The following is a 97,911-nucleotide window of genomic DNA, read 5'->3' as shown; positions in this document are numbered from 1 at the left end:
TGTTTCTCGTGTTTTCTTGGCCGGATTAATAATATAACATGTTCTAATACTAATTACAACCCATATTATAAATTAATTTTATTCACTACATTGGGTTGATCTACTCTCCTATTATAAATGCACTCCAGCAGTTGTTAAGCCAACGGAATCTACAGAACCGCTCTTTGAGTTTTATGGGACAGCCTCTATTGGTTGTCATCCTAACGCCTAAGCTCTAATGAACAGTTTGTTTCGTAGTGCCGAGAAAACTTCTCCTCATTAATGTCATTACTTATAAAGCTAGCTTCGTCTATTTACTGCTGCTTTCATTACAGTAATAGGATATTGTTCAGTGATCTTTCCGATATTCGTAAAGCCTCGTTTAGAGTCATTTTTGCGTATTAATGTATTTCATATATGCGCATATCTTAATTTCAACAGAAATCCCTCTTTCCTTTATGTATATACATGTTAGGCACAATTCACTTCTTAAAATGAAGGGGTCTTATTCTTTGGGGCATTTAATTTCCACAATCTTTAATGAAATTCCCCTTATGAATTTGCGCATTTTTTAATAATGAACACAATAATGAAAGAAATGAGGGAAATTCTGAAAACCTTGGTACTAAAGCATCATTTTCATTCAAAAACTAACATTAGTCTAACCCTATTACGATATATCACATGGATACAAAGCACCATACGTAGAGCGAACACGCATCCAGATGGTCACAATTAGAAAAAGGAGTGAACTATGTTGTTAAATAAGATAAGGTGGAGTACTCTTCCCTTCTTTGCTAAAAATCTCGTTATTTCATTCGGCAGCATTATGTTGATTGGGGTTATTCTGATTACTGCGGGATATCAACTGCAAAAGAATATTTTGAGTCAACAACTGTACGAGCAGGCTGAAGTTACAACACAGAAATGGTTTGAAGATCTGGATACAGACAAAGTACTTGAAGCAGTACAAGAGAAAAGTTATTCTGGACCTGTTCAGAAAGAATTAAGAGATTACCTGGATTCCATCCACGAGCTATATCCTAATATTGCACAAGCCTATATCTTCGGCACTGAACTGAAGGAAGGAAATCAAACGTCCATCATTGCGATTCCTACTAATTTGTTGGGGCCTTTTGAAGAAAGCAATATGGCAGCAGGTTCAATGTATCCATTACCACAGAAAAACGTTATAGCTCTTGAAGGTATGAAAAACGACGAGGAACCTGCATTAAGCAGCTTTTATACGGACGAATACGGTACTTGGACTACGATTATGTACCCTATTAAAAATGCCGAAGGAAAAATGTACGCCGCACTTTACTTCGACGTTGATGCAAACGCAGTTCCAAAAGGACTTCATAAGCTGATTACATACAGTAGTATTTTCCTTATCGGTTTCCTGATCCTGTTTATGGTACTGCAGTACATCCTATTGAAGAAAACACTTAAGCCAATCCGGGACCTTATGAAGGGGATTGAGACTGCAAGCGCAGGCAATCTGGATGTAACCATTCAAACCGGACGGGATGATCTGGGCATTATCAATGAAAAATTCAATACGATGATTCAGCGATTCAATGACACGATGTTCAAAGTCCAAACGACATCCTATCACCTCTCTGACTCATCCAAGAAATTATTAGATATTTCCGAGAAAAATAATGATAATATCCAGATGATCAGCAGCAATATCCGGGACATCTCTCACGGCCTTCGCTCCCAGGATCAGGCCAGCGTGGAAAGTGCCCGAGCAATGACAGAAATGTCTACCGTTGTGCAGACGATTGCCAGCAGTTCTGCAGATGTAGCGGATGAGGCATTAAGCATGGAACAACGTTCCAATACAGGTCATGAGATTATGCAACAAGTGGTTGAGCAGATGAGACTCATCTCTGGTGCGGTGAAGCACACGTCGGAATCGATACAGTCTCTGGAAAGCCGCTCCAACGAAATTAGCAGCATCGTAAATATGATTACACAAATTGCAGATCAGACTAATTTGCTCGCCCTGAATGCTTCCATTGAGGCGGCTCGTGTAGGTGAGGAAGGAAAAGGGTTTGCGGTTGTCGCAGGGGAAGTCCGCAAACTCGCTGAACAGTCCCAGGATTCTGCCAAACAAATCCGTACCTTAATTGATGGCATTCAGCGCGATATCCTTCAATCTTCCGAAGCCATGCAGCTTGGCTCCCAAGAAGTGGAGAAGGGATCTCAGGTCACTATGGAGACGGGGCAATTCTTTGAAGATATTCTGACAGCTACGAACAAAGTCGCTAACCAAATTCAGGATATCTCCAGCTCCACCGAAGAAATATCCGCCAGCACACAGGAAATGTCCGCTACTGCGGATGAGTTGTCTGCGAGCGTCAGCAAAGCAGCACATAGCAGCAAACAGATTGAGCAATCCATTGCCGAACAGGAATCATCCATGGCTTCCATTGTTGCAGCCTCTGATGAACTCTCGGCTGTATCGGGCCAATTGCAAGAACTGATCTCCTTCTTTAAAGTAAGGGCCAACTAGAGCTGAATACCAAGTAAACAATAAGAACGTTAATAACAAAAAACCAAGATGCTTGAGGGTACCTCTGCGTCTTGGTTTTTTTGTTATTCGTTTAATATGATGCGCTTGCGATAAAATAAAAAGAGACCATCCCTGTATTCAGGTCAGTTCCCTTCTCTACTCTATCTCGTGCCCATTTAAACGGACTTGTCACTTGAAGTTTCGGAGTCATCTTCTTTCATTCAAGCTGCTATATAATAGACTGTATTACAGATTTAAGAGATCTTATCCAGATATCGGGTGGGCAGATCTCTTATACCTTTATAACTTCACCTTTTATTTTCCTTGTAGGTACTTGTATATCTCTGATACTCATTCTTTACCCGATCATATCGACCCTCACCCGTATAGAACACGATCTCTACAAAATGATCCTGAGCTTCTAAAATGGTGTGTAGCTGGACAATCTTACGTTTATTTACTACTTGGTACCCTTCCATCTGAATCCCCTTCAAACCATTGATTTCAACAGGCGTGCGTTCTGGAACGAGAATGGAGTTCTCTGGATCAGCATACGTTTCAGCGACATAACGTCCATACTCCTCTAACGTTAGATCGGAATCAGATTCTTCCTTTGGTTCGAGATATATCGACATGTAATCATTGTTTGCCTGGAGAGAGATATCCAGATCTGAACCCCGTAATTCAAAATCTTGAACTTCCCAATTAGATGGAGTACGGATCTGGAATTGAGAATATTTTCCCTGATGCGATGTAAGATCCGTCGATGAAAGGACAAGGTCTGATGGTTCATCATTCAATATCCGAAATTGTTGAGACATTTTTTCGAAAAATTCCCGGTCTGCTAACGTAAATTCATACATCGATGTATATGTAATGATATAAAAATGGTGGTTACTTTCTAGGTATGCTGTAATGTACCCGAATTGATTCCTCTCATAACTGGTTCTTCCTTCTTTTACGTAAGCCTCCTTTTTATCAATAGTTAGATTGCTGGTTCTGATGATCTCATCTTTCTTTCTCTTTGGGCCTTGTGTGGATTCAATATTTTTCTTGTGGATTGCCATGTAATCAGTCAATGACGTATCCGGTAAGTAGTCTGCCCGGTTCACTCGGTCGATTCGGATGGACTTCGTTCGATCCACTGTCGCTAACTTCAATAGTGATGGATTAGTAAGTTCTGTTGAAACCTTCCAATCCGAAGAGAGGGTTATCTCCACTTCCTTGTTCTTAGAAAACATTGTTACAGGTGTTTCATTAACCGTCTTTTCCGAAGAAATGGATTTGGAGACCGCAGGAGTATTGGGAATACCAGACGAAGAACTGCACGCAGTAAGCGTAACAACCATAAACAGATTAATTGTGAGTATCATTCTTTTATTGGACAATGACAAATCTCCTTTGTTCTAGGTAGTATGTCGACACTACACAGGGGTAATTTACCATTTATATCGGCAATTTGGATATCACTTATTAGGCTCTGTTAAGCATAATTTTTTTAACGCATCAAGCCCAAAAAAAAGAGAGCTGCCCTGTTTCAGGTCAGATCTCTTCTCCAACTTATCTTGTGCCCACTTACTGGGACTTGTCACTTGGCGTTTCGGCATCGGTTTTATTCTTTGTACCTTTACTTTTATAAGGCTTCGGGGCACTTTTCGCCCGGTTAGCGGCGGCTTGCCAACGATTCCAGCCCTTTTTGCCAGTACCACGGCCGGTGCCACCTTTTCCTTTTGCTTTGCTCATGTTATCACTCCAATAATCCTGTATATGCTTAAAAATGACCGTCCTCGGTAACTTATTATGCAACCCAGCCCATCTTCTTCACTTCCAGCTTTCTTATTATAACAAAAATTGACGTCTTTACGTTCATTTCCATAAATCATTGTATTGTTATTCTGTTATGAAAGCGGTATAGTGGACATAATTGAAAGAGGAAGCTGTGTCTTCTTCGGGATTGTTACTGGTAAGCAGGCGATACCCAAACAAAAGGCTGTCTAATAAGCCTTTGTTTGGGTTTTTTGTTATTATTACGAGCTATTGAGGTGAACACATACATGATCATCCGACAGATTTTCAACAACAACGTCATTCGCGCCGAGAATCAGGTAGGCCAAGAGTTTGTTGTCATCGGCAACGGTCTGGGCTTCAAGAAGAAGAATGGACAGCCCGTGGATGAGGATAAAATCGAGAAAACCTTTGTGCTGAAATCGGATAAAATACCGCAAAAATTGATTGACCTGATCGGTGAAACATCGGTTGAATATTTAAAATTGGCTGACGAAATTGTAGGCTATGCCAAAAAGGAAATGGGCGATATTTTTAGTGATAATATCTATATATCATTGATCGATCATATTCAGTTTGCCATTACCCGGTACCGTAAATCCGTCGGGCTGAAGAATTCCCTTTTATGGCAAATCAAGAAATTTTACAAAAAGGAATTTTGGATTGGCATGAATGCCGTGAATCTGATTCAGGAACAATTCGGCATCCAAATGGATGAGCATGAGGCCAGCTTTATTGCCATGCACTTTGTCAACGCCCGGCAAGATGGTCAGGGTATGAAACAAACGGTTGAAATTACCGAGGTTATTGATGATATTTTCAATATTGTCACCAATCATTACCACATTGCCCTGGATGAAAATTCATTTAATTATTCCCGGTTTATTACCCATCTGCAATACTTTGTACAAAGAATGCTGAGTAATGAACAAGAGCAATTTGCATCGGGTGATAACTTCCTGTATGAGCAGGTTAAAGACAAATATGCCAAGGCTTTTCAGTGTACACAATTGATTAATCAATACCTTGAAGAGAAGTTTGAAAGCGCCATGTCCATTGATGAAAAAGTGTATTTGACGATCCACATCCACCGTGTCACTTCACGTAACGAAATGCTGGACGCTGAATAAAAAAAGCTTGCAAACGATTTCGGCGTCATTTATAGTAGGTCTCACAACTTAACGACAAGGATTGTTACTGGTAAAGCAGGCGATACCTAAATGATTGGCAACGGGTCATTTTTCTGATGATCATAGCCATTCGTTTAGGTATTTTTTTGTTTTCAGGCAATCTTAACAACAAAGGAGAATGAACATGGATCATAAAAAAATGGGGGATGACATCGTTCGCCTCGTCGGCGGAGAAGCCAATATTAACGGGCTTGTCCACTGTGCAACCCGGCTGAGATTCGATCTGAAGGATTCGAAAAAGGCAGAACGAGAAACGCTCGAGAAACACGATGGTATCATTACCGTTGTCGAAAGCGGTGGACAGTTCCAGGTCGTCATTGGCAGCAATGTGGCTCATGTATATGCAGAGATCATGAAGAACAGAGATTTTGGAGGAGATTCTTCCTCATCCGCTGAGTCTACAGGAGAAAAAACCTCGGTATTATCCAAAGTCTTTGAAATTATATCCGGAAGTTTCTCACCGTTAATCCCGGCCATGGCAGGATCAGGTATGTTAAAAGCTTTGCTGACTGTCCTGACCATGCTTGGATGGATGTCTGATACAAGTGACACGTACCTGATTCTATCTGCTGCCGGCAACGCAGTCTTTTATTTCTTACCTATCTTCCTCGGTATCACACTTGGTATGAAACTGAAAGCCAATCCTTATGTAGCCGGGGTAATTGGTGCCGCCCTGATGGAGCCGAACTTTACCGGACTGATGGATAAAGGCTCGGATGTATCGTTCCTTGGCATACCGGTTGTCATGATGAATTATTCAGCCAGCGTGTTCCCGATCTTCATATCGATCAGCATCTACGCTGTACTTGACAAACTACTGAAGAAAATCATTTTGAAAGATCTGCAATTGTTCCTGGTACCAATGATTGCACTGATGATTATGGTTCCTTTGTCCGCAATGGCCTTCGGACCATTTGGCACCACGGTAGGTGACTGGATTTCCTCCGGCGTAACTTGGCTTATTGGCGTCAGCGGTATTTTGTCAGGAATTGTACTGGGTGGATTCATGACCTTCATGGTTGTCTTCGGACTCCACTGGGGCTTCACACCAATCACGATTCAGAATATCGGGGTTGGCGGCGATCCAATTGAAGCTATGGCTGCTGCAGCCGTGTTTGCACAAATTGGTGTAGCATTTGGTATTTTCCTGAAAGCCAAAAAGAACAAAACCCTGAGAACCCTTGCAGGCTCCACCAGCCTCACCGGTTTACTTGCAGGTGTCACTGAACCGATCGTATACGGTCTGATCTTGCGTTATAAACGAGTGATTCCTATCGTTGTCATTGCAGGTGCGATCGGCGGTGCCATTAATGGTCACTTCGGTGTTAAAATGACTGCTTATGTGTTCCACAATATATTTGCCATTCCTGTCTATACACCAACGGTTGTATACGTGATTGCGATCGCCTGCTCCTTTGCTGTAGCAGCGGTATTAACCGTGATGTTCGGATATGAAAGCAAAAGCAAAGACACAGCTTCCGACAAAAATGAATCTGTCTCCAATACTTCGACTGAAAGTACACCGGAAGAACTTCCTGTAGTACCTGAGACCAAAACAACAGAAATCAAGAAGGAACAAATTTATAGTCCTCTTACAGGTAAAGCTGTAGCCTTAAGCACCATTAACGACCCTGCTTTCTCAACAGGTGCCATGGGCAAAGGATTGGCGATTGTTCCTGAGTTTGGTGAAGTCGTCGCTCCCGTGGATGGCGTTGTAACTTCACTCTTCCCAACTGGACATGCCATTGGATTAACGACCAACGCAGGTACCGAGATTTTGATTCACATTGGTATTAACACGGTGGCGCTGAAGGGAAAACATTTCAATCCTGTCGTTCAGGAAGGCGATATCGTTAGACAAGGCGATCTGTTGATCCAATTTGAAATCGATAAAATTAAAGAAGCCGGATACGAAACGGTGACTCCTGTCATTGTTACTCTTACGCAGCAGGAAGTGGATGTATTCGAAACGACTCAAGAGCATGTACAGAAAAACGATGTCCTGTTGACTTTGGTTGTCTAACTCAACTCATATCATATGTATTCAATTTAGGAGGAACTAACAATGAAGCATACTCAACTTAAACCATTTCCTAAAGATTTCTTCTGGGGAGGTTCAACCTCTGCCTATCAAATTGAGGGAGCCTGGAATGAAGATGGCAAAGGCCCTTCTGTCATCGACATGGGCAATCATGTGGAAGGCGTAACCGACTTCAAGGTAACCAGTGATCACTATCATATGTACAAAGAAGATGTGGCCCTGATGGCCGAAATGGGCTTCAAAGCCTACCGTTTCTCCATCGCATGGACACGCATCTATCCGCAAGGCGCAGGTGAAGTAAATCCAAAAGGGCTGGCATTTTATGATTCCTTGATTGATGAGTTGATTAAATACGGCATTGAGCCCATCGTGACCATGTATCACTTTGATCTTCCTTATGCGCTTGAAGAAAAAGGGGGCTGGTCCAACCGCGCAACGATAGATGCCTTTGAACAATATGCCAAAACGCTTTATGAAAACTACGGTGACCGGGTCAAATATTGGCTGACCATCAACGAACAAAATATGTTGATCCTGCATCCTGGCTCTCTGGGTACACTGGATACAACGCTTGTTGATCCGCAAAAAACACTGTATCAGCAAAATCACCACATGCTGGTCGCTCAAGCCAAAGCCATGGTCCTGTGTCATGAGATGCTGCCTGAAGCCAAAATCGGCCCGGCTCCCAATATCGGTGTAATCTATCCCGCGAGCTCCAAACCGGAAGATACGCTCGCTGCTGATAACTATGCTGCCATTCGCAACTGGCTCTATCTCGATATGGCGGTATATGGACGCTACAATCATATTGCCTGGAGTTATCTCGAAGAAAAAGGATATACCCCTGTCATTGAAGATGGAGACATGGATATCCTGGCTCAAGGAAACCCTGACTTTATTGCGTTCAACTACTATACTTCCCAAACCGTTGGTGAAAGTCTAAACGATGGTAATGACTTCTCCCATACAGGAGATCAGCACGAAATCGTAGGAGAACCGGGTGCATATAGAGGATCTGTGAATCCGAACCTGCAAAAAACGGAGTTTGGTTGGGAAATTGATCCGGTCGGCTTCCGCTCTACCCTTCGTCAGATTTACTCCCGTTATCATCTGCCATTGATCGTTACCGAGAATGGTCTGGGTGCATTTGATAAACTGGAGGAAGGCGACGTGGTCAACGACCCCTACCGCATCGAGTTTTTCAATAAACATATCGAACAGATTCAACTGGCTATTACAGACGGTGTAGATGTATTCGGCTTCTGCCCTTGGTCTGCGATTGACCTGGTCAGCACACATCAAGGATCAAGCAAACGTTATGGATTCATCTACGTGGATCGGGAAGAATTCGATATCAAGGAATTAAGACGTATCCGCAAACAGAGCTTCCACTGGTATCAAAAACTGATTGAAACCAATGGAGAAGTCCGTTAATACTGTAAATTAAAAAGCCAGTCGTTTACACATCGTTCATGTGTAGCCGACTGGCTTTTTGTGTTGGTTCACTCACGCATTCTTATTCAAATCAGGATTACATTTCTGCTTTGGCGTTGCCTGTGGAGTTAACTCCTCTTAACACCCGCAGAGATAATAGGAAACAGATTGCCAGAACAAAAGCTGCTGAAACGTAAGGATAGTTGATATTCACATCAAACAATGCTCCCGCTACAATGGGACCTGCGATATTGCCCAAACTTGTGTAGGCTGAGTTCAATCCGGCCACAAAGCCTTGCTGTTCTTCCGCCAGTTTGGACATCTGCGTACTGATTGCCGGACGCAATATATCCATACCTAGGAACACGATAAACGTTACGACAAGAATCATCCAGTAGGTGTTCACAAACAAGGTTAACAGTACAAATACGGCTACAAAAAGCAAACAGACCGAAATGACTTTTTTCTCACCAAACCGGTTTAACAGCCAGCCAATCAGTGAGACCTGCACCACGGCTCCCGCAATGGAACCAAACGTAATAATGAATGCAATGTCTTTTGTCGTGAAACCAAACTTGTGATCCACAAACAGTGAAAATACCGTCTCATAGTTCGCCAGACCAAATGCCATAACAAACACGATAATCAAGCTGAAAAAGTAAGGCTCCCGGTACGAATGCAGCAACTGGGAAACCATGCCCGGGCTTTTGACCTTCGGTGCACCCGCAACAGGTTTGGTTTGCTCTCCGGTAATTCTGGTCGACTCCGGCAAAATAATCAACGTAATGATAGATGCCAGCAAACCCGCAATACCTGCGGCATAGAAAGGAATCCGAATACCAAAGTCAGCGATATATCCGCCGATCCCCGGACCAATGATAAATCCTGTAGTAATTGCGGCATTAATTAATCCCATGCCTTTACCGCGTTCTTCTTCTGTCGTAATATCTGCGGTATAGGCCATTACTGCTGGGAAGATCATCGCTGCACCGATCCCTCCAAGCATCCGGGCTGCAAAGAGCAGCGATGGTGCATTCACAGCACCAAACATAAACTCCGATACAGCAAAGATTAACATCCCGCCAACAATAATTTTTTTACGTCCCAAGAGGTCAGACCAACGGCCCGCAACTGGAGAAAACAGAAACTGCGTGAAGGAGAATGCTGCTACCAGCAAACCAACCGTGAACCCGGTGATATGCAGTAGATCCATGTACGCAGGCATAATAGGTACCACAAGACCTATACCTGTAAAAACGAGAAAAATATTAAACATTAACAGCAGCAATGCGCCCCTGTTCCGTGTAAGTAATGCCATGATTCCATCCTCCGTAGTTGTCAAAATGTTGCCTTAAGCTTTATCTTTTGCTATTCCATACAAGAATACGCTAGCCGCTTGGCGGTACAAGGCAAGAGCCAGTTCTGGCTCCATTCCGCGCGACAGCTGACTAAGTCCAATAATGGTACTTTCCAGAATGAGAGCAAGATTGTCAGCGTTGTCCGCATTGAACTCTCCGCTCTCTATCCCCTGTTCCACCAATTGTTTGTTAAATTGAATATGCCGCTCAAACATCAAAGCTATGCGTTCTTCAATATCATTTTCTTTCTTTTCCCCCGTAAAGAACTCATCTGCCGCCTTGGTTAGCGGGTGATTCATATCGTCGAGGATTAATTGTTCTGCCAAGCCGTAGATCTTTTCTGTAGACGTATTATACAAATGTTCCTTGGCCGCCCAATTTTCTTCCCATTCCCGATCCCACTCATCAATCAGATACAGAAAGAGGCCTTCCTTACTTTTAAAATGGTAATAGATATTGCCTTTGCTGCTGCCTGTCGCAGTCACAATATCTTCAATGGAAGTTGCTTTATACCCTTTTTGCACAAAAAGAGCTCTTGAGGCATCCGCAAGTTTCTTCTTGGTCTGCTCGGTTTGAATTTGCTTTTTATTCATACTCATACATTTCACTCCACCTCTTGCATACTGAACGTTCGTTCTGTATTTTAACAGAACCATCAAACTTAAGCAATCAAAAAGGAGAATCGGCTTGGCGCCCATTCTCCCTTCACATCTTTATTTCACTTTTTTCCCTTGGCCATGAAGTATTTTCAGTTGTCCATTTTCATAACCTACTTGATACGTAACTTTATATTTCGTGGTGACCAATTCACCATCTTTTCGTTCATCCGCTGTAATAACCGCAGTGACCTCTATTTCATCATTTGACTTATCCGAGGACGAAACTTCGGCGATGGTAACATAACTGGTGTTGATGTAACCTTCACGGAACTTGGCATAACTTATACCGCTCTGCCACTCACTGCCAAGCAAGGCATAGGCGGTAACATAGTCATTCAGATTCAGGTTCATATAAAATTCGGTCACCAGACCCTCCGCTTCCAAAGAAGCTGAGTCTGCTCCCTGACTGCCACTCGTCTGAACCGCCGTTTTAGATGATGGTTTCTCAGACCAGGCCTGGACCTGCTTCAATACGCTGGTGATCGGAATGCTGAACCCGATTCCGCCTTCCTGCTCCACAACGGCTGAATTAATGCCCAATACTTCACCGGTGTCCGCACTGATCAGTGGGCCACCACTATTGCCGTGTGTAATGGGCGCCGAGATTTGATACAGATTACTATAGATATACGGGGCAATTTCGAAGCTGCGACCAACACCGCTGATAATGCCTGTAGTTACGGTGTTCTCCAGACCTAGCGGACTGCCCAGAGCGAGAATCTCATCTCCCGTCTCCGCTTTGGATTTGGCGATAGGCAGCGGGTTAACTTTTTTCAAATCAGGCACCCTGACGACAGCGACATCCGTCTCTTCTCCAATCCCGATAACGGTTCCCTTATACTCCTCATGATTCAGGGTTCGAATCGTTACTTCTTTCGAGCCCTCCACCACGTGAGCATTGGTTACCACATCCCCCTGATCATTGTAGAGAAAACCGGAACCCAGTCCGCTGCTGCTCTCAATCGTAACCACTTTCTTCTGACTCTCTTCAATAATCTGTTTACGTGTTTTCTTCACGGTTGTCTGGGAGGACGGTTTAGACGCTGTAGTTGCCGTTTCCTTCGTAGTGACAACAGCCAGTCTTGGTCCATCCTGCAGTTGATCTGCTGAATACTGATGAATCCAGAACACCCCTCCTGCTCCTGCTCCAATAATGATTGCACTGGATATAATCGTACTCCATGTTCGTTTGGCCATTCCAACCTGTCCTCCTATTCCAGATACCACGTTGCGTTCACTACAGAAACTTCAGCTTCCTCGTACACACCGTAATAATACGTTTCAAAAAATCCCTGATCCCCTACATCAAGCCAGCTTGGGTACACATCCGCATAGGTTTGACCGAGATATGCCCCGTCTGAGCTGTAGATGTCCAACATAACCGTCACGGAAGAGATAGGCCGAGTGGCATTATTCACGATTGAGCCGCTAATATACAGGTCGCCATACATATCAAGCGTCGCTTCTACGTCTACAATGCTCACCGCTGCTGTGCGGTTTTTCAAGTCTTCTTCTGCCGCTTGTTGCTCAGCAAGTTGAATTCGTTCGGCTTCTGCTTTTTCAAAAGCCTTCTTCTCACTCAGCACCCGTTCGCGATATGCTGTCAGTTTGTCATCCTCGGGCGCGTAGGATAGCCCCTGATCAACGGTTTGCAATGCAGCCGTAAAATCCTTTTTCTTCACTTGCTGTTCAGCTTGCTTATAGCTAAGTCCAGCCAGCTTGTCGATGATTTGTTTCTGAACCGCCTCTGCTTCCTTGCCTTTCAATTTTGATACCGTGTCCAATTTCTCAGCAAGTGCCTGTACGGTTGTCAAACTATCGATTTCTTTCTTCACCTTCAGGACAGCCAGTGTCACCTTGTTGTTGTTTAGAGTCGTACGCACCTTGGCAAAAACCGGTTCTTCTCGCTCTTTCAACACTTTTGCTACAGCCTGAAGTGTCTTGTCACCGGCAGCAAGTTTTCCCGTTTTCAAACTTGTCGCAGCTTCGTTCAGCTGATTCATCAGATTGAAGGCTTTGGCTGTAATTTGGCGATCCTTCACAAGGCCATCAACATTGGGCCGTTTCGCAAGAGCCGAATCCAGAAGTTGAAGCGCCTCTTGATATTTACCATCTAAGGCAGCCTGCTCCGCCTGTTGATGCAGTGATTTTACCTCCGCATTGATCCCTATCTCCTGTTTGTAATAATAAGTCAACAAGGCCCCCATCACCGCTGCCAGAAGCAGTGGAATAATCCAGCTAAATGCTCGGCCTTGTGCCGTATTGCTCTGCTTCGGTGCAGACTGCTGCTGTCTGGATAACTGATCTAGTGCTTTTCCTGTTCCACTTTCCAGACCAACTGCTGTTTCTGCCCAAATCTGTTCATCGGTAGAGCTTGAATCTTTTAATTTCGTTCTACACTTTCTACATGTGCTGTCCCCTGGATTGCTTTTGGTCCCACATACGTGACAATACACCCTGATCCCTCCATCAAAAAGAACGTATGTATACTATGCTATTTTTACATGAATCGACACTTATCATATAGTAAAAAGGTAAATTACACCATAAGTTATTCGGATAAATCCGGTGTCTATTCCTCCAAATCGAAATGATTATGTAATTATGTATGATTCAGATAAATGAACGCAAAAAGTACCTCCCTGTTAATAGGAAGGCACTGATTAACTAATGTATTCTATTCTTGCGTAGGAAAGCTGCTTAGATCCATATAGGAAACTTCCCACAAATGATCATCCGGGTCCTGAAAACTCCACCCATACATAAACCCATGATCTTGAGGATCGTTATACGGTTTGCCGCCAGCATCCAGGGCAGCTTGTACAATCAGATCGACCTGTTCACGACTCTCCACCGACAAGGCTACGATGACTTCTGCCGTGTCCGCCGCATTGGATATTTTTTTCGAAATAAACGATTGAAAACGATCCTCCACCAGCAGCATCGCATAGATGTTGTCTCCAATGATCATGCAGGTTGCAGATTCGTCTGTAAAGTTCGCATTGAACTCAAACCCTACTTTGGTAAAAAAATCAACGGACCTCTTCAAATCCTTAACGGGCAAATTAACAAATATCTGCTTAGCGCGAACAGCCACCATCGATCACCTCAATCTAATAGAATGGATTTCATCTCAAAATAACATCTCGCGTATACGCTGTCAATTCAATATAATAACGATATTCCAGACTGTGAGGTGAAACGGATGTTATTCCGAATCGTTCGAAGTAATTAGTCGTCGGGCTGGGTCAAAACGCGTACCAGCTAACATGGGATACGTCTGCCCTTTTGAGCCTGTTCGGCATCTAATCGTAACGATTTGGCACAACATCTGTCTAGAATCAAGAACTCACATTGGAGGAATCATATAATGAAGAAAAAGATGGACTATACTACTTTTTACGAACGTATTGGGCGATTGAATGGCTGGGACTTCAGCTCCCTGAAAGTGACTTCAGAGGGAATCAAATGGAATTTCTACGAGGAAGTTATACGCTGCACCGAACCGTCTGATCTATTGCTTGATATTGGCACAGGTGGGGGAGAAGCTGTTCTTTCCATCGCGGATGCCGCACTATTATTGGTTGGAATCGACCTTTCCCGGGGAATGATTGAGACTGCCCAGCGTAATCTCAAGGCATCTGGTTCCCATTCGAATGTCCGTTTTGTGCATATGAATGCAGAGCAACTGACATTTCCAGATCAATTCTTCAATGTAGTGTCCTCCAGACACTGCAACTTCTGCGCTACAGAGGTATTCAGGGTATTGGACGATGGCGGTGTATTCCTTACCCAACAAGTCAGTGAACATGATAAGTATAATGTAAAAAATGCCTTTGGCCGTGGTCAAGCCTCAGATGTTCAGCCTGGCACATTAATGGAACGATGCAAACGTGAGCTTCGCGAAGCGGGTTTTCGTGACATTGAGACACACGAATATAATGCAACAGAATATTACGCCACGCCTGATGATCTGCTTTTCCTGTTGACCCACGCACCGATCATTCCCGGTTTTGGAGAGAAGGAATCTGACTTCAAGCGTTTCCAACAGTTTGTTGAGCAAAATCGCTGCGATAAAGGGATTCGAACGAACTCGGCACGTTTTATGCTGACTGCTCGGAAATAAATCTTATAACATAAAGGCAAAATAAAGCCCATCCGCCATTTTAGTAACATGAATGGTGGATGGGCTCTTCAAATACTAAAGATACATCGTAAATCGCAATCCAATTACTGCGTTACTCCCTTTTTCTCCAGGAAAGGCTTTAATTTATCCAAAACATAATGACTGCCGCCTCTCCCGTTCACTTGTTCAATGACTGCGGCTATAAGGAAGGATGGTGATTCGGTATCGAACACCACGACAAATCCGTTCTCCTGTCCTTTTTCACCCTTCTTGGCCTTCAGCTCGGCAGTCCCTGTCTTGGCCGCCAGTCCTTCGGGGAGTGAGTTCAAGGAATGAGCCGTTCCTCCCGTTCGGGTCACAACCTGGCCCAAGGCATCCTTCACCGTATTTGCCACTTCAGGCGTAATCACAACTTCCGGTTCGACGGTTTCCTTTTCCTCTATCAGTACAGGCTTCACCATTTTTCCTTCATTAATAAAAGGGGTGAAGGAGGACGCCAGATGGATCGGCGACATCAACATTTCTCCCTGTCCATAGGACGTGTCAGCGAGCAGCACCTCGGATGACAGATCGAGATGAGCCTCGTTTGCATACTGACTTGGTTTCAAATATAGTTCATCCAGTCCAAAGTTGTCTCCAAAACCGAACTTCTGGATGCCATCTATGAACTTGGCGCTGCCCATCTCTACGGCTTCCTTCGCAAAATAAATATTGTCCGAGTAGACCAGCGCATCAACCATGTTCACCGGAGATACACTTTTCACACGTTTCACATAGTAACCGCCCCAGCTCTCATCCTTGCGCCATTGCAGACCAGAGATATCATGCGATTTGTCCGCGGTGGTAACCTTCTCCATCAGACCTGCAGCTGCCGTAATGGCTTTGAAGGTTGAACCTGGTGCATAACGATTCGTAAACCTGTTGATAAAAAGAAGCTTCTCATCTGCTGAATAGGCATCCCACTCTGCCTGTGTCAGTCCCGTAACCATCTTGTTCGGATTATAGGCGGGCGCACTTGCCAGTGCCAGCAAATTACCATCCGTTGGGTTCATCAGCACCATTGCTCCGGCGTCACCGCCACTCGATAATGTCTTATACAACTTGCGCTGTTGCTCAGAGCTTATCGTCAGTTGAATATTCTCTCCATCCACTGCATCCTTGCGAATAAGCTCAGAGCGAGTGTTTCCAGATTCATCGGTGATCTCGATCAGGCCACCTCGTTCGCCGCGAAGCTGTTTCTCCAGGGATTGCTCCAGTCCGGCTTTGCCAATCCAATCTTCCGCACGATAATAGCCTTCCGTATCTTTCTCCAGATCTTCCTTGGTGGCCTTGCGCACATAACCGATTAGATGAGCAGCAGCCTCACCAAGAGGATAATATCGTATTTCCTTGGATTGAACTTGCACACCAGCCAGTGCTGTAGGCACCCGGGAGTCTTCTGTTGAAGCAATCGGGACAAAATATTCTGGCTTCACCCATTTCTGTGCAAGCGCGGTGTTAATCATAGCTTCTGTTACTTTGTAATGCTCCGCGATCCGGGCGATCATCGCCTCTGGATTTTCTCCCAACTTCTCAGGTATAATACCCCATTCATATATATTTCCTTTTGTTGCGAGGGGCAGCCCTTCACGATCAACAATGTCTCCACGTTCCGGGAAAAGGGTTCTCACCCGAACTTTGCTTCCCTTGACCATGTCAGTCAGAATCATGGATGGCTTCCAGTTGATCCGCCAGACTTTGCCACCCTCCTCAAGCTCTTCACGCACCAGTTTCAGTGTATGTGTCTCATCCACTTCCCCCAGGAAAGTCGTTAACTGCAGACTGTAGTCCACTTCATAGGCATCCGGGTTTTCGTTTTTATTTTCATTACCCTTGCCATCCGTTGTCTCTTCGATTAATTTCGGTTTCAATTCTGCTTTAATCGCAGAAACCTCCATACCCGAATAGATTGCGTTGTATTTTTCCACAAATTGCTCACGGTTCATACCGGATTCTTTCAATGAAACAGGTGTCATCAAGGTATACAGTTGATCAAATTCTTTCTTTTGCAAATGCTCTATGTACTGATTAGCGGTTACCTCAGGCTTTACTTCCTCTGTTTTGCTATTCTGCATGTATAAGTACATTCCGATTCCACCGGCAAATAAGATGGGAAGCAGTCCATAAATAATTTTACGTTTCGATTTCATCATATCACCTCTAATATACACTATAGATTTCCAGCCTCAATTAAACAATGGAACAAATCTGACGAATTTATCATTAAAAATAGCCGAAAGCTCACATAATATGTTTAAATAAGGAGAGTGAGATTACAGTAAAGGAGCCCGATGATGGAAATCAGCTATTTTTTACTCCCCAAAGCCGAAGTGGCCTATATCAAGTCTTCCGCTTCCATGAAAGATGCGATCGAGCAGCTTGAATTGCAGCATTATACCGCCATTCCCGTGATTGACCAGGATGGAAAATATGTTGCCACCCTGTCCGAAGGCGATTTGTTATGGAAAATGCGGAGCACTCCTGGACTGACATTTGAGACGATGGATCAGGTCCAAGTGCATGAGATCGACAACCGTGTATATAATGAATGTGTCTTTATTAAGGCAGAAATGGAAGATATGCTGACGCTGGCAGCAGATCAAAACTTTGTGCCTGTGGTGGATGTGGACCGTGTCTTCCTCGGTATTATCCGTCGCAAGGATATTATTGAGTATTATACGCGCAACATCTCCGACTAAATTTGAAATGAATATATGCCTTTTGCTGATCACAATGGCAGAAGACTGAAACAGAAATGACGAGTCCTTGGGGCAATATCATTAAGTTACTTAACTTAATGATATTGCACATTGAGCTCGTCATTTTTGTGTTTTCAGATAACATCCGGCCTCTACTTTCATTTATGCGAAAAAAACAAATAAACATATTGCGCAATTTTCGACAAATAACTACAATAATTATTATGATACGACAAAATTAACCATCAAAAATAGAACCTAAGGTTCTATATTTTTCGAGGTCCTATCTCTTTTTTCAGAATTTGTTCAGAATCATTTAGTACAATGATCACATTCTTTTATTCCGATAGGCGGCACTACTCAGAAAAATCAGGAAGAGGTATTCACTTGAACTACTTAAGTACACGCAACAAGATACTTGTCACAGCTACTGTGATTATGTCTTGTATTTACGTCATTTGGCGTACATTTTTCACCATTCCTTTTGGACATGGCCCTCTCGCTGTAACCGCAGGTCTTGCCCTCCTCATTGTCGAACTTATAGGTATGTTCGAACTCGCCGTCCATTTTTACAATATGACCCGGCTCGAATATCCCGAACTTCCCGTTGTTGACGAAGCCTTATATCCGGATGTGGATGTATTTATCGCAACTTATAATGAACCCACTTCGCTTCTGTTCAAAACGATTAATGGCTGTCTGAACATGGATTATCCTGATCGATCCAAAGTACATATCCATCTGTGTGATGACTCGAACCGTCCCGAGATGCGGGACCTGGCTGCGCACCTGGGTATCAACTACCTTACGCGAACAGAGCATGTACATGCCAAGGCGGGTAACCTGAACAATGCCATGAAGCATACGTCTTCCCCGCTAATCGTCACCTTTGATGCAGATATGATTCCAAAACATGATTTTCTGACGTCGTGCGTTCCCTATTTTCTGACCGGAGAAAAAATTGGTTTTGTGCAAACACCACAGAGTTTCTATAATCCGGATCAGTTCCAGTACAATCTGTACTCCGAGAACCGGATACCGAATGAACAGGATTATTTCTATCGGGACGTACAAGTAGGTCGCAACAAATCCAATTCCGTCATCTATGGCGGAACAAATACCGTACTCTCCAGACAGGCACTGGAAGACGTCGGCGGTTTCTATACCGGTTCCATTACAGAGGATTTCGCCACTGGTATTGAAATGCAAAGCAAAGGGTATCGCTGCTTCGCTACCAATAAAGTACTGGCCTCCGGACTTGCTCCCGGTGATCTGAAAAGTCTGATCAAACAGCGTCAGCGCTGGGCGCGCGGTTGTATTCAGACAGGTAAAAAAATGAACCTTCTCTTCAAAAAGGGACTTAGTTTTGCTCAAAAACTGAACTACATTTCTTCCATTACCTACTGGTACTCCGGGTTAAAACGACTGCTGTACATCATGTCACCCATACTGTTTGCCGTGTTCGGCGTTCTGGTTGTGAAATGTACCATTCTGGAGATTCTTGTGTTCTGGTTGCCCATGTATCTGTTGACCAACACCTGCCTGCGAATGTTATCCGGTAATATTCGAACCACCAAATGGACCAATGTATATGAGACCATTTTGTTCCCTTCCCTTCTGCCCGCCGTCATTCTGGAAACTCTGGGCATCACGATGAACAAATTCGTCGTTACCCGCAAAGACGGTGCGCAAAATGATGATCGGAACTATCAGATTAAACAGATGATTCCTCATCTGATTCTGGCGGTACTATCCATTATCGGAATCGTTAATTGCATCCACTGGACATTTAGCCAGGGAACAATTGGTTTCCTCGTTGTGCTGTACTGGTTGTTAATTAATTTCTACAACATCATGATGTCGATCTTCTTCCTGGCTGGACGTAAAGTGTTCCGCAATCACGAGCGCTCAATGGCTTCCGTGGATTGCACGCTCACAACGGAAGGGGAGATCATTTCCTGCATCACCCATGATCTTTCGGAAGGCGGTATTTCCGTCATGCTGGATACTCCGAAGTACATTCCAAGTGATATGGAGATTGGCATTAAACTGGTAAATGACCGGTATTCAAGCGAGTTTACAGGCAAGGTGGCACATGTCGCTTCGATCGGAAACCGTTGGAAATATGCTTTTACCGTTAAGGATATCACGGAACAAGAGCAGCGCCAGCTGCTGCACATCATCTATGATCGCGAACCTACGCTGCCACAGAAGCTGGACAAGGATATCAGTACATTTGAAGACATTCGCCTGAATTTTGTACGTCGGGGTCAGAGTGAATTCATGTCCAACCGGAAGCTGGCACGAATTGCGCTAAATCGCGAATTGCCAACGGCAGATCATGGAATCGTGACATTGATGGATTTCAACTATGAATTCGTCCTGGTGGAGATGGAGCATCATGATTTGGCCAATGAGATCCAACTTTCGCTTAGCGAAGACATCTCACTGAAATGCATGTGGGTACAGTCCCTGCGTAACAAACGAGGCAATTTGTACCGTGTGACCAATATTCGTGATATTGTTCGCAACCATCAGATGCCAACCTTGGAAGCTCTGCTGAAACAGTGGAATAAGGAACATATTCAGTTGGGTAAAACAGGCCCTGCATCCCAGGGCAAAAACAACATCTCTCCAGACGAACTGAACGAGATGGCTTATTTATAGAGGGGAGGCAAGAAAGCATGATCAAGAAGTGGAAACAACTTACACTTGTTGCTAGTCTTGTTGTGTTATGGAACATGTATCCCATCCAGGCTGTTCAGGCAGAGCAGCTTAAGGTGAGTAGGAGTACACTCCATGAATGGAACAATGGAGCCAAGGTAGACGCCAGCGTTGATAACCAAGGCAGTATTCAGATTAAGACCTCCACGCAGGGGCTCAAAAAAGGATACTATTCGGCCTACGTTTATGAGCTGCAGAATCGAGACTGGTCAGGCTATGGGGCTTTGACCTTCTCCATCCGCAATGAATCGGACCGAAGGTTGCCTCTTAATATCGTACTGACCCGAGCGGATAAAACCTCCCTTACTGTGTCTGATGATCGAAACGTCATCGTAGTCGAGAAATCAACCGGACACGCTGAACTGGTTCGTCCGTTATCTGGCCTGATTGCATTGGAACCGGGATTTGTCGGACAAATCCGCATCCCCTTTTCCAGCCTAATGGTCCAGGACAAGGCCAGCACGGCAGGTCAGGTGAACTTGGGTAAAGTCATTGGCTGGGGCATTACAACCACAACTCCCGAAAACGCCAAGCTGAGCTTCCGCATCGGCAACATCAAGCCATTGTCCAAGAAGCAAGCTGTTGTGGAGAATGGGCTCACCACCTTGCAAATGACTGGTGACGAACGTGTGGTGAAGCCCGTAGCTGGTGAATCCATTGTCCAATACGGTGTTCAATCTTCCTCAGAAGAAACGCCCGATGTAAAATTCCAGCTCAACACCCCCGTTCAGGGAGCATCCATTACACCGGATGGACTGCTGACGCTGCATACCGATGTCGATGCTGAGCAGGCCACCATACGTGCACTTGTGAATGGCAAATGGAATCTGACAAAGACCGTCATGCTGGATCGCTCTTCAGCGATGAATGTTCAGGAGAAAGACGGGACGCCACGTTCTATTCCTGACCCATCTGAAGTTACCAAGGTGCTCAGCCCTGCCGACCCACTGATGAAAACATCGGTGGGATGGTTTATTCGTCTCTTGTTAACAGCTGCCGGAATCCATGGACTCGTCCTCTACTGGATGTGGAGAAGACAACGGAATGCCCAGGGTGCCAGAAAGCGACGTTCCCGCAATGATCGACAAGCACGGCGACCTTTTCGCATGTAAACGAACCTTGCAGACCAACTCGCATCCTAAGATGCGGGTGTCTGTCTATTTTTAATTGAGCATGTTGCATCAATTGATACAACGTGCTAGCTTATATGATCCTCAAGGAGGAAAGGCAGTGCTCTTTTCCAGTGTAATCTTTCTATTTTATTTCCTGCCGCTTGTTCTGGGGCTGTATTACATACTGAGATTCTCGGTTACGGCCAAAAACATACTGCTGCTGGTTGCCAGCCTGCTCTTCTATGCATGGGGTGAACCGTGGTTTGTCCTCATCATGCTGGCCTCCATCTGTTTCAACTATATCTTCGCCCTGCTTGTGGACAAGTTCAGGGAACGAAGGAATGCCGCGTACACCATCATTACGTTGATGCTTATCGTCAATCTAGGTATGCTGTTCGTCTTTAAATACATGGCTTTTGCACTTCGTATTGTGAATGAGAATACAAGCTTTGGCCTAAATATCCCGAATATTGCGTTACCGCTAGGGATCTCGTTCTTCACCTTCCACGGAATTTCCTACGTCATCGACGTGTATCGCGGACATGGTGCCGTGCAAAAGAATCTCTTTTATGTGGCGCTATATATCTCCTTCTTCCCTCAGCTCGTTGCCGGACCGATTCTGCGCTATAACACGATTGCAGATCAGATGGTCAACCGTAAGGAGAGTTGGGACAAGTTCGCACTGGGCTGCTGCCGCTTCATTGTGGGTCTGGGTAAAAAAGTGCTTTTATCCAACAGCATGGCCATTGTCGCCGATCACATCTTTAGCATGGGGGGCACCTCGGATATTCCAGCAAGTCTGGCATGGCTGGGAGCCATCGCCTATACGTTGCAGATTTATTTTGATTTCTCAGGATACTCCGATATGGCGATTGGCCTCGCCCTCATGTTCGGGTTCAAGTTCGAAGAGAACTTCAGATATCCGTATATCTCCCGCTCCATCACTGAATTTTGGCGCCGCTGGCATATCTCGCTGGGCACCTGGTTCAAGGAATATGTCTATTTCCCACTCGGGGGATCACGTGTCACTAACAAGGATAAAATGATTCGCAATCTGCTCATCGTCTGGGGATTGACTGGCGTGTGGCATGGTGCGGAGTGGACATTTGTAGTCTGGGGATTGATTAACTTCGCATTCATTGCGCTGGAAAAAATCTCTAACTTTGATAAAGGTACCCGCTTCAACCCGCTGCGGCATCTCTATGCCATGTTTATTGTGGTCATCGGGTGGGTGATCTTCCGTTCACCGGATCTGCTGCAAGCTGGCAACTATCTGGGCAACATGTTCGGACTGTACGGCAATGGATTCTGGAGTGATACAACCTGGATGTTCCTGAAAGAGTACGCACTCTTCTTCATCCTCGGTATTCTGTTCTGCATGCCGATTGCCACGAGAATGAACAAACTGATGGTCGACGGCGCCCGTTTCAGCAAACCATTGGAACTGGTGTACCCGGTCACGATCATCGTTTTATTCCTGGTCTGTGTATCGTATCTGGTCAAAGGTACATACAATCCGTTTATTTATTTCAATTTCTGAGAGAAGGCACAACCATGCACAACTTTTTTGCCAAAAAGAGAATCACGGCTTTCCTCTTCATTCTCGTGCTCGTGACATTCTCTGTTCTGAACATTATTCAATCCTTCGGGCCGATCCAAAAGACGCTGGCTTCAGCGGACTTCCATTATTCTGAAGCCAAAGAACTGATTCACGAACTGGATAACGACATTAATGAACATGTCTTCGATAAGTTCGGCTTCGTGGAAGCGTACGGATATATGCAGTCACTCATGTGGAAGAACGAGGAGAACAACTTCGAAGTCGTAAAAGACATGGAAGGCAAGCTGCACTATACCTACTTCGCTACAGGGCCAACGGATACGAAAGATCTGTCGGATCGAGTTGCAGCGCTGGGAGCACATTTGGACCCCAAAACTAAACTGACCTATGTGATGACACCAGACAAATACGTACGTGGGTATACCCAGTTCCCGGAAGGCATTCCTTACAATTATAACAACGAAACAGCCGATGGCTTTCTGACCAATCTTAAGCAGGATGGCATTGATACGGTGGATCTGCGCAAAGGTCTGTTGGAAAGTGGTATTCCGGCAAAGGATCTCTTTTTCACCACAGATCACCACTGGAAAATCAAGACCGCGTTCTGGGCCTTCGGCCAGCTGGTGAATCATCTGGACGGCATGTACGACAAGCCGCTGGACCCGGATCATTATTTCACGGACTTAAATAACTATAATGTGGTTCCGTATCAGGATATTTTCATTGGATCACAGGGTCGAAAAGCCGGGAAATACTTTGCTGGTGACGATGACTTTGACCTGATTTATCCGAAGTTCAAAACGGACTATTCCTTCTACTTCAAGACCGGCGAGACGGAAGCCACACTGAACGGCCGCTTTGAGGATGCGCTGCTTACAACCTATCCGCTGAATGTACAAGGAGCTACCTATGATCTAACCGCTGACAAGTACTTTACGTACCTGTACGGAAATCAGGGAATCGTTCATGTGGTGAATAAAGACAAACCGAACGGACTCAAGGTACTGTTCATCAAGGACTCTCTCGCAGTGCCGATGATCTCCTTCCTGTCGACCGTCGTGTCCGAGATTTACCTGATTGATCCACGGTATTATACGGGGGACATCGTGGATTTCGCTAGCAAAACCGACCTGGATCACGTCTTTGTATCCATATCGCCGCAGGATCTCGTAGATGAATTTTTCCCTTACGGATCGAAAGATTAACTCGGTGAAGAATCATTCATCTATATAAATTCGTAAGAAGGGTACCCCACAGCCAATGATCTGGCAGACAGGGTACCCTTTTTAATCCAATAGAATCAGTTTCGTTCTCGCTTCGCCTTCTGTTCCTTATAGTATTGCAAAACATCACGCGGGCTGCCTTGAAATGCTCTTTCCTTGCCATATGCATACGCCAGGTCCAAATTTGCAAAAGCTTCATCATGCTGCTCTAGCTTCATGCAGACTATACCCAGCTCAATCCACGGCCCGGTATTAATATCCGAACTTCGTGTTTGCAGTGCTATTTCTGCCCAAGGCTTCGCCAGCGCGTACTGCCCCATGTCCATATGTGCATTCACGTGACAGGAAGCGATCCAGCTTGCCATTTCCCAGTCGGTCTTCGGCTCGGGCAGCATCCCCCAAGCCTGATCATAATAGATCAGGGCTTGCTCATGCTGCTGCGTTTCATCCAGAACATTGCCTGCTTCTACCGTTTCAATAATTTGTCTCTCCAGTTCGGGATGCTCCGGTGTCAAATCTTTCACTCCGTAACCTCCTCCTCCAGTTCGAAATACCATTCCAGAAAGTTATTGAAGTTCGCCCACTGCGGTGTGCTTTCACCGCTCAGGAAACGTTCGATCGATTCACCAAGCTCCACCAGAGCCACATCTCCCGTTTGGCGGTTATAAAAGAATCCACCCTCGCCCTCAAAGCTGTCCAGCGGGATGTAGGCTTCTGGCAATCCCAACGTAAGTTGAGCCACCGTCATGTCCTCCAGATATACGGTGTTTTCCATAACCCAGCAGATCTGATAGATTTCCTGATGTCTGCTGTAAAAGGTCGGACCATCATCAGCATGCAAATAAAAATGTGCAAAATCAGATGCAAGATCAATACCCAGTTTACGTAAAGCTTCTTCGTACTCTGCTGGCACATCTTCATGCCACCAGCCCTGATTTTGACAATAATCAATCACTTTATTGGATAACATATTAAGCCTCCTAATGAATCGAACATGATGTAGCCATGATGAGTAAACCCTCTGGTACAATATAAATTGAACTAAAGATTATTTACACGNTGATGAGTAAACCCTCTGGTACAATATAAATTGAACTAAAGATTATTTACACGTGGCACTCCGATGACAGAACAACCTTCCGATCGCTGTTATCCCCAGATTTTTTGGATTCCCTTTTTAAAAGGGAAAATCCGGGGATAAAGGCGAAGCGTATGCTTCCTATGCAGCTTTCTTTCAGAAAGCTTTTAGCTCCGCTTCTTCAGGTTATTTCTGTCCTCTCCGTTATCGTGTAAAAGTTTAGTTCAATTGATATAGTTGATCTTTACCTATATAACGATATAACCTAGCCTGTTATGCGTTAAATCACGTTAACGGTTTAACAGGTATCCATACTTGAGGAGGAAGACCCTGACCAGGGTAAACCTCAAGTTCCGGAATTCCTGCGTGCTTGTAAGGAGTGGCTCCGAACCATTCGCTCATAATATACTTCCACAACCGCTGTATCGCTTCTGGCGCCAATTCATCGGCTTCAAATACCATCCAGTGGGACGCGGGAATCTCTATTGAGAACAAACCCTCAGGCACCTCCCCGGAGTGTGAAGTTGCGATCCAATATTCCATTTGACCGCTGTGTAATTCCCTCTGATCTATACAAATGCCAACCAAACCGGAGACGGCCCCGTTATTAAACTCGTTTAAACGATCTTCTATTCCGTCCGCCAAAGCTTCCTGCCACATCTTTGGAATCTCTCTCAAATTCTCGCCATCCACACAAGAGAACGTTCTTTTAATGCCTACGAAAGTTAGGGACTGCTGTTCAATCAAGTTATCTTTCACATTCATGGGATCGGCTCCTTTCAGAATGAACAAATTATTAGTATCTAACCGAAACGTGCCTACGCACGCGCATTCCGCAGGAGTTCCTGAAGTGATTGTTGCATAAACAATATATCCCCACGGATTTTACTATAAATACTGTATCAAAAGAGCAAGACGATTGGAAATAGGTTCATTCATATCCAGCCTCAATTTCCTAATTCTGGAGCAACTTTACCTTCATTCTTTCGTCTAATGATTAACTAACAACGAACGAGATGACTATGCGAATAAGTTGCAGTCCCGGTTTCCCCGGGAGCATGATTGGGTCAATTGACCTTCAGCCTACCAAGTTTAATACGGGTGTTTCCAGCAACAGCGAGATTACTCATCACATTAACGCTGAACTCATTGCCATTCCCTATATGGAAGATCCCGAATTCGGATCATACTTTGATGCGATGAAGATGATGAAGGGAACATACAAGGAAGAGTTTCACGTAAGCTATGATGTGGAATTTACGATTGATGTGGATAAAAAGGGGTATATGTGCGAACCCAATTTCGATCTTAGTATCGAACCATAACTCCTACATCATTTGAATACAACAAGAGCACAAAGCGTTCCTGACTTACTTCGGATCACCTGTGCTCTTTTTGAATATAGGTTCTGTTTACCAAAAAAATCATATTTCAGGGGTGATCACATGGATTTTCGAGAAGAAACACCTGAAGAAAAAAGAGAACGTCTAAGACAAGAAGAATTAAAGGGAAACCCCATGGGTACGTTGGGTGATGGCGTAAATCGTGCTCAATTTGGAAGCTTCGCAGATTTAGTTGGAGGTTTGGGATGGAAAGGCACTGGAATCCTCATTATATTATTGGTACTAGGGTATGTAGTTTATAAATTAGTATCCTAAATAAGGATTGGGGTAACTATGCATTCTTCGCTATGTGAATAAATAAGCGTATTCAAAGCTTTCCATTGAATACGCTTATTCGTTTGCAGAAAATACTCAACCATTTAAGCACTCAAGTCTTTCTTTTCTCCCTTTGCCACCAGCTTCTTGTGCTCCCACTTCTCAATCCAACCCCCAACCCGGATGAAAAAGAAAGCTACCGCCATCGAAAAGGTCACAATTCCGTAGAAACCGGCTCCCGTACCAATACCGACCCCACCTGCAAATAGGATCATCGCTGCCGATGTCAAACCTTTCACTTCAAATCCTGCCTTCATAATGAGTCCTGCTCCGAGAAAACCAAGGCCCGAGACGATTTGAGCCGCCAGACGCATCGGGTCCATCATCGTTCGGTTATGCAGCTGTCCGTACACTTCAACACTCTCAATGGATACGATTGTAATGAGTGCAGAAGCGACAGTGACAAATGTATACGTCTTTACGCCAGCAGGTTTGTTCTTATGGGTCCGATCGAATCCGATTAACAGCCCGAGCACAGCACTGATCAGAATTCGGACATAATATTCAAAAGGTACAGAGTTGCCCATCCAGGATGTAAACGTTATCATATTTAACCTCACGACATCCGAAACTCATTCTTGCTAATTCTTGATCGAGGAACAAGAGTTTCTTTCTATTATTTTGCTAGGCACGATCCTGTTATTCTCGTACGATCCCTCCAAAATACCCAGCTTATGCATAAGCAGCCTTACCGACTGAACACCCAGCTCCGATGGTTGCAAATCCATTCCCGTCAACGAAGGTCTTACCTGATGCATCATGGACTGATCACCGCAGATTACAAACAATGAGATATCTTCCGGCACACGAAGACCCGCATCGTTAATGGCATTAAGAGCGCTAAATGCAGTACGGTCGTCATCTGCAATAATGGCCGTAACCCTGCCCATGGGGTTCTTCACATTATGAAGTGTCTCATCATAGCCGTATTTAATATACTTGTCTGAATGAATACCTGGTTTGTAATGTATCATTCCGGGCTGGATCGTCACACCATGCTCCTGCAGTACCCGGACGAACTCTTCCGACCGCTCAATGGAAACAGTCATCTGCTCCCCGGCGTTCAGAAACATGATGTTCCGATGCCCCAGTCCAAGCAAATAATCGCAAATATCGCGCATGACCTGTTTATTATCATTATTGACGGTAGATACACCCTGAAGTCCCTTGTTAATGATTTTGCCAATCGTGACAAACGGAATGTCATGCTGATACAGCAGATTGATCCGGTCATCCTCTTCTGTAGGTCCCAGCACAATGGCACCGTCAATAGGATAGCTCGCAAGTGAAGGTGTCTTCACCTCTTCGGCAGCAATCATGTCCAGAAGCACCCGATATCCATAATTGGAAGCTTCCAGAATGACACCATTGATAAACTGATTATGGAACACGCTGAAAAAGAATTTTCCGTGCGGAATCGTAAGTCCGATCGCCATTGTTTTCTTGGTGACCAAGCTTCTTGCAATATGATTCGGCACGTAATTCAATTCCTTCGAAATTTGCAGTACTTTCTCGGTTACCTTTTTGCTCGTTGGCCTTTTCTGGCTGAATACGTTGGATACCGTTCCCTTGGATACACCCGCCAGACGGGCTACATCATCAATCTTTGCCATTAGGAACAACCTCTCCTCAACACTAGTTCGATTTCGTCCTCGCGAGTTCAAAGATGACTGATGGTACCGTCAGGTTCATGTCGATGGTTAGGATGTCCTGGATTGCATCTCATCCTCAGTCTCGATTGGAACGCCGCGAAGCTGAAGCTGCTCTGCATAATGACAGGCAGCAAAATGATTATATCCTACTTCACGGAGTTCAGGAACGTGCTGGATGCATTTATCCGTCTTATACGAGCATCGGGGATGAAAATGACAGCCGCTTGGCGGATTGGCCGGATTCGGTACTTCCCCCTCTAGTATAATTCGTTCTTTTTTAAAATCCGGATTCGGTTGGGGCACGGCTGACATTAGCGCCTCCGTATAGGGATGCTGAGGATTCGAGAACAATGATTCCGTTGTTGCCAGTTCCACAATTCTGCCCAGATGCATAACCGCTACTCGGTCGGAAATGTTCTGTACGATGGAAAGATCATGCGAGATGAAGATATACGTGATCTTGAATTGCTCCTGCAAATCTTTGAGCAGATTGATAATCTGAGCCTGAATCGATACATCCAGCGCAGAGACTGCTTCATCACAGACAATCAGTCTGGGTTGTGTAATCAGCGCACGTGCAATGGCTATCCGCTGCCGCTGTCCCCCCGAAAATGCATGTGGGTAACGTTTCAGATAACTCACATTCAGACCTGTTTTCTCGGCAATTTCCATCACCTTCGTCTCCACTTCAGCTCTGCTCAGCTTAAAGTTCGCAATCAGCGGTTCGGCGATAATATCGAATACGCTCATCCGGGGGCTCAGTGAGGAATACGGGTCTTGAAAAATCATCTGGATATCCTTGCGATATGCTTTGATCTCTTTGCCCTTCAAGTTTAGGTAATTCACTTCTTTTCCATCTTCCGCATGATAGACTACACTGCCTGAAGAAGCATCCACACCTCTGACGATGCAGCGTCCGAGCGTCGTTTTTCCACATCCGGATTCCCCGACAATGCTGAGCGTCTCCCCTTCAAGGAGTTCAAATGAAATTTCGTTCAGAATATGAATGGGTTTTGGCTTTTTGAACAGGGCTTTTTTGGATTTGACCTGGAAGCTTTTGTTCAGGTTGAGGACTTCAAGAATGGGTTTGGTCATTATGCTTCTCCTTCTCTCTGGTCCGCGTACAAGAAACATCTGACCATATGCTGGTCGGAAATCGCGGTTTTCGGTACAGCTTGTTGATTACATACACCTTCAATCCTGTCCTTACAGCGATCATAGAATCCGCACATCGGAGGCATGTTGATCGGCATCGGAACAGAACCTTCGATGGAATCCAGCCGTTTGCTTTTGTTTCCTCCCAGTCTAGGCATCGATTTAAGTAAGCCTTTCGTGTAGGGATGCTTCGGATTGTTGAAGATTTCTCTCATTGGGGCCTGCTCAACTATTCTCCCGAGATACATCACCGCAACCTCATCACACATCTCGGCGATAATACCCAGATCATGGGTCACCAGCAGAATGGCCATGCCAAATTCCGCCTGCAGACTTTTCATAAGTTCCAATACCTGAGCCTGAATGGTCACATCGAGCGCCGTCGTGGGCTCATCCGCAATCAGAATTTCGGGGTTACAGGACAATGCCATGGAGATCATCGCCCGCTGACGCATACCTCCCGAGAATTCATGCGGATATTGATCGAAACGCTTGGCCTGATCGGAAATCCCAACTTTGCTTAGCATCTCTAACGCGATTTTTTTGGCCTCTTTCTTATTCCTCGTCTGATGAATTCGAATCGCTTCCATGATTTGATTCCCGATGGTATACATCGGAGAGAAGGCCGTCATCGGCTCCTGAAAGATCATCGAGATTTTGCGGCCACGTATGGAGCGGATCTGCTTGCCTGTCGGCTTAAGAGACAAAAGGTTCAGGCCATGGAGAGTCGATTCCGAGTCGGAATTGTAAGTGATTGTTCCACTCGTTTCACATTCCTTGGGATTGATGCTGATGATCGATCGACTTGTCAGGCTTTTGCCGCAGCCCGATTCCCCCACAAGCCCAAGGGTTTTGCCTTTGTATATATTGAAGTCGACTCCATCCACGGCATTCATGACGCCATTTTCCATCTGAATCCGAATCTTCAGGTCTTGAACGGACAGTAAAGGTTGCTCCTTATCAACAGTTTGAGTTGCCATGCGATCCCCTCGCTTGCCTAGTATTTGGACAATTATTTTTTGTACGGATCAGCCGCGTCGCGCAAGCCATCGCCGATGAAGTTATAGGTCAATACAGTCAGAATGACAAAAGCGAGCGGAATGAGCTTCCAAGGATAAAGGGCCACATTTTCAATTTTTTGCGCCTCCTGAAGCAGCACACCCCAACTGGTTGCCGGCGAACGTACGCCAAGACCGAGAAAGCTCATAGCTGTCTCACCCAGAATCATGCTCGGAATCGCCAGGGTTGTCGCCACGACTAAATAACTCATGAATCCTGGCAGCAGGTGTTTAACGATAATCTTTGCGTCTCCTACACCAGCGATCTTTGCAGCGATTACATAATCTTCATTCTTCAATGAAATGAACTTGCCTCTGACCACCCGTGCCAGATCCGTCCAGCCAATAAAAGCGAAGATGATCACGATGTATAAATACATGGTCACGACCGGTATACGTGGCGGAATTGCAGCGGATAGTGCCATCCACAACGGCAGCGTCGGAAAGGAACGGATGATTTCGATGATGCGCTGTATCATGGAATCAATCCAGCCGCCAAAATAACCGGAGATGCCTCCAATAATCAAACCCAGAATAAAGCTAATGCCTACGCCGACCAGCGGAATGCTCAGTGATATTTGACTGCCCAGCACGATCCGGGAGAACAGGTCACGCCCCATACCGTCCGTACCCAGCAGGAATATCCGCCCTGGCTCATCTACAGCGAACAAATGCGTCGACATGGGGATCAGACCAAGAAACTTATATTCTTCTCCCTTCACAAAGAACTTGAAGAAATGCTTTTTTTCGGTATCCGGGACAAACATTTTACGCAATGTTTCGGGGTCACGCTCGCTCTTCAATTCATATACAAACGGCTTGATGTGAAATTTGCCGTCCGCATCAACGAATCGAAGTCCCATTGGTGGAGCATTCACGTATTTGCTGTCATAGCTTTGCAGCCCATACGGCGCGATAAACTGTGCGAACAGTGCGATGATGTAAAATGCGCCCAGAATGTACATGCTGATCCGGGCCAACTTATGTTTCTTAAATTTCTGATATATCAGCCGCCACTGCGAACTGTATACAGTATCTTTGGGTGCTGCTGTAACTGGGACTGCCGGCCTTTGACCTTTAAATAACGGTAGTGGTCTCATCATTAGGATCCTCTGAACTCTGTACGTATTTTGGGATCAAGCCAAGCCAGCAAAATATCGGAAATCAGTGTTCCGAGAACCGTCAGCAAAGCCATGATCAATAAAAAGGTTCCAGCAAGATACATGTCCTGACCGAGCAATGCATTATGCATAACTGGCCCTTGAATCGGCAGGTTTAATACGATTGCTGTAATGGTAGCGCCGGTAAAGATGGAGGACAGTGACCAGCCAAAGGTACTCACAATAGGATTCAAGGCTGCACGTGTCGGATACTTGAACAGGATTTGCATCTCTGATAAGCCCTTGGCACGAGCTGTAATGACATTCGGTTTGTTTAACTCATCGAGCATTTGTCCGCGCATGATCCGAATCAGATCCGCAGTACCCGAAAGTCCGATAACAATAACCGGAATCACCATATGCTGCATTAAGTCTTTTACCTTGTCCATGGACCACGGCGCATTCACGTATTCGTTGGAGAATAAGCCGAGCAATGGATTTCCGAACCACTTATAGGAAAAGAACATGAGAATAATGGCTAACAAAAAGTTGGGCGTTGCCATTCCGATAAAGCTCAGACCGGAGAAGAAATAATCGCCCGCAGAATACTGCTTTACTGCCGTGTAGATCCCAACCGGAATCGCGATTATATAATGGAAGGCCATTGTCACCAGCGAGACGACCAGAGTCAATCCCATATACTGCTGGATCACCGCCATCACCGGTTTGTTATAGTTGAACGAGAAACCAAAGTCGCCATGCAGAATGATTTTCTTTACCCAAACGAAGTATTGTTCATAGATTGGCCGGTCGAGCCCCAGATTCGCCCGCATGTCATCCATCTCAGCCTGGGTCATGATATCGCCGGAAGCGGACATCTTGGCCGAGTATGAGGATACGTAATCGCCAGGTGGCAATTGAATAATGTAGAAGACGATAAAGGAGATCACAACAACAACAGGAATGGCCAACAGGATTCGTTTTAAAATGTATTCAAACATCTATTCCTCTCCTCTGCACCGCGTGAATGATACAAAAGGAAACAATAGCAAGGATAAGTCCCCTCCTCACTATTGTTTACCTGAATGCTTCACCAGCTATTGCTTGATGAAAAATTGTGCCGGATGGCCTTGACCCAGCGAGCGATACTCATCGGACCAGATGAGATCCGTAGGGATGTTATGAATTTTATTCGAGGCTGTAATCAGCACCGGAGTTGGTCCCGCATATCCGATGACCCACTGATTCTTCTGGTGCAGCTTCACGATCTCATTGCTATACTGATTGATTTCATCCAGTGTCTTGCTTGCTTTCACTTTTTCCCAATACTCAAGGATTTTAGCGACATCCCCTTCAGGCTTGACACCTTCCTTGCCGCCAGATTGGCTGTATAAGCCGTAATGGCCGAACCATGGTGTGATAACACGGAGCGGAACCATGGTATCCGGTCGGAAGGCTACGTTGACGACAGAAATATTCTCGGTAGTCATCGGAATCTTGTTGGCATATTTCATATCAAAATGAGTGCCTCCGTCAACCACTTTCAGGTTCGTTCGCAGCCCCATATCCTCGTAGTATTTCTTAAGCAATTCAAGGAATGGTGCTGTATCGGTTGTGCTCTCAATCACCGTGAGTGTCAACTCGGAACCATCAGGGTTCAGACGGAAGTTGTCTTTATCCCGCTTGTTCAAGCCTAACTCGTCAAGAATTTGGTTAGCGCGTTCAGGATCATATTCCGCCCATTGCTGAGCCCATCCTTCCTGGTAACCCATTACGCCTTCGGGTACGGAAGCTTGTATTGGTTCTCCCAGCCCACTGGTGACAATCTCAGACACCTGGTTACGATCCACCCCAATGGAGAGTGCTTCCCTGAACTTGATGTCCTGGAAGAGTTTGCGGAGATTCGGATCTTCCGTAGTCTGGTTTAACTGTACTCCCGCGCTGGACCAAGCTGGTTGTGTCCAAGGGATGATACGGTAGTCACCTTTTTTCTCATTCTCTTTCAGTACCGTGAAGTCTTTGGAATCAAAGATCACCAGGTTGTAATCACCGGCAAGCGTTCCAAGGACCTTTTGGCTCGGATCTTGAATCTTAGTCGCTACAATCCGGTCAATATACGGAAGCTGTTTGCCTTCTTTATCTGTTTTCCAGTAGTACGGGTTGCGCTCCATGACAAACTGATCGCCGTTAGGATCATTGGTTGGCACCCAAGCCCGAAGTGTAGGAATCTGGTAGTGCAGCCAATCCGTATACCCGGTTTCCATCAAGAATACTTTGGGATCTTCATAACCCCATTGCTTCGTAATCTCCAATGTTTTGGCATCCCCTACGAACTCGGGAAGGATGGTTTTGTGAAAGTGTGCAGGAGCAAAGAACCACTTGTTATCAATGGCCACACGTTCCAGGAAGAGCACACTTGGATATTTGTGAGTTACGGTAAACGTGTAGTCATCCACCTTCTTCACTTCAGCCAACGCTCTATCCCCGGTAACAGGGTCAACGGAATAATAAGCGTCATAGATCTTTTTGCCAAAGGTCTCTTTGGTCAACATATGCTCCCAATAAAAGAGAACATCATCCGCTGTGAAAGGAACACCGTCGGACCATTTCATGCCTTCTCGCAAATGGATGGTGAACACGGTGGAATCATCATTCACTTCATAGCTCTTGGCTACGTTTGGCTCAACCTTGTTTCCTTCCTTGTTGAAACGAAACAGCGCTTCCTCTGTCGGTTGGCCTATCCCCCACTTATCAGGAACACCAGTCCAAGGCATGTTCCAATCTCCGCCATATTGCCCGATTTCCTCGACGACCTCTTCAACCATAATGTCTTTGGAAGCTGGTAGGCGCTCAGCCAGGGCAGGCAATTTACCTTCATCGACAAGCTTTGCCAGCATCGGGGCTTCTTTGGCACTGTTGTCCGTAACAACAGGTTCTTTCACTGTTGATTCCTCATTTTCGTTGTTAGACGAAGATGCAGAGCATCCCCCTAGTATTGTCGTGATTAGGACAAGAACAATTAACAAGTTGCTTTTCCTTTTCAAGCTAAACCCCTCCACGTTTGGATTTGCCATTAACTTGCCTAAATATGCTCTGGTTGGCGCTCACCTCCCTAACGAAATAAACCCTTTATGTACATATGTAGATACAATTAAACCGGTTTAATTTTTATGTAACAGAGGTTCTCAATCGGGAAAACATCTCATAGAATTAAACCGGTTTAATTGACATATAAGAAAATGTAAACGCTTTATTTGTATATAATACATGGATGACTACGTTCAAGCAATAGGGATTTTACAAAAAAATTCTGTTTTTTTAAATTCATTTCAGAAACAGTTCCGAACAGTCCAAGTCTGCTCAAACAGCCCTTACTCACAAATCCAAGTATAGGTTCCAATTGTACTAGGATTATTATGCGATCATCAATTTTTGGTAAAATTCAACATCAATTTCTCTTATTTGCGATTTGCAACTGTATTTAGTCGAAAGCGGAATTTGGCATCCTCGCCGTACCACATTGGGAAATTGGTACCCCAAATATTGTTATGCAGATTAAACTGCCATCCGGATTCAAGCGAAACAAACGAGTTGTCGAATTGCAGCAGCCTTCTCTGTCCAGGTGCGACCAAAGCGGAATCCAATGCTTCAATAGAGGCCTGACCATCTGTGCCTTCATAGAATACTCCCTTGTCTACAGCATGCAGATTGCGGTTGCCGTCTTTTACAACATTCAACGGAGAGATTCGTCCTCCAAGCTTGTCCATCATCCACAGATTGGGGTTATCCACCTTAAGTCCGCATCCTAACCAACTTGCCTCTGGAAGACGATTCGCTTCTTTTCCAAACCATTGCAAGCTAACCTCTACCACTCCTGCCTGTGAAAACGTATATACCAGTTCCAGTTCCTTGGGTGCTCCGTACAATTCATGACTTTCTGCTGGCATGGACAACCGGAACCCATACGTATCGCCATGAGCATTGCCTGACTTGTGCATATCGGTCACGATTGGCAAGTACACCTGATGGCTTGGCAGCGGGCGCACAAATTCAAAGCCAGGTTTGCTGAAGTCGGCATCCGCCCAAGGATGTGTCACAGGCAGGTTCTGCATATAGGTACGGAAATACCTGGCGTAATCCTCCGTCCCGAAGGTTTCATAGGCATAGGCTCCGAACGGATGCTTCGCGTCCACCCAATTCTTTTCCATCTCGTCCGTCAGCTGAATCAGTGCACCATTGTTATTGAAGGCCAGCTGGTATCCGCCACTGCTATAAACTTGATGTCTTGCCGCAGATACGATGTCGGAAGATACACTTTTAACTGGATTTAGTTGTTCAAAAGCTTGCAGCGCTTCCTTCTGCTTGTCTTCACTCAGGCACGCCACAGCCGTGTCCAAATATCCCCGCTGTTCCGCCCAAGAGCTCTCTATCATGGAATAGGTACGACGGCTCGTCTCCGAAGAGAACAGTCCGCTGGAATGACTGTCGAACTCATCCATGGCGAAGGCACCGATATATTGAAATTTTGCAGGAATATCCTCCACATCGACGTCGTTCATTTCCCGCGCCCGGTTGAAGTCAGGTTTGGCATAATTCCGGAAATCCGGAAGCCATTTCTTCACATCAAGTCCCCACGTATGCTCCACAACCAGCAACATGGCATCACTCATACCTTTATATTCTGCGCTTGCCGAATCGATCCGGCCTTCGGTCAGCCACTTGTCTCTCAACCGCTGCAACTGGCGGAATCTGGCTATTTTAAGCGGGTCGGTACCGCCTCCGTGAATCCAAGTATCCCCGAGCTCTTCACGTACAACAGGTAATTGGTCCCGAACCTGATCAAGGTGCACCGCAAATGCATCAAGAGACGAAGCCATAATCTCTGCATCGGGGTATCTTTCCTGGATATGCTGGAATTGTTCACGAATCTCTTCTGCGCTTGGCGGTCCGCAATTGTCGCCCGTATGGGCAAACAACAAGATATCATCGATACCTTCAATTTCGACTGCCTCTCCGTAGGTGTCCGCATAATTGACAATGATCTCACTGCCATCCGCTGCCTGCCATCTGAACAGTTTAGGCACATCCGGGCGCATGGAAGCTGGATTAACTCCAAGATGCATATACCGGAGACCCGCTTCACTCATCAAAGGTACCATGGACAGGGTATGCCCGGGTACATCCGTCATTTTTGCTGCAATGGTCGTTTTGCCAAATTGTTTATCCAGGTCCAATCCGATGGACAATCCATAGCGAAATAATGAGGGGTCCATCAGCTCGGTATGCGTTGTGAACGGTAATCCATGCCATACGATATGACCTTTGCGGATCGCCTGTTCCATGGCCTGTTTACCCTCTTCGGACGCATGATTCAGATAATGACGGATCAGCCAGGAACCCGTGGTCCATATGAATTGCTCTCGCCCTCCCTCTGCTTCCAACTGCGCGGACAAAGCGATAGCTTTGGGTACATACTCTTCCATGTACTGCTTTACGACGTTTTCCGCCAAATGCGTAAATCCGATATCCAGGTGAGTTTTAAAAACAACATGTACTTTTTTGCGGTTAGTCATCGTTGTCTGAGCCTCCGTTGTTAGATTCACAGTTAGTACTGTTTACTTGAACAATAAGCATGGGAGACCCGCTTCATGTGAAAGCGAGTCCCCTCGTTAATCATCGCCTAATCTAAAATAACATCATTCGTTAATGCGCCTTTTTCCTGCGGTCCTGTTGGTCCTCCTGCAAGCAAAGGCTGACCAAAGAAGGAGCCTTGGGACGGATTTCCAAATTTATAGACAGACAAGCTGTTCGGATTACTGTAATCCCTGTCCAGCCATGATGGCCAAGCATTTCCCAGACCATTGCCTGTTCGAGTATTCGGATAATACTGAAAAGCCTGGATATTGTTCCAGGTATCCCATGCCGTTCCCTGATTCGTCACATCAATCAATTGGGTCACGACGAGTTCCTGATAGACATGATTGCCAGGATCTTTCCACATCCCATGGGAACCAAACGCTGAATAAGCGACAGGATGTGTATTGTTTACTTTGTCCACTTCACCCCAAGAGTAGGTTGTACCGAAAGAATGCGCGCCATAGTAAACTTGAACCGGCTTCACATAGTTACTGTTCTGATCAGTGAACTTGGCCAATCTGACCGTGACCCGCTCCCAATCTCCGACATGATCTCCCACTTCCGTGCCAAACACTGTTTTCCCAAGATCATAGGGACTGAACTGGAAATATACCAGATCGACATTGTTATACTCCTTCTCCACCCAAAACGCATAGATTGGTGCATTAGCCAGATCGCCCGTAAAATACGGTAGTTTCAGGGTATATGGATTCAACTCCGTTTTGGTCTTGAATTCATATAAGCCTGAACCTGGATTCACATAACGATCCACATAAGGCAGGGTGTGTTCTACCGAGGATGGAAAATAAACTTCGCCTTGGGCAAACCAGATTTTAGGAGCAAAGGTTTGCAATATTTCACGCTTGGCTGTGTCACTGTAATCGTTACCCGGAACGGCAACCGAGGTGGTGTCGAGCGGCGAGATGGCTTCAACCTTCAGGCTCGATACCGAATCATTGATATCTCCGCCAACATAGATCGCATCTGCGGTCAGAACCTTGGAGTATCCAGCGAAATTGTAGTCTTTGTACAAAGTGACCTTATACCCTGGGGCTACCCGAAGTGCAGAGATGGCATCATTGCCTACTCCAGCCTTCAGTTCATCCACATTATAGCTGCCAATATCAAACTGTTGCTCAAAACCTCCATAAGGTGAATTGGAGTATGCGATAACTGGTTTATTGGGGCCTCCGATCTTCTCTACTTTCAGACTGGAGGTCGCGTCGTTAAAATCATCAAGCCATCCCGCATCGCCGGTCAGCGTTTTGGTGTCACCGGAGAAATCCTTGTCACGATACAGGGTCAATCGATATCCCGGAGCTACCTTTACCGAAGATATTTTGTCGTTACCAACCACATTAAGCTGATTCACATTGAACTGGCCAACCCCAAACGGTTGGGAGCTGCCTCCAAAATCTCCATCCTGGTAAACCGTTACGGCATTGTCCTCTGCCGCCTGCGCGGGCTGCGCCAGTGGAAAGAAAAGAGATACTGCCAAGAACGAAGCTGCAAGCAAGGATTTGATTGTCATATTCGGGCTCCTCTTCGAATAATGATTTCGTTTATTGCCAACGTTCGTACGTTCATTTCTTTTGGCTCTGCAGGTCATTTCCCAGGATGTATGGTAGCGCTTTCCGGAAAATCCTCCCTTCATCCTTGAAAGATATGTGGCATACCTTCACACTAATATATGTCATTGACATATACAATGATATAAATGTAAATTTTTCTCCAAATAAAATTCATATAACTACTATTATTTACAATATTTTTGCATAAAACGGTGAGATACATAACAAATTGTGTATTATTGAGTTTGAATTGGATAACAACCATCGTATGTCACTGACATATAAAAACCTTCCTTATCATTAAAACGAGATAAGGAAGGCTTGAATTGGCTTAAAATAACGCGGAACCAGATCGACATTTATTGATTAAGATTACGTACGGAGCTTCGTTCGATGATGGTTGTGTTTACCTTGATGGATAACGCCCCTTCTCGGGAATTCTCCATACGTTTGCCCAGCAAATTCACTGCTGCCTGTCCAAGCTTCTCTGTGGTTTGCCTTGCCGTAGTCAGTGGCACGGGCAGTAGACTCGCCAACTGGATGTCGGAAAAACCAATGATGGACAGTTCCTCGGGTACCTGCTTGTGGATGGATAAGGCCGTGTACAGACAAGAAGTTGCGATATAATCATCCGCACAAACTACGGCTGTCATTGCGGGATTACTTTGAATGAAATCCTTGAGTTGCAGATTCGCTCCATTCAGGTTGAGCATGTAATCCTCTGCGCAATCCAGGCAAATATTACGACCGTTGACGGGAAGTGCATAGTCCAGCATGGCCTGTACATAGCCTTTATAGCGGTCCTCGCGGCTCGTCACTCCATCAAACGGCATAGAGATATACCCAATTTCCCGATGTCCTCTATTGATCAAATATTCCGTCAAGTTGTAGGCTCCCTGATAATGGTCATGATACACACAATCAATATTGACCTCACGAAAGATTCGATCGATGATCACCAATGGATAATTCAGTAGATTAAGCTCCAACACCTTTTCACTGCAGCGTGTTCGTCCCCTTGGAAACAGAATAATTCCATCGAGTCCTTCCTCGTACAATTCTTGTAGGCAGAAACTCTCATCCTCTTTATCCGTAGTGATCCGAATGAGCAGCTGGCACCCGGATTTACGTGCTTCCTGCTCAACGGATGCTATAATTCTGGCTACATAATCATCCATATTGGGGAACAACAGAGCAATTTTTCGCTTCATAAGCTTTTTGTCTGTAGTTACATTCCCCGATAATGACTCCTTACCCGGGCCGCCCAAATAATCACCCGACACAAATGTCCCCCGCCGCGCCAACCGATAGACAATGCCTTGTTTCTCCAAAATTTGCAGTGCAAGCTTGGCTGTCATACGGCTGACAGAATACAGTTTGGCGAGCTCACCTTCTGATGGCACGGGATCATGTGGCTGCAATTTCCGGTTACGGATTTCTTCCATCACCAGATCGGCAGTTTGCAAGTACAACAACGGCTTCCGATGTGGTTCCTCCATGTGAACACCTACCCCAGTTCCGGATTTTACGATCATTCTATCATTTTCTCATGTAAAAAAGTAAAAATAGCCCGTGAGCAGAAGGTTGAATGACATTCTATCCTTCTGCTCACGGGCATACAAGCAAACATTTTATTTATTTGACTTCGGCATTTAGCCGTTCAATAAGTTCAAGCAGCTCCAGCGGTTCACCGACTGTGTGAGTCGGACGTTCTGTCTCATCCACCGGCTCATGGGGATAACGCGGCGTCCAACTCTGAAAGATGCTGGTGATGCCAAGTGCATTGGCTCCCTTCATATCACGACTCAGGTTATTGCCAATCATCACTGTTCTTGAAAAATCCCCTTCGGACAAATCAAGGGCACCAATTGCTGCCTTAAACATCCGCGGGCTTGGCTTGCTGGCTTTAATATTTTCCGAAATAATCATTGCGCTAAAATAATCATGAAGTCCATGCTGCTTAAATACGTTCTTGAAGGATTGTGCATCGCCGTCAGCAACCAGGGCCAGCGTGTACCCTCTTTCATGAAGCTTCTGAATCGTGATATCCGCACCCGGAATCAAATCCGCACTCAGAACAATTCCCTCTTCGTCCCGAATCTCGGTCGATTCATCAACAATGGTATCGCCGCTGTCAAAAAAGATAATTAACTTTTTGTCGTCCATGTTCGTTATGACCGTCCTCTTCATTCAATTGGTGAAACGAATTGCCGGTTTCCACTTGACCATGTAATCCAACATTGATGTTTTAATAAAAGGTATAGCGCTTAATCTAATGTTACAATGGAGATGAATAAAAAATCAATCATTATTTCGTTGCGCTTATGCAGAGGCCTGATTTAAGCTCAATCATCTTTGCTGATAATGTAATGAGGATCATTTGGCCGGTAGTTGGAGGGGCTGCTGGTGACCAAACTGCTTTGCTTTCACTGTCATCGCTTTATCCAGCCTTGCTCTTAATCCACTCATCCACTCCGGCTCATTTGCCCATTGTTCTGCCCCAGATCGAAGCACACGTACGTAACCGTACAGATTGGCAAAACGACGACATGCCGGAAACATCGACTCCATATCATAGGCGTCTCCTGCTTCCTTCCAATACCCCTGCAAGAATATTCGCTTCTTCTGCTCCCATTCATCCGGCTGAATTTCATCCCGTAAACTATCCAGAGTCTGCTCCACATCCATTGCGTACCAGTGGTACATGGCGTCATCGAAGTCAATGGCGTAACAGGAATGACTCTCCTCGTCATAGAAGACATTATCCAGTTCAAAATCATAATGAATTAACCCGAAGTTCTGCTGTGTAACGGGCCAATTTGCAAAATAATTCCGGAGAACTTCTACCTCATTGAGCGCCGCATTCTCGCCAGGGAACTCCCCCAGTACGTCCTTCATCCAATCCAATACATCGGTATACGTCCAGCGTTTTGCCTGTGTGTGTGTGTATTCACGAGATAAACGATGCAGCTTACCCAATGCCTCACCCAAGCTGTACACGATCTGGTCATTTATATCGATACTGCCCATCTGGTTACCAGGAACTCGTTTGAATACGGAGGCATAATACGTTCCCCAAGGCGTATGAGCCTCTACCAGCTCTTTTCCCGCATGAGAAGGTACAGCTTCCATGACACCATATTGGTTTAGTTTAAGATAGGTCAGGAACTCCAGCTCCGCTGCAAGATTGGTTTGATTTTTCTCCTCTACAGGGGCAAAACGAAGTAAGTGAACCTTTCCTTGATCCCGGAACGGGTACACGGCATTGGAGGATATTCGATAATACTGGAACATGTCCAGTGACTCCGGATCGTAACTCCAGTTTTTCAAAATCATCTCGGCGAGATCGTTATTGTGGAACAAATATTTAAGTTTTAACATGGGCATATCTCCTTAGTGGTCGTTTAATATAGAACGCTTTAAGCGTTCCGAATCCTATTTTTGCGCGCAAAAAGCCGCAGGCTATGCCTGCGGCTTTAAAAATTCTGGATACACGGGTTTACTTGCATAAGCAAATAAACCTCGTGCATACCAGGAAAAATGAGCAGTTATATCCCTATATGTCGGCAGACTTCAGATCGTCACATTAGCAGACTCCAAATGCTTCGCCATGTGTCCGTTGCTCTGCCGGATCTATTCAGTTCGTAATCACCTTAATTGTTGTAGTAACGCTTTGCATCATCTTAGCCCGTCGTTTCATGACGCTCACTCCTTCCGAGAAACAAGTTATTTCCATAATACTCCATCAAGTGATGATAGGCAATGAATATCAAGACTGTGTAACAACCATTCGTTCTACGGTCTCGGTATTCTCCTTATACCAAACCATAACGACATCTCCCTCCTTCAGGTCAGACACCTGAAGGGATGAATTAGCATTTTGGTTGTTGCCTGGGGCACCCATGCCTTCCGTGATATCCACATCCTCACTGATGTCCAACTTCAGTTCAATGCCCGTATCTTTCATTTCCATGCTTCCGCCTCTGGAGGCGCCTGGTTGTCTTCCATTTCCATTAGTCGAGCCTGTGGATGAGTTATCCTCCACCTCAAGCAACGAGATCGTGACGGTACTCCCTGTGGCAGAGATCACTTTGCCTGTAAGATCGGCATTCATCATCCCCCGCATATCGTCCTGACCGCCTGTTCTGCCATTCATCCCTTGCCCTCCGCCCCTCTGTGCTCCTCCATTCATGCCCGGGCCACCGCCATTCATCATTCCGCCACCGTTCATGCCTTGTGCAGAACCGGTATTCGTAATGTTCTGGGCAGTAATAACATCACAAGCAGAGAGCAAAACTGAGCAGGTCAGCAGCAAGAGCATAGCCGATATGAGATAACCATTTTTTCGCATACGGATCACCCTTTTCTCAGGGAAGGACGTTCCCAGCCAAGTTTTCTATGAAACATGAAATTATACGCATCTTTAAATCCCATGTACGACAATACAATCAGCAGCGGATATACGGGGTAGATATACCTCGATTTAATCTCCCACAGAATATAGAACCCGATAAATCCGAGAATAACTAGAATCAAAGAGACTTCGTCATACCGCTTTCCACGAATTGCACCGACCAAACGAATGAAAATAAAACAGTACATCATGAAATTCATCACATAAACGATCCAAAGCACCCCCGTCCGGTAGACGGAATCTCCCTTGAATAAGTCTGTTACCGCATTGGTATAACTGTAGGAGCCGGCAATTCCGCCACCTCTTCCTCCTCCCATACCCGAGGAGCTTTCGTTGCCGATGCCATATCTATCCATTTGGTAGGTCCCTTCGGTCCAGGCCCAAATGATCTTTTTGTAATACATCTGGGCCAAGTCACTTAAGCTAGCTTCCGACAGCTTGCGTTCAATCTCCTGTTTGTACAGTGCTGTACTTTCAGCTTTATTATAGTTGGCTTCTCTTTGATAAATCTGATAGCTCTCCATGTTGTCCCAGAAGCCGAATCGTTCCAAATTAATACCCATGTTCAACCACATATAGACCGGTGCTGAATTTCCCCCAACAGGCTCACTTACAGCACCTGAAGATTTCAAGACCGAATTCTGAGTCCACCCTGGGACGTTAAACAACATAGCCAGTACGAAGATGGAGACAATCATTTTCTTGAATCCAATACTTCGCATATTCAGCAGGATGGTTAATATAGCAGCAATCAGGACAATTACGCCAATACTTCGGAAGTAGTTGCCAATCGCGAGCAGAATGGCGGCAATGACGATCGTCTGCCAAGACTTTTCACGTATAAACCGAATCAAAAAGTATAAACAAGACGTCAGAAATGCCGTAGCAATTACATCGTTATAGATCAGGTTGTTCAGGAACAGAGTTGGAAGATACGTGGCTGCAAAGATTAGAACCCCGTAATCACGTTCTTCGGACTTATGATTTAACTGTTTATAAATGAGATAAATCATTAATGTCGTTACCGTTGCAAACAAAATATTGAACAGCTTGATTACCAGATAATTATCCGGGAACAGGTACAGCAATGTCTTTAGGTACAAAACGGTAGAAAAGTTGAACGGGAACATGTGCAGATATCCACCCGTTTCGAACGAGGAATAATCCTGATCGTAAAGCATGTTCATCGCGAGTGAAAGCACGGTCTGTGAATCATCCGTAGGCACTCGTGGAAACACGAAGATAATTATAATTTGAATGGCCAGAGAACATAGCAGCACCACCGGAATGACAACCTTTGGACTGTATTGGTTCAGCTTCAGGCAAAGGCGGTATAACACGACACCCGATCCTAGAAGCAAAGCAATCACCGGGATAAAAATACTCCACTGCTGCGTATCCAGAATCGGATTATCCCCATATAAGGTGTAGTTGTACTGCGCCCGGACAAACAGGGATGAAACGATAAACACGCCGACAAAAACAAGCAGAATGAGATAAAGCGACTTATGGATCACCTTAGACATGCCAAAACTCCTTTTCCAGTACAGGATTCGGGAATAGTATAATGCCTGTACCTGAAAAAAGGCTGAATTCAGATTTGTGCTTAAAAATGCTCATGGAGAGAACAAGGAATATGAGGATACCTCATCGAATAAGAAAAATATGTTCATAGTTAGATATCTCTCATGCACAAAGGAGAACTGAAAATGAGAAAACTCGTTCTATTTCTTCACGCATCGCTTGACGGTTTTGTAGAAGGGCCGAATGGTGAAATGGACATTGGCTGGGTTTCCTACGATGCTGATTTGGAGAAACACGCGAAAGAAATTCTGAGTACTGCCGACACGGTCCTTTGGGGGCGTGGGACTTATCAGATGATGCACAGTTACTGGCCATCTGTGCCTTCGGACCCGTCAGCTTCGCAACATGAACGGGATCATGCTGAGTGGATCGAAAAGACAGCCAAAATCGTTTTTTCCACGACGTTGGAGAAAGTCGAATGGAATAATTCAAGACTCGTGAAAGAAGATATCGAGGAAGAGATCAATAACCTCAAACAGCAGCCAGGCAAAGATATGGTCATCCTCGGCAGTCCTAGGTTCGCACACCACCTTATGCAGCTAGATTTAATTGATGAGTATAAAATTACGGTTTCTCCCGTACTGATCGGTAAGGGATTGCCATTATTCCATGGCATCAAGGAGAAGATCAATCTTAAGCTAATCGAAAATAAGACCTTTGATTCTGGAGCTATTGGTCTCGTTTACCAGACGGTAAGATGACCTTGTCACTTAAGGGGAGACAATCGCTAAATAACCGCCTTTTCACAAAGGCGGTTTTCTTATGGTCACAAATCAATATTAGAATTTAACATAGCTATTTTTTTTCGGGATGCCCTGTGACAGTGTTTGAAGCAATCATGTTGATGCTTACCTTCGGTACGCTCATCGTTGCCATTCTGTCCGATAAACGCAAATAGACCGCCCCCATAGCAAAGGATCGCGGTCTATTTCATCGTGCCCTTATGTTACCGAAGCCCACCGCCCTTAAAAGCGGCTATTGCTCAGAGGAGTCGTGTTACCAGCACGGCTCTCTTTGCATTTTACGTCTAATCTGCTCTAATTATTCCATTCTCAAATCTTTGAAGTCACATATAAACCGTGTTAATCATCGTACATTCTCTTATATTCATGCATATATTTACGGTACCATCCACTACTTCTTTCGCTTCTTTTCCTTAGCCTTCTCCACATTGGCCTGCACCCGAAATTCCACGATCCGGCGGATCAATTCTTCTGGCAATGGTTGATCCAAGGGAAATTGCACCGATCCTTTGGCTCCTTTATACCGTGAGAGTTCTTCCTTAAACGCTTCAATCCCACTGGCACCCGGGTAAAATCCGATATGCTTGGAGTACGCTGCAAAATGAACCAAGTTCCCGTGCTCTGCATACGTTGGCATCTTGTAACTGATCTTCTCCACGGCATTGGGAGCGGAATCGCGAATAATCTCTCTTAATGATTGTAATTTGACCTGTACATCCGAAGGAAATTGCGCGATATATTCATCTACCAGCACATCAAAAGAAGTACTCTCTGACATCTTGAACTCCTTCCACCACGTCCATTCGTGGTACGCGTATTTTTACAACGTCATGGCTCGGCCATTTCGCATCAGATAATCCTCTTTGGCTTTGTAGTCAGGCATAACACTGCCCACACGGCGCCAGAACGAGCGATCATGATTCATATGATGGATATGACATAACTCATGAATGATCACGTAATCAATCACCTCTAATGGAGCCATCGCCAAGCGGTAGTTAAACGTCAGCTTTTTATCCCAACTGCAGCTTCCCCATTTGGTCGCCGATTCGACGATGTCCACAGACTTCGGCTTCACCTTTAGCTCCTGCTGATAACGGCCGATCCGCTCACCAATCATTCTTTTACACTCGGCAACATAAAACTTCTTCAGATTCGCACGCAATTCCTCTTCCGAACGTCCCTCTACGTCAATTAACTCATGCAGCGCATGTTCTTTGCCAAAGAGCAGAAACTTCCCTTTGCCCTCCTCTTCATATTCTTTCGCTTGAGGACCGTCCAACGCCTGTTGCATCAGAGCTGATTTTGTCAAAATCACTTCCCCATGTTGCGTAACAAGCTGCCGGATCATGTCTTCGCTGGTACCATTGGGAGCCTTGATTGTGACCATATAGGGTAAATCCATCGTAATGGAAGCTTTCTTCCGTTTCCCATATTCGATATGACAGTTAATGATGTGATTGTTTATTTCAATAGTTAGCATAACCTGCTCCGCTTCTTCCGATATTTCAATTTCAAAATTTGGATTTATTCATTCAGATTGTAACCTATTCAGTAGCTCTATGCATAATGTTCAGCGACACATTATATATCTCGTATTGAATTTTTATTCATTAATATGTATTATTATAAATTATAAAATAGGAGGATAGATATGATCCCTACATCGAATCCGGATTACAAAACCATTGAGGAACTATCCCTCAACCATTGGCAGCCCTTATCCAGCTTGCTTTTTGACGGATGGGTACTGCGTTTTGCACAGGGATATACGAAGCGTGCCAACTCCATTCAACCCCTTCACTACTCTACCCAAGATGTGTATGAAAAGATCGAGCAATGCGAGCGAATGTATACTTCCAATCAGTTAAGTACCATATTTAAGATTACACCGTTTATCCAGCCGGATCATCTCGACCAGCTTTTGCATGAAAAGGGGTATGATGTTGTGGATCTGAGCCGGGTCCAGACTCGGAGCCTGGAAACTATTAAGGAGCCTGAGCACTCTGATGTAAAAATGGACGAACAGTTAACCGGAGAGTGGCTGGATCACTTTTGCAGGCTGAATCAGGTAAATGATCTGCATCGGGGAACGATGGAACAAATGTTGACCAACATCCGTACACGCACAGGTTACATCTCGCTGTTCATCGACGGACAAGTCGTCGCTTGTGGATTCGGTGTGGTGGAACGAGGCTATATTGGGTTGTATGACATTATTACGGACGCTAACTTTCGGAATCGGGGATTGGCTGAGCAGATGATCCTTCATCTATTGCATTGGGGAAAAGAGAATGGTGCTACCTCCAGTTACCTGCAAGTAGTTGCTAATAATGCTCCTGCATTAAAACTGTATGCCAAACTTGGATTCTCGGAAATCTATTCATACTGGTATAGGGTCAAGAAAGCCAAAATCTGATCTAGATCAGATTTTGGCTTCAAGCAATTTAAACAAAAAAAAAGAGCTGGCTCTCAGCTCTGATTGCGCTCCAATTGTTTTTCGATTCCCAGCCTGTCGATCTGAATCCAGTATTCTGCAATTCTCTCATTCTCCACTCGATATACCGCACTCGCCATTTCAATCACGGGCAGGTTGGTCGGCGCATATCCATCCACTTCCCCGACATGAGTACCCACTTGTCTCCAACGTACATATACTTTATCTCCCTGTGCAAGCAACTCCTGAATCTGCAGCGAAAAATCTCCGTACGCCTCAATCATTTCCCTCACATGATCCGCATAGACGGAAGGCGTTCTTGTGACGGTCACTTCCTCTTCCGAGATCACCTGGTGAGCCAGTACCTGCTCGGCCATCAGTGTATTGGCATAATCAAGATTGCGACCCGAGCGCACTTCTTCAAAAAAAGTTCTGACAATCTGTTCTGGCGTCATCCGATCCACTCCATTTTTCGTTTTATCATGCATTGTACCAGAAGTCTCGACAATTCTCACTCTCTCGCAAAGATCAATTTGACTAACTCTAATACACGATTATCACTCTATTGTATATAGTCATAATATACCATTACATATCTTGACAATAAGTCTATATGACCATAGACTAGCAAAAGACATTAGGGAATTAATAGGAGGTCTTGCTGATAAGAGGTTTGAAAATAGTTTTTAACCAGAAATGATAATATTCGGTGTTTTGATTTTTTTTAGAAATTAGCCTTTGCAACAACTGAGAAAAACGAGAAAGCGGTGTATCATGAAACGTTTATTTTTGATTATGTTTACGCTCACCCTGTTATTGGCTGGATGCCAGAGCAATGACAAGGAGAGTAGTCCGTCCGAGAATAACCCCACAGAAATAGTAGAAGGTTCTAGCGTATTAAGTTTGAAGCAGAAGTACGGCTCTGAATCGAATAAAGCGATTATGCCGATGTATAACGTAGCTCAAGATGAAGAATTCAAGTTTAAATTCAAAGCAGATCTGAAAAATAGCCGTATACAAGCAAGTGACATTATTAGTGTACATACCGATATTAAAGCACTCAAAGCCAGCAAAGTTTATGCAATATCAGAAATCAATGACAACAATGTTTCTATTGAGCCTCTTGGATCGGGTGTACTAAGCTCCGATTCATTAAATAACACGCATCAAAGTTCTTGGGGCGGTGCCCCTATCTATTACATTCGTCTGAACTATGATCCGGATGCGGAGAAGCTAACACTGCTCAATCAACCCATCATTATTCCGTTTACAGTGAAATCGGAGTTACCTGTGCCCAACCTAAGATACGAGATTGATAAAGACAGACGGTTAAAGTTGGTCTGGGACAAGGTTGAAGGTGCAACCGAATATAAAATTTATGAGCGTTCTGACCTAACTTCCTTTGATACAAACAAGCCTGTGACCGGTGCAGAGGATGCTTTTAATAATAGTCTGCCTTTAGATCTTGCGGTAACGACAGAGACGTCTTTCAATGATTTTTTGAGAGACGGAAAAGGCGGGCTCGGCACTTATAATGAACTGATAACTACTCATCAGAACCATGGTATACGAGGAGAATATTACGTCACTGCACTAGGTGGAGGCAAAGAATCCAATTTTAGCAAAGGTGTCCCTACAGCTCCGCTTGCTTCCCAGTTACCAACAGCTTTGAAAGAACAATTGTATAGGGAGAAATTAAAGAATATAGATGTACTCCCCCAAAAAACGACAGTTGAGTACAATGATGGTTCGTTTTCCCAAGAAACGATTGTCTATGACACGACTGGTGTAGAAATTTCAGAGTTCAACGAAACGAATATTCCGTTTCATATCAAAGGAACAGCTCTGAAAAGTTACGTACGCGTAGAGAATATCACTCAAGAAGATCTGGACAGATTGAATAATCAAACGGTTGCCGAGTCCAGTAACGGACTGGTAGAACCGAAAAATGACACACCATACGTCCCTGCACCTGATGTGCCAACCATTATCAACAATCATGATGCACCTGAGACGGCAACGGAAACGGAAACAGAAGCAGACACAGAACCGACAGTGGAAGAGGCTCCATCTACGGAATCCACAACCGATACTGGAACGTCAGAAGCCGATACTGATTCTGCATCCACCGAGGCTGGCGATGAATCTCCTGATCCAGCTTCCGAAATTGAAGAGGATAATCTGGTAGATGAGCAGAAATCCAATACACAGCAGAATGTAGAACAAGGCAATCAGGAAACGGTGCCTGAGCCGGCTACAGGCGATGCAATGATCAATGCAGATTCTGCATTGGAAGAAGTTTTGGCTAAAAACATGGTTGCTGCCCAAGACAAGATCTCATTAAAAGCTTTTCCAGAGGCCCAAAATTTCACAACGCTCTCGGATGTTGTCCTGAAAGTAATGTACCAGAATCCATTGATTCTTGGTGTGGAAGGTTTTGAATATAATTACGGTACACTTACCCTTTCGATCCATTACAATGAGTCGGCAGATGTCATCCAGAAGAAGCAGAGCGAGATTATCGCCAAAGCAAACGAGGTTGTTGCTTCCATCATCAAGGATGGCATGAAGGATGATGAGAAACGGAAAGCCATCTACGATTATCTGAACGATAACGCGAAGTATGACGATGCAGCATTAGAAAATGCAGAACAGAACAACTTTAAAAATGTGGATGCACAGTTCAATGATTCGTTTACCACTTATGGTATTCTTGTCAAAGGTGTTGGCGTATGTGCCAGCTATGCTTCCGTCTACAAACTGCTCTCCGATCTGTCTGGACTGGAAAGCATCGTCGTAACGGGAGCATCTAGTGGTGTTCCTCATGCGTGGAATAAGGTGAAAATCGGAAATGAATGGTTCCATGTAGATGCCACCAACAATCTGACCAATTCCGGTATTCCTTACTTCCTGTACAATGCAAATGATGAGACGGCTGCAAGTCAGAAAACGATAGCCGATAAGGATTACTGGCTTGATGCCGAACTCGCCCTGTTTAATGGCGAAAGTGATGCGAACGATTATTATGTACAGAACGATCTCGAAGTCGCTTCGATTAGTGAATACAAAACGAAGGCTGAGAGTGAACTAAAAAATGGAGAAAATCGGGTAATTCTCCGTTTTGCCTCACCTGTGGACTCTGATGAGCTGATGACAGCTGCAGGTGAAGCCCTTGCTGCTGTGGATGAAGCCCTGCTGAATACAGCACGATTGGCCACGCTCGGCAGCTACGCCATTTTGGAGCCTAACCCGGATCAGAAGTAATGCAATAATCAGGAAAAAGTCCATAACAACAAAGAACTCCATTCACCTTCATCGGGAATGGAGTTCTTTGCTTTTCTTGCCTATGATCACTGACCTAAGATTCATAGGGCCATTTTATATCCAAAATTACGGACTAACTGTACCGCCATTGGCGTTCAGTGTCTCACCGCTCACATAGCTCGATTCCTGGCTCGCCAGGAACACAAACGCCGGCGCCATTTCAGCAGGCTGTCCTGCACGGCCAAGCGGAGTATTCGATCCAAAATCAGCAAGCTTCTCTACGGGCTGTCCACCAACGACCTGAAGCGGTGTCCATACTGGGCCTGGTGCGACAACGTTCACACGGATGCCTTTGCTGCCGACTTGCTGCGCCAGTGCTTTGCTGAAGGTGTTGATTGCAGCCTTTGTTGTCGCATAATCCAGCAGGATTGGAGACGGCTTATATGCCTGAATAGAAGACGTGTTAATGATGGAGCTGCCTGGTTTCATGTGTTTCACAGCTGCTTTACAGAGCCAGAACATTGAATAGACATTGGTTTTGAATGTTGCATCAAATTGTTCTGTAGTCAGGTCGGCGATCTGCTCAACAAACTGCTGTTTACCTGCCACGTTGGCGAGAATATCGATCCCACCGAGCTCTTTTACAGCAGATTCAATGAGTTCTTCGCAGTATTTCTCATCCTTGAGGTCACCTGGAATCGCAACAGCCTTGCGGCCTGCTTCTTCAATCAGCTTGACCACTTCCTTCGCATCGGCTTCTTCCTCGGGAAGGTAAGCCAGAACGACATCCGCACCTTCACGGGCAAAAGCGATGGCGGCTGCCCGACCAATACCGCTGTCTGCTCCGGTTACAACAGCTTTACGTCCGGTCAGACGGCCGCTGCCTTTATAGCTTTTCTCACCTGCATCAGGTACAGGAGTCATTTCACGCTGAAGCCCCGGCTCCTCCTGCTGCTGCTTCCAATCTGATGTTGCCTTCGGATATTGTGTCGTCGGATCTTGCATGGTGTGCTGGTCTTGATTAGCCATGTACAATTCCTCCTCGGATTAATTTACAATGATCACTACGATCACAGAATAACCTTACTATCGCTGTTATCCCCAGATTTTTTTCTATCCTTTTTATAAAGGGAAAATCCGGGGATAAAGGCGAACACTTCGTTTCTCCAGGTTATTTCTGCGCTCTTCGTTATCATGTAAATTTAAATTTATTTATTATTTTGTTTTCATAAAAGTTGCACTCTTTCCTTTGTAACCGAGATGAATGGAATTTAAACTGGCTCTAAACATTTCCATGGCAAACCTTCCGACTTTGAATCTCCAGTTACTAGAGGTTGTATAATAGATCCTGAGGTGATTTCATTGAACCAAAACAAAGATACCTATTCGATCGGTGAAGCTGCCAAAATGATCGGCTCAACTGTCAAAACGATTCGATATTACGATGAAATCGAGTTGCTGCGGCCCTCTTTTCATACGGAAGGTGGTCACCGTCTTTATACACCGCAAGACGTTTGGCGGCTGGAACTCATCGCAACGCTTCGCTATTTGAATTTTGGCATATCGGATATCCGCAAGCTGATGTCCGGTGAACTTGGCGTGTCACAGGCGCTGGATCTACAGATTGAAGCCCTGGAAACTCAGATCGGGACCATGAATTCCATGCTCTCCATTCTGCAACAAGCGAAACAACATGAAAAGGAAAATACACTCCATTCCGGACATTCTCTAACCTATGTTTCAAGCTTAGTGGATTCGCTGACCGCCAATGCCCAAAAAAGAAAACAATTCGTTTCGGCCAAAATGGAAGAATCTCAGCTGCTGGATGGTATTCCACATGAATGGAGAGTTTCGTTTCTGCATTTTTTCGATAAATACATGATGAAAGATACAAAGCTGTCCGCCCAACAAACACTGGCATGGAAGGAAATCCAGGAAATCATCAACGATCCGGTCTATATCGCCGATCTGGCCCGCCTCGAACTTCCCTTCTTCACCATGGCGAATCATCCACAGATTGAAGCAGACGCCTGGGTGAAAAAAATGGAGACCATCCGCATTCGTGCCACCGAAGCTCTGGACAAATGTTGGCCGTTAGATAGCCCCGCAGTGCAGAGCATGGTGTGGGATTTTGTGATGATGTACGCCAGTATTGAACATGCTGGAGATCCGGAAGCATTTTTCCGTAAACAAGCTCGATATATGCTCGACTCCGTAACAGAGCGCATCCTTCGTTTTAACAAGCTCTGCAAGATCGTGAATCCTGAATGGAGCCAGATCGTAGACGGCATTAATCTGTTGCAAGAAGGCATGCGACTGCGGTTAAAACAAATGGAAGAAGACTGAATTCCAGTCCTCTTCCATTTTTAGATTCAACCTTTTTTCAATGAATAGGATGTGTGTTCTCCCACTTCACTGTCCAACTGGAGCGGTCGCCCTTTCAGATAGTGGTTAAAGAAGTCGATTGTTGTATCATTTACGGTTTGGTGTGCTTTCCTTGCATCTACACCCTGTGACCATTCCAGAATGGGAGATACCAGATAGAGGTCCGAGAAGCTTAAATGTTTGGTATTACTCAGCTCCATCCAGTAGTTCCCTCCCGCGGTCACCAGTTCATAACGTGCATACACTTCTTCGTAGTATTTCTCGGCTTCCGGACGAGTGGTGCCCATAGCTGCAATCTCGTCGTCACTCATGACACTTGTACCTGCAACGGTTGTGTCCGCGCTCATCATGAGAAACGGTTTGCCTACACCTTCAGCAGGAATGCGCTTTTCTCCAAACAATACACCATCCATGTTCATACCTGCTTTGACACGAGGATCATCCATCAGCATCTGTACGGTTGTTGCCCCGCCAAATGAATGTCCAAACATGCCGATGTTGTCCAGATCCATATGACCGTTAAAACGCCCGTTTGCATCATTGGCAGACAGCTTCTCCACTTGATCCAGCACAAATTGCGCATCCTTCACCCATGTCTCGTTGAGCTTGTCCATATAATTGAACTGCAGTTGATCGAATCCTTCCTTGCCCTCCGATTCAAATTGCGCCACACGCCCATCCGGGAACACCGATACCAGACTGCTGTACGTATGATTAATGCCCACAACAATATAACCTTGGCTGACCAATTGCTCCACCTGGAACGTATTTTGGTTTTCATATCCATGTAGGCCATGAGAGAAAAGAATGACTGGATACTTGGCTTCCGCATCAGACAATGATGCCTCCTGAATAGCATGGGTTTTGACTTGGCTCAGGCTTGAAAATAGAAGCTTTGGCAGCGTCAGTACATCATTAAAGGCTGTTGCATACACTTTCGGATCATTCACATAAGGAGCCGTTGTTCCCTTGGTGTCATTATCCGTTGGATACCAGATCTGCACCATCAGTTCCCGTTTATCTCCGGCAGTACTCGTCAGCAATTCCTCCCGGCTCTCATCCGTCCAATCGTAGGATACCGTACCGATTCCGTAAGGTCCTGTTGGTTTATCAAACGAAAATACCGGGAACAGAAGTGGCAGCCCCATAGTCACGGCAGCGTATACTAATACCAACAGCGATGTCACGATGATTCGAACACGTCCGAATTTCCGCCCGTCGGCTGATTTTGACCTCTTAGCGATTAACACAATCAGCGGAACCAGTGTGAGCAGATACGCCGGAATCATGGGCCAACGTAATCCCTCAATCACCCCATGTACCAACAATAATACAACCGATATGACCCATCCTCCCCACACCATTTTCCGAGGTTGATTTCGGCCCCCAATCAACCACACCAGCATCACTACATTGAAAATAAGATAAATCCATTCTAGTGTTCTCATTATTCCTTGCCCCCTTCTCTGCCACAATTAAAATTAAAATATATCGTGCAGCAGCTCTTCTATTTCCAATCATAAAACCTCCAGTTACAGGAGATTCAAACATGAATTTTGAAAACAAAAAATGCACCCCCTGTATGACATTGGATCTCCCGAAGGTTCTCCCATGTATTCAAGGAATGCACGTATGATATTAAGATATTAAGTTGATTAGGGAAATTATACACCTTGCCACTACGAGTGCAGTACCATCTTCCGATCGCTCTTATCCCCAGATTTTTTGATTCACCTTTTTAAAAAGGGAAAATCCGGGGATAAAGGCGCACGCTTCGCTTCTTCAGATTGGTTCTGCCCTCTCCGTTCCGGTGTAAAATTCAGGCACAACTTCTAAACATATTAACATCAACGATTTTATAATATGAGGCTAGTGATTTCCGCCATCATCTACCCGCTGTCTTTTTCCTATGCCAAATACGAAATATCCGATCACAACGATCGCCATAAATGTCGCCCCGACAATCAGGGGTAACCGCGTATCCGGGTTAAATGCCATACCGATAATGACGAGCGTCAGATATACGATGATGATATAGTTGCTGATGGGGAACCATTTGGACTTAAAATTGTGGTCTCCCATCTCATTACCCCAGCGCTTTCTGAACCTGAACTGGCTGAAGGCTAGCGCGAACCATGGAACCATCCCCGGAAGAACACTTGCGCTATAGATGTACAGGAACAGTTTGGAGTCCGGCATCAGATAATTGAGTACCACACCCACCAGCAGCAAGGAAATCGTGATGATAATACTGTTGCGGGGAACCCCGCCTCTGGACAGCTTTTTGAAAAAGGCTGGTGCCTGTCCATTCTCCGCAAGCGTGTAAAGCATACGTCCTGCACTATAGATCCCACTGTTACATCCCGACATCGCGGCGGTAAGCACGACAAAGTTGATAATTCCCGCTGCAGCGACAATCCCGACTTTGGCAAACGTCAGAACAAACGGACTTCCCGTCTCTCCCACTTCATTCCAAGGGTACAATGTCACGATGACAAAGATGGCCCCAACGTAAAAAATGAGAATACGCCACACGATGTTTTTGATCGCTTTACGCAGCGTGATCTTCGGATTTTCCGCTTCACCTGCCGTAATCCCTACCATTTCAACGCCTTGATAAGCAGCTGTTACGATACACAGGGCAAAGAGGAAACCTTTGATGCCTCCAGGGAAAAATCCGCCATGGCTCACCAGATTCGATAGCCCAATGGGCTGTCCTCCGTTCCCCCAGCCGAAGAAGATCAGTCCGGTTCCAATCACGATCATGAAGACAATTGCCGTCACCTTGATCAGTGCAAACCAGAATTCGAATTCACCATAGTACTTTACCGCTGCCAGATTCGCTGCCGCAATAATGAGCACGCCAGCCAAGGCAGGCAGCCATTGTGGAATATCCGGGAACCAGTAGCCTACATAAATCCCAATCGCGGTGACTTCCGCCATACCAACCGTGACCCAGAGGAACCAATAACTCCAGGCAGTCAGGAACCCGGCGAGTGGACTGATATACTTATGAGCAAATGTGGCAAATGAACCGGTGACAGGCTCCTGAATCAACATTTCCCCCATAATACGCATGACAAAAAAGATAATGATCCCGGCCAGCAAATAGGCCAGTAGCACTGAAGGACCTGCCCATTTGATCGTACTTGCCGATCCCATGAACAATCCGACCCCGATCGTACCTCCGAGTGCAATCAGCTCTACATGGCGGGGCTTTAGCCCTCTAGATAGTTGCTTTGATTCCAAACGATTCTCCCCTTTTCTGGTGTACAGCTTCTTGTTGTAAGATTACATTATCATATTCACATTAACGCAATGCAGAATTACTTCACCAAATTGTACGAGATGTTCCGCAGAAATACAACAAGGAATGTAAGGAAGCGGATTCATCGAATAAATAGGCAGCAGGCCATGCAAAACCAGAATAACCAGAGCATTCAATGCTTGTCACCGGACTTACACATTTGACTTAGTGTTCTCAATCAAGCCGTACAACAAAGTAGCATCCCCATCAAATATAGACGCAAGTACTCGTCCAATTCCCTCCGTGTGAAGAAGCTTCGATCAGAACGATAATTCCAGATTATATGGAGGTAGACTCCAGCAAACTTTGCCGTTCAGCAACGTTATCCTCTCGCGACAACACAGCACATTCACGAAAAGCAAAATGCTTGCAGCCTAGGCATTTCTGGTGATTTAGATGCTGTAATGCATAATTGATGGCTTCACCGGTATGCTCAAACATGTGATCAGGATGAATGCGCTCCATTAAACCCGTTTTCCTCATCATCTCCAAGGGCTGTGCCTGAACGCCTGAAAACAGTATCATGCCACCATATCGCTCAAAATGCTTCACCAAACTGGCAAGGTTGGCTTCACCTGTTGTATCCATAAAAGGAACCTTCCCCATACGCAGCAGCAGAATACCTGGTCTTTGATGAATTGAATCCATCACCGATTTCTCAAACAGATCTGCCGCTCCAAAAAACAAAGGGCCTTCAATCGTATACATACTGATCTGTGGACAATCATGCCCTTCATGAACCATATGCGCCATAACCTTCTCATGCTTGTGATCGGGGTCAGGCAGCACTTTGGCAACCTTCAGCATCTCGCTCATGCGCTTCACGAATAGAAGGACCGCAAGGATCAATCCCACCTCCACAGCGGTGGTTAGACTCGTAAAAACGGTGAGCAAAAAGGTAATGAGTAGTACGAGTGAATCACTCGTTTTGGTTTTCATTACATGTATGAACGATCTCCGCTCACTCATATTCCAGGCAACCAGCATCAGCACCGGGGCCATACTGGCAAGCGGGATGTGGGACGCATATGGTGCGAAGAGAACAAGCACCAGCAACACAACAACGCCGTGAATAACGCCAGAAAATGGCGATACTGCACCGGATTTGATATTCGTTGCCGTACGTGCAATGGCCCCTGTTGCTGGAATGCCGCCGAATAGCGGTGTCACCATATTCGCGATTCCCTGCCCAATCAGCTCCCGATTGCTGTTATGACGGCTCCCGGTCATGCCATCCGCAACAACAGCTGATAAAAGCGATTCGATACCGCCCAGCATGGCGATGACAAAAGCGGGCTGCAGCAAACTCACCACACGAGCCCATGTGATCTCTGGAATATGAAACTGGGGTAGCGCTCCTGGAATAACACCGAAAGTCGAGCCAATCGTAGCCACATGATCCTTGAAAAAGAGTGCAGCCACGACAGTGGATAGAAAAAGACCGAGAAGCGAGGCTGGTACCTTTGGTACAAACTTTGGCACAAGCAAAAGAACAACCAGACAAATTCCAGCTGTCAACAAACTGTATATATTAACCGTCGAGATATGCACACCGATTTCTTTCATATTGGACCAGAAATCCTCGTGCTTCTCAATGCCGCTCAGCCCCAGAAAATTCGCAATTTGCCCACTAAAAATAATCACAGCAATACCCGCCGTAAATCCAATGGTCACGGGTCTTGGAATAAATTTGATCAACGCGCCAAGCTTGAAAACACCCATAAGTACAAGCATCAATCCCGCCATCATCCCGGCAATCAGCAGATTTTCGTATCCATACTGCATGACAATGGCAAAGAGGATCGGAATAAATGCACCCGTTGGACCACCAATCTGGAATTTGGACCCCCCCAGCAAGGAAATGAGAACGCCCGCGATTATCGTTGTATACAGACCATACTCAGGTTTGACTCCGGAAGCTATCGCAAACGCCATTCCGAGCGGGATCGCAATAATGCCCACAATCAGTCCGGATAACAGATCCTTGCGAAAAGTGGAAGCATTGTATCCTACAAATCTCCCCATCCATTTCATCTGTCTTAACCTTCTTTTCTTTATATATTTGAATATTTGAATATAATAAAAAGACTACTCCGGTCTGTGCTCTCTGTCAATCGTAATGTTCACAACAGTTACCCTCATAAAACGCAAAAAACAAGAAGTTACCTGAACTTGCTTCCGGTTCCTCTTGTTTAATGTGTTTAAGTATCTTTTCGAATGTCTTCCAGCATGGAAATGGCATCAACCAAATGATTGTCAAAAATCTTTTTAGCAACGGCCAGCAGGTCTTTAATCAAAGGGTCACGAAGCGAATACGTAACTGTCGTTCCTTCTTTTAATCCCTGGACAACGTTCTTGCTGCGCAATACAGCCAACTGCTGCGAGACGGCGGAACCTTCCGATCCCAGAATGCTTTGCAGTTCATTTACATTTTTCGCCCCATCGCTCAGCAGCTCCAGAATCTGAATTCGCATCGGATGCGCCAACGCTTTGAAAAAATCCGCTTTAAACTGTTGTATGCTCTGATTCATACGCTATGCCCCTTCAACCAAACTTTTGAAGATGCAAATATCATAACATATAACATATTGAAAGGAATTAGAAAGGAAATGTAACGCTCTATGTCGTCCGTGAAGGGTTACAGTTCGTACAATCTATCCTGTCATTTAATCGCTATTTACAACTGTATTTTATTGGTATATATTATAGCCGTCAGGAATGTTAACGCTAACATAAACTGAAAAAAGGAGGATGTCTCAATCCATTTTCGAAAAGGTTTTCGTTTTAGTGAGCTTACACTTTAAAACATTTCATTTTGAAAGGATGAGGTATCGATGAAAAAACTAAGCACCACATTATTTGTATTTTTTATGGGCATATCCCTTATGTTCGGCCTGACCGCATCAGCGAATCCCGCCATCGTAAGTTATGGAGGCAGCTATTCCAATACACTCACTGCTGGTCAAGGATACGCCTACATTCTCCCTAATGCCAAAACCACCGGTACAAGCGTAAAAATTACTGCTTCCGCAGCCAATGCACTTCAACTGCACTACTACTGGAGCTACAATAATACGACAATCGACCTGGGGACAGCCATTGTAAACAACAACAATTACAACGGCGGTTCAGCTTACTACAATCCTGGCACTCTAGTCACTGTGGTAGAACGCGTACCAGCGTCCACGACGTTGTACCCTTCCGTATCCTATACCATATCTTTCAATTAACAGTACAACGAACACATAGTATCCATTCTTATATACAGATTCAAATACATGAACTCTTTCAGTTTTAATCAAAAATGCACCTCTTAGAAGTACAAATTGGAGCCTGCCAAGGATTCCATAAACTTCTGTTGGGGTGCTTTTTTCTGTGAACGAGGAGGCCCCATTTATAGTAAACTGGAGAAAAGGTCCAATCACTCGGGAGGTCTGCTTATGCAAGAGCAACATGCTGCACGAGTCGAATTATTCGTTACCAACACTCAGATCATCAAAAAATCATTCAAGTGGCAAAATGTGATGATGCACCGTCTGGCAGCTCTTTTATATGCAGCGGAAAATAAACAAGCCGATGGCGAGGCCATTCGCCACAGTCATGAATTGATTAAGCAAAACACCAATCTCTTCTCGGCCTTCAGGGGAAATTCGGCGATCAGCGTCGCCACCTTGCTCTCACTTACAACAGATCAGGAAAAGAAACTGGAAGACACCCTGCTTATCTATGATCTGATGAAAAAAATCAAATTTCGTACGTCCGATTTTCTGGTTATTGCCGCCTATCAGATTGCAGCTCACGCGACGACTGACCAATTCGAGCATAAGGTCGAACGAGCCAAAGCATTTTATGATCACATGAAAGCCCAACACCGCTTTCTTACCGGACAGGACGACTATATTTTTGCAGCTATGCTGGCCCTATCCGATCTCGACGTGGAATCCGGTGTGACCCGTATGGAGCAGCTCTATGTAGAATTAAAACCTGAGTTCTCACCAGGCAATAGTGTGCAGGCATTAACGCAGGTACTGGTCCTAGGTGATGATAATCCGGAGGCAGGCGCTCATGTGATAGCGTTAAATGAGGCATTCCGTAGACGGGGAATACGATTAGACAAAATGTACACCCTGCCGGCTCTGGGAATCCTCTCCCTACTGCCCGCTGACAGAGATACGTTGGTAGAGCAAGTTGAGGAAACGTATGAGTGGTTGCGTACACAGAAGGGCTTTGGTGCCTGGTCAATCAACAAACAGGAATTGCTGCTGCTCTCGTCCTCGCTGGTGGCAGTGCAATATGTGGAGGATCTTCGAAACGGCGTCCTGACCACGACGGTCTCCACTAGCATCGCCAACATTATCATTGCCCAACAGGCCGCCATGGCCGCTGCTGCAACATCGGCTGCCGTCGTAGCTTCGACTTCATCGAACTAAGTAAAGGTCATGAAATGCATCTTACAAAAAAAAGAGGCCCTCTGGAACCATCCAGAAGGCCATCTTCATTTGAATTCATCATTGCTGTTAGTCATCACCGCTAAACAATCCCCTTATCCCGGAACTCTTCCACGAAACTATTGAGCCAATCCGAACCATAATCCAGCGCGCCCATATCACTTTCGATAAAAGCAACATCCAGACCCATAACCCAGAATCGGCGAGCAATAATAAAAAGGTCAACAGCCTGTTCATCTTCGGCAGAGAAGCTTCTAACCGAACGATATCCCGCTATGAGCGCACTCCATAACACTTCTTTTTGCTCACCAGACTGTCTCTTTCGAGCCTTCACCTGCGCCAGATCGTAGGCACGCCAACCATTAGCAGCCCACTCAAAGTCATAATGGATGAACTGACTGCCCTGTTGAAAAGCATTATTATTCCCATGCATATCGCCATGGCACAGCCCATTGTCCAAACCTAGTTTGGATGCGACGCCGATGCGTTCTTTTAACGCTCTAGCAAACGTATGTAGAAATGATGATGCTTCATTTTTTTCACCGATGTAGTTGATGATTCGCTCAAGAGGTTCGTCAATGAGAAACTTCGTATCCAACTCATATCGCGGCTGCTCCAATACCACTTGGTCCATCGCTTTATGCAGCTCAGCCGCAGACTGACCAAAAGCGTAACACGACTCTTCATCTTCAAGGTTGTTCTCGATACCCTCTATATAGCGAAACATCACAGCAACCCGCTTGCCTTCCGCGGCCTCCAGCACCGTATATTCAGTATGATCTTTCTTCTCGATGTGTTCTCCAATATCGGTATGTACAGATGAACCTAAAATGCCCTTTAATTGAGATAACAGGGAGAGTTCGTACTGAACATCAACCTCCGTAATTTCAGTACGGTAGACACGAAGAATATACATGCCAGAAGAAGTACGTACCCGGTAAGTATCATTTAACCCTCTCAGCCAAAATAAACATTCTTCCCACGATCCGATGTCGTATTGATCACTCAATACATGCTCCAGATATTTAGGGTTAAGCACTGAACGTAAAGCAGTCGGTTGATTGAACATATGTATGCTCCTTCAGTTTGATATAATCATCACTTTGGTTACAGATAAATGATTCCTTCATCTATCAATCTATAACATAGTATATTTTTAATTTATTTTCCAGAATATATATTTAATCAGGTGAATGCATAGCTGAATTCATTTCGCCTCTTTTATGTGCACCAATCACTTTCCCAGCCTTGACCTTGAAGTATACTTCAGGCTTTATACTGTGGATATCATACTTTATGGATGAGAGGCGGCGCCCAAATGAGTGTAAATATATATAACAAAAAACGCTCTATCAAGAGCTATTTACTAGAAAAATACATCGGTACTTTAGATAGCAAGAAGAATTTATCCACGCGAGAAAACACCCTGAAGCACTTGGAACACATGGGTGTAGAGAACACTAAGCCTTATGAGCTGGGTAAGGTTAAATTAATCTCCTCAGTCAACAAACGTTCCTTTGAAGACATGCAGGTATTCACATTAAATAACCAAATGTCTGCTGATCAAAAAGTGATTCTATATATACATGGCGGCGCTCATACACACCAGCCTCTAACCTTTCATTGGAAGTTCATGGACCGCATCGCACAATCGTTGAATGCCAAAGTTATAGCCCCCATCTATCCCAAAGTGCCTCATTTCAACTACCAGCATACATATCCAAGACTCTTAAACTTATACCGGGAAATCATTGAATCGATAAAGAGTCCTGCACAACTTACTATTATGGGAGATTCAGCGGGTGGAAATATTTCGCTAAGTTTCGCACATTACATTAAGATGAATCTTCTTCCTCAACCCAAAGATATCATTTTGTTATCGCCATGTGTGGATATGGTTCTGGACAATCCGGTCATATTCGACTATGAGACCCGAGATCCGATGCTGGCTGTGGAAGGCTATGATGTAATTCGGAGAATATGGGCGGCAGATAAAAATCTGGATGATCCATTGATCAGTCCAATATACGGAGACTTCAAAGGACTCGGAAAGATTACCATTTTCATCGGAACCCATGAAGGTTTATTTCCCGACAACATGAAGCTCGACAAACTGCTTACCGATCAGGATATTGACCATAATACCTTTGTATATCCCAAAATGAATCACGTCTTTGTGCTTTATCCTATTCCTGAAGCCAAGGATGCAGAGCGCAAAATCATAAATATTATTAAGCATGTATCACAGGAATCGCATAAATAAGACTGCTACTGAAAAAAAACAGGAAAATAACATTCAACCCTTGTAAATTGTATTATTCCGGGTATAATACTCGGTATATAGAAAAGAGTAGCTGACTGGAGTGAATAACGCCATGGATTCTTTGACACAAACTTGGGTTAACGATTATTTGGACTTATATAATTATGCCCGTACCATAGAAGACTCGGAATGGGCTGAAGATATTCTCAGGAAGCTTCAAGATCAGAAGAACGCGTTGCTGGAGGAAGAACGAAAAGCGATACTGCTCCGTGAGTTGCTTACAAGCTATGACCGAATCAACAAGCAACTGATAGACATTTTCAGCAAACTGAGAGTCGCTTCAGAGGGTTACCAGACTGAGTCTTTACAGGAGCAATGGTTCAAATTGAAGCTAATGCGGATTGATGTCTCTAGGAAGATTCTTCAATATAAATAAAATAAACAAGAAAAAAAGCCGGTCTGCAGTTCGTCTGCTTAACCCGCCTTGATTAAAGGCTTACTATTCTTTTGATGCGTACAGTCAACTGTTCCGCACATATGTAAAGCCCGCCAGCTTTACATAAAATGAATGATCGATAATTACATGGATGCTTTCTTCATGTTGCTCATCATGCCCATCATTGTGGTCATCATTTCGTCGCATTCTTGCATACAGGACATCATTTTATTCATGTCCATGCCTTCCATCATGCTTTTGTCTTCCATGCATTCCATCATCATCTTCATGGATTTCATCTTGGACATCATTTCTTCCATGCACATGTTCATCATCATGTTCATACACATATTTTCCATTTCAACTTCCTCCTTTCAATTATAGTAAACTTCCTTTTTTTAGCATAAACGATTCCTTTCTTAAAAGCAATCTTTTTCCCCTTGCCTTTTCTGTAAAATCGATGTATAATACGCACTTCACTTATCAATCCTGTCGGAAATAAAGGCTTTTGTGAAGAGATGATCTCTCCGCAAAGGCCTTTTTGCATGCCTACCTAAGTCTTGAATAACTGGATTATCTATCAAATTTATCCTTGTTCAGCAAATGTAGGTCCTTTACAATAACTTTAGAAATTCCCGTATATCGATTTCTTTATTGAACAATATCCATATATGGTATATGGAATAGCACTTCCTTAATTACGATATAAGCTCTTACTTGAGTTTATATAAAAAAAATGATACAGGAGGCTATCGAATGTTCAGATTCATTTTACCGTCTTCAAAGCTAGTAATGATTTGCTGTCTGCTGGTGCTTACAACAGTAAGCATGCTGTTCAACAGTCCCAAGGCGTTGTCACATGGTTACGTAGAAGGGCCAGCGAGCCGAGCTGCACTTTGTGCTTCCGGAGTCAATCAAGATTGCGGCAGTATCGTGTATGAACCCCAAAGCCTGGAAGCACCTAAAGGCTTCCCTACTGCAGGACCTACGGACGGCCATATTGCAAGCGCTAACGGCGTCTTCCCTAAGCTCGATGAGCAATCCGCCACACGTTGGTCGAAAGTGAATATGTCTAGTGGCAGTAATACGTTTACTTGGAAGCTGACAGCTAACCATTCAACGGCAAGCTGGAAATATTATATTACGAAAACGAACTGGAATCCGAACGCACCTCTATCCCGTGATTCGTTTGACCTGACACCGTTCTGTTCGGTTCCCTATAATGGCAGCCAGCCTCCATTTAGCTACACCAACTCATGCAACGTACCAGATCGCAGCGGTTATCATGTCATTCTAGCAGTCTGGGAGGTTGCGGATACTCCTAATGCCTTCTATAATGTCATCGATGTAAACTTCTCCGGGACGAACCCGGTTGATAATGTAGCACCAACACCTCCAACTGCACTTGTGGCAACTGCAACTGCTGCGACCAGTACATCCTTATCGTGGAAGGCTTCCTCAGATAATGTAGGGGTAACGGGGTATAAAATTTACAACGGGACTACCTTAATAGGCAATGTATCTGGCACAACTACAAGCTATACCGTAACAGGGCTTACAGCAAGCACGGCTTATACCTTTACGGTCAAAGCAGTCGACGCAGCAGGCAATGAATCTGCAGCCAGCAATAGTGTAAGCGTTACCACAACTGCGCCTCCTGCAAACGACACTACCGCACCTACATCTCCAGGCGGGTTGCATGTGATGGGAACACCAACCGCCTCCAGCATTCAGCTGATGTGGACGGCATCTACGGATAATGTAGGCGTGACAGGGTATAAAATTTATAACGGCTCTACTTTAGTTACAACAACATCCGGGACGGCAACGTCTTATACGGTAACCAATCTTGAAGCGAACACAACCTACAACTTCTCGGTTTATGCTGTTGATGCAGCAGGCAACCAATCTGCTGCTAGCACAGTCAGCGGTAAAACAGCCGCAGCTGCTACTGCACCTGCATGGGCAGCCAACACGCAATACACAGTGGGCACAATCGTGAGCTACAATAACCTGACGTATAAATGCCTTCTTACACACACGTCTCAAGTGGATTGGATTCCTTCGGCAACACCAACCCTCTGGCAGGTGCAATAACTGGATTGACTGGAGGATTAGTTAAAAAGAAGTCCTTATAAGATTCTGATTACAACCATAGCCGGTCCATATTCAGGGGATCGGCTGTGTATTACACCATGCAAAATAAGACGCTTCAGGAATTAGTCCCGAACGTCTTATTGCTTGCTTTTTATGTTTCTATACCGATTTTATCATATGTCCATCTTCCAAGAACGACTCTGGCGCCTGAATCCTCACCCACCCCAAGGCCATAGCCAACAATGCTGTGATCCAGACATGCAACCAAATAGATAAAAGCTTCAGGCACAGCGTAGGTGGAATCGATTGAATTTTGCAGGAGGGCTCCACATTTCAAAATTCTTTGAACTGCTCCAGATCGTTCTTCTCCACACTAGAGCGAAACTGCGGATTCGTTAGATTGGATGACTTCCAGCAAATATTGCTCTACATTTTTTTCTTTTAGCCTCACAAAAAGCCGTTTAATCCACCAAATATATGCCCTAAAACATTAAAATATATCATAATGAAAGAGAGAACTATAGAAATTGGTAGAACAATCAGAAATCTTAACGGACTTTTAGGAACAATAAAAAGTAAAACAATGACCATAATCAGATATATTCCCATAAGTATAGGGATCAAATAGTAGTGAGTGTGCTCAGGTAAGTAAGCGTGCCGCAATCGAAATCCTTCTGACAGTAAGGCTGTAATCGGAAAGGATAAAATCAAACTAGATATGATTCCATAGCCACGTGCATACCACATTACATAAGCACATACCGGAGATATCAACGCGCATATTCCCCAAAATATAATTTCTCTCTTGGGGAAAAAGTGCAAAAAAAACACGGTGTACACATAGTAAACAGTTAATAGCGATACAAAAAAGGAGAATATCTTTAGAGCTGCTAATTTGGGAGAATAACTAAAAACCGATAAGAGTGTTGCAACAAAAATCCATATACCTAAACGTCCACCAATAGCGTCAAATATGGGGTTAATCCCCTGAGTATCTACAAGCTTTGCTGCTAAACCTAAAATTACCCCGATCACTATCGCACTTACAATGGAAATTTTTTTTTGTTCAGTTGTTGAATTGTTTCTAATTCTAATTTGATTCAACTTATTATGTATTTCCATTTCAACCCTCCAATTCCCATAATCACCATATACTTTAACATGATTTATTTGATATTTTCATATATTTTGTGAAATAACCGTATTTTTAAAAGACGAATACCCTTTCTATACAAAATCTCATCCCAACTGAATAAAGATTACCTTCCCTAGTGAATATAGACGGAGTGGAAAATGTTCGTGATTGAGTCATAGAACAAATTTACTTTTATGGTTTACATCATAAAAATATTCATGAGCAGAATTCCTTTTTAGCCCAAATAGACCGCTCCCTGGTCAGGAAACGGTCTATGCAGAAGATATTCTATGAGGACATCGATTTGGTTAAACCAATCTTGGTGATGACCGTATCATACGGAGCCAGTTCGAGCGTTTGTTTTCCGTAGTCCGTATCAATTGTCGTGGTTTGAACCTGATCACTATTGTTAATGACGACCAACATTTTACTCTCCGGATAATAAGTACACTCTGTAAATAAGTTATCCGTAATGTACTTCGAATTATGGAATTCATGACCTGCAAAGCGAATCAGATTCAGCAGCAATCTGGTATTCTCCCAACTGAATTCGAATGAAGGCAGGTAGATTCCTTTTCCTTTACCAAAGTCATGTGTAGACAATGTAATCATGCCATCCGTTTTATCCACCACAGCAGCTGTTCCATCGGTAAGGTATATGTTATTCTTCGGTGCTATTTTTGCCCCTTCCGGCAACAAACCATGCTCATCGCGAGTCTCATATGTCCATTTTCCATGAACCACCCTGGCGCCAGTATCCTCATCCACCCCAAGAACATGTGCCATTCTGAAAAAGCTGTCGTACCCTTCTACCGCCGATGGCTGGTTGATGCCAATAAAAGTACCGCCTTCATACACCCATTTGGTCAGCAGGTCCACACAATGGTGGTCATTCCAATGTTCTCCGCCGCTCCAGGCTGAACCGGCAGAGCCGGCATTGATCAAGACATCTATATGTTGCAGCACGCCCTGACGGATATCTTCAAAATCTATGAACTGCACTTCAACCGGTAAGCCTGACAAGGCTTCATTTACATGAATCAAGTCATGCATATACGTTTCATGGAAATGGCCGGACAACGTCCACGATCTTAATTTGCCCCAGCTATGCAGAACAGCTACCCTCGTCTTAATCTGATAGGGCTTGCCTTCATGATGAAGTTCTTTTATTTCCCTGAACTCGTCCGCAATCTTCTCGATGTAATCGCAAAAGTCGGGGTAAGGCTCTACTAGATGCAGATATCCACCCAACCCAATCCGGTCAATCGGCTCTCTGAGCAAAGCTCGCCTGATATTAATCCAATACTTTTTGGCATCCAGCGTAGGGTCTCCGCCCTCCTTAAAGGTAGGAAGTCCGCCTAAACCAACTGGAAACAAGTAGGGATGCAGACGAATTTCATGGATATCCACGTTAACACCTGAACACATCCTCGCCTCATAACCGGAAAACACACATTTAATCATCCCATCGAATCCAAACTCCTGAAAGCGGTCATTATAAGGCTCCATGCCAACCCAGCTATCATCATAGAAGACATACGCCAGCTTGCCGTGGTTATGCACCATATCAATTAACTTCTTCCCAAATTCGATGACAAAATCATTGATAAACGCCATCCAGTCCAGCTTGCGCTGCTGCGCCGGAATATGACTCACGCGATATTTGCCGCCATTCACAAAATCCTCAGCCGAGAGTGAATACCCATATTTTTGAGCAAACAGATCCAACGCTCTCGAACTTACCGTGAAATCGTATGAACCCCAATCCGAGAAGAGATGTCGATTACGCTCGTCGCTGCCCCAGATCCAGGCGAAATTATAAAACAATGAGGTGAAACGAACTACCGTTGTTTCCTGATGCTGCTGACACCAGTCCTCCATCCAATCCAGCAGATATGTCTGCGTTTCCGTATAGATCGGATCAATTTGCATCAAGTGCTCCTTGTCCCAATGGTTCGTGGTGTGATTGTACATCGAGATTTCTTCCCAGATCCGATAGGCCATGAAGCTTACTGTGTATTTATGCCAAGGAACAATGCCGGTAATGACTACATGGCCGGATTCCCTCTCATAATTCCACTGTCCTCTTGGCACTTCCTCCCCGGTTGTCCGGTCAAAGACCTGCCAATACTTAAAGGCCTCTTTGGAATCATTCACCTTGAATTGTTCAGCAAAAAAATCCTCCATCAGATAAAACGATACATAATCTTGTACAGCTACCTTCGGATTCGTAATAAGAAAACATTGCTGGAGCTTATCTTGATTTTGGGATGCCCATTCGTTATGATCCCGGATGATGCAGATGGTCGAATAAATGCCATACCCCGCGTTGATAATTTCATCGGATAATTGTGTACCGTCACTGTCTCGAATGACATCGGCACCCCACCGTTCGGCAAGTTCCAAAGTCAGTGCCTCATAACCGGATTCGCCGGGTAGTGTAAAGGAGCCTTTGATTGGTTTGGACAACTTGGTTCCCTCCCTATTTCAACATGTCAGACAGGAAAGCGAGTGCCAGGCCCTGACCCCAGCCCTGAATCCAGTCTTTTGGAATATTGCGATATCCTTCCCGATCCTTCATCACTGCTGTACCACCCGATACACCAAGCACACGCCCATCTTCGCTAATGTTGTTCAGGATGCCTTCCAATGCCTTTTGCACGTATTTGGTATGTAGCGGATTACCGTTATTGATCATGGCTGCTGCAATACCAGCGGAAGCCGACACCTCTTCATACGACTGCTCGTCATCCAGAACTGTCCGCCACAAGCCATTCTCTGTCTGCACGAGCTTCAGAGCTGCCAGTTGATCCCGGAGCGAGCACTCCACGTCCATGCACTGTGGATATAGATACCAGTCCTTCAACTGTGGTTTTACTTGGGACATGGTGTAAGCACCCCAAGCGTTTGCTCTTCCCCAATACAATCCGGACATATGGTCCTTGTTAACGTTATTGTAGCCGTGGTACCAGAAACCACTGCTCGGATCTTGAAGGTATTTGATATGCCAGTAATATTGATTCAGAGCATCCTGGATCATGTCCTGATCCTTTAATTTGCTGCCCACACGGAGCAGGAAAAATGCCGCCATAAATAAGGTATCCGCCCATGCCTGCTCGGGAAAATCATTGGAAATGGATACGGTATGCTGCAGCACGTTATCTCCGAATCTGAGCGCATGATTTTGTAGATAATCCACCTTGCTCATCACAATATCCCAATATTTTTGGTTCCCTGTTTCTTCATATAAAGTAATCAGCATATGGCCCATGGCACATGTATTTACGGTCCAGTCTGGCAAGCCCAGCTCGATGTATTCATCCGCCCATTGGACAAGCCTATCCAAGTACTCTTGGTTGCCTGTCGTTTGATAAGCTCTGGAAACACCATAATACGCCACACCGCAAGGCCAATCCCACGTCAAATCCATTGCCAGTGTTTTTTTCGTAACGTTATCAATAACGTTTAAAATTTCTTCCCTGTCATATTTCACTTGAAGCATCGGTGATTCCCCTCTCGTGGCGCACATGCCCCCAAATGCGCTTGAGAGCTGTCCGTCCTTGGTTTGAAAACGCTTTACTTATTCCATTGTACGCAGTAAAATAGTGTCAATCTAAGCATATTCGCAACAAAACTGCGCAATTTCAATCATTTATGAATGGGAGTTATCGAATGTGCCCAGAAAAAAGCAGCCTATTATTGAATACCGCCACTATAGCTTGCCGATCCATTTTCCTATTCTGCTGTTAAGCGGTGAACGCTGGAAAATATCCGATATCAAAAGTGAACATCTTCATTTTCACAACCATCTGGAGATTGGTATTTGTCATTCAGATAGCGGCATTATGGAGATCAAAGGTGAATCGGTACCTTTTAAAGCCGGTGACGTGACCTTTATCCCCAGATATCTTCCTCATACAACGTATAGTTCACCCAATGAAGCCAGCCTATGGTCTTATCTCTTTTTCTCGCCCGAAGACCTCTTTCAACAATCGTTTAAGAGCAGTGCCTACAGTAACTTTGAACCCAATTTGAGGGCCATTAAGGGATTGAACTGCATTTTAAACAGGGAGGAACATCCGAGAATTTATACCCTTGCGACATCCGTTGTAGAGGAATTGAAGCAGAAAAATCCTTTTTATCAGGAAAGTGCCTATGGCTTATTGTTATCCCTTTATATCGAACTCCTGCGAATCCATTCTCGGAATGAACCCTTGGCAGATCAAGAAACGCAGCATAATCTAAAAGGTGACCTTGTTATTTCTCCGGTTCTGGAGTATATCACCAAAAACTATATGTCGCCCATTACCATCGATTTTCTCGCTGATCTGTGCCACCTAAGCACCACTCATTTTCGAAGAAAATTTCATGACATTATGGGAACTGCGCCTCTGGATTTCCTGAACAGCACCCGGATTGAAGAAGCCTGCAAACAATTAAAAAGCACAGACGCTTCCATTCTTTCGATCTCTGAACAAGTCGGTTTTCAGTCCATTTCCAGCTTTAATCGCTGCTTCTCCAAACTTATGGGGAAATCGCCGAAAGAATGGCGCAAAGGCGCACAGTCCGAAGTGCAATCTGCGAAAGCCTCCATTTTGGAGTTTACGGGGTGGGTGTAGGGAAGGGATATCTGCGATAGAGTTTATAGGCAAATTAAAGACGCTTCGGGAGCGAGTCTCGAGCGTCTTCTTTGAACTGAAATGTTTAGTTTAATTACTATGCTAACTACAGTACCTCTGTTGTAAGCGTGAACCCTTCAATCACGACATCTTCGTCCACTTCAATCATGATACACCGTCTGCCTTGAAAATTCACTTGTTTCACATATCTCAAGTCTTGTGGGCTAACCGAAATCGTAGCAACTTTAGTTTCAATCTTAATGGACTTGGACGTAAACTTCGGCATAACACTGGTCGCTTTCATTTCATAATTCTTGTTGTCGACGATGGTTTCAAATGCACGTTCCACTTTTTCCGACGTCAGGTCCTCTACACCGCTTGCCGTCAGTACACGTTCCAGATCTTTATAATCCAGCTTCGGAGGTTCTTCCTCATGTGACTCTTCGTTAATTTCGATGACCCGGTTGATTTCTTCATACACATGTGCGATTGTGGCTGAGTCCAGTTGTTCACCGGCCACTTCCTTCACGATATCTTCGAAGATCGCTCGTTCTTCCAGCGCTGTCACAGACCTTTCTCCATTCAAAACATTTTCAACAAAATGCGGATCCGGGAAATTGGATTTCCCTGTGCAATATAGAACACGATTCACATCGGAGTAGTTGTCCGTTACGCTCGGGTACAGGAAACCCTGCTCCGGGGTGCTTAATTTGACAACCGGATCTACAATGACATTGTACTTAAATTCTCTCTCCACATAATCAAACAAGAGCGTCTTCCGCTGCTTCTCCGTGGAATTCACACTGCACAGAATGAATGGATGTGCGAACACTTCATTTTTCTCGCTCTCTTCCGCTTCATCGTTCCGAGCCTTGGTTGGCAAGTAATACTGACCACGAACAAACGTGATTACCATATCCCGTTCATACTTGGCATCCACCAACATTCTTTCTACTAACAGGAGCATCAGGTCCTGCCATTCCTCCGGATCTCCTGTTACCAGTGCTTGGTGAAGCATCACCTGAGCCGGCTCCTCCGCTTGCTCCTGGAACTTCAGCTCAAACAATTTCTGATCCAGCTCACCCGTCAGCAATTTTTTGAAATTGCCCATGTACAGTTCCTGTTTCTCTCTATCCACCAGCTCAAACGGATGGCGCTCCCAATGATAAATCTCGTTCGTTTCTTTCGTAATATACACGTTGAGAATATCGTAAATATTCAGTAAATCATGATCCATCTTAAACTGTTTGCGTATATGCGCGACTTCTTTTTTATTCATGATTCGTTAGACAACTCCTCAAGTAAATTGGCCTTACAAGTATAAACGATATAAAAAACCTTCGCTAGAAGGACCTTTATCTTTATAAGTCATCTGCGGTAACTAAACAGAAAGACGCATCAGGAATGATTCCCGTGCGTCTGTTTTTCGATTCACTGCTTATCTTTTCAATTAACTGCTGCTCGGCAACATATCTGCATTCAATAGGGGTTCCCGGCTGGTAGAAGCTTTCCTCGTTTCCCTCAGAAACAGTAACCCCATGAACAAGGACACAACGCCAATAATAATTAGCAATGCCCCCAACTCCTGACTGTAAGCTGTAAGCGCTCCGTCCCGAAAAGCCATTCCACGAATCAGGCGGTTAAGCCAGTTCATGGGTAGTGCCCATGCGAAAATTTGGAACGGTTCTGGAAACGCCAGCGGCGTTAGTTGAATTCCCGTAGCCAGAAAGGAGGGATACAATACAAAACTGGTTCGTAGGCTGACTTTGGATATGTCTTTGGCTGTGTATCCAATCAACATACCCAGAAGTGATAAGGCGAAGGCATAAATAACCAATGGGATGATAAAAAGATAAGGCTCCGCTTCAAAACGCATTCCCCCCACCTGCTTTAACAATCCATAGGATAGAAGCAGCGATAGGGAGCTCAACACAGCGTACGGCACACTCCTAACCCATAGCTGGAAAGGTGACCTTCCGTTTGAAAATAGCTTCCCTTCCCGGCGAAGCCGAGGTGCAATCGAGCCTGCTGCACTTGTTGTAATCATCAATACTACGATATTCACAAATCCAAGCACCATAAAACCGACATAACTGGAGGTTGGATTAAATAGCATCCTTTGCTGAAGCGAGATCGGCGACACGATTCCTTTAGCTGTTTCTGCATCCATCCCTTTCTGGATCAGTCGTGTCATGGAAAGGGTCATATTTTCCGTCTGGATGATCTCCTGAATCGCGGTCCGGATTCCGGTTAGCCCCGAGGGCATTGTGTTATCCATCAAGATGCCGATATTCGTCGATTTTCCCTGTTGTTGACGTAATCCCAATTGATTGGGAAGCATAATGACAGCTACTGCCTGCTCGTTGACAAGTAATGTTTCCGGACTCATTCGGCTCGCATATACGCTTTTGACGCTCATATATTGCGAGGCATTTATTTTGGAGATCAACTGCCGTGAATATTCGCTATGATCCTCATCAATGACCACAACTGGCGATTTGCTAATTTGATTCTGCGAGAACATTAAACCAAAGAATAGGGCTGCAATAAGCGGGCCGATAAAAATCAATCGAACATACTTACTTCCCGATACGTACTTCCACTCGTCAATCAGTGATTTCATCAAGTTTCACCTCTGCTGTCATCCCAGGAAGTAAATCAGCATTCGAATCCATTGATATTCGGACCAAAAACATACTTAGATCGGCTTGCCCCTTTTCCCGTGACATGCGCAAGCTCGCAAATTGTGGCGCAGATGAGATGGACGTAACCACCCCGCTCACCTGTGTTGGCTGATCCAAATACGGAAAATGAACATCAATGGCTTGATTCACTTCAAGCTTTTGAATTTCACTCTCCTGTATGTAAATGTCCGTATAGTAATTATTCTTTTGCAGAACTGCCAGCGGCACGCCTACTTGTACTTGATCTCCCTGCTTTACAGCAACTCGGTCGACCATACCATCATACGGTGCGAGTACATCCACATCTCCTTCCCCAGCTGATTTCACTTTGAAAAGCATCTCTCCCTCTTTCACGGAGTCACCTGCAGACGCACCCGCCTCTACAATTGCCCCAGAACTATTCTGATAAAACAATGTCGTTTGCTCTGCCTCAAGTATGCCTTGTTTCCTGCTCTCGGCATGACTTACAGCATCCTTCCCTTTAACAGCCAGAAGTGAACCTCCAACAATGAGCACCATCGCAATTCCGATATACAATCCTGCTTTTAACTTCATCCTTTTATCTCTCCCATTCCCAATCCTCGTATATGGTTAAATTTGCTGACTATTTTTTCTTTTTCATTTTGGTGACCGCGTTCTCGGCAGCCTCCATGATCACTTCTCCCAACGTGGGATGAGGGTGGATTGTCATGGCCAGATCTTCTACGGTTGCACCCATCTCAATTGCAAGCGCAAGCTCCGATATCAATGTGGATGCCTCCACGCCAACGATTTGCGCGCCAATGACAATTCCTGAGGTCGGATCAGCCACTATTTTCACAAATCCTTCGGTTTCCCTTAATGCCAATGCTCTTCCGTTGATCCCAAAAGAAGATTTTCCAATAATCACCGGAATGGACTGTGCTTTGGCTTCCGTCTCCCTTACTCCAACACTGGATAGCTCCGGATCAGAAAAGACGACAAGCGGAATCACCTTGTAATCCACTTTGGAGGTAAGACCCGCAATGGCCTCTGCTGCTACTTTGGCTTCATAGGAGGCCTTGTGAGCGAGTGCCGGACCAGCTGTAATATCTCCAATGGCATAAATGTGCGGGATAACCGTTCTGCACTGTTCATCCGTCTCAATCAGCCCCTTGTTTGTTACGGGCAAACCTATGCGTTCCAGTTCTAACTGGCCGTCTGTATTGGGTTTCCTGCCGATTGTGACTAATACATATTCCGCCGTAACCTGGTGCTGCTCTTGATTTTTCGAATAATGCAGTGTAATGGAATCAGCATTCTGCTCCACCTTTTCAGCAATCGCTCCGGTTACGATGTGGATGCCATCCGCCTTCAATTGTTTGACTACAGGGGCAGCAAGTTCCGCCTCGAATCCGGGCAATACTTGCGCTCCTCCCTCCAGAATCGTCACCTTTGTTCCGAATTTGGCATACATCTGTCCAAGCTCCACACCAATATACCCTCCGCCCATCACAACCAGACTACTCGGAACCTCCTGCAGAGACAGTGCTTCTGTGGAAGACAAGATACGACCTCCAACTGGAAATGCTGGCAGCTCAATTGGACGAGACCCCGTTGCCAGTATGAGGTTTTTAAAAGAAATGCTTTGCTCCTGTCCAGCTTGCTGGATCATCGCTGTGTGCTCATCCACCAGACTGGCCTCGCCTTCGAGTATGGTCACATTCGCAGTCTTTAACAAATAGTGGACGCCACCTGCCTGTTTATTCACAACCCCCTGCTTAAAATGCTGAGCAATCTTAAATGTCGCTGCCGCGTCAGCTTGATTGAACTGTCTGAACAAATCATAGCGATGTGATTCCGCAATTAATGCTTTGGATGGTATACAACCCACATGCGTGCAAACCCCGCCTAGCTGTTGACGTTCGACGATTGCCGTCTTCATTCCCAGTTGCGAAGAACGAAGCGCCGCCACATATCCTCCCGGACCTGATCCAATAACTAACGTATCTACAGATTCAAGCTTACTCATATCCTGATACCTCCCGATTTGAAGCCGATTTAAAATATGATGATCGTAATATATTATAACCATCATATTTTGAGGCAGTCAACAACCGTATTTGGCCCTTTTGTAAATCAATAGACATCCAGTCGCCAAATTGACAGGCTTTATTATGATGACTATAATATTTTGATAAAGCAGAATGATGAAATTATGGAGTGAATGATAATGCCCTATCCCAAAGGCCATAAAATAAAAGTACGAGGTAAAATTGTTGAAAGTGCGGCTCGGGCTTTTCGCACCAACGGTATTCAAGATGTCAGTGTACCGTTCATTATGAAGGGTGCCGGATTAACTCATGGAGGGTTTTATTCACACTTTGACAACAAGGAACAGTTGGTCGCCGAAGCCTGTGAATATGCCATTAGCGATACCATCGCACTTCTTCAAAAAGTCGCGGATCAGGAAGAGCAGAAACCTAAAATCAATACAGTCATCGATTATTATCTCAGTCCCTATCACCGTGACAAAACGGAAATGAGCTGCATATTCCCTGCCCTTTCCGGCGAAATATCCCGCTCTTCCGAAGAGGTTCGGCAGGTATTCACTCATGAACTGGAACGGATGGTTACTTTTATCTCCGATCTGGCAGATATGAATGTGTCCAAAAGTCGTGCCCTGTTTAGTACATTAGTCGGTTCGCTTGTTCTTGCACGCTCTGTTAATGATCCTGAACTAAGCGACAGCTTCCTCGCGGCGGGCAGACAGCAAGCCAAAGAAATGGTTATGAAAGGTTAGAAAACACAAAAAACACGCCCATGATGGCGTGTTTTTTGTAACCTTTTGTACAAATCGTTTTACCCGACTACTATTTAGCTTAGCATCTTACATATTTACGCTTAAATCCAGTTCGCTCTTTTTCCACTGCCTTTTGAATATTTTCGGATGCTTGCAGGAACTTGCTCTTGGGCTTGTCCTTGTTGACTTCGACAGGGCCCACGACCTTGGCCGTCTCCACCGCCTGATCATGCAACGGAAGGTAGGAAACTGCAACGGTGTAGAGGAAGTTATTCATGGAATACTTGGTGCGTTCAGGTGATTCGTGAATCGTCTGTTCTACCTGTTTGAGCATATCGTTCAGCTTACTTTCGGAGAATTCGCTATCTGGTCGGCTACCGAGTAACCAGCAATAACAGCTCCATCCAGCTGACATTTTCAAATCATTCCCGCTCGCGATCCACTTGTCCGAAACCGCTTGGGCAATATCCGTCTCTGCCAACGTGACGGATACGATGAAGTCAGAGATCATGTAAAAATAAGCGGCATCGATCCAACGGTCAAAATCAGCTTCCGTCATCGCTTGGGGATCAGCAATCACGCCAGCAAAGTACATGGCATCATAGTTTCCCGTAGCGTAAAGCAGCTCAGCCAAAGGTTGATCCTTTTTTATTTTCTTCGCGATAGGTTTCATCGCTCCGGTTGCTACTCCAAAAAGCGGTTCGTGTGCACCATTGGACATATATATTTTCTTTGTTCGTTCTTTCCCGAGCGCTTCTAGCTCCTGCATAACCTCTTCCAAATTCATTGTGCAAAACTCCTTTTTCATAGGACATATATATTTCTAATTTATCTTTTGAGGAAGTACAGCTTGCGAGATAATCCGTATAACAATTTCATTTTCATTGTATCACAGCCTGTTCTCACGCTATACATCCAGATTCCACTAAATTCACTCCCATTCCAACCTCACCACTGATGCTAATAACTCTTTTCTCTCCTACAGTGTCTTAATCACCGATCTGAGAAAGAGCCAACTTATCGCACAATACAATGGCGGTACAGATACATCCTGTGAGGCTGCACTTAGTTATGCTATTTGAGGGTGGTCCTGCAACCTTAAGCAAGGAACGACGTAATTTTTTTGGGCAGAAGATGTATAAAAAAAGAGATGATTCGTGGGTCCATTGCTGGTCCTACGAGTCATCTCTTTAAGCTTTAGATGTTACTATTCGAAATTAGTTTTCCCAGTATTGCTTGGCAATCTTTTGACCTTGTACGATTTTGGCCCATTGCTCAGCTTCGCTTAGTTCGTTACCGCCATCGCAGGATGCAAAGCCACATTGGTGTGAAAGCAATAGACGATCCTTATCGATAATTTTGGATGCTTCGTCAAGCAAACGGATTACGCGCTCTTCATCATCAAGTGTATTGGTCTTAGATGACAACAATCCTAATACGATTTCCGTTTCCGGTCTATCTTTGAAAACCTCCAGGGCTTCGATAGAACCCGCACGATCATCATCCCACTCCAGGAAGAAACGATCATATTTCAATTGCTTCAGGAACAGGTTAGCGATTTTCGCGTAAGATCCACCGCCCATGTTGCGGGAATCATAGTTGCCGCGGCAATTATGTGTCCACATTTTCAATCCCAGGCTATGACCGAAGTCAATCACGGTATTGTTAATATCAATAAATTCGGTAGCGAGACCCTGTACTTCTTCTTGATTAATATGCTCCCCTGTAAACGGAGAGTTCGGGTTGTCGTCTGCAAATAGCTCCCACAAGCAGTCATCCATTTGCAGGATTTTACCGCCTACCGCAGCGAATTCTTCCACAAATTCCTTATAAGCTTTCACAAGACCTGCTTTGAGCTCCTGAATATTCTGATAAACAGCGTCCGTACCGCCGATATTATCCGACCAGGAGAGTTCACCAAAAATATGGGATGGCGATGGAACGCAAAGTTTCGTTTGCTGGTCACCCGCCGTGTCTTGCAGTTGTTTGAACAGTTGAATGAAATGATGATTTTTACCGCTCAATTCGCCCGTTATGCGCAGGCCAATATCTTTACGTGTTTCATATTTTGAAGATCCATCGACATCACGGAAAAAATAGCCATGGTCTGCAATATAACGCTCAACTCCACCAAAGCCCCAAACAAAATCCAGATGCCACATCGATTTGGAGAACTCTCCATCTGTAATAATCGACAGGTCATGCTCGATTTCTTTTTTCACCACTTGTTTGATGGCCTCAGTCTCGCATTTTTCATAACCTTCAAAACTTTCATAGAATGGATATTTGATATCATCACGATGTTCAATTTGCGTTTTATATGTCAGCAGCTCATCAGGACGCAACAAACTACCTACGATCTGGAACTTATCAGTCATGTCAAAAACCCCCTCGTTGTATACCATTATCATATCATGCAGAACGAGGTTGGCTGAGATACTTAAATGCCATAACTAGTTATAGTTAAAAGCTATAGCAATATATCAATTTCACACCGTCCTGCGCCGTATTTCATAAAAATACTGCACAGCCGGATGCTTCATTTTAATCGAATCAGACATGTTCAGAATTCGTTTCTTGCCAACACGTCTGTCCACCAAAGCCAGAATATTGAACAGAATCTCCTTGCTCTCCAGATTATCCTCTATGGAAGTGGACAAAAACGTAGTCGCTGCTGCTGTAAAATTCGTTTTACTTAACGCGGTTTGTGCCAGCAACAGCTCTTTGGCATGTACGGAGACTTTTCTGCTTCTTGCCATGACTTGAAGACGGTCCTCCGGAACGTTCCCTTTGGTTTCGTTTCGAATAGCTTCAATCTCTTCATCACTTACAGATATCACGATATTGGGATCATTCTTAATCTCCTGATCGGAATGATACCAACGGATTGGTGAAGTTGTGTCCCCCATATTGAGGATATTCTTCTGATCCACGGTCAGATAACAACTACCTGATTTATCAGGTGAATAGCGATAGCTGGTCGCCCGGTAATCTACTTTTCCAACCAGCGCAGGACTAAGAAAACTTTCTAGCTGTTGCTTTAATTTACTCCAGGACATAGATCCTCCTATTCTCATAAGCCTGCTGCCTCATCTAAGGCACTCAGTTCAAAACGATATTGATTTAAATTATAACATAGCACAACGAACAGACATCCTCGATTGATCTACCCGGCCCTTAAAGTCAAAACTCCTATTATTGGTTTTCCACTTCTGGATATGATAAACTTGCTGGAAATTATCTGTAATCTATTAAACTATCATTGTCTGTCATTTGGGAAAATCTTATCTACCTTCAGAAGTCGATGATGCTATCCACAAAGGAGAGGAAGAGTTTAATGATTAAGGAAACAACATTACCTGCGCATATGGAAAAACTCGTTAAAGATAATGATATTGTTGCCGTAAAAGAGGTCTTCGAGCAATGCGAATGGGATGCCCGCGGGGGCTACAGCAAAGGTACGGCCCTCAGCTTTCGGCATATTTCCGATGAATTGGTTCGCTGGCTGGTAGAACAAGGGGCAGATATCAACGCACTTGACAATTATCAACGCACGCCATTACATGCCCATGCTTCACACTGGTCAGGAAATGTAGCCCTGTTCCTTGAATTAGGTGCGGATCTGGAAGCTGTGGACTACCAAAATGAAACACCGTTACACGCAGCGGTCAATGCGTATAGAACCGAAGTGGTACAAGAATTGGTAGCCCGAGGTGCTGATATCAATGTAGTCAATCAAAGAGGCAATACTCCGTTAGCCAAAGGATTAATGAATAGCCGAAATAGCGATATTGTCAGTATGTCGAAGATTTCCGCGATTCTGCTGGATGCCGGAGCAACAGTCACCCCGGAAATGAAAGAGTCCGTGAAGCGAATTGGCAAGGATTTTGAATTTGTCCGTGAGAAGTTCAATAAGGACAAGGTAGATGAAGTTTCAGACGCACTGAGCAAGCTCTATCAACAATTTGATCTCGAGCCGGTAGCGAGTCGAATGATGCACGATGGAACAGCTCCCATTCAGGTAAAAGCAACTACTTGGCCCAAACAGCATCAGGAGCTGTGGGAGTATCTCATCCCGGCCCAGGGACATGCCCAAACGGTTCAGGGAGAAGTCATCCGCATCACAGGACGTGTTTCCCATGAAGTATTGGATAATGGCGGTGGAAACTGGGATGAGCCGTATCGCAACATGCTGGATGCGCTGATTCGCCATCTGGGATCTGGTACGCCATTAGCCCCGGCACTTCTTCAAGAAGCAACAGACTTGGCCCACAGGCTTCGCCATGGATCGAATTATGATGCGCCTGCCCGATTAAGTGAGCTGGCGGTGTTATGGGTGCTGGATAATCCTCAACCCATTGCTATGGAGAAGCCGGAGTATAAGCGTTAACATCTTTAGTAGAATCGGAAACGGCTCCGATGTTCCTGAATCTCGTAAATGGATGAAGTGCAGTAGACTTTTACCGCTAAAACCACATTAACAGCAAAAAAGAAGCGGAAGAGCTACCGCTTCTTTTTTGCTGTTAAATCTACCTGAATCATACTCCGTATCCATGATTACAACCATTACAACCATTCGTGTTCTTCGTCCTACTCTGTCTCCGCATGTTCCTGACTTCCGAACTCATCGAGCAATTCGCGTACTCTAGTCGTTGTTTTGGCGTTCATCAGGCTGTTTCTCAGCTCACTTGCCCCGCGGAATCCACGGACGTAGATTTTGAAAAAGCGGGCCAGCGGGCTGAACGAACGCGGTTCAAGCTCTGAATATTGATCATGCAGGTCCAAGTGCAGCCGCAGCAGATGAAGGAACTCCTCTGTGGTATGTTCCCTTGGCTCCGTTTCAAAAGCAAACGGATTCTGGAAAATGCCTCGTCCAATCATAATGCCATCCACACCATACTGCTCGGCGAGTTTGAGTCCAGTCGCACGGTCAGGAATGTCTCCATTAATGGTTAGCAACGTATTCGGTGCAATCTCGTCCCGAAGTTTCTTGATCTCCGGGATCAGCTCCCAGTGTGCATCGACCTTGCTCATTTCCTCTCTTGTACGCAGATGAATGGACAGATTCACAATGTCTTGCTGCAAAATATGAGTCAACCAGTCGCGCCATTCGTCCACCTCGGTGAACCCGAGGCGAGTTTTGACACTGACGGGCAAGCCACCAGCTTTGGCCGCCTGAATGATCTCCGCTGCAAGCGCAGGACGGCAGATCAGACCGCTTCCTTTTCCATTCTCCGCCACATTGGCGACAGGACAGCCCATATTAATATCTATGCCTTTGAAACCTTCCTTGGCCATCCCGATGCTCATCTCGCGGAAGAACTCCGGCTTGTCTCCCCAAATATGTGCCACAATCGGCTGTTCATCTTCTGTAAAAGTCAGACGCCCGCGTACACTTTTGTTCCCCTCCGGGTGACAATAACTCTCTGTATTCGCAAACTCCGTAAAAAACACATCCGGTCTGCCCGCTTCACTTACGACATGACGAAACACAACATCCGTCACATCTTCCATCGGCGCCAGTATAAAAAATGGTCGTGGCAAATCACGCCAAAAATTTTCTTTCATATTAGAAACTCCTCTATATATACCAGGACAACCTTTGTCCTCATTAATGTTAAAATCGTAAGCCATACATCTGCAATCGTATCATTTACATTAGCAGATTCGTTGCAATTTACATTTTGATGTCCTTGCTTCTTCTTCACTTATACCATGCAAATGTAACTTCGTTCAAACATCAGTATCTGTTAATCACATCAAGATGAATATATCCTACCCCGAAGAGAAGCGTACCCTTCAATAGACTCGCATGAAAAAGAGGGGCGACGCCCCCCTTTGCTAGTTACCGTATGGGTCCGGATTTCCCTTTTCTCCATTTATTACTCCACCAATTTTACCACGTCTTTAGTTGATTTTCAGCACGAGTTTATTAGTGATTATTTGAAGCATTACTTTACCTTCTCGTTTTGGCCCCCCAGTATAGAATTCAGACCGCCTCCATCGTTCTAATGATTCGCTTTGTTCGCTCTTGCCGAACGGGACTAGCTCCTCTACAATAAAAGTTCGGCAGGCTTTTGTACCTGCAAATCGTGACATGGAGGAGGCCTGAATCAAACATGGAAATTTCACTCGATATTATCAAAGACAAAGTTGAATGCTTGCAGGCTTATGACTTCAAGGAACTAGAACGAGCTATCGAAGACCGAATCGGAATGAACAAGGCATTGCTGCTCCGAGTGAAGCAGGTTCAGCATCAAGTCACGTTCGACCCGTTTCGCAACAAGATGTTATATAGTGCAGTTGTTCATTTTTCTGCAGAGTGATAGACGAGTTCTTTTACTTCGATATGAAATAGTACAACTACCCCCGTCTGGATTTTACGGGGGTAGTCTTTTTTATCATCTGGTTTAATTAAACTTTACATTTACAATTCCCAGATCCGATAGAGAACCATCGCTGCTTCAGCACGGGTCAATGGTTCGGCTGGTGCAATTTTGCCATCTTTGCCGTTAACAATTCCGCTTCCTACGAGGGAAGTTACACTATCCATCGCGTAAGTGGAAATGCTTGCAGCATCGGAATAAGGAGCTAGATTTCCGTTGCCGGCAGATTGCTTATCAGCTGCTTTCAGGGCTTTCGCCGTAAGAACCATCATATCTTGACGGGAAATGCTGTTGCCTGGTTTGAATGTGTTATCTTCGAATCCAGAGGTGATACCAAGTTCTTTGGCAATAGCCACGGCCTGTGCATAGTGAGCAGTTGGCTGTACATCGCTGAAGGCTGCCGTGTTCGTTCCCGTACCCTTCAATTCAAGTGCTCGGACAAGCAAGGTGATAAAGTCGGCTCTCGTGATGGAAGCTGCAGGAGCGAAGCTGTCATCAGAGATTCCTTTAATAATATCGCGTGCAGCCAGCGCTTCGACTGCTTGTTTTGCCCACAGGACATTTTGCACATCGGCAAAAGTCTTGGTTACGTAGGCTACAGCATAAGTGTTGAAATGAGTTGTTTTGAAAACCATTGAACCGGATTTAGCATCATAGCGTCCACTTGGCACGGCTGTTGCATGCCCTTGATTGTCAATGTAAAGAATCACGATCTGATGTGCATTGACAAGCTCCTGTGCAGCAGGCGTGTACGGAACAGATACCGTTACAGGTGCCGCTGGATTGTTCCAGGCAAGGAGACGGTCACCAGCTTTTACACTTAGATCGATCACCGGACGGCTACCCACAATAGCGCGAACATCTGCGCTCAGACGATCTGCCGAGACTTTGTTAATCTGAATAGAGACTTGATTAGCTTGCTCCGTAATATTAGAAAGCATGTTGGACGGAATTTGAAGTGTTGCATTCTCCGTCCTAAGCACAAACTCAACATTATTGTTGCTTTGCAGGCTGGAAGTCGGCAGCTGCACCACATAGGATTGAGCATTGGCCTGCTTCGGCACTTCGATGGTAACCTGCTTCTTGCCATTTGCACCTGGAGAAGCTTTTTCAATCGCTTTATTCAGGCTGTCGCTTGAAATGGTTGCTGTGGCTGTTCCATTTTCAACTTTTATTACCGGCACTATCTTCGAGTTATTGTCTGGAAGCTGTGGTTGAGGTTGGGGCTGCGGAGTAGTCCCGGAATTTGATCCGCCACTGCTACCACCATTGTTCCCCCCGCCGTTGTTGCCTCCACCGTCGTTTCCTCCGCCATTGTTTCCGCCAGAAGAGGGTTTGCCAGTGAGCGTCAATTCACCGAATACGGAAGTATCCTGGTAACCTTGACCGGATGGATCGTTCCATGCATTCACACTGATTCTGTTGCCGTCTTTGGCATCATTGATCTGCGCATCAAAGCCAATTTTGGCATTGTTCGCAGGCTTAACCTTTTTGAACGGAATCTTCATTTCAACCGTGTAGTTGGTACCGGAAACAAAGACTTTGGATTCGAAGCCTGCAGCGATTTCCGCAGGATTAAAGGAAGCTAGGTTCTCAAAGTTCACTCTGTATTGTCCATCATCGTCTTGGAAGTTAGCTGTTTTCCCGTTGTTTTCATCGACGAATACTTCAACGGAATCCTGCTCCCATACATTCGGGTTGGACTTGTTCAGTTGATCATCTCTGACTTGAACCAATACATACAGATTGTCGTCATCCCACAGTGCTTTTGCCGTTCCTGTCGCACCTGACCATGCCATTTGCTTTGTATCCAGTTTCAATTCAGGAGCTTTGCTCCATACACTGTCTACAGAGCCATCAATAGCTGGTGTCCCATAGTGCGCACTTGATTTCTTGTATTCAAGCTCTTCAGGCGGATTTTCTGCCATATACTTTTGCGGATCAACTACCCCGTAGAACGCCTGTTTTGCTTGAAAATTCTTATCGAACAAGGTTGGATTCTGCTCGGCTCTCCAGCTGGTGCTGTCATTTAATCCCCAGAAGGTGACACGCGCAATATGCTCGCTGTTCTTCTTATAGAGATCCATCAATTGGGCATACAGATAGGCCTGCTGCTTTGCTTCTTTTTCAGTGATTGTAGAATTGGTGCCTGCCATAATGTCCAACTCGGTGACACTGACTTCTACTCCCAAGGAAATGAAACGCTCAAGCGACATCTTGACATTGTCCAGTCTCGTGCCCAAATTATAGTGGGCTTGCATGCCGATGCCATCAATCAGTTTCTCGCCAGGGTGATTTACGGCGTACTTCTCATTGATCTCTTTAACCATGCTGTAGATGGCTGTAGCTTTATTCTGGTTGTCATCGTTATAGTCATTGTAGTATAGCTTGATATCCCAGCCGTTTTCATCAATGACTTCTTTGGCTGCAAGGAATGCCTCCTCAAGAAAGTCAGGGCCGATGGCTTGTAACCAGCCAGAATTACGCAATGCATTTTTCCAGTCTTCCGGATTAGCCGGGTTATCGTTCATGGCTTCGTTGACAACATCCCAGGAAATGACTTGGTCACCAAAATGCTCAACGACCGTTTTAACATGTGTTCTTAGATTCGTCAGAGCATCCTCACGGCTCAATGGTTCACCAGTAGTTGCAGTATGAAGCCATGTAGGTGACTGCGCATGCCATACGAGCACGTGGCCGTGCAAATCAAGGCCTGCATCCTGTACTTTTTGGACAAGAGCATCTTCTGCAGTGAAATCAAATTGTCTGTCCGCGTTATAGGCATAATCCGGTTTCATATCATTCTCAAACGTGACGACATTGTGATGTTTCTTCAGAAGCTTGAGCCGAGTCTCATCAAAGGTAGACGGATTAACTATGTTCCCGATCAGGAAATCATCCTCGTAAATATCCTTGAGGTTAGGAAGGTTTTCTTGAATCGGAGGTGCGGCAGTTACAGGTCCCAGATATTTTAGAGCAAAGTCATCCAAGAAGAAGGTACGGTTGCCGCCGTCATTGTTTGCTGTTTCAATATAAGCATTGAGTACGCTTGGAGTAGTGGTGAGCGTATACTTACCCGTTAAGTGTACCCATTCCTGATCTGTAACGGTTGCATTTGGTGAAACGTTCGCAAAGCCGCTGTCAGCATATTGAACACTTATACGAAGTGTTGTGGGCTCTTGTCCAGGTGCCATTTTCACCCAAGCAGACAGCTCATATTCGTGATTCTTTGCCATTTTGCCATCAGCATTAACCAAGGCTGCATCATATTGTGTCGTAGTTGTCACAAGTAAGCTTTGCTTGCCGCCAGATGTATGATTATCGTCTTGGGAAAGAACTACCGTTTCACGGCCATTTCGTGCTTTGAATCCATCCAGACCATTCTCAAAGTCTGCAGAGATGCCCGTTTTATCTACATTTTCCGGTGCGGTTTGATCAGGGGTTACATCGGTGATGATGACTTCATCAATGTAAATATCCGAGGTTAACGTATTGTCCGATGGTTCAACATAGATGATGACCTCATTCGTTTTAGAAGGGATTTCATAGCCTTTGGTTTCTAAGAGCGTCCAGTCAGAAGCGGTTACAAGCTTGTTGCCTATAATCCAAGGATACTTCTGATCATCTGCTAATACTTCTGAATTTATTTTGGAAGCCAGATGGAACTGGCCTTCACCTGAACCGAGTCTAACCTTGAGGGAAATATCATACTTACGGTCGGATTTCATTTTGCCAGTAAGTACGAGGGCAGGGACGGCTTTCTCATCGGCCCGGTTAAAGAACTTCAGAGATTTCGTGCCTTCGGAGGCTACGTCGTTGTCGACGACCGCAGTATCCCCGTTCGATCCCCAACCCAGCTTGCCCCATCCACCGGTACTGCCATCTTCAAAACTTTGGTTAAGGACTACAGTAGGCTCAGCAGGTGCTCCTGCTTGAGTAATTGTGATATCACCGATATAGAATTGAACACCATTACCTGCTTCATCAGATTTAATCCGCAGAGCTGTCTTGTCCACACTGGTAACGGAGATAACGGCGGATAGCGTAATGCCTTGTCCTGCTTTAAAGTCAGCAGAGCTAATTCCGGTGTATCCTTCTGAGCCAGTAACGCCCTTATTGCTTACAATTTCCAGAACGGCTTTCCCGTCTGCAGGTGGGTTAGCATCAGTATCGACATATACGGAAGCGGTTACAGAATACTCTTTGCCAACTGACAAACCAAGGTCATCAAAAGCGAGGTCCACGCCATCCCAGTTATTAGATCGGTTACTAACATGTAGAGCCGCTCCATCATTATTGCCTTCAAACGGCTTGTCTGTTACAGCGTCCAGCTGGGCACCACCTGATTGAGTTGCCTTGCCTTGACCATTCTGGAATGTTTCCTGATACACAATTTGTGAATTAGTTGCCACTAGATCTGCAGCGTTAACTGTCGGAGCTATCAAGCCGCCCGGAAGAAGCAGAGCCGCTGCGAGTAACCCGGAAACGACCTGCTTAAATGATTTCCTCATTCGAAGCATTCCCCCCACATCAAATTTTTTATCAAACATATAAAGCGCTTACATAATTTGTTGTGACCAGCCTCCTTTCACCCCAGATAATACCACTTCATGGAAGAGAATTCTTACTCCAAATTAAAGGGGAATCTTAGTTTTTTACAGAACAATACCAATTCTGATACGGGTACGGACATGTTCTTCGTTCCGATGATCAGGTCGCGGCAATAAATTCGTCGCAGCACTCACAACAGATCCCCTCTTAATAATGCTTACCACCAGCCATACTTAAAAAAGATCAAAAAGGGGCAGGATTTCCCTGCTCCTTCGCTATGTGAAACTTCTTTCTCTCATCAAACGTAAATTCACAAGGTATAATGAAGTCAGATGACCGTTCAGCATGATCTTATGACCATCATAATGAAGGAGGGGACATTCGTGGCGTTTATCCCGTTAAACTGTCCCAATTGCAACGGAAGAATTGAATACAAAGAAGGTGAGATTTTAAAGTGTCCCTATTGTGAAACAGAGCTTTTATTGAAGCAAAATCATGTCCATTACGTAGACCAGACCATTAATCATTACCACGGAACGCCCCCTAAAGCACCGCTGAAGCAGGCTGCCTCCGTAAAGCTACTGCTGATGCTGATGTTAGTCCTAACTGGCGCCATCGGTACGTATTTTTATTATAGCAACAGCTCCACCTATCCAAAAACAGAAGCCAATCTGTCTGTGCGAAAGATGCCCGAAAGCGAGGTTCTGCTCTCATTTTTGCGAGATATCTTCGATAAAGGGTCTGCCTTGCCGACAGAGGAGGAACTGGCTCGTCTTCGCTATTTAACCGTAGAGCATTCGGAGAATGATCAGTGGAAGTTTACATATAGCCTCTCCGATCCCTTCAGCGATGAACAGGCCGAGAAGATCACTTATGTTACTCAGGACAAGAAACTGAATAGCCAGCGGATTGATCAGCGAGATTTTGAAGCTTTTAAAGGACTGACGGCATTGGACCTGACGAATACCTATGAAATCTCCCAGACGGACCAAACCACTTTGGCCCATATGTCCGGATTAAAAAGTTATGGAGGCGCTTTTAACGAATCCTTTAGTACATTTTCGGGCTACTTTGGCGACAAGTCTAAAATTACGGAGCTTTCCACTCAGCTTCGCAGCAATCAAGAATTGGCCCTACTGCTGGAATTTCCTAATCTGAGCTCTTTATCCATTACCTATGTGGATGAGTCTGTAACGGATTTCTTTCTGTTGAATAAACTGCCGCTCAAGTCCCTGTCGCTCACCTTTGTCGATGAACTGGGATGGCTGTCTTCCATGACCGGGCTATCATCCTTGTCCATACATTACAGTGAAGCTACAGACTTACAGCCGCTATATGCTTTAACCCAGCTTCAGGAGCTTCAGCTTTCCTATTTAACCAACGTAAAGTCCATCGACTTTGTACAAAATATGCCTGCTCTACAAACGCTAGATATCGAAAATGTAAACTTTTCAAGCCTGGAGCGCTTGGCCGGCAAGGCCTCCATTACTAAACTACGCCTGGCTTCTCTAAGTCAGCTTGGCTCGGTAAAGACCATAAACAGTCTGTCTTCACTGCGGGAATTAACGTTGTCCGGTTATTACGAGAAAGCAGAAGCGCTGACATTGCCAAATGTAGTGCGGGTGGAAGTCCCAGGCTCCTTTCTCTCCGGGCTGAAAGCGCCCGCCGCAACCAGCCTGACGCTCCGTGGCGGAAGTGGAGAGTTGAATTTAGCGGCGCTGGGGAAATTCCCGAAACTGGAGCAACTCTCCCTCTGGGAGATCAGTGAAATAACCCGTCTTAGCGTCCTGGACGGCTTGCCTCGTCTGGAGACGTTAAACATTTACGACTCGTCACTGTTCAAGGAAAGCGATGCTTTATTTCGTTTAAAGCAGGTCAAATCTCTGATGTGCTCCGAGTGCAGGCTGAACTTTGAACAAAAGGCGGCCGCAGAGAACGGCGTGCTTGAACATTTGACCTTAGAGCAGCCATATTTCAGCATAAACAACACCTCTGTTACTGAAGTTGACCAAATGATGCCTTACTTTGCCAAAATGTCCGCTCTACGTTCCTTCACTCTGCAAGACAGCAATTTAGCTTCTCTCGAATTTATGAGTAACTGGCAGGCCATAGAAGAGCTTCATCTCGAGAACAATGCCATTTCCAATATCGAGACCCTAAGCCAGCTGCCTGATCTGCAAAAGGTATATCTATCCGGTAATTCCGTGCAAAACAAGTCCGTGCTTGGTACGGGTGTGCACGTATATTAATTACCGGCTGGCATGATGGGGAGTTTTAGACTACTATAATTAATGAACTCACTCCAGAATCACTCATAAATTAATGGATGGTATTGAAATAAAGACAAGAAGGGGTTCGAGACTCATATATAAATTCTCGAACCCCTTCTGTTTTGTTTAGCTTCTCACCAACATCGCCACCGACTCCACATGCACCGTGTGTGGGAACATATCCACCGGCGTTACCTCAACCGTACGATACCCACCATCCTCCAGCACACGCAGATCACGTGCCAATGTGCTCGGATTACAGCTCACATACACCACGCGCTCGGGTTTCATCTCCAGAATCGTGTCCAACAAACGCGGATCGCAGCCTTTCCGCGGTGGATCAACAACGATAACATCGGCTTCGATGCCTTGCTCTTTCCAGCGTGGAATAACGTCCTCTGAAGCACCAACTTCGAACTTGACGTTCTTCATCTCGTTCAACATCGCATTGCTGCGTGCGTCTTCGATCGCTTCAGGCACAATCTCTACCCCGTACACCTGATCCGCATGCTGTGCGAGGAAAAGAGAGATTGTTCCGATGCCGCAATAGGCGTCAATGACAGTCTCTTTGCCACTCAGTCCAGCGTATTCCACCGTCTTCCCGTACAGCACTTCTGTCTGCACCGGATTCACCTGATAGAACGACCGCGCCGAAATCGCAAACTGTACATCCCCGATATAATCGTAGATCACATCACGGCCCCACAGGACTCGGGTTTCATCGCCAAATATAACATTGGTCTGCTTTTTGTTAACGTTCTGGCAAATGCTCGCCACATGCGGGATCGCTTCACGGATACTACCGATCCATGCATCCTTGTGCGGGATATCGCGGCCATTGGTGACGAGAACAAGCATCATCTCACCTGTACGGAAAGCCTTCTTCACGACCACGTGGCGCAGTAGGCCGCGGCCTGTCTCTTCGTTGTACGCACTAATACCGAGATGGCTGCCTAGTTCCTTGACCTTGGCGACCACTTCATCGTTATGCTCATGCTGAATCAGGCAGCTCTCCATATCGATGATCCGGTGACTTCCTTTAGCGTAAAAACCACCTACCAGACCACCCTCGGCTGCACCGATAGGCACCTGTGCCTTGTTGCGATAACGCCATGGCTCGTCCATACCCATGGTAGGCAGCACACGAATGCCCTGTTGCTCGGCACCTTCCTCATCCTCCACCAACACATTCAGCTTGCCGATCCGCTGCAAATTATCGACCACCAGCTGGCGTTTCCATGCAAGCTGTCCAGCGTAACTCATGTGCTGGATCTGGCATCCGCCGCATTGATCATAGATCGGGCAAGGCGCGGATACACGATCCGGGCTGGCCTTCACGATCTCCAGCAGTTTGGCGTAGCCGTACTGCTTTTTGGTTTTCATCACTCTTACGCGTACGGTTTCGCCTGGAAGCGCGCCCTGTACGAACAACGTATACCCATTCGCACGGCCTACACCCTCGCCGTCATGGTTCATGCCAATGATGTCGATGACGGTCTCTTCATTTTTACTAACGGGCAGTCCTTCAATTGGTGCAGATTCACGTTCCCGTCCATTCGGACGAACGGCAGAAAGAGATGCGCCTTGTGGCCGCACCTCTTTCCCTTGCTGACGTGTAGATGGACGAGATGATTTGCTCGGCTGACGGGATGCTGACGCATTCCCTTGCCCCTGAGAGGCAGCCGAATTCCGGCGGTTTTTTCCACGACCGCTGCGGTTCGTATTAGACAACGTACATTCACTTCTTTCTTCATATATGTTCATCCCTTGTGCAAGGGAGATTCCATTCATTTTTAGGCACCATGAGATTATACGTGATCCCACTGCCCACGGCAACAGGAAATCACATTTTCTCCCCGATCCATACTACGCTTAACGATACAACATCAGGTGATGACGCAGGTTCTTGAATGTCGCAGGCAATGTGCCGCCTAACTCGCCATCCAAATTCAACTGTACATAGCCCGGCGACGTTACTTCCATATAATCCGTTTGGAAATGAACGACTTTCTTATCATTCAGATGTTCACCACGCAGCGCAAGGGTTACGAGGCGAATCATATCAGCCAGATTACATTTGCGCACACCGATCACATCGAACAGACCATCATCAATGGTGGCACCTGGAGCCAGCTTCTCGAAGCCCCCGACAGAGTTTGTATTGGCAATGAGGAACAGCATGAATTCATCATGAATTTCTTCCTGACCCGCAGCACGGATAACCAACTCCTGCGGAGATAGGCTCGCCATTTTCTCAATACCCTTCATATAGTAGGCCAGTTGCCCAATCATCGTTTTCAGACGGCTTGGCACCTCATACGTCAGCTCGGTTAACGAACCCCCGCCTGCAATATTGATAAAATATTTATCATTTGCCTTGCCCAGATCGAGCGGACGAAGCTGCTGGTTAATGACCAGATCGACGTAATCTTCCCACTGTCTTGGAATACCGAGCGCACGCGCAAAATCATTGGTTGTTCCCAGAGGGAATACACCTAGCGGAGGACGATTCTCCCGCTCGGCCATGCCGTTGATGACTTCATACAATGTACCGTCGCCGCCAGCGGCAATAATCATGTCATATCCCCGTTCAATCGCCAGCTCCGCTTCCCGGGTTGCATCTCCCTCACCCGTTGTTGCGTGACACGAGGCTTCGATACCACCTTGATCCAAACGCTGCAAAATATCTGCCAGACGTTTCTTCATTTCTTCCCGGCCTGAGGTCGGATTATATATCAAGCGAGCTTTTTTCATCTCATACGCCACCTATTCCACATTATCCATGAGTCTGAACGACCTCATATTCTTACTATCTGAGAGTGACCGTAGTCGGGCATCATTTTACACAATGACTCACGTCCGTTAATCCTGTCCCAACACTTTTCTCTACTTATATATATGCATAAGGAATTCCGTCTCATTCCAAAGCCTTTATGTACTATCATATCATCAAATGTAAAGATGTCCTAGCCTGTGATACATAAGTAATTATTTTCATATCGATTATAACGAAATTTTACATCTGGATAATAATAACGATAAAACCTAAAGAACTATCCCACTCCAGCAATGACGAGCATGCTCTCTGTTCACTTCCGAACTTGTCTATCCTTTACAAAATAAACCTCTAGCACTCCTCTTGAATCTAATCCTATGGATTTCCTGTCATTTATAACCATCCATCACCATTCTGCCCGCTTGGGCCGGAAATAGTCTTATCCCCTCTCAAATCACGAGAACTGCAGCTCAAACACAGGCCAAGTGTACTCGCGTTCGGCATGGCACAATGGCATATGGGCGATTATGTACGCATGGTACTTCCAGAAAGAATCCCTTCCTCCGGCCTCGGCCATCGTCATGACTGGGAAGCATTGATCGGCTGGGATGATCTGACGTCTGCGGCACTCGATGCTCTGAATACGACCGATTTTGGCAGTGCCAATGTTCCGTTGAATGACAGCAATTTTACAAACAATTTAAACAAGGCCTGGTTTAGATAAAAAAAGTAAAATCCCCTTCAAGTAGACACAGAACTTGGAGGGGATTGTTTTTGCAAAATCATGTAGTTTAAAAGCCAATTTTTCTTCCAGCACGGAGCTGTTTATACCAAAAATATACGGTGCAGCCCACACAGTAACCGAGCAACGCGGCACTTGCAGCGAGGAGAAGCATCGACGAGAAAATATAACCTGCTACCTGCCAACCAAGGCCGAATGAGACAAGTGCCAGCGTGAGAAATAATACGGCCAGAACATTGTTGAAGCGTTGCAGTTCCACTGCCTGTGTCTCTGTCCCTTTTCCCGTTAACACAGCCTTCCCAATCTGCACAAACAAATTAAGCTTGCCTCTGGATGCCAAACCAATGACTTGGATGATCCATAATGCTCCCAGAATTAACGGCTGGTTGAACAGAAATGACAGGACAACAAATAGCACAATCCCAATCTGGTTCGCTTTGACATAGCGCATAGGCACTTCCCGCATCTGCATATCTCCTTATCCCTATTTTATTAGTTGGTTTAATTGTAGTCGGGATCGGGACTTTGAGCAATAGTCATCTCATTTGAGATTAGAATATTCTTTTTTGAGCACATCCCAATGAGGAGTGGGCGTGCGGGTAGCCTTTTTCCAATCAGTAAATGCATTATCTAACGCCTCGATCTCTCCAAAGGAACCCGCAACCAGTTTATAGATCGGAAGCATACTATACATCTTCAGTAGAAGGTAAAACATCCGTTGATGTTTGCGAATCAGTTTGGCCTGAATCTCCGGTATAATCGTTATACCCATAGCCTCAAGCACGCTAAAGCCCTCATCCATCGCCCCAATCATATGCTGGAGTTGCTTCCTGTTCCCGTCCAGCTTGATCATCTCATGCTTCTCATTAAAGCTCACCGCATTAAGCATCAGAATGGGCACAATATGGCTTTTCAGCCAGGCATCGATATCGTCCAGGTAATTCAACTTGTATTTCGTCTTCTCAAAAGCTTGATCCAGTATGGATTTAAAGGCAATCTCGCCGTCCAGCCCACCAATCACCATTTGCCCGCTTGCTCCACCAATGGATAACATCCGATCTTCTTGCCGCCGCCCGCCGCTTACCTGGAAACCAAAGGCGACCTTTTTCTCCACCTTGCTGTTTTCCTCCAAAAAGATTTGCATGCTTCGTGCATCTGCATTGTTGCCGACGATCACCAAGTTCCTGCTCTGATTGGCTGCCAAAATAGGCAGTACTGATGGAAAATCGTTATACTTCATAACCACGAAAATAAGATCATATTCATCATTCTCTTCCAGCGCTCTTGTTACCCGAACCGGATCAACGGTCGTTTTAAACTGGAACACATGACGAATGACAATACCATCTCTCTCCAGTTCCTCTGCCCTCTTCCCTCTAGCCAGAATGGTGACGTCATTTCCCCCACGTACCAGAACCTGCGCCAACTGACTGCCCAGAACACCTGCGCCATACACTAATATATTCATTAGTTATCCCTCTATTTCAAATTTTTATGGATATTCGTTGCTTTATCAACATTTGTTGATAAAATAAGAGTAACAAAGCATCTGCAACGCTTCAATCGCTAAAATATCCGTTATTGTTGAATAATCAACGAATTGATCCATATTGTTGAAAACATCAAAGGAGGAGCCATGGACAGACGAGTTGTCAAAACAAGAAAAGCTATAACCGATGCCTTTATCGGGTTGTTAGAAGAGCAGGAATTCGAGCAAATTACGATTAATGAGATTGCTGATCGGGCCAATGTGAACCGTGGTACCGTCTATTTGCACTACACGGACAAGTTCGATCTGTTGGATCAAAGCATTGAGACGTATTTGCAGCAGCTGGTGGAGAGCTGCATGGTGGAAAGTCCTACAACGCCCATGACCGTCAAGGACGCGTTGCTCTCAACCTTCCGTTACCTGGAGCAGCACGCCCCCGTTTATACCACACTATTAACCCAAAAAGGCATTCCTGCCTTTCGAAACCGGCTGATGAACATCCTGATTCAGGGAGTGGAAGAGCAAGTTGATGCGTGCGGCATTCACAAGGGAATCAATCGGGAGATTAAAGTACAATTTCTGGCCTGTGCCTCCGCTGGGCTGCTGGAATGGTGGATCATGAATTCCATGCCTTATCCAGCCGACCAGATCGTCGAAGAACTGATGTCTTTGCTGGAGCTTCATCTGATTCTTCCTTCTCAGGTATAGGGTTAATAAGGAGCTACGGATTGAATGAACAGGAGATCATATGTTGCAGAGACTCCTCCCTTTATGCTGAACTTGTCCTCATACTCCTTATACATGTTGGTGAACAAACGTCGTAAACTGTACCCAGGAATCGTTGCTGCTTCTGAAGTGCTGGCTCCCATTCCTTTAACCGAATACAGAAAATCTCTTGCCGAAGCATACTTTTCCATATGAATCGAACGCTCACAATGGAAACTAGAATATCCGGATTCCTGAAGCATGATTTCCCATTGAACAGGTGATTGAAACGAAAGTCCATGTCGCTGTGGTTCCATCCCGTTAACACGATAAACTTCATCAAATGCCTCATGCATCTCACGAAATGTATCGGGCCCAAATGTCGTAAATATGAGCAAACCTCCGGGGCGCAGTATTCGCCGCAGGTGACCCAGTGTTTCCTGCGGCGAACTTAGCCATTGAAAACAGGCGTTGGAGACGATGATATCCACGGAGCACTCCGGAGCATTTATTGCCCACATTTCGATATCTGCCTGTAGAAAACGTAAACGATCCTTTGTACAATTCGCAGTACCTGGATGCTCTGCTGTTCGAAACCGCTTAGAAGCCACTTCGATCATCTCCGGTGCAATATCAAGTGCAGTAATATTTGCACTAGGCCATTCATTTACTAGGATTTGAGTCAAAGCCCCTGTTCCACAACCGATTTCGAGAATGCTCGGATCACTTAAGCCCCCTTTGTTTTTCCATTCTGCGAGGGATCTTGCTAGCTGATCAGCCATATAACGTTGAACGTGAGCATGTGCATCATAAGAAGTGGCACTACGATTAAATTGGCGTTGAACAACACGACTTCTTCCAATGGTCATGCCACCATCTCCTCCATTCATCAGCGATGTGTACTTCTTTTCCCAAAAAGGGTGCATGCCCGCAGCCTGTTAATGTAATTAACTCGGCTTGAGGTATTTGAGTGCTACATTCCAATCCAGCACCGT

81 protein-coding genes and 1 pseudogene (1 of these 82 cut by a window edge) are annotated in these 97,911 nt (G+C 45.2%); 29 read left to right on the top strand and 53 right to left on the bottom strand.

Going from position 1 to position 97,911, the window contains the following annotated elements:
• Positions 1–736 precede the first annotated feature (736 nt).
• Complete coding sequence (locus CS562_RS29070) at positions 737–2,500, top strand: methyl-accepting chemotaxis protein (RefSeq protein ID WP_409347644.1); 1,764 nt, start codon at positions 737–739, stop codon at positions 2,498–2,500.
• Between the two features lie 308 nt (positions 2,501–2,808).
• On the opposite strand, the gene CS562_RS29065 is transcribed toward CS562_RS29070, so the two are convergent.
• Both CS562_RS29065 and CS562_RS29060 read right to left on the bottom strand, forming a co-directional pair.
• Positions 2,809–3,888 (bottom strand): hypothetical protein, encoded by a 1,080-nt coding sequence (locus CS562_RS29065; RefSeq protein WP_099859044.1) that lies wholly within the window; start codon positions 3,886–3,888, stop codon positions 2,809–2,811.
• Between the two features lie 187 nt (positions 3,889–4,075).
• Positions 4,076–4,243 carry a DUF3934 family protein gene (locus CS562_RS29060; RefSeq protein WP_064506465.1) on the bottom strand — a complete coding sequence of 56 codons (168 nt, stop codon included), beginning with the start codon at positions 4,241–4,243 and terminating at the stop codon, positions 4,076–4,078.
• Between the two features lie 311 nt (positions 4,244–4,554).
• Between CS562_RS29060 and licT the strand changes: the two genes are divergently transcribed.
• From licT to CS562_RS29045, 3 genes are all read left to right on the top strand, one after another.
• A complete protein-coding gene (gene licT, locus CS562_RS29055; RefSeq protein ID WP_076291678.1) occupies positions 4,555–5,415 on the top strand; it encodes a BglG family transcription antiterminator LicT in 861 nt (286 codons plus the stop codon).
• A gap of 184 nt (positions 5,416–5,599) precedes the next feature.
• Positions 5,600–7,498, top strand: coding sequence for a beta-glucoside-specific PTS transporter subunit IIABC (locus CS562_RS29050; protein ID WP_099859042.1), 1,899 nt, complete (start codon positions 5,600–5,602; stop codon positions 7,496–7,498).
• A 42-nt stretch (positions 7,499–7,540) separates the two neighbouring features.
• Positions 7,541–8,950, top strand: a complete 1,410-nt coding sequence (locus CS562_RS29045) for a glycoside hydrolase family 1 protein (RefSeq protein WP_076291676.1) — start codon at positions 7,541–7,543, stop codon at positions 8,948–8,950.
• Between the two features lie 97 nt (positions 8,951–9,047).
• Here the strand turns inward: CS562_RS29045 and CS562_RS29040 are convergent, their stop codons facing one another.
• The 5 genes from CS562_RS29040 to CS562_RS29020 all read right to left on the bottom strand — a co-directional run bounded on the left by CS562_RS29040 (position 9,048) and on the right by CS562_RS29020 (position 14,064).
• Complete coding sequence (locus CS562_RS29040) at positions 9,048–10,268, bottom strand: MFS transporter (protein ID WP_099859041.1); 1,221 nt, start codon at positions 10,266–10,268, stop codon at positions 9,048–9,050.
• A gap of 33 nt (positions 10,269–10,301) precedes the next feature.
• Positions 10,302–10,901 (bottom strand): TetR/AcrR family transcriptional regulator, encoded by a 600-nt coding sequence (locus tag CS562_RS29035; protein ID WP_099859058.1) that lies wholly within the window; start codon positions 10,899–10,901, stop codon positions 10,302–10,304.
• Positions 10,902–11,021: 120 nt separating this feature from the next.
• A complete protein-coding gene (locus tag CS562_RS29030) occupies positions 11,022–12,164 on the bottom strand; it encodes a trypsin-like peptidase domain-containing protein (RefSeq protein WP_099859039.1) in 1,143 nt (380 codons plus the stop codon).
• Between the two features lie 14 nt (positions 12,165–12,178).
• Complete coding sequence (locus CS562_RS29025) at positions 12,179–13,423, bottom strand: FxLYD domain-containing protein (protein ID WP_099859038.1); 1,245 nt, start codon at positions 13,421–13,423, stop codon at positions 12,179–12,181.
• A 221-nt stretch (positions 13,424–13,644) separates the two neighbouring features.
• Positions 13,645–14,064, bottom strand: coding sequence for a VOC family protein (locus CS562_RS29020; protein WP_076291692.1), 420 nt, complete (start codon positions 14,062–14,064; stop codon positions 13,645–13,647).
• 273 nt (positions 14,065–14,337) lie between these two features.
• Between CS562_RS29020 and CS562_RS29015 the strand changes: the two genes are divergently transcribed.
• Positions 14,338–15,093 carry a class I SAM-dependent methyltransferase gene (locus CS562_RS29015; RefSeq protein ID WP_099859036.1) on the top strand — a complete coding sequence of 252 codons (756 nt, stop codon included), beginning with the start codon at positions 14,338–14,340 and terminating at the stop codon, positions 15,091–15,093.
• A gap of 104 nt (positions 15,094–15,197) precedes the next feature.
• On the opposite strand, the gene pbp4 is transcribed toward CS562_RS29015, so the two are convergent.
• On the bottom strand, positions 15,198–17,282 hold the full coding sequence (pbp4, locus tag CS562_RS29010) for a penicillin-binding protein PBP4(5) (RefSeq protein WP_180287241.1): 2,085 nt from the start codon (positions 17,280–17,282) through the stop codon (positions 15,198–15,200).
• 144 nt (positions 17,283–17,426) lie between these two features.
• On the opposite strand from pbp4, the gene CS562_RS29005 reads away from it, so the two are divergent.
• From CS562_RS29005 to CS562_RS28985, 5 genes are all read left to right on the top strand, one after another.
• Entirely contained in the window at positions 17,427–17,831 is a 405-nt protein-coding gene (locus CS562_RS29005) for a CBS domain-containing protein (protein WP_024631266.1), read from the top strand.
• Positions 17,832–18,218: 387 nt separating this feature from the next.
• Positions 18,219–20,498: a glycosyltransferase gene (locus tag CS562_RS29000; protein ID WP_180287240.1), complete on the top strand. Its 2,280-nt coding sequence runs from the start codon at positions 18,219–18,221 to the stop codon at positions 20,496–20,498.
• A gap of 17 nt (positions 20,499–20,515) precedes the next feature.
• Positions 20,516–21,667 carry a hypothetical protein gene (locus CS562_RS28995; protein ID WP_099859032.1) on the top strand — a complete coding sequence of 384 codons (1,152 nt, stop codon included), beginning with the start codon at positions 20,516–20,518 and terminating at the stop codon, positions 21,665–21,667.
• Positions 21,668–21,785: 118 nt separating this feature from the next.
• Entirely contained in the window at positions 21,786–23,207 is a 1,422-nt protein-coding gene (locus tag CS562_RS28990) for an MBOAT family O-acyltransferase (protein ID WP_099859031.1), read from the top strand.
• Between the two features lie 14 nt (positions 23,208–23,221).
• Positions 23,222–24,433 carry an alginate O-acetyltransferase AlgX-related protein gene (locus CS562_RS28985; RefSeq protein ID WP_099859029.1) on the top strand — a complete coding sequence of 404 codons (1,212 nt, stop codon included), beginning with the start codon at positions 23,222–23,224 and terminating at the stop codon, positions 24,431–24,433.
• Between the two features lie 95 nt (positions 24,434–24,528).
• Here CS562_RS28985 and CS562_RS28980 read toward each other — a convergent pair whose 3' ends face one another.
• The 3 genes from CS562_RS28980 to CS562_RS28970 form a co-directional block, all read right to left on the bottom strand.
• The gene (locus tag CS562_RS28980) at positions 24,529–24,975 is read right to left on the bottom strand and encodes a hypothetical protein (protein WP_076291667.1); all 447 of its coding nucleotides are present in this window, start codon (positions 24,973–24,975) and stop codon (positions 24,529–24,531) included.
• Positions 24,972–25,421 carry a hypothetical protein gene (locus tag CS562_RS28975; protein ID WP_076291666.1) on the bottom strand — a complete coding sequence of 150 codons (450 nt, stop codon included), beginning with the start codon at positions 25,419–25,421 and terminating at the stop codon, positions 24,972–24,974. Before CS562_RS28975 ends, CS562_RS28980 begins: the two co-directional genes overlap by 4 nt.
• 393 nt (positions 25,422–25,814) lie before the next feature.
• A complete protein-coding gene (locus tag CS562_RS28970) occupies positions 25,815–26,294 on the bottom strand; it encodes a GyrI-like domain-containing protein (RefSeq protein ID WP_099859028.1) in 480 nt (159 codons plus the stop codon).
• A 293-nt stretch (positions 26,295–26,587) separates the two neighbouring features.
• On the opposite strand from CS562_RS28970, the gene CS562_RS28965 reads away from it, so the two are divergent.
• Both CS562_RS28965 and CS562_RS28960 read left to right on the top strand, forming a co-directional pair.
• Positions 26,588–26,854, top strand: a complete 267-nt coding sequence (locus tag CS562_RS28965; RefSeq protein ID WP_099859026.1) for a hypothetical protein — start codon at positions 26,588–26,590, stop codon at positions 26,852–26,854.
• A gap of 120 nt (positions 26,855–26,974) precedes the next feature.
• Positions 26,975–27,187 carry a DUF6366 family protein gene (locus tag CS562_RS28960; RefSeq protein WP_099859025.1) on the top strand — a complete coding sequence of 71 codons (213 nt, stop codon included), beginning with the start codon at positions 26,975–26,977 and terminating at the stop codon, positions 27,185–27,187.
• 104 nt (positions 27,188–27,291) lie between these two features.
• Here the strand turns inward: CS562_RS28960 and CS562_RS28955 are convergent, their stop codons facing one another.
• The 14 genes from CS562_RS28955 to CS562_RS28890 all read right to left on the bottom strand — a co-directional run bounded on the left by CS562_RS28955 (position 27,292) and on the right by CS562_RS28890 (position 45,360).
• Complete coding sequence (locus tag CS562_RS28955; RefSeq protein ID WP_083679106.1) at positions 27,292–27,795, bottom strand: MgtC/SapB family protein; 504 nt, start codon at positions 27,793–27,795, stop codon at positions 27,292–27,294.
• 33 nt (positions 27,796–27,828) lie between these two features.
• Entirely contained in the window at positions 27,829–28,860 is a 1,032-nt protein-coding gene (locus CS562_RS28950; protein ID WP_099859024.1) for a LacI family DNA-binding transcriptional regulator, read from the bottom strand.
• Between the two features lie 87 nt (positions 28,861–28,947).
• On the bottom strand, positions 28,948–29,994 hold the full coding sequence (locus CS562_RS28945; RefSeq protein WP_076291661.1) for an ABC transporter ATP-binding protein: 1,047 nt from the start codon (positions 29,992–29,994) through the stop codon (positions 28,948–28,950).
• The gene (locus CS562_RS28940; protein WP_076291660.1) at positions 29,994–31,034 is read right to left on the bottom strand and encodes an ABC transporter ATP-binding protein; all 1,041 of its coding nucleotides are present in this window, start codon (positions 31,032–31,034) and stop codon (positions 29,994–29,996) included. The genes CS562_RS28945 and CS562_RS28940 overlap by 1 nt, the downstream gene beginning before the upstream one ends.
• Before the next feature lie 32 nt (positions 31,035–31,066).
• Positions 31,067–32,215, bottom strand: a complete 1,149-nt coding sequence (locus tag CS562_RS28935; RefSeq protein ID WP_240343068.1) for an ABC transporter permease — start codon at positions 32,213–32,215, stop codon at positions 31,067–31,069.
• On the bottom strand, positions 32,215–33,213 hold the full coding sequence (locus CS562_RS28930) for an ABC transporter permease (protein WP_024631276.1): 999 nt from the start codon (positions 33,211–33,213) through the stop codon (positions 32,215–32,217). The genes CS562_RS28935 and CS562_RS28930 overlap by 1 nt, the downstream gene beginning before the upstream one ends.
• A 96-nt stretch (positions 33,214–33,309) precedes the next feature.
• A complete protein-coding gene (locus CS562_RS28925; RefSeq protein WP_240343067.1) occupies positions 33,310–35,256 on the bottom strand; it encodes an ABC transporter substrate-binding protein in 1,947 nt (648 codons plus the stop codon).
• A 414-nt stretch (positions 35,257–35,670) separates the two neighbouring features.
• Positions 35,671–37,785 (bottom strand): DUF5054 domain-containing protein, encoded by a 2,115-nt coding sequence (locus CS562_RS28920; RefSeq protein ID WP_099859023.1) that lies wholly within the window; start codon positions 37,783–37,785, stop codon positions 35,671–35,673.
• Positions 37,786–37,892: 107 nt separating this feature from the next.
• Positions 37,893–39,380, bottom strand: a complete 1,488-nt coding sequence (locus tag CS562_RS28915; protein WP_180287239.1) for a Vps62-related protein — start codon at positions 39,378–39,380, stop codon at positions 37,893–37,895.
• A gap of 399 nt (positions 39,381–39,779) precedes the next feature.
• Positions 39,780–40,955 (bottom strand): GntR family transcriptional regulator, encoded by a 1,176-nt coding sequence (locus CS562_RS28910; protein WP_257219641.1) that lies wholly within the window; start codon positions 40,953–40,955, stop codon positions 39,780–39,782.
• Between the two features lie 100 nt (positions 40,956–41,055).
• Positions 41,056–41,586, bottom strand: a complete 531-nt coding sequence (locus CS562_RS28905) for an HAD family hydrolase (RefSeq protein ID WP_076291655.1) — start codon at positions 41,584–41,586, stop codon at positions 41,056–41,058.
• 210 nt (positions 41,587–41,796) lie between these two features.
• Positions 41,797–42,801 (bottom strand): phosphotransferase enzyme family protein, encoded by a 1,005-nt coding sequence (locus CS562_RS28900; RefSeq protein WP_099859020.1) that lies wholly within the window; start codon positions 42,799–42,801, stop codon positions 41,797–41,799.
• Positions 42,802–43,189: 388 nt separating this feature from the next.
• Positions 43,190–43,771 (bottom strand): hypothetical protein, encoded by a 582-nt coding sequence (locus CS562_RS28895; RefSeq protein ID WP_099859019.1) that lies wholly within the window; start codon positions 43,769–43,771, stop codon positions 43,190–43,192.
• A gap of 5 nt (positions 43,772–43,776) precedes the next feature.
• Positions 43,777–45,360: a glycosyltransferase family 39 protein gene (locus CS562_RS28890; protein ID WP_099859017.1), complete on the bottom strand. Its 1,584-nt coding sequence runs from the start codon at positions 45,358–45,360 to the stop codon at positions 43,777–43,779.
• 183 nt (positions 45,361–45,543) lie between these two features.
• Between CS562_RS28890 and CS562_RS28885 the strand changes: the two genes are divergently transcribed.
• A complete protein-coding gene (locus CS562_RS28885) occupies positions 45,544–46,119 on the top strand; it encodes a dihydrofolate reductase family protein (protein ID WP_076291651.1) in 576 nt (191 codons plus the stop codon).
• Positions 46,120–46,235: 116 nt separating this feature from the next.
• Positions 46,236–46,316, top strand: coding sequence for a putative holin-like toxin (locus CS562_RS33870; RefSeq protein ID WP_350338901.1), 81 nt, complete (start codon positions 46,236–46,238; stop codon positions 46,314–46,316).
• A gap of 236 nt (positions 46,317–46,552) precedes the next feature.
• On the opposite strand, the gene CS562_RS28880 is transcribed toward CS562_RS33870, so the two are convergent.
• Entirely contained in the window at positions 46,553–46,939 is a 387-nt protein-coding gene (locus CS562_RS28880) for an iron chaperone (protein ID WP_099859016.1), read from the bottom strand.
• 42 nt (positions 46,940–46,981) lie between these two features.
• Complete coding sequence (locus CS562_RS28875; RefSeq protein WP_099859015.1) at positions 46,982–47,644, bottom strand: M48 family metallopeptidase; 663 nt, start codon at positions 47,642–47,644, stop codon at positions 46,982–46,984.
• 171 nt (positions 47,645–47,815) lie between these two features.
• On the opposite strand from CS562_RS28875, the gene CS562_RS28870 reads away from it, so the two are divergent.
• The gene (locus tag CS562_RS28870; RefSeq protein WP_099859013.1) at positions 47,816–48,580 is read left to right on the top strand and encodes a GNAT family N-acetyltransferase; all 765 of its coding nucleotides are present in this window, start codon (positions 47,816–47,818) and stop codon (positions 48,578–48,580) included.
• Between the two features lie 53 nt (positions 48,581–48,633).
• On the opposite strand, the gene CS562_RS28865 is transcribed toward CS562_RS28870, so the two are convergent.
• A complete protein-coding gene (locus tag CS562_RS28865; RefSeq protein WP_063567144.1) occupies positions 48,634–49,053 on the bottom strand; it encodes an ester cyclase in 420 nt (139 codons plus the stop codon).
• A 319-nt stretch (positions 49,054–49,372) separates the two neighbouring features.
• Between CS562_RS28865 and CS562_RS28860 the strand changes: the two genes are divergently transcribed.
• Positions 49,373–51,862, top strand: coding sequence for a transglutaminase domain-containing protein (locus CS562_RS28860; RefSeq protein ID WP_099859012.1), 2,490 nt, complete (start codon positions 49,373–49,375; stop codon positions 51,860–51,862).
• Between the two features lie 126 nt (positions 51,863–51,988).
• Here CS562_RS28860 and CS562_RS28855 read toward each other — a convergent pair whose 3' ends face one another.
• Positions 51,989–52,891, bottom strand: coding sequence for an SDR family oxidoreductase (locus CS562_RS28855; RefSeq protein ID WP_024631293.1), 903 nt, complete (start codon positions 52,889–52,891; stop codon positions 51,989–51,991).
• A gap of 333 nt (positions 52,892–53,224) precedes the next feature.
• Between CS562_RS28855 and CS562_RS28850 the strand changes: the two genes are divergently transcribed.
• Entirely contained in the window at positions 53,225–54,208 is a 984-nt protein-coding gene (locus tag CS562_RS28850; RefSeq protein ID WP_373561771.1) for a MerR family transcriptional regulator, read from the top strand.
• 26 nt (positions 54,209–54,234) lie between these two features.
• On the opposite strand, the gene CS562_RS28845 is transcribed toward CS562_RS28850, so the two are convergent.
• The 4 genes from CS562_RS28845 to CS562_RS28830 form a co-directional block, all read right to left on the bottom strand.
• Entirely contained in the window at positions 54,235–55,695 is a 1,461-nt protein-coding gene (locus CS562_RS28845; protein WP_099859011.1) for an alpha/beta hydrolase family protein, read from the bottom strand.
• Positions 55,696–56,116: 421 nt separating this feature from the next.
• On the bottom strand, positions 56,117–57,496 hold the full coding sequence (locus CS562_RS28840) for an amino acid permease (protein ID WP_099859010.1): 1,380 nt from the start codon (positions 57,494–57,496) through the stop codon (positions 56,117–56,119).
• Between the two features lie 337 nt (positions 57,497–57,833).
• Positions 57,834–59,588: a SulP family inorganic anion transporter gene (locus CS562_RS28835; RefSeq protein ID WP_099859008.1), complete on the bottom strand. Its 1,755-nt coding sequence runs from the start codon at positions 59,586–59,588 to the stop codon at positions 57,834–57,836.
• A gap of 167 nt (positions 59,589–59,755) precedes the next feature.
• The gene (locus CS562_RS28830) at positions 59,756–60,085 is read right to left on the bottom strand and encodes an ArsR/SmtB family transcription factor (RefSeq protein ID WP_076291641.1); all 330 of its coding nucleotides are present in this window, start codon (positions 60,083–60,085) and stop codon (positions 59,756–59,758) included.
• 303 nt (positions 60,086–60,388) lie between these two features.
• Here CS562_RS28830 and CS562_RS28825 point away from each other — a divergent pair, with 303 nt between their 5' ends.
• Positions 60,389–60,784: a hypothetical protein gene (locus CS562_RS28825; protein ID WP_076291640.1), complete on the top strand. Its 396-nt coding sequence runs from the start codon at positions 60,389–60,391 to the stop codon at positions 60,782–60,784.
• A gap of 210 nt (positions 60,785–60,994) precedes the next feature.
• Positions 60,995–61,984, top strand: coding sequence for a DUF4003 family protein (locus CS562_RS28820; RefSeq protein WP_076291639.1), 990 nt, complete (start codon positions 60,995–60,997; stop codon positions 61,982–61,984).
• Positions 61,985–62,084: 100 nt separating this feature from the next.
• Here CS562_RS28820 and CS562_RS28815 read toward each other — a convergent pair whose 3' ends face one another.
• Positions 62,085–63,071, bottom strand: a complete 987-nt coding sequence (locus CS562_RS28815) for a phosphotransferase (protein WP_076291638.1) — start codon at positions 63,069–63,071, stop codon at positions 62,085–62,087.
• Between the two features lie 249 nt (positions 63,072–63,320).
• Between CS562_RS28815 and CS562_RS28810 the strand changes: the two genes are divergently transcribed.
• Positions 63,321–64,265, top strand: a complete 945-nt coding sequence (locus CS562_RS28810) for an alpha/beta hydrolase fold domain-containing protein (RefSeq protein ID WP_076291637.1) — start codon at positions 63,321–63,323, stop codon at positions 64,263–64,265.
• A 112-nt stretch (positions 64,266–64,377) separates the two neighbouring features.
• Positions 64,378–64,701, top strand: coding sequence for a hypothetical protein (locus CS562_RS28805; RefSeq protein ID WP_076291636.1), 324 nt, complete (start codon positions 64,378–64,380; stop codon positions 64,699–64,701).
• Positions 64,702–64,844: 143 nt separating this feature from the next.
• Here the strand turns inward: CS562_RS28805 and CS562_RS28800 are convergent, their stop codons facing one another.
• A complete protein-coding gene (locus CS562_RS28800; RefSeq protein WP_076291635.1) occupies positions 64,845–65,060 on the bottom strand; it encodes a hypothetical protein in 216 nt (71 codons plus the stop codon).
• 397 nt (positions 65,061–65,457) lie between these two features.
• On the opposite strand from CS562_RS28800, the gene CS562_RS28795 reads away from it, so the two are divergent.
• The gene (locus tag CS562_RS28795) at positions 65,458–66,798 is read left to right on the top strand and encodes a lytic polysaccharide monooxygenase (protein ID WP_076291634.1); all 1,341 of its coding nucleotides are present in this window, start codon (positions 65,458–65,460) and stop codon (positions 66,796–66,798) included.
• A gap of 447 nt (positions 66,799–67,245) precedes the next feature.
• On the opposite strand, the gene CS562_RS28785 is transcribed toward CS562_RS28795, so the two are convergent.
• The 3 genes from CS562_RS28785 to CS562_RS28775 form a co-directional block, all read right to left on the bottom strand.
• Positions 67,246–67,920 (bottom strand): hypothetical protein, encoded by a 675-nt coding sequence (locus CS562_RS28785; RefSeq protein ID WP_076291632.1) that lies wholly within the window; start codon positions 67,918–67,920, stop codon positions 67,246–67,248.
• A gap of 301 nt (positions 67,921–68,221) precedes the next feature.
• Entirely contained in the window at positions 68,222–70,402 is a 2,181-nt protein-coding gene (gene gnpA / locus CS562_RS28780; protein ID WP_076291631.1) for a 1,3-beta-galactosyl-N-acetylhexosamine phosphorylase, read from the bottom strand.
• Positions 70,403–70,415: 13 nt separating this feature from the next.
• On the bottom strand, positions 70,416–71,435 hold the full coding sequence (locus CS562_RS28775; RefSeq protein ID WP_076291630.1) for a glycoside hydrolase family 88/105 protein: 1,020 nt from the start codon (positions 71,433–71,435) through the stop codon (positions 70,416–70,418).
• Positions 71,436–71,607: 172 nt separating this feature from the next.
• Between CS562_RS28775 and CS562_RS28770 the strand changes: the two genes are divergently transcribed.
• A complete protein-coding gene (locus tag CS562_RS28770) occupies positions 71,608–72,552 on the top strand; it encodes an AraC family transcriptional regulator (protein WP_076291629.1) in 945 nt (314 codons plus the stop codon).
• Between the two features lie 106 nt (positions 72,553–72,658).
• On the opposite strand, the gene CS562_RS28765 is transcribed toward CS562_RS28770, so the two are convergent.
• The 4 genes from CS562_RS28765 to lpdA form a co-directional block, all read right to left on the bottom strand.
• Positions 72,659–73,831, bottom strand: a complete 1,173-nt coding sequence (locus CS562_RS28765) for a DUF4317 domain-containing protein (RefSeq protein ID WP_076291628.1) — start codon at positions 73,829–73,831, stop codon at positions 72,659–72,661.
• 171 nt (positions 73,832–74,002) lie between these two features.
• On the bottom strand, positions 74,003–75,175 hold the full coding sequence (locus tag CS562_RS28760) for an ABC transporter permease (RefSeq protein ID WP_099859007.1): 1,173 nt from the start codon (positions 75,173–75,175) through the stop codon (positions 74,003–74,005).
• On the bottom strand, positions 75,159–75,791 hold the full coding sequence (locus CS562_RS28755) for a biotin/lipoyl-containing protein (protein WP_099859006.1): 633 nt from the start codon (positions 75,789–75,791) through the stop codon (positions 75,159–75,161). The genes CS562_RS28760 and CS562_RS28755 overlap by 17 nt, the downstream gene beginning before the upstream one ends.
• A 49-nt stretch (positions 75,792–75,840) precedes the next feature.
• Positions 75,841–77,226, bottom strand: coding sequence for a dihydrolipoyl dehydrogenase (lpdA, locus tag CS562_RS28750; RefSeq protein WP_099859005.1), 1,386 nt, complete (start codon positions 77,224–77,226; stop codon positions 75,841–75,843).
• 201 nt (positions 77,227–77,427) lie between these two features.
• Between lpdA and CS562_RS28745 the strand changes: the two genes are divergently transcribed.
• Entirely contained in the window at positions 77,428–77,997 is a 570-nt protein-coding gene (locus CS562_RS28745) for a TetR/AcrR family transcriptional regulator (protein ID WP_099859003.1), read from the top strand.
• Positions 77,998–78,076: 79 nt separating this feature from the next.
• Here CS562_RS28745 and CS562_RS28740 read toward each other — a convergent pair whose 3' ends face one another.
• The 3 genes from CS562_RS28740 to CS562_RS28730 form a co-directional block, all read right to left on the bottom strand.
• Positions 78,077–78,784, bottom strand: coding sequence for a DNA alkylation repair protein (locus CS562_RS28740; RefSeq protein ID WP_099859001.1), 708 nt, complete (start codon positions 78,782–78,784; stop codon positions 78,077–78,079).
• A 430-nt stretch (positions 78,785–79,214) separates the two neighbouring features.
• Positions 79,215–80,375, bottom strand: a complete 1,161-nt coding sequence (locus CS562_RS28735) for a cobalamin-independent methionine synthase II family protein (protein ID WP_090955212.1) — start codon at positions 80,373–80,375, stop codon at positions 79,215–79,217.
• Positions 80,376–80,486: 111 nt separating this feature from the next.
• Positions 80,487–81,056, bottom strand: coding sequence for an SF0329 family protein (locus tag CS562_RS28730; RefSeq protein ID WP_076291621.1), 570 nt, complete (start codon positions 81,054–81,056; stop codon positions 80,487–80,489).
• 278 nt (positions 81,057–81,334) lie between these two features.
• Here CS562_RS28730 and CS562_RS28725 point away from each other — a divergent pair, with 278 nt between their 5' ends.
• Positions 81,335–82,387, top strand: coding sequence for an ankyrin repeat domain-containing protein (locus tag CS562_RS28725; protein WP_257219639.1), 1,053 nt, complete (start codon positions 81,335–81,337; stop codon positions 82,385–82,387).
• A 200-nt stretch (positions 82,388–82,587) separates the two neighbouring features.
• On the opposite strand, the gene CS562_RS28720 is transcribed toward CS562_RS28725, so the two are convergent.
• On the bottom strand, positions 82,588–83,565 hold the full coding sequence (locus CS562_RS28720; protein ID WP_099858998.1) for a tRNA dihydrouridine synthase: 978 nt from the start codon (positions 83,563–83,565) through the stop codon (positions 82,588–82,590).
• Between the two features lie 551 nt (positions 83,566–84,116).
• Between CS562_RS28720 and CS562_RS28715 the strand changes: the two genes are divergently transcribed.
• The gene (locus CS562_RS28715) at positions 84,117–84,323 is read left to right on the top strand and encodes a DUF2536 family protein (RefSeq protein ID WP_076291617.1); all 207 of its coding nucleotides are present in this window, start codon (positions 84,117–84,119) and stop codon (positions 84,321–84,323) included.
• Positions 84,324–84,424: 101 nt separating this feature from the next.
• Here the strand turns inward: CS562_RS28715 and CS562_RS28710 are convergent, their stop codons facing one another.
• Complete coding sequence (locus tag CS562_RS28710) at positions 84,425–88,894, bottom strand: endo-1,4-beta-xylanase (protein WP_099859054.1); 4,470 nt, start codon at positions 88,892–88,894, stop codon at positions 84,425–84,427.
• Between the two features lie 423 nt (positions 88,895–89,317).
• Here CS562_RS28710 and CS562_RS28705 point away from each other — a divergent pair, with 423 nt between their 5' ends.
• The gene (locus CS562_RS28705; protein WP_099858997.1) at positions 89,318–91,183 is read left to right on the top strand and encodes a leucine-rich repeat domain-containing protein; all 1,866 of its coding nucleotides are present in this window, start codon (positions 89,318–89,320) and stop codon (positions 91,181–91,183) included.
• Between the two features lie 147 nt (positions 91,184–91,330).
• Here the strand turns inward: CS562_RS28705 and rlmD are convergent, their stop codons facing one another.
• Both rlmD and CS562_RS28695 read right to left on the bottom strand, forming a co-directional pair.
• A complete protein-coding gene (gene rlmD, locus CS562_RS28700) occupies positions 91,331–92,968 on the bottom strand; it encodes a 23S rRNA (uracil(1939)-C(5))-methyltransferase RlmD (protein ID WP_099859052.1) in 1,638 nt (545 codons plus the stop codon).
• Between the two features lie 108 nt (positions 92,969–93,076).
• The gene (locus CS562_RS28695; RefSeq protein WP_063568189.1) at positions 93,077–93,958 is read right to left on the bottom strand and encodes a diacylglycerol kinase; all 882 of its coding nucleotides are present in this window, start codon (positions 93,956–93,958) and stop codon (positions 93,077–93,079) included.
• 483 nt (positions 93,959–94,441) lie between these two features.
• Between CS562_RS28695 and CS562_RS28690 the strand changes: the two are divergent.
• Positions 94,442–94,704: pseudogene (locus CS562_RS28690) on the top strand (NPP1 family protein); the annotation flags it as partial.
• A gap of 67 nt (positions 94,705–94,771) precedes the next feature.
• On the opposite strand, the gene CS562_RS28685 reads toward CS562_RS28690, so the two are convergent.
• The gene (locus CS562_RS28685) at positions 94,772–95,188 is read right to left on the bottom strand and encodes a DUF4395 domain-containing protein (RefSeq protein ID WP_099858995.1); all 417 of its coding nucleotides are present in this window, start codon (positions 95,186–95,188) and stop codon (positions 94,772–94,774) included.
• A gap of 75 nt (positions 95,189–95,263) precedes the next feature.
• The gene (locus tag CS562_RS28680) at positions 95,264–96,190 is read right to left on the bottom strand and encodes a ketopantoate reductase family protein (RefSeq protein WP_099858993.1); all 927 of its coding nucleotides are present in this window, start codon (positions 96,188–96,190) and stop codon (positions 95,264–95,266) included.
• 168 nt (positions 96,191–96,358) lie between these two features.
• On the opposite strand from CS562_RS28680, the gene CS562_RS28675 reads away from it, so the two are divergent.
• Positions 96,359–96,919 (top strand): TetR/AcrR family transcriptional regulator, encoded by a 561-nt coding sequence (locus CS562_RS28675; protein ID WP_099858992.1) that lies wholly within the window; start codon positions 96,359–96,361, stop codon positions 96,917–96,919.
• Between the two features lie 2 nt (positions 96,920–96,921).
• On the opposite strand, the gene bioC is transcribed toward CS562_RS28675, so the two are convergent.
• A complete protein-coding gene (gene bioC, locus CS562_RS28670; RefSeq protein WP_099858991.1) occupies positions 96,922–97,785 on the bottom strand; it encodes a malonyl-ACP O-methyltransferase BioC in 864 nt (287 codons plus the stop codon).
• Positions 97,745–97,911: the end of an alpha/beta hydrolase gene (locus CS562_RS28665; RefSeq protein WP_257219637.1), read on the bottom strand. 652 nt of this gene lie beyond the right edge of the window; the window shows 167 of its 819 coding nt (coding positions 653–819); its start codon lies off the right edge, out of view; the stop codon is at positions 97,745–97,747. Before CS562_RS28665 ends, bioC begins: the two co-directional genes overlap by 41 nt.

This window comes from Paenibacillus sp. LK1 (genome assembly GCF_002750415.1).
Lineage (GTDB): Bacteria > Bacillota > Bacilli > Paenibacillales > Paenibacillaceae > Paenibacillus > Paenibacillus taichungensis.
This window is presented reverse-complemented; position numbering and strand designations above follow the sequence as displayed.

Excerpts from the sequence above, each read along its gene's own strand:
- CS562_RS28675 (WP_099858992.1), top strand. The coding sequence starts at position 96,359 with ATGGACAGACGAGTTGTCAAAACAAGAAAAGCTATAACCGATGCCTTT.
- pbp4 (WP_180287241.1), bottom strand. The coding sequence starts at position 17,282 with ATGAAATCGAAACGTAAAATTATTTATGGACTGCTTCCCATCTTATTT.
- CS562_RS28830 (WP_076291641.1), bottom strand. The coding sequence starts at position 60,085 with ATGAATCAGAGCATACAACAGTTTAAAGCGGATTTTTTCAAAGCGTTG.
- CS562_RS28800 (WP_076291635.1), bottom strand. The coding sequence starts at position 65,060 with ATGGAAAATATGTGTATGAACATGATGATGAACATGTGCATGGAAGAA.
- CS562_RS28720 (WP_099858998.1), bottom strand. The coding sequence starts at position 83,565 with ATGAAAGAAAATTTTTGGCGTGATTTGCCACGACCATTTTTTATACTG.
- CS562_RS28860 (WP_099859012.1), top strand. The coding sequence starts at position 49,373 with ATGAAACGTTTATTTTTGATTATGTTTACGCTCACCCTGTTATTGGCT.
- CS562_RS28825 (WP_076291640.1), top strand. The coding sequence starts at position 60,389 with ATGAAAAAACTAAGCACCACATTATTTGTATTTTTTATGGGCATATCC.
- CS562_RS28845 (WP_099859011.1), bottom strand. The coding sequence starts at position 55,695 with ATGAGAACACTAGAATGGATTTATCTTATTTTCAATGTAGTGATGCTG.
- CS562_RS28950 (WP_099859024.1), bottom strand. The coding sequence starts at position 28,860 with ATGGCAAAGATTGATGATGTAGCCCGTCTGGCGGGTGTATCCAAGGGA.
- CS562_RS28730 (WP_076291621.1), bottom strand. The coding sequence starts at position 81,056 with ATGTCCTGGAGTAAATTAAAGCAACAGCTAGAAAGTTTTCTTAGTCCT.
- CS562_RS28865 (WP_063567144.1), bottom strand. The coding sequence starts at position 49,053 with ATGACGCCAGAACAGATTGTCAGAACTTTTTTTGAAGAAGTGCGCTCG.
- CS562_RS28935 (WP_240343068.1), bottom strand. The coding sequence starts at position 32,215 with ATGATGAGACCACTACCGTTATTTAAAGGTCAAAGGCCGGCAGTCCCA.
- CS562_RS29015 (WP_099859036.1), top strand. The coding sequence starts at position 14,338 with ATGAAGAAAAAGATGGACTATACTACTTTTTACGAACGTATTGGGCGA.
- CS562_RS28945 (WP_076291661.1), bottom strand. The coding sequence starts at position 29,994 with ATGACCAAACCCATTCTTGAAGTCCTCAACCTGAACAAAAGCTTCCAG.
- CS562_RS28820 (WP_076291639.1), top strand. The coding sequence starts at position 60,995 with ATGCAAGAGCAACATGCTGCACGAGTCGAATTATTCGTTACCAACACT.
- CS562_RS28960 (WP_099859025.1), top strand. The coding sequence starts at position 26,975 with ATGGATTTTCGAGAAGAAACACCTGAAGAAAAAAGAGAACGTCTAAGA.
- CS562_RS28955 (WP_083679106.1), bottom strand. The coding sequence starts at position 27,795 with ATGATAACGTTTACATCCTGGATGGGCAACTCTGTACCTTTTGAATAT.
- CS562_RS28710 (WP_099859054.1), bottom strand. The coding sequence starts at position 88,894 with ATGAGGAAATCATTTAAGCAGGTCGTTTCCGGGTTACTCGCAGCGGCT.
- CS562_RS28680 (WP_099858993.1), bottom strand. The coding sequence starts at position 96,190 with ATGAATATATTAGTGTATGGCGCAGGTGTTCTGGGCAGTCAGTTGGCG.
- CS562_RS28905 (WP_076291655.1), bottom strand. The coding sequence starts at position 41,586 with ATGGACGACAAAAAGTTAATTATCTTTTTTGACAGCGGCGATACCATT.
- CS562_RS28870 (WP_099859013.1), top strand. The coding sequence starts at position 47,816 with ATGATCCCTACATCGAATCCGGATTACAAAACCATTGAGGAACTATCC.
- CS562_RS28715 (WP_076291617.1), top strand. The coding sequence starts at position 84,117 with ATGGAAATTTCACTCGATATTATCAAAGACAAAGTTGAATGCTTGCAG.
- CS562_RS28785 (WP_076291632.1), bottom strand. The coding sequence starts at position 67,920 with ATGGAAATACATAATAAGTTGAATCAAATTAGAATTAGAAACAATTCA.
- CS562_RS28760 (WP_099859007.1), bottom strand. The coding sequence starts at position 75,175 with ATGAAATCACTGATTGACGAGTGGAAGTACGTATCGGGAAGTAAGTAT.
- CS562_RS29005 (WP_024631266.1), top strand. The coding sequence starts at position 17,427 with ATGGAAATCAGCTATTTTTTACTCCCCAAAGCCGAAGTGGCCTATATC.
- CS562_RS28815 (WP_076291638.1), bottom strand. The coding sequence starts at position 63,071 with ATGTTCAATCAACCGACTGCTTTACGTTCAGTGCTTAACCCTAAATAT.
- CS562_RS28740 (WP_099859001.1), bottom strand. The coding sequence starts at position 78,784 with ATGAATTTGGAAGAGGTTATGCAGGAGCTAGAAGCGCTCGGGAAAGAA.
- licT (WP_076291678.1), top strand. The coding sequence starts at position 4,555 with ATGATCATCCGACAGATTTTCAACAACAACGTCATTCGCGCCGAGAAT.
- CS562_RS28765 (WP_076291628.1), bottom strand. The coding sequence starts at position 73,831 with ATGAATAAAAAAGAAGTCGCGCATATACGCAAACAGTTTAAGATGGAT.
- CS562_RS28855 (WP_024631293.1), bottom strand. The coding sequence starts at position 52,891 with ATGGCTAATCAAGACCAGCACACCATGCAAGATCCGACGACACAATAT.
- CS562_RS28970 (WP_099859028.1), bottom strand. The coding sequence starts at position 26,294 with ATGAATGTGAAAGATAACTTGATTGAACAGCAGTCCCTAACTTTCGTA.
- CS562_RS28880 (WP_099859016.1), bottom strand. The coding sequence starts at position 46,939 with ATGTCAGAGAGTACTTCTTTTGATGTGCTGGTAGATGAATATATCGCG.
- CS562_RS28965 (WP_099859026.1), top strand. The coding sequence starts at position 26,588 with ATGATTGGGTCAATTGACCTTCAGCCTACCAAGTTTAATACGGGTGTT.
- CS562_RS28915 (WP_180287239.1), bottom strand. The coding sequence starts at position 39,380 with ATGACAATCAAATCCTTGCTTGCAGCTTCGTTCTTGGCAGTATCTCTT.
- CS562_RS28755 (WP_099859006.1), bottom strand. The coding sequence starts at position 75,791 with ATGAAGTTAAAAGCAGGATTGTATATCGGAATTGCGATGGTGCTCATT.
- CS562_RS28875 (WP_099859015.1), bottom strand. The coding sequence starts at position 47,644 with ATGCTAACTATTGAAATAAACAATCACATCATTAACTGTCATATCGAA.
- CS562_RS28745 (WP_099859003.1), top strand. The coding sequence starts at position 77,428 with ATGCCCTATCCCAAAGGCCATAAAATAAAAGTACGAGGTAAAATTGTT.
- CS562_RS28885 (WP_076291651.1), top strand. The coding sequence starts at position 45,544 with ATGAGAAAACTCGTTCTATTTCTTCACGCATCGCTTGACGGTTTTGTA.
- CS562_RS28890 (WP_099859017.1), bottom strand. The coding sequence starts at position 45,360 with ATGTCTAAGGTGATCCATAAGTCGCTTTATCTCATTCTGCTTGTTTTT.
- rlmD (WP_099859052.1), bottom strand. The coding sequence starts at position 92,968 with ATGAACATATATGAAGAAAGAAGTGAATGTACGTTGTCTAATACGAAC.
- CS562_RS28995 (WP_099859032.1), top strand. The coding sequence starts at position 20,516 with ATGATCAAGAAGTGGAAACAACTTACACTTGTTGCTAGTCTTGTTGTG.
- CS562_RS29045 (WP_076291676.1), top strand. The coding sequence starts at position 7,541 with ATGAAGCATACTCAACTTAAACCATTTCCTAAAGATTTCTTCTGGGGA.
- CS562_RS28725 (WP_257219639.1), top strand. The coding sequence starts at position 81,335 with ATGATTAAGGAAACAACATTACCTGCGCATATGGAAAAACTCGTTAAA.
- lpdA (WP_099859005.1), bottom strand. The coding sequence starts at position 77,226 with ATGAGTAAGCTTGAATCTGTAGATACGTTAGTTATTGGATCAGGTCCG.
- CS562_RS28735 (WP_090955212.1), bottom strand. The coding sequence starts at position 80,375 with ATGACTGATAAGTTCCAGATCGTAGGTAGTTTGTTGCGTCCTGATGAG.
- CS562_RS28975 (WP_076291666.1), bottom strand. The coding sequence starts at position 25,421 with ATGTTATCCAATAAAGTGATTGATTATTGTCAAAATCAGGGCTGGTGG.
- CS562_RS28685 (WP_099858995.1), bottom strand. The coding sequence starts at position 95,188 with ATGCGGGAAGTGCCTATGCGCTATGTCAAAGCGAACCAGATTGGGATT.
- CS562_RS28910 (WP_257219641.1), bottom strand. The coding sequence starts at position 40,955 with ATGATCGTAAAATCCGGAACTGGGGTAGGTGTTCACATGGAGGAACCA.
- CS562_RS29040 (WP_099859041.1), bottom strand. The coding sequence starts at position 10,268 with ATGGCATTACTTACACGGAACAGGGGCGCATTGCTGCTGTTAATGTTT.
- CS562_RS28695 (WP_063568189.1), bottom strand. The coding sequence starts at position 93,958 with ATGAAAAAAGCTCGCTTGATATATAATCCGACCTCAGGCCGGGAAGAA.
- CS562_RS29030 (WP_099859039.1), bottom strand. The coding sequence starts at position 12,164 with ATGGCCAAACGAACATGGAGTACGATTATATCCAGTGCAATCATTATT.
- CS562_RS29050 (WP_099859042.1), top strand. The coding sequence starts at position 5,600 with ATGGATCATAAAAAAATGGGGGATGACATCGTTCGCCTCGTCGGCGGA.
- CS562_RS28930 (WP_024631276.1), bottom strand. The coding sequence starts at position 33,213 with ATGTTTGAATACATTTTAAAACGAATCCTGTTGGCCATTCCTGTTGTT.
- CS562_RS28795 (WP_076291634.1), top strand. The coding sequence starts at position 65,458 with ATGTTCAGATTCATTTTACCGTCTTCAAAGCTAGTAATGATTTGCTGT.
- CS562_RS28835 (WP_099859008.1), bottom strand. The coding sequence starts at position 59,588 with ATGAAATGGATGGGGAGATTTGTAGGATACAATGCTTCCACTTTTCGC.
- CS562_RS29035 (WP_099859058.1), bottom strand. The coding sequence starts at position 10,901 with ATGAATAAAAAGCAAATTCAAACCGAGCAGACCAAGAAGAAACTTGCG.
- CS562_RS28940 (WP_076291660.1), bottom strand. The coding sequence starts at position 31,034 with ATGGCAACTCAAACTGTTGATAAGGAGCAACCTTTACTGTCCGTTCAA.
- CS562_RS28900 (WP_099859020.1), bottom strand. The coding sequence starts at position 42,801 with ATGTTAAAACTTAAATATTTGTTCCACAATAACGATCTCGCCGAGATG.
- CS562_RS28985 (WP_099859029.1), top strand. The coding sequence starts at position 23,222 with ATGCACAACTTTTTTGCCAAAAAGAGAATCACGGCTTTCCTCTTCATT.
- CS562_RS28895 (WP_099859019.1), bottom strand. The coding sequence starts at position 43,771 with ATGCGAAAAAATGGTTATCTCATATCGGCTATGCTCTTGCTGCTGACC.
- CS562_RS29060 (WP_064506465.1), bottom strand. The coding sequence starts at position 4,243 with ATGAGCAAAGCAAAAGGAAAAGGTGGCACCGGCCGTGGTACTGGCAAA.
- CS562_RS28805 (WP_076291636.1), top strand. The coding sequence starts at position 64,378 with ATGGATTCTTTGACACAAACTTGGGTTAACGATTATTTGGACTTATAT.
- CS562_RS28775 (WP_076291630.1), bottom strand. The coding sequence starts at position 71,435 with ATGCTTCAAGTGAAATATGACAGGGAAGAAATTTTAAACGTTATTGAT.
- CS562_RS28810 (WP_076291637.1), top strand. The coding sequence starts at position 63,321 with ATGAGTGTAAATATATATAACAAAAAACGCTCTATCAAGAGCTATTTA.
- CS562_RS28920 (WP_099859023.1), bottom strand. The coding sequence starts at position 37,785 with ATGACTAACCGCAAAAAAGTACATGTTGTTTTTAAAACTCACCTGGAT.
- bioC (WP_099858991.1), bottom strand. The coding sequence starts at position 97,785 with ATGACCATTGGAAGAAGTCGTGTTGTTCAACGCCAATTTAATCGTAGT.